Here is a 115,343-nt window from a genome sequence, read left to right as displayed (position 1 = left end):
CGGTGAAGTAGGTGAACAAGCTGGAAAGCTTGGCGATACAGGGTGATAGCCCCGTAACCGACGCTTCATCGAGCGTGAAATCGAGTAGGGCGGGACACGTGATATCCTGTCTGAATATGGGGGGACCATCCTCCAAGGCTAAATACTCCTGACTGACCGATAGTGAACCAGTACCGTGAGGGAAAGGCGAAAAGAACCCCTGTGAGGGGAGTGAAATAGAACCTGAAACCGTGTACGTACAAGCAGTAGGAGCACCTTCGTGGTGTGACTGCGTACCTTTTGTATAATGGGTCAGCGACTTATATTCAGTGGCAAGGTTAACCGTATAGGGGAGCCGTAGCGAAAGCGAGTCTTAACTGGGCGCTCAGTCTCTGGATATAGACCCGAAACCGGGTGATCTAGCCATGGGCAGGTTGAAGGTTGAGTAACATCAACTGGAGGACCGAACCGACTAATGTTGAAAAATTAGCGGATGACTTGTGGCTAGGGGTGAAAGGCCAATCAAACTCGGAGATAGCTGGTTCTCCCCGAAAGCTATTTAGGTAGCGCCTCGGACGAATACTACTGGGGGTAGAGCACTGTTAAGGCTAGGGGGTCATCCCGACTTACCAACCCTTTGCAAACTCCGAATACCAGTAAGTACTATCCGGGAGACACACGGCGGGTGCTAACGTCCGTCGTGGAGAGGGAAACAACCCAGACCGCCAGCTAAGGTCCCAAAGTATTGCTAAGTGGGAAACGATGTGGGAAGGCTCAGACAGCTAGGATGTTGGCTTAGAAGCAGCCATCATTTAAAGAAAGCGTAATAGCTCACTAGTCGAGTCGGCCTGCGCGGAAGATGTAACGGGGCTAAGCAATACACCGAAGCTGCGGCAATATCTTTTAGATATTGGGTAGGGGAGCGTTCTGTAAGCCGTTGAAGGTGAATCGTAAGGTTTGCTGGAGGTATCAGAAGTGCGAATGCTGACATGAGTAACGACAAGGGGGGTGAAAAACCTCCCCGCCGGAAGACCAAGGGTTCCTGTCCAACGTTAATCGGGGCAGGGTGAGTCGACCCCTAAGGTGAGGCCGAAAGGCGTAATCGATGGGAAACGGGTTAATATTCCCGTACTTCTGACTATTGCGATGGGGGGACGGAGAAGGCTAGGTGGGCCAGGCGACGGTTGTCCTGGTTCAAGTGCGTAGGCTTGAGAGTTAGGTAAATCCGGCTCTCTTTAAGGCTGAGACACGACGTCGAGCTGCTACGGCAGTGAAGTCATTGATGCCATGCTTCCAGGAAAAGCCTCTAAGCTTCAGATAGTCAGGAATCGTACCCCAAACCGACACAGGTGGTCGGGTAGAGAATACCAAGGCGCTTGAGAGAACTCGGGTGAAGGAACTAGGCAAAATGGTACCGTAACTTCGGGAGAAGGTACGCTCTTGATGGTGAAGTCCCTCGCGGATGGAGCTGACGAGAGTCGCAGATACCAGGTGGCTGCAACTGTTTATTAAAAACACAGCACTGTGCAAAATCGCAAGATGACGTATACGGTGTGACGCCTGCCCGGTGCCGGAAGGTTAATTGATGGGGTTAGCGCAAGCGAAGCTCTTGATCGAAGCCCCGGTAAACGGCGGCCGTAACTATAACGGTCCTAAGGTAGCGAAATTCCTTGTCGGGTAAGTTCCGACCTGCACGAATGGCGTAATGATGGCCACGCTGTCTCCACCCGAGACTCAGTGAAATTGAAATCGCTGTGAAGATGCAGTGTACCCGCGGCTAGACGGAAAGACCCCGTGAACCTTTACTACAGCTTGGCACTGAACATTGAACCTACATGTGTAGGATAGGTGGGAGGCTATGAAGACGTGACGCCAGTTGCGTTGGAGCCGTCCTTGAAATACCACCCTTGTATGTTTGATGTTCTAACTTAGACCCATTATCTGGGTTGAGGACAGTGCCTGGTGGGTAGTTTGACTGGGGCGGTCTCCTCCCAAAGAGTAACGGAGGAGCACGAAGGTGGGCTAATCACGGTTGGACATCGTGAGGTTAGTGCAATGGCATAAGCCCGCTTAACTGCGAGAATGACGGTTCGAGCAGGTGCGAAAGCAGGTCATAGTGATCCGGTGGTTCTGTATGGAAGGGCCATCGCTCAACGGATAAAAGGTACTCCGGGGATAACAGGCTGATACCGCCCAAGAGTTCATATCGACGGCGGTGTTTGGCACCTCGATGTCGGCTCATCACATCCTGGGGCTGAAGTCGGTCCCAAGGGTATGGCTGTTCGCCATTTAAAGTGGTACGCGAGCTGGGTTTAGAACGTCGTGAGACAGTTCGGTCCCTATCTGCCGTGGGCGTTGGAAGATTGAAGGGGGCTGCTCCTAGTACGAGAGGACCGGAGTGGACGAACCTCTGGTGTTCGGGTTGTGTCGCCAGACGCATTGCCCGGTAGCTAAGTTCGGAATTGATAAGCGCTGAAAGCATCTAAGCGCGAAGCGAGCCCTGAGATGAGTCTTCCCTGACGGTTTAACCGTCCTAAAGGGTTGTTCGAGACTAGAACGTTGATAGGCAGGGTGTGTAAGCGTTGTGAGGCGTTGAGCTAACCTGTACTAATTGCCCGTGAGGCTTAACCATACAACACCCAAGGGGTTTTGTAGTGGACTCAAAGTTAAGCGCATAAGAATGTGTTGAGAACGAAGACAGCTTTCCAGAATTGTTGGTTATCACTTTTTAAGAAAAAGTGAAATCAAAAACAGAATTTTGCTTGGCGGCCATAGCGTTTTGGACCCACCTGATCCCATCCCGAACTCAGAAGTGAAACGAAACAGCGTCGATGGTAGTGTGGGGTCTCCCCATGTGAGAGTAGAACATCGCCAGGCTCCTATTTATTTTCACTTTTAAAAAGTGAAGACAAAAGGTCCGACTGGTCTAGCAATAGACGAGTCACCATAAAGTTCTAAAAATTTTAGAGTTTTATGTTGACTTTCAAAGTGGGAAGCGTATTATACGCACCTCGCTGACGTGCTAAGGTACTGAAAGCCAAGCTCTTTAACAATATAAACCAATCAATCTGTGTGGGCACTCGTTGATGATAATCAAAAAAGATTTATCAATGAACTGAGTGACCATTTGAATGAGCAATCATTCAGCACAGTCAATTCAACATTACTTCGCTTTTTATTAAGCAAAGAATGTAATCAGTATTCATTGAGCCGAAGCGAAAGCTTCAAAAAAACTTTTAATTGAAGAGTTTGATCATGGCTCAGATTGAACGCTGGCGGCAGGCCTAACACATGCAAGTCGAGCGGCAGCACAGAGGAACTTGTTCCTTGGGTGGCGAGCGGCGGACGGGTGAGTAATGCCTGGGAAATTGCCCGGTAGAGGGGGATAACCATTGGAAACGATGGCTAATACCGCATAACCTCGCAAGAGCAAAGCAGGGGACCTTCGGGCCTTGCGCTACCGGATATGCCCAGGTGGGATTAGCTAGTTGGTGAGGTAAGGGCTCACCAAGGCGACGATCCCTAGCTGGTCTGAGAGGATGATCAGCCACACTGGAACTGAGACACGGTCCAGACTCCTACGGGAGGCAGCAGTGGGGAATATTGCACAATGGGCGCAAGCCTGATGCAGCCATGCCGCGTGTATGAAGAAGGCCTTCGGGTTGTAAAGTACTTTCAGTAGGGAGGAAGGTGGTTAAGTTAATACCTTAATCATTTGACGTTACCTACAGAAGAAGCACCGGCTAACTCCGTGCCAGCAGCCGCGGTAATACGGAGGGTGCAAGCGTTAATCGGAATTACTGGGCGTAAAGCGCATGCAGGTGGTTTGTTAAGTCAGATGTGAAAGCCCTGGGCTCAACCTAGGAATCGCATTTGAAACTGACAAGCTAGAGTACTGTAGAGGGGGGTAGAATTTCAGGTGTAGCGGTGAAATGCGTAGAGATCTGAAGGAATACCGGTGGCGAAGGCGGCCCCCTGGACAGATACTGACACTCAGATGCGAAAGCGTGGGGAGCAAACAGGATTAGATACCCTGGTAGTCCACGCCGTAAACGATGTCTACTTGGAGGTTGTGACCTAGAGTCGTGGCTTTCGGAGCTAACGCGTTAAGTAGACCGCCTGGGGAGTACGGTCGCAAGATTAAAACTCAAATGAATTGACGGGGGCCCGCACAAGCGGTGGAGCATGTGGTTTAATTCGATGCAACGCGAAGAACCTTACCTACTCTTGACATCCTCAGAAGAGACTGGAGACAGTCTTGTGCCTTCGGGAACTGAGAGACAGGTGCTGCATGGCTGTCGTCAGCTCGTGTTGTGAAATGTTGGGTTAAGTCCCGCAACGAGCGCAACCCTTATCCTTGTTTGCCAGCACGTAATGGTGGGAACTCCAGGGAGACTGCCGGTGATAAACCGGAGGAAGGTGGGGACGACGTCAAGTCATCATGGCCCTTACGAGTAGGGCTACACACGTGCTACAATGGCGTATACAGAGGGCAGCGATACCGCGAGGTGGAGCGAATCTCACAAAGTACGTCGTAGTCCGGATTGGAGTCTGCAACTCGACTCCATGAAGTCGGAATCGCTAGTAATCGCAAATCAGAATGTTGCGGTGAATACGTTCCCGGGCCTTGTACACACCGCCCGTCACACCATGGGAGTGGGCTGCAAAAGAAGCAGGTAGTTTAACCTTCGGGAGGACGCTTGCCACTTTGTGGTTCATGACTGGGGTGAAGTCGTAACAAGGTAGCGCTAGGGGAACCTGGCGCTGGATCACCTCCTTACACGATGGTTATCGTGATGAGTGTCCACACAGATTGATTCGGTTTAGATTAGAGAAGAGTATCTTAGTGTCCCGTTCGTCTAGAGGCCTAGGACACCGCCCTTTCACGGCGGTAACAGGGGTTCGACTCCCCTACGGGATACCACTTCCCTTGAGAAGTTAATGGGTCGTTAGCTCAGTGGTAGAGCAGTTGGCTTTTAACCAATTGGTCATAGGTTCAAATCCTATACGACCCACCATTTCCTTCCTCCACAGGAAGTAAAACATGTGGGCGATTAGCTCAGTTGGGAGAGCACCTGCCTTACAAGCAGGGGGTCACTGGTTCGAACCCGGTATCGCCCACCACTCTTTAAGCATTTTTGGAATAAATTTCCAAACCACCCAACACTGCGTGGTTCGGATTTTTGCCGCCGAAAGTCCTTAAAAAGTGGCTCTTAGTGATAAGAAGTACTTTGCTCTTTAACAATTTGGAAAGCTGACAAAACAACAAATTATTGTTGTTTGTAAAGTTCTCAATGTTTATCGAAAGATAAACACCAACAACACATTCAAGTGTGCTTGGTATCGAATAAGACTTCGGTCTTGTTCAAAATTTGAGTCCGGCAAAATCTGTTTCGCACTCATGTAAATTAAACGCGAGACAACTTAGGTTGTTTAAACAACAACCCGAAACTCCTTCGGGTTGTATGGTTAAGTGACTAAGCGTACACGGTGGATGCCTGGGCAGTCAGAGGCGATGAAGGACGTACTAACTTGCGATAAGCGCAGATAAGGCAGTAAGAGCCGTTTGAGTCTGCGATTTCCGAATGGGGAAACCCAACTGCATAAGCAGTTACTGTTAACTGAATCCATAGGTTAACAGAGCAAACCGGGGGAACTGAAACATCTAAGTACCCCGAGGAGAAGAAATCAACCGAGATTCCGGTAGTAGCGGCGAGCGAACCTGGATTAGCCCTTAAGCGCTCGGTGAAGTAGGTGAACAAGCTGGAAAGCTTGGCGATACAGGGTGATAGCCCCGTAACCGACGCTTCATCGAGCGTGAAATCGAGTAGGGCGGGACACGTGATATCCTGTCTGAATATGGGGGGACCATCCTCCAAGGCTAAATACTCCTGACTGACCGATAGTGAACCAGTACCGTGAGGGAAAGGCGAAAAGAACCCCTGTGAGGGGAGTGAAATAGAACCTGAAACCGTGTACGTACAAGCAGTAGGAGCACCTTCGTGGTGTGACTGCGTACCTTTTGTATAATGGGTCAGCGACTTATATTCAGTGGCAAGGTTAACCGTATAGGGGAGCCGTAGCGAAAGCGAGTCTTAACTGGGCGCTCAGTCTCTGGATATAGACCCGAAACCGGGTGATCTAGCCATGGGCAGGTTGAAGGTTGAGTAACATCAACTGGAGGACCGAACCGACTAATGTTGAAAAATTAGCGGATGACTTGTGGCTAGGGGTGAAAGGCCAATCAAACTCGGAGATAGCTGGTTCTCCCCGAAAGCTATTTAGGTAGCGCCTCGGACGAATACTACTGGGGGTAGAGCACTGTTAAGGCTAGGGGGTCATCCCGACTTACCAACCCTTTGCAAACTCCGAATACCAGTAAGTACTATCCGGGAGACACACGGCGGGTGCTAACGTCCGTCGTGGAGAGGGAAACAACCCAGACCGCCAGCTAAGGTCCCAAAGTATTGCTAAGTGGGAAACGATGTGGGAAGGCTCAGACAGCTAGGATGTTGGCTTAGAAGCAGCCATCATTTAAAGAAAGCGTAATAGCTCACTAGTCGAGTCGGCCTGCGCGGAAGATGTAACGGGGCTAAGCAATACACCGAAGCTGCGGCAATATCTTTTAGATATTGGGTAGGGGAGCGTTCTGTAAGCCGTTGAAGGTGAATCGTAAGGTTTGCTGGAGGTATCAGAAGTGCGAATGCTGACATGAGTAACGACAAGGGGGGTGAAAAACCTCCCCGCCGGAAGACCAAGGGTTCCTGTCCAACGTTAATCGGGGCAGGGTGAGTCGACCCCTAAGGTGAGGCCGAAAGGCGTAATCGATGGGAAACGGGTTAATATTCCCGTACTTCTGACTATTGCGATGGGGGGACGGAGAAGGCTAGGTGGGCCAGGCGACGGTTGTCCTGGTTCAAGTGCGTAGGCTTGAGAGTTAGGTAAATCCGGCTCTCTCTAAGGCTGAGACACGACGTCGAGCTGCTACGGCAGTGAAGTCATTGATGCCATGCTTCCAGGAAAAGCCTCTAAGCTTCAGATAGTCAGGAATCGTACCCCAAACCGACACAGGTGGTCGGGTAGAGAATACCAAGGCGCTTGAGAGAACTCGGGTGAAGGAACTAGGCAAAATGGTACCGTAACTTCGGGAGAAGGTACGCTCTTGATGGTGAAGTCCCTCGCGGATGGAGCTGACGAGAGTCGCAGATACCAGGTGGCTGCAACTGTTTATTAAAAACACAGCACTGTGCAAAATCGCAAGATGACGTATACGGTGTGACGCCTGCCCGGTGCCGGAAGGTTAATTGATGGGGTTAGCGTAAGCGAAGCTCTTGATCGAAGCCCCGGTAAACGGCGGCCGTAACTATAACGGTCCTAAGGTAGCGAAATTCCTTGTCGGGTAAGTTCCGACCTGCACGAATGGCGTAATGATGGCCACGCTGTCTCCACCCGAGACTCAGTGAAATTGAAATCGCTGTGAAGATGCAGTGTACCCGCGGCTAGACGGAAAGACCCCGTGAACCTTTACTACAGCTTGGCACTGAACATTGAACCTACATGTGTAGGATAGGTGGGAGGCTATGAAGACGTGACGCCAGTTGCGTTGGAGCCGTCCTTGAAATACCACCCTTGTATGTTTGATGTTCTAACTTAGACCCATTATCTGGGTTGAGGACAGTGCCTGGTGGGTAGTTTGACTGGGGCGGTCTCCTCCCAAAGAGTAACGGAGGAGCACGAAGGTGGGCTAATCACGGTTGGACATCGTGAGGTTAGTGCAATGGCATAAGCCCGCTTAACTGCGAGAATGACGGTTCGAGCAGGTGCGAAAGCAGGTCATAGTGATCCGGTGGTTCTGTATGGAAGGGCCATCGCTCAACGGATAAAAGGTACTCCGGGGATAACAGGCTGATACCGCCCAAGAGTTCATATCGACGGCGGTGTTTGGCACCTCGATGTCGGCTCATCACATCCTGGGGCTGAAGTCGGTCCCAAGGGTATGGCTGTTCGCCATTTAAAGTGGTACGCGAGCTGGGTTTAGAACGTCGTGAGACAGTTCGGTCCCTATCTGCCGTGGGCGTTGGAAGATTGAAGGGGGCTGCTCCTAGTACGAGAGGACCGGAGTGGACGAACCTCTGGTGTTCGGGTTGTGTCGCCAGACGCATTGCCCGGTAGCTAAGTTCGGAATTGATAAGCGCTGAAAGCATCTAAGCGCGAAGCGAGCCCTGAGATGAGTCTTCCCTGACGGTTTAACCGTCCTAAAGGGTTGTTCGAGACTAGAACGTTGATAGGCAGGGTGTGTAAGCGTTGTGAGGCGTTGAGCTAACCTGTACTAATTGCCCGTGAGGCTTAACCATACAACACCCAAGGGGTTTTGTAGTGGACTCAAAGTTAAGCGCATAAGAATGTGTTGAGAACGAAGACAGCTTTCCAGAATTGTTGGTTATCACTTTTTAAGAAAAAGTGAAATCAAAAACAGAATTTTGCTTGGCGGCCATAGCGTTTTGGACCCACCTGATCCCATCCCGAACTCAGAAGTGAAACGAAACAGCGTCGATGGTAGTGTGGGGTCTCCCCATGTGAGAGTAGAACATCGCCAGGCTTTAACTTGTTGTTTTTAGATTTTAAGAAAAATCTAAAGGCAAAAAAAAGTAGACGAAACGTCTAACCAGACAGCGGAGCGGTAGTTCAGTCGGTTAGAATACCGGCCTGTCACGCCGGGGGTCGCGGGTTCGAGTCCCGTCCGCTCCGCCACTTATTTGAGAAACCCAGTCTTAGGACTGGGTTTTTTGCTTTCTGGAAATCATTGAAAGCCATAGGTAATTACCGCTTATCGCCTATCCCAGTATTCATCTTCTAGGATGTTCAATCATCCCAAACTGTTCAACTCTTCTTACTGCTCTTTTTGTCTTTGCGTCTTTTGCGTTTATCCTACGAGTGTACTTTATCAACGTTATCCTTAAGCTTATCCATCAGAGTCTATATGCACTATGTGTTTGGAGAAAACTCGGTAAACAAATGCAGCAGAAACCGCTGTAGCTTCAAGCCCATAAACCAAGGCTTAGGTAATTTATGCGCATATGTATTTGCTCATTTATCGCCTACCTGCAGGCCCAAGTCATTTAAGTCGTCTAGTCATCAGAGAGAGGATTTTAAGGGTAATAAAAAACCGCAGTGTTTAACTGCGGTTTGTCGATTAAACAACGGAGATTAGTGTTGTTGTTCTTGCTGAGGCATAGGGGATTGATTGCCTGTATTTCTTTCAGCTTGGAGGGTTTTTTCAGCCTTTTTAGCTTTCTCAATCATAGGAGTAATGGTTGAGCCTTGAACTAGGATAGAAAAGACTACCACGGCGTAAGTCATCACCAGAATCAGCTCTTTTACATCAATCAATTTCTCAGGAATTACCATGATTCCAGAAGGTATTGAGAGCGCCATCGCTAACGCGAGTCCTCCACGTAAGCCACCCCAAGTCAGAATACGAATCGACCAAGGGTTGTAACTACGGTAGCGTTTAAATCCGATGTAGGAGACAAATACGCTGAGGTAGCGGCCACATAACACCAGTGGAACTGCAAAAGCCATCAAGATCCAGTCTTCTTGGTGGAACTCAAACAGTAGCATTGACATACCAATCAGCAGGAATAGGACGCCGTTGAGAAATTCGTCTACGAGTTCCCAGAAGTGATCGAGATGTTCTTCACTCTCTTTTGAGAAGCCAATAAATCGAGTCCAGTTACCAATCATGATGCCAGAGACCACCATCGCGAGTGGGCCTGAAACGTGAATTACATCAGCAAAGGCATAACCTGCCGTTGGAATACCTATGGTTAACAACAGCTCCATAGAGTGGTCATCGGTTGCTGAAATCAGGTAGTGGAACAGGAGACCTAATAAGAAACCGTAAACAATGCCACCGATCGCTTCTTGGATGAAGAGGAGGGTAACGCTGCCAACCGTTGGTGTTTCATGCCCGAAAGCGATGGTAAAGATGGTCACGAAGATAACCAAGCCAAAACCATCGTTAAACAGCGATTCGCCTTCAATTTGGGTAGAAATACGTTTCGGTGCTTTGAGCTTTTTGACAATCGCGAGGACAGCAATTGGGTCGGTGGGGGAAATGAGTGCGCCAAATAACAAGCAGTAAACCAAATCAAACTGGATACCGATTAATTGGCAGAAACCATAGAGAGTAAATCCAATAAAGAAAGTCGAAAACAGCGTTGCGCCAAGAGCCAATACCGTAATTTCCCATTTCTGATCTTTTAGATTTGGCAGCTTAATGCCAAGACCTCCAGCGAAAAGAAGAAACCCTAAAATCCCTTTGAGCAGAAAATTTTCAAAGTTAATACTGGTGACGGTTTCGGTGGCGATTTGATTGAGATGAAACCAGTCGTTTTGACCCGCGATCAAGATCAGTAACGATAACATCATCGAACCTGCGGTGATTGCGATGGTAGTCTGCATTCGGCTGATCTTGCTATTAATAAATGCAATCAACATGGCTGCCGCAGAGAGGAAGCACAAAGTGTAGTAGACGGACATTCTCTTCTCAGTGTGTGTAACAATTTGTGAACGAAATTGTCTTTCTCTGTTGAGTAAATAGCAAATACTTTTTCATCACATAGGGTTCAGCTCACATCGTCAAGGTGAGTAACGAAAGAATGGTTGTTTTAGACGTCTAGATTTCTGAATTTTGTGTGATAGGATGTGGCAAACGCATAAGGAATGAGGCGGTATTGTGGGAAAAGAAGTAAGACAACAACTCGAACAGCAATTGAAACAACGTATCCTACTGATTGATGGTGGTATGGGTACCATGATTCAGAGTTATAAGTTACAAGAGGAAGACTATCGCGGTGCACGATTTGTCGATTGGCACTGTGATCTGAAAGGAAATAACGACCTCTTAGTGCTTACTCAGCCGCAAATAATTAAAGAGATTCACTCCGCTTACCTTGAAGCGGGGGCGGATATTCTTGAGACCAACACCTTTAACTCGACCACGATTGCCATGGCTGACTATGACATGCAATCGCTCAGCGCCGAAATTAACTTTGCCGCGGCTAAGCTTGCACGTGAAGTCGCGGATGAGTGGACGGCTAAAGATCCAAGCCGACCACGCTATGTGGCTGGTGTGCTTGGTCCAACCAACCGTACTTGTTCTATTTCACCTGATGTGAACGATCCAGGGTTTCGTAATGTCACTTTTGATGGGCTTGTTGAAGCCTATTCTGAATCGACACGTGCGTTGATCGAGGGCGGCAGCGATCTAATTCTTATTGAAACCATTTTCGATACGCTTAACGCCAAAGCCTGTGCGTTTGCGGTCGATAGCGTATTTGAAGAGCTCGGCATCAGTTTACCTGTGATGATTTCCGGCACGATTACCGATGCTTCGGGGCGTACGTTGTCTGGACAGACGACAGAAGCTTTCTATAACGCCTTGCGTCATGTACGACCGATTTCGTTTGGCTTGAACTGTGCGTTAGGCCCTGATGAGCTGCGCCAGTACGTGGAAGAGCTTTCCCGCATTTCGGAATGCTATGTTTCCGCGCACCCTAATGCGGGGTTACCGAATGCGTTTGGTGAATACGATCTCTCTGCCGAAGAGATGGCAGAACATATTGCCGAATGGGCGCAAGCGGGCTTTTTGAACTTGGTCGGAGGCTGCTGTGGTACGACACCTGAGCATATCGCGGCGATTGCCAAGGCCGTCGATGGTGTGAAACCAAGGGCTTTACCCGAGCTGAAAGTGGAATGTCGCCTCTCAGGGTTAGAGCCGCTGAATATTGGCCCTGAAACACTGTTTGTTAACGTGGGCGAACGGACTAACGTCACCGGTTCAGCGCGTTTTAAGCGTTTAATTAAAGAAGAGCAATACGATGAGGCGTTGGATGTCGCGCGCGAGCAGGTAGAAAATGGCGCGCAGATCATCGACATCAACATGGATGAAGGCATGTTGGACGCGGAGGCGTGTATGGTGCGCTTTTTGAATCTATGCGCCTCTGAACCAGAAATCTCCAAAGTTCCGGTGATGGTGGACTCCTCAAAATGGGAGGTGATTGAAGCGGGGCTGAAATGTATTCAGGGTAAAGGTATCGTCAACTCGATTTCTCTTAAAGAAGGCAAAGAGAAGTTTATTGCTCAAGCCAAATTGGTGCGCCGTTATGGTGCCGCCGTGATTGTGATGGCGTTTGATGAGGTGGGCCAAGCGGATACTCGCGAGCGCAAATTGGAGATCTGTCGTCGGGCTTACCATATTTTGGTCGATGAAGTGGGCTTCCCACCAGAAGATATTATTTTCGACCCGAACATCTTTGCCGTTGCGACCGGAATTGATGAGCACAATAACTACGCTCTGGACTTCATTAATGCGGTGGCTGACATTAAGCGTGAGCTGCCGCATGCGATGATTTCCGGCGGTGTGTCGAACGTTTCTTTCTCTTTCCGCGGCAACAACTATGTGCGTGAAGCGATCCATGCTGTATTCCTTTATCACTGCTTTAAACATGGTATGGACATGGGGATTGTCAACGCAGGGCAGCTTGAAATCTACGATAACGTTCCGCTGAAACTGCGTGAGGCAGTGGAAGATGTGATCCTCAATCGACGTAACGATGGCACGGAAAGACTGCTTGAAATTGCGGAAGCGTATCGCGAAAACAGTGTCGGTAAAGAAGAGGATGCCTCTGCATTAGAGTGGCGCACATGGCCTGTTGCTAAACGTCTGGAGCACGCTTTAGTCAAAGGTATCACCGAATTTATCGTCCAAGATACTGAAGAGGCGCGTCAGCAAGCCAGTAAGCCGTTGGATGTGATTGAAGGGCCGTTGATGGATGGCATGAACGTGGTCGGTGACTTGTTTGGTGAAGGAAAAATGTTCTTACCGCAAGTGGTGAAATCGGCACGTGTGATGAAACAAGCGGTGGCGTACCTTGAGCCTTTCATTAACGCGCTAAAAAGCGGTAGTACTTCAAACGGTAAGATTTTGCTGGCGACCGTAAAAGGCGATGTGCACGACATCGGCAAGAACATCGTTGGTGTGGTACTGCAGTGCAATAATTATGAAATTATTGATCTTGGCGTGATGGTGCCTTGTGAGCAGATCCTCAAAGTCGCACGCGAGCAAAATGTCGATATCATCGGTCTCTCTGGTCTTATCACGCCGTCTTTGGATGAGATGGTACACGTGGCGAAAGAGATGGAGCGACAAGGCTTTGAGCTGCCACTCTTGATTGGTGGAGCAACGACCTCAAAAGCGCATACTGCGGTGAAGATCGAACAGAATTATCATGCGCCTGTGGTGTACGTGAATAACGCGTCGCGCGCGGTAGGGGTGTGCACATCATTATTGTCTGATGAACTGCGCCCCGGATTTATCGAACGTTTGGATCTCGATTATGAGCGCACGCGTGATCAGCATGCTCGTAAAACGCCCAAATCGCGCCCAGTCACGTTAGAGCAGGCACGTGCTAATAAAGCGGCGCTGGATTGGGCAAATTACACGCCGCCCGCTCCTGCGAAACCGGGTGTGCATGTGTTTGAAAACATTGCGTTAGCCACACTACGTCCTTACATCGACTGGACGCCTTTCTTTATGACTTGGTCGTTGATGGGCAAATACCCAGCGATATTCGAGCATGAAGAAGTCGGTGAAGAAGCTCAACGTCTGTTCCATGATGCCAATGCTTTGCTTGATAAAGTAGAACGAGAGGGGCTACTGAAAGCCAGTGGTATGTGTGCGCTGTTCCCTGCTGCGAGCGTGGGCGATGACATTGAGGTTTACCGTGATGAGTCACGTACGCAAGTAGCGCATGTGCTGTACAACTTGCGTCAGCAGACTGAGAAACCGAAAGGGGCCAACTACTGTTTGTCGGATTACGTCGCCCCGAAAGAGAGCGGTAAGCGCGATTGGATTGGCGCGTTTGCAGTAACTGGTGGCATTGGTGAGCGAGCGTTGGCCGATGCTTTTAAAGCTCAGGGTGATGATTACAATGCGATCATGATCCAAGCGGTAGCCGATCGTTTGGCGGAAGCCTTTGCGGAATATCTGCATGAAAAAGTGCGTAAAGAGATTTGGGGTTATGCGAGCGATGAAAATCTCTCCAATGATGAACTGATCCGTGAGCGTTATCAGGGCATTCGACCAGCGCCGGGGTATCCCGCGTGCCCTGAGCATACCGAGAAAGCGACTTTGTGGCAGATGCTGAATGTCGAAGAGACTATCGGTATGTCACTGACCACTAGCTATGCGATGTGGCCGGGCGCTTCGGTATCCGGTTGGTATTTCTCGCATCCAGATTCTCGCTATTTTGCGGTTGCGCAGATCCAACAAGATCAACTGCACAGCTACGCTGAGCGTAAAGGTTGGAGTTTGGAAGAAGCTGAAAAGTGGCTAGCGCCTAACCTTGATGCTTAATCAGTAAGACCACCAGCCACAATAAAAGAGGCCACATCATGTGGCCTCTGGTTTTTATCTCGCGAGTTTGATTTTACTCTTGCTCAAACAGCTCTTTATGCAGCTTCTGCACCGCTTGCTTAGAGACAGATTCATGCAGCAAGAAACAGAGGTTATGCGCGCTGGCGCCATAGCAAATCATGCGGAGGTTGTAATCTTCCAATACGCTGAATACTTGTTTGGCATAGCCGCGGCTCTCTTTCATCTTGTTGCCGATCAGAGCAATCAAACACAGGTTGTATTCAACTTCGACCGTGCACAGCTCTTCTAACTCCGCGCGCACCGCTTCAGGCAATTCTGGTGCACCGCCTGAAGTATCGGTTTTATCCAGTGTCAGTGACACGCTGATTTCTGATGTGGTGATGAGATCGACCGAAATTTTATGCTTGGCGAGAATTTCAAACACTTTGGCGAGGAAACCGTAAGCATGGAACATCTGCGCGCTACGCAGTGTCACCATGGTTTGATTACAGCGTAGTGCAAGTGCGCGATACAGTGGCGCGCTTTCGACTTGTTTACGGATCCAAGTGCCGCCTTTTTCCGGTTCTTTTGATGAGCCAACAAACACGGGAATGCCATGGCGTACCGCTGGAAGCAAGGTGGATGGATGCAAAATCTTGGCACCAAAATTGGCCATTTCTGAGGCTTCGCTAAAGCTTATCTCAGGAATCGGCGCTGCTTTTGGCGCGATACGTGGATCGGTACTGTAGATCCCCGGTACGTCAGTCCAAATTTCCAAGCCACAAGCTTGCACGGCTTCGGCAATCAAAGCGGCTGAATAATCACTGCCGCCGCGGCCTAAAGTGGTGGTATTACCTTGCGCATCAGAGCCGATGAAGCCTTGAGTCACAACGACATATTGCTCACACAGTGGTACCAGTTTCTCTTTGGCTAATTGAGCGATTTCTTTCAATTGAGGTTCGGCGCGACCGTAATGATCGTCAGTGCGTAGCACTTCGCGGATATCAAAACGTACCGCGTCGACACCACGCTCACGCATTAGTTGAGCCAGGATGTAGGTGGAGATGAGCTCACCACAGGCGACGAGATGGTCGGTCAGTTTTTTACTGGATTGAAATGACGCCGCTTCTGCAGCACTGGCCACAGAATCTAGCACGGCTTTGACTTCTTTTTCGACGCGTGTCGGATCGGCGAGCTGGTCGATAATCACATAATGGATATCGGCCAACTGTTGCAAAATGGCTTGGCGGCGTTCAGCTGAGGCCACGCCATTGGCGAGTTCGACCAATAAATTGGTCACCCCAGAGCAGGCGCTGCTGACCACTAAGCGTGTTTGTGGATTGTTTTCGATAATGGCCGAACAACGGCTCATGGCTTCAAAGTTGGCGACACTAGTACCACCAAATTTGGCGACGTTAAATGTGCTCACGGCAATTCTCCCAGACTTCCTGAAAAACGAGTTGTTGGTAACCCAACGTCCAATGTTGTGAAGAGAGTGTTTTTTATAGAGCAAAATAGAGGAGTGACTATAGAAAGATTTCCCTCAGAAGCTCTTCATCAGATTCGAGCTGATGACAGTTGAAGGGATTCAGCCCGTTCAACCGATAAACCAAAGCCACAACTTTGATTCACCTCGGCACTACTCCCCCTGAATGTTCTGTATTGGAGTTGAGGCTCCACAAAACATCTGCCTGGGCAGTGCTCCTCTTCTGCTAGATAGCTCACACATTGAACGGTGTTGGCGAAATCTTGTCAACGACAAAATGTTCTAAAAGTGCAAATAAAAATGACATTAGTGTGACAAGGATTAACACTCTGGACATAGGTCGAATTGTTGCTGCTACTGAATTGCATTAGGCTAGTGGTTCTGGTCGCCACAACAAGGAGTCGTTATGACAATTCGCAGTTTTATTCCCCCTCATCGGATCTTGATGGGCCCTGGGCCTTCGGCTATTTCCCCTCAAGTTCTGCAAGCGCTGAGCCGCCCAACGCTTGGTCATCTTGATCCACTGTTTATCGGTATGATGGATGAGCTGAAACAGCTCTTGAAATATGCCTTCCAAACTGAAAACGAATTCACGATTGCCGTTTCTGCGCCGGGTAGTGCGGGTATGGAAGCTTGTTTTGTTAACCTCGTCGAGCCGGGCGATAAAGTGATTGTTTGCCGCAATGGGGTGTTTGGTGAGCGGATGCGCGATAACGCTGTGCGTTGTGGGGCCGAAGTTGTGGTGGTTGATGATGAATGGGGTTGCCCAGTCAGCGTTGAAAAAGTGCAAGCCGCGATAGATGAGCATCCGGATGCGAAAATACTGGCTTTTGTACAAGCAGAAACATCAACCGGAGCCTTAAGTGACGCGCAAGCGTTAGGTGCTCTAGCGAAGCAGCATGGTTTGTTGACGATTGTCGATGCGGTGACGTCGCTTGGCGGCGTTCCCCTGCTGGTGGATGAGTGGCACCTGGATGCGGTGTATTCTGGCAGCCAAAAATGCCTCTCTTGTGTGCCGGGATTGGCTCCGTTGACGTTTTCACCTCGTGCAATTGAGAAGATTCAATCACGAAAAACACCGATTCAAAGCTGGTTCTTGGATCAAAGCTTGGTATTAGGTTATTGGAGTGGCGCAGGTAAGCGTAGTTATCACCATACCGCTCCGGTTAATAGTTTGTACGCGCTGCACGAAGCGTTACTGCTTTTGCAACAAGAAGGTTTAGAGCACGCGTGGCAGCGCCATCGTGTGATGCATGAGAAGCTCAAACAAGGGTTAGAGCAACTCGGCTTTCAATTTGTGGTGGCAGAGCCCTATCGGTTACCGCAGTTGAATGCGATTTATGTACCAGAAGGCATTGATGAAGCCAAAGTGCGCAGCCATTTACTCAATGAATACAATTTGGAAATTGGCGCGGGGCTTGGGGCATTAGCCGGCAAAGCGTGGCGCATTGGGGTTATGGGCTATGGCGCGCGTTCAGAAAATATCGCGCTGTGTTTGCGAGCGCTCGAAGAGTCGCTGCGTTAATGCAAAGCGGAGTGAAGTAGAAATCAGGGTGGCTTAGGCCACCCTGATTCGATCTGAGATTAAGGTGTTGCCGCTGAGGGGGCTTGTTCTGCGCCGGATGTGGTGCTTGTTGCCTTTGCGGGCGCTTGGTATTGGACGGTACTGAAATCCTGATTGGGGAACAGAAATTCCGCTTCAGTACGAATTTGCTGGGCGCGACTCGTATCTCCCAAGCCTTGGTAGGCCAAAATCAGGTTGGTATAGAAGGCTGGGCGTGGCTTGTGTTGAATCACCTGTAATGACCAATCCACATACGGTTGGATCAGTTCTGCTTTTTGTTCATACAGTCCGAGTTCTAGGTAGGTGCTGTAGATGTCCCAATCGAATCGATCTTGCCACACTAAGGGATTGGTGACTTGTTTAAGTAATTCGGGATCTCTCGGCTTCGATTTTTCAAATTGAGTGAGTACATAATTGGTGTGTAAAGCTGTGCCCATATACAAAATGGTGACAATCGGTAATACCAAGCTATTAATACGTAGTAGGGATTTACTCAGCCCACTGAAACGGACGATACGATAACGTGCAACCCGCTGATCGACCCAGTAGATCAAAATAATAAACGTGATCCAGTGAATGGCGGAGTGGTAAAACGGATACTCCAATTGAGCATGCAACGTGATAGGAACGAACAGCGCCAGCATGGCTAAACGGGTGCCTCGTTTGGCGGCATAAATGCGCAAAGTGCAGAAGCAAGCGGCAAGTAATATTCCCAACACGGGCAGCAAACCGCCCTCAACCCCCCAGTACAAGATCTCATTATGCGGATGATCCATCGCCGCAAGCCCTGCGGGATAGGTGTTGTTCAACTGATGTTGACGAGCGGTATAAAGTAAATATTGCGCTTCAAATTTACCGTATCCATAACCGGTAAAGGGTTTTTCGATGATCATGTCAACTGCTTGTGGAAAGGTGTAGCGGCGTGGGCTTTCGAGATCTGCTTTATTCGCCACAAACCCAGAGGTTTCTTGACTATACATCGCTGCAACTCCGGCGCAGACACCAACCACAATGGCTAACACCCAGAGGCTAAAACGTTGGCGTGATGCAAATCGACGAAGATATGGCGCAACGAGAATAATGCTAAGTAAGCTGGCTATCCATCCTGTGCGTGAGGCAAGCACCACCAAAAGAGGGGAGGTAAGTAGTGGCGTGAGATAAAGAATGCCAATTTTACTTAAGGGCGAATCATATTTTTCTGGTTGTCTTGCCAGTAAATAACCAGAAAGCACTAATCCGGTTGCAAGAAAACTTGCCATGACATTCGGTTGTTGAAAAATACCATAAGGACGGTTGGCGAGGGTGTCATACCCAAACGGGTTTCCCAGATCTAACCAAAAATATTGGATAAGACCCATGATGGCTTCGATTACTGTAGCCAGCAGAATAAACCACAGTAAACGTTGTTTATGTTTATTGCTAAACCGAAATTGTTGCAACATCACAAACAAGCAGAATCCTGCCCATAAGCCAATCAGTCGACTTGTGGCATTGAGCCAATCTGCATTCGCATACACCAGTGGCAGAGTTAGCAAAGTACAACTGATCCAAAGGCCAATGGTGAGCTTTGAGTAACGTAGGGCTTGATTGTTGGCAAGCTGATACAGACCCACTGCGAGTGTGATGCTTAGAGCTATCCAAGTGGTGTTATTAAAGGAGAGTGCTAACCCCGCCCCACCGGGATTGGGCATGAAGAAATGCATGGCCAGCAGATACAACACTGCCAATGAAAAAAGAAAGGGTTTATTGAGAGGAATGCTCGGCGCGTGAGGCTCTAACCGGGTTCCACTTAATAGCAACGTTGCCATGCAGCTCACCTTAAAAAAACGAAACCAGCGCAGAGTTCGCTGGTTTCGATACTTTAGCCTTTTTTTCTAATTCAACAAAGGCTTGAGGAAGCGTGCGGTGTGTGAAGCTTCGATCTGCGCCACATCTTCCGGTGTCCCTTCTGCAATAATAAGGCCACCACCTTGGCCACCTTCTGGGCCTAGGTCGACAATCCAGTCGGCTGTTTTGATCACATCTAAGTTATGTTCGATCACTACGACCGTGTTGCCGTGATCGCGTAGGCGATGCAACACGGTAAGCAGTTGTTGAATATCGTGGAAGTGTAGCCCTGTGGTAGGCTCGTCCAGAATATACAAGGTTTTTCCAGTATCACGTTTGGAAAGCTCGCGTGCTAGCTTCACCCGCTGTGCTTCTCCGCCAGAGAGGGTAGTTGCCGATTGACCGAGGCGAACATAAGAAAGCCCAACATCCATCAAGGTTTGTAGCTTACGCGCTATCACCGGCACTGGGTCAAAAAATTCGCGTGCGTCTTCAACGGTCATTGCCAAAACTTCATCAATGGTCTTGCCTTTGTAGCGCACTTCCAAGGTTTCTCGGTTATAGCGTTTGCCTTTACACACATCACAAGGCACATACACATCCGGTAAAAAGTGCATTTCAACTTTGATCACACCATCACCTTGGCATGCTTCACAACGACCGCCACGCACGTTGAAACTAAAGCGCCCCGGTTGATAACCACGCGAGCGAGACTCTTGTGTTCCAGCAAACAATTCACGGATTGGAGTGAAGATTCCGGTGTAAGTGGCAGGGTTGGAGCGAGGAGTGCGACCAATTGGGCTCTGATCGATATCGATCACTTTATCAAAGTGTTCTAGACCTTGAATGGAGCGATAAGGCGCAGGTGTCGCCGTCGTCGCGCCATTGAGTGCGGTATGGGCAATCTTAAAGAAGGTATCGTTGATCAGGGTGGATTTTCCCGAGCCTGAAACGCCCGTCACACAAGTAAACAGGCCAACAGGGATAGACAGGTCAACATTTTTTAAGTTATTACCGACTGCACCTTTGAGCTCCACGGTTTTCTTCACATCTCTCGGTGTACGCTGTTCTGGTACCGCAATTTTTTTCACGCCACTGAGATATTGACCGGTGAGTGAATTTGGATTAGCGATGATTTCCTCTACATTACCTTCGGCAACCACCATGCCGCCGTGTACGCCAGCACCTGGGCCAATATCAATCACATGATCTGCCATGCGAATCGCATCTTCATCATGCTCAACCACTAAAACGGTATTACCGAGATTGCGTAAGTGGGTGAGGGTTTGCAGCAAGCGTTCGTTGTCGCGTTGGTGGAGGCCAATCGAGGGTTCATCGAGGACATACATCACACCGACTAAACCGGCACCAATCTGACTGGCTAGGCGAATCCGCTGAGCTTCACCACCGGAAAGCGTCTCGGCGCTGCGCGAGAGATTTAAGTAATTGAGCCCGACATTGACCAAAAATTGCAGTCGGTCATTAATCTCTTTCATCACTTTTTCAGCGATTTGTGCACGTTGGCCTTCCAGTTTGAGCTCTTGGAAGAACGTTAGCGCATCAGCAATGCTCAGTTCTACAATCGTTGGCAGTGCAGTATCATTAATAAACACATTGCGTGCCTCGATTTTTAAGCGCGTACCATCACAACTGCTGCAAGGCTTGTTGGAGATGTATTTTGCCAGCTCCTCACGCACCGAGTTAGATTCGGTATCGCGATAGCGGCGCTCCAAATTATGCAAAATCCCTTCAAAAGGATGTTTTTTAAGGCGAATATCACCCCGATCATTGATGTACTTAAATTCAATTTCGGTGCGACCAGAGCCGTGCAGAATGATTTCCTGAATCTTTTTGCTCAGCTTATTGAAGGGCGTGTGTATATCAAAATCGTAGTGCTCGGCCAGTGCAGTCAGCATCTGGAAATAATAAAAGTTCTTTTGATCCCAACCACGGATCGCCCCTTGGGCCAAACTTAAATTGACATCTTGAATCACTCGATCTGGATCGAAATACTGCTGTACTCCTAAACCATCACAGGTTGGGCAGGCACCGGCTGGGTTGTTGAAGGAGAACAGGCGTGGTTCAAGCTCGCGCATGCTGTAACCGCAATGTGGACAAGCAAAGTTAGCCGAGAAAATCTGCTCTTCGCCATCACCTTCCATCGGTGCGACAACGACGATACCGCCGGAAAGTTCCAAGGCGGTTTCAAAGGATTCGGCTAAGCGTTGCTGCAGATCACTACGCACTTTGAAACGGTCGACAATTACTTCAATGGTGTGCTTTTTGTGCAGTTCGAGTTTCGGTGGATCGGTCAGATCGCAGGTTTCACCATCGATACGCGCACGAATAAAGCCCTGCGCAGCAAGGTTTTCCAATGTTTTAACGTGTTCGCCTTTGCGCTCTTTGACTATGGTTGCCAGCAGCATCATTTTGCTGCCTTCTGGCAATTCCAGTACTTTGTCTACCATTTGACTGATGGTTTGCGCTTTTAGTGGCACTTGGTGTTCTGGGCAGCGTGGCTCACCAACCCGAGCGTAGAGTAGACGTAAATAGTCATACACTTCCGTAATTGTACCCACAGTAGAGCGTGGGTTATGGGAAGTGGACTTCTGCTCAATCGAAATCGCGGGTGAAAGCCCCTCAATGTGGTCTACATCCGGCTTTTCCATCAGAGAAAGGAATTGGCGCGCATAAGCCGAGAGTGATTCGACATAACGCCGTTGACCTTCTGCGTACAGCGTATCAAAAGCCAGTGAGGATTTACCTGAACCAGAGAGGCCGGTGATGACAATCAATTTGTCACGAGGAATGGTCAGATTGATATTTTTGAGGTTATGGGTACGAGCGCCGCGTACTTCGATTTTGTCCATCTGGGTTGCTCTTTGCTAAACGAAGTGCAGCAAGTATTACATAGCGTGAACAAAGTGCAAGCAATTACTGGATAAAAAAACAGTTGTATCAAAAGCAAAAAAGCCAACCTGAGAGGTTGCAGGTTGGCTTTTAAATGAATTATTTAGATAACGAATTACTGACCTTTGTGCGTCGACTTTTTAGCCAACTCCACTTTTTGGTCGTTTTTCTTGTACATGTTCTCGTAGCAGAAGTTGGTGGCTTCGATATAGCCTTCAACGCTACCACAGTCGAAGCGCTTACCTTTAAATTTGTAAGCCAGTACACAACCCGCTTTGGCTTGTTTGAGCAGTGCGTCGGTGATTTGAATTTCCCCACCTTTGCCCGGTTCGGTCTGTTCAATCAGGTCAAAAATATCTGGCGTTAGGATATAACGACCAATGATGGCGAGATTGCTTGGTGCGGTGCCCTGTTCTGGCTTCTCGACCATGTTATCAACGCGGAACAGATCATCTTTGATCATCTCACCCGCGATCACACCGTATTTGTGAGTTTCGTTTTCTGGAACCTCTTGCACGGCTACGATAGAGCAGCGGAACTGTTTATACAGTGCAACCATCTGCGCCAGTACGCCTTGCTCTTCATTCACACACAGGTCGTCCGCTAGTACAACGGCAAACGGCTCATCACCGACCAGCTCTTTACCGGTTAAAATCGCATGACCCAAGCCTTTCATTTCACGTTGGCGAATGAAGGTAAAGTTAGCGCTTTCGATGATTTTACGGATATCACCTAATAGCTCTTCTTTATTCGTACCGCGGATCTGGTGCTCTAACTCGTAGTTCATGTCAAAGTGATCCATGATCGAATGCTTACCACGACCTGTCACAATACACATGCCTGTGATACCCGCTTGAATCGCTTCATCAACCCCGTACTCAATCAGCGGTTTGTTAACAACGGGCATCATCTCTTTGGGCATCGACTTAGTCGCTGGTAGGAATCGTGTACCGTAGCCAGCTGCCGGAAATAGACACTTCTTAATCATAATTTTGCTCTATGGTGTGCTAGGGAGAAATTTTTTGCCGACTCTACCACTTCTTATTCGCGACTGCATTACGTTGACGCTCTTGGCCGAAAAAATGTGTGTGAAGTCGCATTGTTACTACATTTTTTATGCTCCGTTATGGTCAGCTAACCCTGCTCAGTTGAGCGTTTTCACAGTAAATTTTGATTGACCCAAGCTATCGCTTTGACCCGATTTTTAACGTTCAATTTTTTAAATATCTGATAAAGGTGCGATTTCACCGTGAACTCACTAATAAATAAATTTTCAGCGATTTGCATATTCGATGCACCGGTTTGTAAACAACGTAGGATCTGGATTTCACGCGCAGTAAGATCGATCGTCGATTGAGCTTGATGGCTTTGGAAAGCGTAACGATAGTAATGTAATAATTGGCTACTGACATGCCGGGGAAGCCAATTCTGGCCATTTATGATTTCCCCAAGACCATGGGCAATAAAGCCTGTGTCTTCATTGGCGTAAAATAGACCTTTGAGGTTGCCAAAAGTGAGCAGATCTTCCGTTCTTAACCGTTTCTCGACATTAAACAAAATGGTTTCAAAATAGGGGCTGGTCAGCTTGAGGGGACCCAATTGCTGGCGAATTTGGGTATTTTCCGCGTGATCGAGCAACAATATTTTGTGTTTATCGGATTGATACTCTCGCAATAAGCGTTCTGGCTCAATCACAGGAACAGGGAGGTTCAACAGTTCAATCGCGGCCTGAATACCGGTATGTAAAGCTTCCGGCTGTGTCGTTAATAAGTAAATAGTGCGTGCATAGTTGGCTCGTTGCATGATGAATCGCAGACCTAGTTTATATGAAATGACGCACTTAATATGGCCAAAAATAGATTTTTACGCTATGCGATAAAAGCAGTTTGCGGAGCACCTCAATAGGCCAAGTAACAGATAAGTTTATCAGCGGCTTATTTCGGTGAAGCGGACTTGAAAATAAGCAAACCAGGTCAGTGAAATGACTTGACCTACGATCAGAATTAGGGAATTCGGTTGGTTCAGGCGGCAAAACGGTGTTATCCTTTCCGACTACTTGAAATTGATAGACATGACTTGATTACGGAGCAAAACATGGCAAGCCGTGGCGTGAACAAAGTAATTTTGATTGGTAATTTAGGCCAAGATCCTGAAGTGCGTTATATGCCAAGTGGCGATGCGATGGTGAATTTAACTGTTGCAACCTCCGAAACTTGGCGTGATAAAGCCACAGGTGAGCAAAAGGAAAAAACCGAATGGCATCGAGTGTCTGTTTTCGGTAAAACGGCTGAATTCATTGGTGAATATGCACGCAAGGGAACCCAAGTTTATGTTGATGGGCAATTGCAAACGCGTAAGTGGCAAGATCAGCAAGGACAAGAGCGTTATACGACGGAAGTGGTTGTGCGTTGGCCAGCTGGTGAGGTGCAAATTATGGGTAGCCGCCCTCAACAGCAAGGTGGAATGCCAGCTCAAGGCGGCATGAATGCTCCTGCGCAGCAAGGAAGTTGGGGGCAACCACAACAACCAGCGAAGCAGCACCAACCGATGCAACAATCTGCGCCTCAACAGTACTCGCAACCGCAGTACAACGAGCCACCGATGGATTTTGATGACGACATCCCATTCTGAATGACATAAAGTAATTATTGTTAACTAATTCTTAAATTTTTCTAGTTAACTAATTGGTTTTAAAAAATATAAATGAAAATTTAAGCCCTTTAAGTGTGTAAGCATTTGAAGGGCTTTTTCGTTTTATGTGACTTTGTGTTTTTATAAAATCGTATAACTTTAAAAGTTGTGAAGATAAAAGTTTGTAGCTACTCTTATTTTGTCAATAAGGGTGGTGCAATGAAAATAGAGCTAGTCACACACGAAACGGGCGAACAGATACCAATGATGCTGGATGATTCTGGTATGCCAGTTGTCTTACCTAATGAGTTTATTCTTGCCAGACGCTCCCTCAGTACAAATACATTGGTTCGGAATTTGAGAGAGCTTTCAGTGCTCTATCGCTGGCTGGATAAATCGAATTGTGACCTATCTACGAAATTGATGGCTCAGAACTCATTCAACGAAGCAGAATTAAGAGGTGGATTGGTCGAAGCGTTAAGAATTGATCAAGCCAATGGGCGTATAAATGTTGTAGCACCTAATACCTTCAATCAACGGTTAACGACTATCAGACAATTTATTAGTTGGTGCATGGATGTATTGATAAGTCAGTTGCCGTTGTCTTCCCTAGACTATGAACGTTTGAGAGAGCGAAAGTCATTTTTTCTAAAAATGCTGGATGGTAGCTTTATGTCTGCCACACCAATGAAAAAAAGTCTTCGTAAGGGGTTAAATGAGTTAGAGGTTGACTTCCTGCTTGCCGTGTTGCATCCCGATGCTGAGCAGGGATTTGGACGAGATCCTGCTGTAAAGTTTAGAAATTATGTATCTGTAGGGTTAATGTTATTTTGTGGTCTAAGGCCAGGTGAGTTGCTTAGCCTCAGGGTAGAAGATGTTCAAGTTGGTGCGATTTCGGCGATACAGGTTGAACGTAGGCCATCGGACCCCCTAGATGTAAGACGACCCAGGCCTCAAATAAAGCGTAATGGTAGACTTATTCCGATTGAGAGTCGGCAGTTTGCTTTTGCATTAAATGAGTACATTGTTACCTGGCGTGAAGTGCTTGAAAGCAAAAATAACTACGAATCAGACTATTTAATATTGAGTGATGAGGGAGCGCCCTTGTCACAATCCTCAATTACACAGTTTTTCCAGTTATTGCGAACGCAATATGTTGACCGTCTTCCCGAAAACTTAACGGCCAAGTCTCTTCGACATACATTCTCATCCCGGCTTGAGAGGGTTCTTAGAGCTTCAGGAGTGGATGAGCAGCGTAGACGAGAAGCGCTGGCCTTTCTGCGTGGCGATAGTAGTTTAGATTCACAAGACATTTATATTGCCCAAGAAGTGGAGGAGCAAGCGGTTAAGTCATTGAGGCGGTATCAGGCAGATATGATGTCCGAGAGGTAGCCAAAGTGAACACGAAATTATCGAAAACACAAGCTGTAGAGCAGTCTTGGTCTGAGAAGCAGGTCCTAGTTACTCGAGAGGGGAAAACAATTGATATATCAGGCGATAAATGGTTGCTCCCCATAGTGATTCGTGCCCACTCAACTCTCGATTTTGGCAAAATCTCAAATTTACAGCTGAGAAATGCGTTGAAGCACTATGTATCTGACCAGGTTAGGCGTATTTCAACATCCGCTGGATACAGCGTTTTTCAAGTTGTATGGAGGCTAGTTCTTAGGGATTGGGGAAAAGATAATCAACCGGAAAGTGCTAAAGAACATCTTATTGGTTTATTTGAGAAATCTATCAACATTCAGCGCTCTCGGCACAAACTTTGGACGATATATGAGCCAATTAGGTGGTATATCTGGTGTTCTGACAACATTTCAGATAGTACATTTTCAGATGCGTATGCGGCTGAACTTGAGGCAATGGTTATACCCGGAGGTCCAAAGGGCGAGGCAGTTAGGATGTCCGATCCCGATATGGGGCCATTACATAAATCATTAGAGCTCTCTCTTTTGATTGCTGCGCTAAAAGAAGACAAGAGCCTAGAGTTTGAGCATCTCCAGCAAAAGGTTGTTATGGCTTTGTCACTAGCTTTCGGCCGAAACCCTGCAAACCTGACATATCTGAGGGAGAGCGATCTCGTTAAGCTTGATCCATCGAACGAAGACCCCTGTTATATCATTCGGATGCCGCGTATTAAGAAGAGATTTCTTAATCCCCGCGATGACCTGATGGATGAATATTTAGATCCCTATTTCGGAAGAATTCTAGAAAATCTTGTCGAGCAAAATAACTTATTGCCTCTTAGCTTTAATGGTACAGACTTCTCTACCCCAGATAATCGACCTCTTCTAATAAAAATAAGTGGTAACCGCGTTGCCATGTGTTCTCTAGATTCAGAGAATATTTTCAATATGACGAGCGGTGATATATCTCGTTTAATTACAGCCTTTATAAAACGTCATAATATCATTTCCCCTCTTACTGGTGAATTAATGCATGTCACACCAAGGAGGTTACGATATACCTTGGCAACAGGCCTGGCGACAGAGGGAATCAGCAGGCGTGAGCTAGCCAGGATATTAGATCATACGGATACTCAGTATGTAGGGGTCTATTTTGATGTTGCGGGAACTGTTGTTGAGCATCTCGACAAGTCGATGGCAAAAGGATTCTCGAAGTACCTCAATTTCTTCAAAGGTAAGCTTATTGATAGTGATGAAGACGCTATCAATGGTGAGCGAGATGACAAGCACCTGACGTTTGTCGATGAGCAAAATCCAGATGATCAGTCTGATATTGGTGTGTGTGGGGAGTCCAGTGTCTGCCACCTTGATCCTCCTTATTCATGTTATTTGTGCCCAAAATTTCAGCCTTATCGTCATGCTGCTCATGAGCATGTCTTGGAATGTTTGCTGGCAGGCCGTGAAGAACGTTTAAAAAAATACGAGAATGCGCGATTGGGTATACAGCTTGATGAGGTAATCGCTGCGGTCGCACAGGTAACTCAGCTTTGTGAAGAAGGGGGCCTGAATGTCTGATGGTCGCTCCAATCGGAAGGCCAAGGTTATCCCCTTCATTGATCGCCTTGAGCGCGATAGAAAGGCAAATACCCAAGCTTTGATCGATAAAGCTAAGCTAATGAAGCTAGAAGGGTTTGAGTCGGTTTTTTGGGGTAATCCTGTGTGGCAAGTGAATGCTGGCCGCCTAGTCAAGCTTACGGGTAAAAACGCCAAAACTGCGTCGTTTGCTTTTACGCTTCCCCCTAAACTTGGCTCAGAACCTCTACGTCATGAATGGGAGGAGGTTGCCAAGGCATTACTGATTCTTCGATTCCACAGAAAACATCAATCAACACCCAATCAGCGTAACTTCATTACCGCTGTTGGGTATATCTCATTTGCAGCTAACCAACTGGGGCAGGAACTGACCAAACTCACGCCAGAAGCGCTAGACGATGCGTGTGGATTAATTTCAAAACACTACAGTGACACCACTGCCTACAACCTTCACAAGCATGTTGCAGAGTTCGCTGCACACTGTGATGCTAATGGTTTGTGCAGGGTGATGTTGCAATACAAATATTCGAAGATGGTGCGCCCAGTTAATACTGGAGGTCTGAATCATAAAAGGCTGGATGATCCTGACGTTCTGGAGACCAAATCCGAGAAACTTGTTGATCCTACCGTGTTTCGGGTTATCGGTGAGCTCTATTTGACGGTTCCAAAAGAACATAAATACAGATTCTATGTCCTGATATTGACTCTGCTTGCTTGTACTGGCCGCCGCTTTAGTGAGATTTCATTACTTCCGCTTCAAGAAGTTACGTTAGACGAAGACCAAAAAGCCTTCATAGAATATTTCCCTCGAAAGGTTAGTCTCGGTGATCTATTTACACCTAAAAGAAAACTCTACTTGCCGTCAGAGGTCGTAACAATAGTTAAAGATGTACTTGATGAGGTACGCGCGGCAACAGATTCGGTGAGAATTACCGCAGAGGAAATGCATCGTTCTCGCGGCCCCGACATTCGTTTTTTGAATAAAATTCCAGAGAAAAGAAAGTTATACATTGATGACCTGTTAAAAATGGGGATAAGCAGCAATACGATTTGTTCTACTGGATGGATTCGAAAGATTGGTCTTGTTTGGCAGGACCATGAGCGAGTGACCAAGCAAGGGAAAAAGCCAAATAACCCTATTTGCTACACAAATAAGGACGCTGTCAAAGCGTATTGTTTTAGAGACTTTTCTGAAAAACTACTACGAGCATTCCATATTGATCAATTTGGTAAAGAATACTATCTGAAAGATCTTTTATTTATTCGCTCATTGGGACTTTCTACTGGAAGCTACGCTCACTGGTTGGCTACAAGCTGTAGCCAGTCTATGTTCACGACCTTCCTTCGCTATTTCCCTGCGCTTGCCGCCGAATACGCTTCCAGTAGTATCGAGGTAGATTTTACCAGTCACCACTTCCGCCACACGCTCAATACTTTACTTGATGAAGGTGGGTTAAGTGATCTTCTGCAAACCGAATGGTTTGGGCGAACCAATCCCAGGGACACCAAAGCCTATCAGCATACATCCCGCGAAAAACGTGCACTGATGCTCCGCGAAGATATCAAAAAAGGCTTGGTCGGTGGTCTATTGGCTGAGCAACTCAAAGTAGTTCCGGTAGAAGTACAGGATGCCATTCTTAAAGCACGCATTCAGGCTGTGCATGATGTCGGTACAGGTATCTGCGTCCACAACTTTTCTCAAACACCCTGCGAGCGCCATTTACAATGTTCGGCAGATTGTAAAGACTACGTATGGGTCAAGGATGATAAGAGTAGACTGGACGAGCAGAAGCGCCAATATGCCCTTACCGCATTGGCCCGAAAAAATGCTGAGAAACAGTTAAGTAGTAACAAGCCCAAAAAGAGCGCTGATTGGATAGCTCATAACGATAAAAAACTCAAAACGCTAGCTGTGCAACTGGCTGATAACGGGGTAGAACACTTTGATGCCGAACAATATTTGAACGAGGTAGAGCATGGTTAAGCGCTTTAGGCGCATGTCCGATAGTGACATCAATACAATCGTAGCTGATTTGGATCGCTGGGCACTCGGCGAGCTTGGAGCAAAACTCACCTGGGCTGTTCTCGAAGAACGTTTTGGCTTTAGTCGTCAGTCACTCCAAGCCAAATCTGAAATTAAAGCCGCTTATGACAATGCCAAACAAGCATTATCGGGTGGCCTCGTGAAAACCAAAGCGCAGGCAACGAAAGAGGCGGAAGAGCTTCAGGTAGAGGTAGATCGCCTCAAAGCGGAGCTAGATGCCTACAAGCGAAAGGAAGAGCTGTGGTTGCGTCGCTGGCAGCAAATCGCCTTTCATGTGCGGCAGAAAGGCATACAGATGGCCAGTGTTGATAGGGCCCCGCCAGAAGGGGCTGCTCTACCCTCTAACACTGAAACCGCGCAGATTCTCCGGCCGTTTGACAAAGAAATTCCGCCTTCAGGGAGGGTTTAGATTGTTATGAATATTGATTGGGATGTTGTGCGGAAAAACATAAAATTTTTGGTTGCGCTGTTTAGACCTTCATTATCGAAGGCACTAAGTGTGCCGCTGTTGTTGGCAGGAATAGCTATCCTAAGTCCTCCTTGGTGGCTGGATATTCTAAATTGGTTTTTGAGTAATCAGAAAGTCCTTCCAGAATATAGCGAGCCAATATCAACTCCAATGTATATAACTGGCTGGGTGCTAATCGGTTTAAGCATTTTGATTTATTTGATTGATGTATGGCTTCAAATTAAATCAATGCGTCAGGATAGCGAAAGAAAGCTACTGGATGTTGTCAAGGATCATCCAAAACAAACAGCAGATTTGATAGTTGATAAAATTCGGAGCGTAGGATTTACAGCTCAACACCTTCAAGACGAAAAAATAGAAGAACTAGCTCGCGAAATTACCTTACTGCGTTTTTTCGGTTCTTTTCCTAAGGAAGAAAAAGCGACTACTTTAGCAGAAAGCATTATTGATGGAGAGCTTTCCGGTGGCACACCTCAAGCAAAAGCTAGAGCATTAGCGCTACTTGCACGATATTTGTGCATAGGGGAAAGAGCCGAGTTAGCTGAAAAATGGTTGTCAAGCTCGAAAAAACTGTGTCAAACGGAGGAGGCGGTAATAGCGCAGGCCTTTATTGACGCGATTGGGTCAAAAAATGCAGATGCGGCGTCTGGTTTGCTTAAGGCAAGTAGCCCATCTAATTATGCCGCCTTCTTCATTATTAAAAAAACAGTAGAGGGAAACGAAGCTGCATTTGACTGGCTTGACGGTGCAGGTTTAAGTGTTCAGGACTTAGATAACGATGGAAAAGTTGTTTTAGTGTCTGCGTTACTGTCAGAGCATCAATGGGAAAAGGCTTTAAATATTGTAAAGTCTGTAGTCGATGAATCCTTGTCTTTGTCTCCAGCGCTGGCTCAGCTTGCTGCATTCACATTTCTGGTAAATTCAATTAAGGCCGTTGAACTCCGTGATAGCGTATTGACTTATATTCCGTTTGCAGCAGATAGGTTTCCACTGGCAGATGATTCTGAATCTGTAGTGCTTAGAAATCGCGCTGTCGAGCTATTTAAAATTTGCTCGGATCTTGCAAGGCATCTCGATGCTGAAGATGTTGCGAATATGGCGGATAACTATGTGTTGTGGTTGGAGCTTAGAAACAGCGTAACGCATGAACAAGCAAAGGCACAGCTTCAAAGTTACTTCATTAGTTACAATCAAAAAACGCTTGAGTATTTGCCATTAGCATTTGCATTTGGAATTGATATTGATTCTGAGTCTATTGAAAATGAGGTTAATAGACAGACAGCGCTAAGCCATAATAATGATCCGATTCTTGGTTTAGCCAGATTTGTATTGGCACATACGAAAAAGTCATTCCCGGCAATGGTGGAATATATTGCCAGCCACAGACATCAAATGGAAAAAGCTGTTAATCCCGCTGCTGTTGTCATGCTAGAAATAGAGGCATTAGCGAAGTCAGGGTTGGTTGATGATGCACAACAACTTTTAGATAAGGCTGGGGATTTGGGGGCGTCTAATGCCGAAGTCAGGAATTTGCAAAATATTATCGATTCAATCAAGGGCGCAGACCCTGTTGCATTAGCAATAAGCCAATATCAACAAAGTGAAGCTACAAGTGATCTTGCTTATTTGGTTAATTTGTTAGAAAGGAAAAATCGAGGGGACCGATACTACTTATATTGCCGGGAGCTTTTTGATCGCACTGGCCAGGAATCTGATGCTATCAGAGTCTGTAATGCCGCCTCTTCGCTTGGGAAATTTTCTGAGCTTCATCAATTTCTGTCAGATACGATGGATCTCGTTAAGATAAGCGAGAGGTTGCAGGCTCACTGGGCTTGGTCTCTATTTAGAAAGGGGGACTTAAGTGGTGCTCATGAACAGATTGCTCTATTAAAGCAGTCAAAATCACAACTACCTGATCTTAAATCGCTAGAAATTAACTTGTCTATATTCAGCGGTGATTGGGAATCGCTCAGCATTTTTGTGGAGGATAGTTGGAATAGCCGGGAGGAGCTAAACGCGAATGACCTCTTACAGGCTGCCCATTTAGCAAAAGCAATTTCTCCACGGCGAGCAAAGCAAATACTTGAGTTCTGTACAGGAAAATATCGGGATGATCCTCAAGTGTTTGCATCATCATATTTCATTGCTACGACAATGGGCTCAGAGGACAATCAAGAAACATCGGCATGGCTTAATAAGGCAATAGTTCTCTCTAATGAAAATGGCCCATTACGCAAGGCCTCTTTCGAAGACCTAAAAGATATGATATCCGAGTCTAGGGAGAAAAATGAAAGGGTCTATAAAGCCTATTTTGATGGTGATGCCCCCATTTTTACAGTAGCGGAACTATTGAACAGAACTATGTCTGATTTTTATCTTCTCCAGCCCTTAGAGAATAAAAATACGAAAGATATAAGGCGGAAAAGTGTAGTCCCGGTATTTCATGGTGCGAGGTCGGTTCAGGTTATTGTTGGTGAGACAGTTGCTGTCGATGCTTCCAGTGCTTTGGTGATGGAGAATTCTGGGATACTAAACCAGCTGTTTGATTGTTTTAATAAAATCATTATCCCGCATTCTTTTATGCGATGGCTTTTTGAAGAGAAGCAGAAAGTTGCTTTTCATCAGCCTAGCCAAATTGAAAAAGCAAAGTATTTTGAACGGCTGGTTTCTGATGGCAAAATTTCTGTTTTTCACCCGAAGAAAATTAATAATCCTGAGATGGCACTAGATGTAGGAGAAGAGCTTGCGTTTATGCTTGAAGAGGTGCGTGAGAATCCTGCGAATGACTTGCAATCAGTAGTAGTGTGTTCCTATCCCGTATATAAGGTCGGAGGCACCTTTAGGGAGGTAGAAGCTGACCTTTCTTCATTTCATCACTGTCTGACTTCATGTTCTCAATTAGTCAAAAAACTCAAAGATCTAGCCGTAATCACTGAATCTCAGTGTGTTAAAGCCTTAAATTATCTTAACCAACATGAGAAAGAGTGGCCTGTCGAACTTGACGTGGCCAATGGAGCACGTTTATTTCTAGATTCACTGTCAATTACCTATCTGATTACTGTTGATATGCTTGATAGACTTAGCGATGCTGGGTTTGAAGTGTATGTATTTAAGGGTGAGCGTGATAGGTATAGATCGTTGATAAGCTACAGTTCAATTATCGAGCTGGAAGATTCGAAAATAGAAAATATAAGGAAATTATTTTTGAATGGGCTTACATCTGGGAAAGTCATGCTTGCGGAAATGCCTTTAAATAAAGACCAAGTAGCAGCTTCTAATAACAATTATGCTAAGCCAACCGACGAGCTCTTTGAGGCCCTTAAAATATGCGACTCAGCTTTGATAGATGACCGGTTTATGAATAAGCATCGAGATATAGCATTTGATGGAAGAACCGCACCTATTTATACATCGTTAGATTTTATTGAGACACTACACTATAAGGGACTTATATCTCAAGAACAGAAGCTTGAAGCAAGGACATTACTCCGGGAGTTTGGATTAGCGTTTGTTGGCATTTCAGACGAAGAGCTTGAATATCACCTAAATCATTCAGTAATGTCAGATGGTGAGTTTAAGCCAACTAAACAGCTAAGAATGATAAGAGAAAATCTGTTTTTGATCCGGATTAGTGGTTTGGTCCAACTCCCAAGAGATGCCCAGTGGCTCCATGAAACAATGAAGACAATTGCAAAAGCAATAAGAACTCAGTGGTCCGACGATATTTCTCCCGAAGTAAGTCGAGCTAGGTCCTGCTGGTTGTATGACCTTATGGGGTATAGGGAATGGGCCCAATCTCATAAAATAAGGGGAAATGAAGGGATGGCCTATTTAGGCGAGGCTTTGGGGGCTCATGCTGTACTGATGCCGCCGGAGCATTTGTCAGAAAAGCAAAAGAATAACTATAAATCATGGTTGGATGAGTTTGTTTTGGAGCCGTTGAAGGACAATGATCCGTGGAGTTTTAAGTATGTAATTGATTCGATGAAGCAGCAAATTAAAAGTATCGCTCATAGTTCACTGGAGATAGATCAGGATGAGTAACTCGGACTCTATGCGAGATTTTATTGTTTCTCACACTCTCAATTTATTCCCAAGTTCGGTGAGGTTGGAGCTACTATCGGATACTAAATTGTGCGAAGAGCTGGGGTTACAAACAGATGCGACTGTTAGTTTTGGTGATAAAGAGTATGCCTTTACTAGAAGCGCTCTATTTAAAGCTATTCGCAGTGTTTTTGATAATATCGAGGAGGAATTTTTATTAGAAGATACTAATCATAATATTTGGTCGTTACGTAATCTTCCCGGTGAACGTTCAGCATTTTCTCTAACCAAGGGGGATGTACAGATTGTTAATGATAGTTTTTGGCCCCTTTTGGGAGATATCAACAGACGGTTAAGCATATTTGAAACAGTTGCGAAAAATCGTTGGTTCTCGAAAGAGGACATTGAATACTGGAGAGCTAAGCTTTCGGTGGAGGCTGTCAGTAATGATGATGTATCGGACTTGTTACTTGATTTGGATTTATCTCCAATCCGTATTAAGAAGTTACTAAAGAGTGAGTTTCAAAGACCGTCAAATAACGCATCGACACTGGTTCCGAATGATATTCGTTATTATGAACGACTTGTCGGCATGTATCGTGGCAGTAAAAATATTGAGGATTTTTGTAATAATGAGTTTAAGCAATATTTCGACGGTAGAATAGAAAATGAACTGACTTATAATAATTTATTGATTTGTATGCATAAATCAATATCAAGAGTTATTTCAACAGGGATCGTGGACGAAACTTTGTATCAATCTCTCGCAAAGAGGGCAATTGAAACCTGTCATCCAATACTTTTGGTTTCTTGTCTTGAAATCGGTGCTTTGAAATTTGCCAATTCATTAGATACTACTCTTAAGGCTCTTTTCGAGTGTATTTCATCTGTAAAAACACTGGAAAATCTGCGCCTTCTTTGCTCTATGACAGTTTTTGTCGATGGAGAACTGGCGCGACTACAGATATTCAGAGATAAGCCACCATTCTACAGGCGCCTTGCATCTCTTACCCAGTCAGCCTTAATTGTTGAAGCTGCAATGGAACAAAGTGTTGCCTTTGACAAAGTAGAACAATGGGCGAATCAACAGAGAGGGCTTTATTTTTATTGTCAAAGTTTTATTGATCTAATAGAAGAGCCAAGATGGTTACCAACATACTTAACAGCAGAACAATTCATTAATGAGCTATATGGGCGGACAAATATTGTATGTCAAGAAGCTGCTAAAACTGAAGCGATTAAATTTTTACAAGAGGAGCTTATGAGTGGTTCAAAGCTCAATATGAATTGGTTTTTACCAGGGCCATTGGAAGGTAACTCTATTCCAGGTGAAGTTCCTGATGAAATATCGAATTTGCTTACTGAGCAAGTTAGTTGTGAGGTTTCATTAACATCGTTCAGAGTTTTGATGAATTCTGCACTTTTCTGGAAAATTGATGAAAAACATTTAGAGCGTACAGTTTCACTATTAGAAAGTGCGCAGCACAAATTAGCCGAAGCAAACAACAAGGACTCAGTCTATCAGGTACTCAATGGCTTGGCACAAGTTGCTTGCATGACTCGAAGTGAAAAGATTGCTTCATCAGTTATGATCTTAAGCCGACTGTATCGTGATTATATCGATGTAGATTCTGAGCCAGAAAACTATCTTTCATTAGGTTTAGTGGCAGGGGCTGCCTTTAAAGATAAAAATGACTGGGCTGAATTTATAGGGCAATGGTGTACAGAATTGGCATATCTACCAATTAGCGAAGACGCTATATTTAGATTAGAAGTAATGCTCGAAAGGCTTTGTATCCTAGAGCCTTATTTGTATCACACTTGTTCAAAAGCCCTAGACATATTTAAGATGCTGAGTAGAAAGTAATTATAATTGCTAGCAGAAATCCTGAGGTCAAGCTGTTTTTCGCCTGATAAAATGGACACGCAGTTGTTATATGAAGACCATCAATGCAGTGAAGGCGATAGCCTGAGTTTCCCCCTATTTTCTTATACTAAGTGCTTGTAAACCGTGGATGATATTCCACTTGAATGGCGTTGTTTCATAAATTTAGTGAACCAGTTGGCTATAGACGCAAACTGCACCCCAACATTGAACGGGGTACAGTTGATGGGCTAGACCAAGCGCGACATTGGCAGTGGTAAAAAGAGAAATCAGCGATGTCGCGAGGATACAAATCTGAGCGAGTATAAGTATAGAGTTCACTTCATACTGAATCCTGTGCCACGCTATCCGTCTCCTTGTGCGCAAGGTAAAATTTATCAGACAAAACCAAGATTGTTTTACTTCGTTCTTCCTCTGTATCTGGCAATGTCGTGACCCGTGTTTTCAGGTTCTCAATGCTTTCCAGTATATTAAGAATTTCTGTTATCGCACTATGAAGATGCTCATCCTGATATACGCTAGAATTGTGTTCCACACGTTCCCTTACTGCTAGGGCATCTGATGAGAACTCATTGAAAAAGACAGATAAGCGCCCTGCCTCAGGGTTACCTCGATATTTGAAATATCTATTATCCTGATAATTGGGATAGAGCTGATAGCACATATCCCGGAAACCTGGATGTTCTTGCCCGAAATGTTTTTGCAGATCGTCCACGGCAAGTTTTTTCAGTAACCCAACTAGCTTGTCTTTTACTCCTTCTAGATTAACCAAATAATCAGGCATATTACGATTCCGATGGATCAAACTCAGGATGTTTAGACTATTGAGCATCTCCAGGAATGCTAGGGTATAAACCTCTGTGGTTGAACATTTAAAACGTATCCGCCCCATGCTCCCACAGTGTGATACTACTAATGTTTGAAGTTCCAAGGCAGGAGTGCATCGATATCAGGTTCAGCTTTCGCTAACTCCTGCATGCACTTGACCATGTAGTTGTAAAGGATAAGGCCGTTGGCTTTCGCGGTCTCGACGATACTGTAAAGCATCGCACTCGCTTCAGCTCCATTGGGATTGGTCGAGAAGAGCCAGTTTTTTCTCCCAATAACCAGCGGTTTTATTGCGCGTTCAGCACGGTTATTGTCTATCGATAAGTGACCGTCATCGATATAACGAATGAGCTTTGGCCATTGACCAAGCGTGTATTTTATCGCTTTACCCAGCGGGCTAGACTCAAGCACTTTCTGAGTGGTCATCCATTCGTAAAGCTCATCCAGTATCGGTTTGGCGTCTGTTTGACGCTCTGCTCTTCGTTTTTCAGCAGACTCACCTTTTAAACGTGATTCTATCCCATAAAGCTTCTGGATTTTGGCTAGCGCTTTATCCGCTTTGCCTGACTTGCCTTTGCCTTGAAGCTTTTTCGCGTCCATGAACTTGCGCCGAGCATGCGCGAAGCAACCGACATTGGTGACTCGATGAAGCCCATCATAAGCACCATAGCCATCGGTTTGCAGATAACTATCATAGTTGCCCAAGAAGGCAACAGGACACGACCTCGCGCGACTGTTTTGGTAGTCATACAAGACGATGTTTTTCACATTAGGGAGTGCGGCATCTGGCGAGTCCGCGCCAGAGCAGTAGAGCCACATGTAGCATTGCTTGTCTTCCTTGAGCACATTGAGCGGCGTTTCATCCGCCTGAACCACCACTTGTTCAAGCAGGTGTTCTTTCAGCGCGCCGTAAAGTGGAGCGAACTTCTCACTGACTTGGATAATCCACCTTGCCATGGTGGTGCGTGATAGTTCGATACCCGACTGGGTAAACAGCGATTCTTGGCGATACAGTGGCATTGCGTATTGATATTTGCCGAGGATGATATTGGCCAGCAAGCTTTCTGTCGCGAAGCTCTTTGGGATAATGCCTTGTGGCGCTGGCTTTTGAACGATGCGGCTTTTGTCTTCTGTTTGCTCGCACTGACGACAAGCATATTTAGGACGAACATATTCCAGCACTTTGAGCACCGCTGGCGTGAACTCAAGTTTTTCACTGCGGTCTTCACCAATTTTATGCAGACTATGTTGGCAGCAAGCGCACTGCTTTTCATGGTCGTCTAAATCAAGTTCGATAACCTCACGAGGCAAGGTCTTTGGCAGTGGCTTACGTTTACTACGTTTCTTCGTTGTGGTGGTGGTCGTGACCTCAACCTCTTCTTCTTTAGCAGCTTCACATTCCGCTTCGTTGAAGAGGTCACCTTGCGCGTCATCGTAAGGCTTTAACGCCTCCGAGCGTTTAGCGAACTGGCGGTCGAAGGCCAGTTTGAGCTGTTCAAGTAGCGACTGGCGCTCTTGTTTCAATTGGATTTCTGACGCCAACAGTGCTTTCACCATCGCTTGTAGCTCGGCAACATCTTGGCTTTCTGGGTTGATATTTAGCGTCTTTTTCATGGCATTGATTATACTAAAATCATGCCGTTAACGCTTGGTGGATAAGACTTTATTATCGCTTAAGTCATTGTAAAATCGTTTATCTCAATGGGTTTGTGGCCGATAATCGTGAAGCCAGAAAGCAGTCTATCAAGCTCGAATTGAGTTAGGGTAAACACGTCGTTTTGCTCTTTTGAAGGCCACTTGTACTTGGCTTTTTCGAGGCGTTTATACCAGAGAGCGAAGCCTGTTTTATCCCAGTACAACACTTTAATTTTGTCGTGCTGTTTGTTGGTGAACAGGAACAGTGCGCCACTTCCTAACGGTAAGTCGGTGTCACTTTCAATCATGGCAGCGAGACCGTTGATGGACTTTCTGAAATCGACGCTTTCACGATAGAGATAGATTTCGGGAGCACTGAGCATGCGTTTCATGACAGCGCACCGATAAGTTCTGCAAGATAGGTCGCTGGCGTGCCTTGTGGGATGCTCAGTTCCACATCGTTGACAAGCAGTGTCATGTTGTCCACTGCAATCTGAGTGGCTTGATACCTCGTGGTTTTTTCAACGACTTCTGCTTTAATGAAGTCAACCGTGTTCGGTTTTTCGATGTGCTTTAACTGTTGTCGCTTAGCGTAAAAAGTGGAGAGGCTCAGTCCGTTACGTTCACAGAATAATCGTTGTGATAACTGGCTGGATTCATAGTGTTCGAACAGGGTGCGCCATTCTTGGTGAGTGCGTCGTTTGGCCATTTCAAATCTCCTTTGGGTTGGAGGTTGATCTTATTACTCGGGCTGGACGATTAGAATGCGGGTTTTATGACGCGCTTACTTTAAAACAAGGGTATACAACAATATCATTGGAGTATCGGTAGCGTTTATCCGTAGTCTCCCGTTTAGATTCACCATAGGTTAAGTGCTGGCTGCTATTGTGCGTGTTCTGGAGCTGCATGCTATCAACATATTCATCCATAAACTGGTCCAATTTTTGAGCAAGCAAAGCTACTGTTTTACTGCCATCGAATAACAGTCGCTCTGCGCGCGCATGATCATGCTGCTCAAGATCAGCGACCTCGGAGAAAAAAAAGTTAACTTCTGCATTGAGTCTGTCCATCTCATTTTTTATCAATTGCTCCAGTTTGCGCTCAATGCGAGATAATTTCTCACTTTGCTCACGAAAACCTGCACGTATATCTCGATTGATGACCGACAAGGTCACCAAGAACTCATTCTGGAATTGCAGTATCAGCGCTGATGAATACTTGAGCTCATCTTTCACCATTAGTATGTTTAGTGGCGTGGTAAATTTCCCTCGCGAATCACGTAATTGCACTCCATCAATTTTCAGTGAACCATTCTCAATTTGCTTTTTTATTGTATCGGTCAGTATTGCCCTGATACTCACTTCCTCAAAATTGGCCATGCGTAAGCTCCTCATCTTCGGTATGACTGCTTAGTTAATAAAATAGGTCCTTTTACCTGGCAGATAACCAAGCTGGTGCATAAACTTGTCGGCGATTTCCGGTAACGCTTGGTAGGTCTTCATGCCACCGAACTGCAGGTATTCAATAAGTCTGGTATCGACCTGCAGTTCCCACTCCGCTATGGACAACATTTTCTGGAAACCATAATCGACCTGTTTTGATAACAAAGCTTCTACCGCCATGTGATAACGCATGTCCCAGTAAAGCAATAATGCTTCAGGATAACGCCGCAGTTTAGGGTAGCTGCCTTCTGGATGAGTTCTAGAAAATCGCTCTGCGTCTTTCAAAACAGAAGTTACAGATTGCTGAACATTTCCCGTTCCAGTGACTGACGAGGGAATATGCACACCTAACTTTTCGTCATGCAGGATCAGTGCTTTGATTATCTGCTTGTTTATCGCTGGCAAAGGTTCTGTTATGTCGAGGGCATACTGGCGAACTATTAATTCAACAAACTCAGCCTGTTTTTCCAGTGACGGTTTAATACGGCACACCTCTTTACCTGTTAGGAAAGAGAGGACATCCTTATCTGAGAATGAAGGCAGTACAGCACCACGCAGGGTTCTCAATCGCAGAGGGTTTTTATAAACAGCTTGCATCACCAGATGATTTGATTTCTTGCGTTCTGAATATTCCTTCATTGCTATTGATGCGTACAACAGGAAATCTAGGCGATCGGGGTCGACAACAGAATCTACTGTAGATTTTTTCAGAACCTCATTCAGAGCTGCATCGATATTATGGCGGGAGTATCTGCAGGGCTGATATTGTTCACCCTCAATTTCACTTTTGACATAGACTGCCATCTCTTCACCTGTGAGTGCTAGATCGGTCAAAATACGCCAAGCTTGTTCCTTATACATTTTCGGCATTGAAAAGGTTAAATGGCTCAGGATTTCCGCCAGTACCGCAGAGTTTTCCTCACTTTGCTCATTCTGCTGAGGGAATGCTGATCTGAATTCAAAATTGGCTTTGTCTGTGTTTTTTACTTTAAGTAGACGAAAGAGCTGCGGGCGGTAAATTCGGCAAATACGATAGAAAAGCGTCACCACCTTAAACGCTAGATTACGGTCTTTACGAAGGAAAACCTTAAATGGAATACCTGTCAGTATAGAGATGTTCTTTTTTATCTGTTTCACTAGATCGGCGGTATCTGCGCCACCATAAGTTTGTTCAAGGTAGAAGTGAAACGCGTTCTCGCCGGTATTAGGAATGGGGTGCGGGCTACCGATCTCATATCCGCAGCCGTATATCGATAATTTTTGTTCATCGGATAGATAACAATGGTAGATGTATTCCTGCGGTTGCAATGTGACGCCGCCGCCTATGATGCGCCCCCCCAGAACGCTGCGCTGCAAAAGAGAGTCTTTATCTAGCAATAGGGATTTCAAACCATCTTCATCAAAAGGGAGTCCTTGTTGTTCAAGGATGTATTTAGTTTGTAGTTCCGTGAAAACCGGCGAAGCCATAAGTCATTCCTTATTGATTTTTTGTTTTGGATAGTGACCAGCTTAGCCTGATTAGTTTAAGCAAATAAGGGGAGATTTTTATAAAATTTTCGCACAGTGTGCCTGTAACTATTCTGGAGAGCATATTTCAGACTAACTTGCAATGGACACACGGCTAAGTGAGCAAATTCTTAACTCGCGCTTGAGGTGATTTTAACTCATGGCAATAACCAGCACCCCATTGTTTAATATACAGAGGTATTAATAATATCTGCTCTTAGCACAACAGCTTTTAGGTTAATGGTAAGTTCAGGAACATTACAACGTATGGTAAGAAGCCATTGCAGTTGGGGTGTAAATTAAATACCATTGTTGAAGTGATAAGCTAATGTTGCCCCTCGGAATGCCGGTGCGCTTACTTGTTAATAACCCTTCAGTGGACTAGATATCCTTGTTTAGGGTTGGAAGCCAAGCCAGCTTATTTTTGTGACATCATTCAAGTATTAACTTTCACATGTGAAAGTTCGAGGGTCACAGCTTAAAACCTTGATGAGAGCCGTCCGGCAAGTCAACATGAAGGCGAAGTCTTCCTCCCGCTGATACAACAAGCTGCTTCAGTCTCTGCAAGCTATCGAGTGTGCAGTTATCAATGTGGCAGCCTGCATCAGCCCCGATACGTTCTAGTAACTCGATTAAATGGATATGGATTAGCTGTTTTGAAGCTGTTTCCTGAGCAGAATCAACGAGATTTTGAGGTTGCTCTGCAATAATATCTTCCAGTGTTCTGCCCATCTTTTGCTCCTTTGGGGTTGAGCCGCAAAACTTTCACATGTGAAAGTTTTTCTTAGAACCTTATGTTTGGATAGTTTAACCCACTCACAAGTGAATCATCATACTTCTCATCCTATCCTTTGCTTAGGAAAACTTGTCTTTTGCACCTTAAAAGGGCAGTTACAGAGTTTTATCCTTTTGGGGCCCTGTCATACTCTTTGCTCACTGTCAGCGCTCGCTGGCTATAGCGGTAGCTGGCCCTAAACAGCAATACCTTACCCTCGGGAGGTTATCTCCCAAGGTACTCCTCCATAATCACAGGAGATAAGCATGGCCAACTGGGTATTCTAAGACCCAGTTGGCGTTTTGTTGATTAGGTGCTGTCGCCGAAAGTGTCAAGATGCTATCTTTACGCTCAGCGGCGAACACTCCATAGTTCTTGCTCAAATCGTTGACAATATTTGAGTTTAACTTAACAAAATTGGCTTTTTTTACAATAAAAGGCAATACTTTTAATAGCTTGAATGGTTTTTGGCATAACTTTATGTGAACTGCCATTTTAGTACTGTTATTGACGAAAAATGCCGCGGATTCCGCGGCTTTTTTATATAGTTATCTCAATTGTTTAATGTAAACTTCTCGCCTCTGAATGATAGGTAGCGGCGCACATAAGGAACGTGGCACAAATGAGGTATACACCGACATTAAAACTGAGCACTCGGTTAGTGGCGTTCGTCACTATGACGGTGATCAGTGCCATGTTTATCCTGTTCCTCGGTGGCACCTTATCTTTTCAGCGTTTGGGGCAGGAATATCTCAACCACTATCTACAAGGGATAGTTGAAGTTGTCGATAAGGAGATGGAAGATCCAGACGCCGCTTACTCTATGCAGCGTTGGATGCCCAAAATGCTCCAAGCGAGTGGCATCATTGAAATGCAGCTTACTTCCGAAGCGGGTCCCGTCTACCGTTTTAAAGACACCACCAACACTATTGAAGCTTCACGTTTGCATCAAGTCGCTTTACCGCTCAAGCGTAACCCCGGTTATGTGATGCATTTTAAAGCGGTGCCTCCCTACCTCAATTACAACTATTCACTGCAAGCCATGTGGTCAACCACCTTAGCGGTGCTATTGATCGTATTTTTCTTGATCCGTGGTCTGAAATGGTTGAAAGAGCAACTACTAGGATCGGAGTTATTGGAAGAGCGAGGACGGATGATTCTTGCTGGACGAGTGGAGCAACATGCCAAGGGGGATCCGCGAGAGTGGCCTTTCACTGCAAGTGAAGCCTTAGATCGCTTGATTGAAGAGTTGCAAGATGCACGTCAAGAACGTAGCCGTTTTGATACCTTTATTCGTAGCCAAACCTTCCTTGATCAACTGACCGGGACGGCGAATCGGGTGTTGTATGACAGTAAGTTGGAATCGGCGTTACTGGAGAGTGGCGCTCACGGCGGCGTCATGATGCTACGTGTTGATGACTTAGAATCGGCGCGAGAAGATAGCCCTAAACGCGCGGTCGATGAGTTTATCATTGAGGTGGGTGAGTGTTTATCCAACATAGTACAGCGTTATCCGGATGCCATACTTTCTCGCTACTATGAGGATGTGTTTGCGCTGTTTATTCCTCATCAAGGTAGTAAAGATATTGCTCAAGTGGCGACACAGGCGATCAAGTTGATTGAGCGAATCAATCCCCCCGAGCCCCTGCTAGAAGACAATTGGTTCCACATTGGTGTCACCATGTATCAAGAAGGAGAGCGGCGTGGACGGATTATTGATGAGATGGAAACCGCGCTCAAAAGTGCTCAACTGCAAGGGGTGAATGCGTGGAGCCGTTTTCAAAAACCTAAACAGTTACAAGAGGATCGCGGTAGCGTTCGGTGGCGTACATTGTTTGAACAGGTTCTTTGCCCTGAAGAGATCTTGCTCTATCGCCAAGCCTGTTATCGTATTTCTACCAATGGAGAGCGGGAGTTCCTACATTATGAGTTATTTGCGCGTATTCAGGATCCGCAACAAGGCATTCTCAAGGCGTCGCGTTTTAGCTCAGCTTTAGAAACGGTCGGCTATGAAGCCATGTTGGATCGTGCCGTATTCAGCTCTGTCGTGAGTTTTTTGAAGCGCTCTGAACTGGTTGAACCACTCTCGGTAAACTTGCACGTTGTTCCATTTAACGATAAACGGTATGCTCGCTGGATTCGCAACGAATTGATGCAGATGCCTTTTTCTCTTAGAACGGCGCTCTCTTTTGAGTTTTCAGAAGCGCATTTGGTCAACCATTTAGACTATATGCGCCCCATCATTCGCATGTTGGCGGGGCTGGGTTGCAAGATAGTGGTGGGACAAGCGGGACGAACAATTGTCAGCACGCACTATATCAAAGACTTAAAAGTCAACTATCTTAAACTTCATCGGAGTTTGATAAAGAAAATTGACCAACGCCATGAAAATCAGCTGTTCGTTCGCAGTTTGGTAGGTGTATGTGGCGGTACCCAAGCAGAAGTGGTTGCGGTTGGGGTTGAAACTACTCAAGAGTGGCAAACCTTACAGATGCTAGGTGTCCGTGGTGTGCAAGGGCGCTTGTTTGATGAGGAGCAGCAGATGTTGCCTCCTTTGCCACCAGAGCCATTGAAACGACCTCAGCGCCTCTCTGTAAAGCCCATTGGCAAGCGTAATCGATGGCGAACCAAATAGCAGTGGTAGAGAATGAAGAAACCGAGTTGGATAGAAAAACTGATTGCCCCTAAGGTTGCCTCGCAACAGTTGTATGTTGTTGTGCAGCCAGAGAATTTGTACTTCACATCCGATGATTTGCCGCCAATTCATCCACAGCCGCTACAGCAACAAAGTTGGCAAGCTGTATTGGTGCAAACACTGCAAAAGCACGCCATCCATGATGTACAAATCCACCTTGTACTGCATTCACAGCTTTATCAAACCTATCAAATTGAACAGCCAAGCATTCCGCGTGAAGAGTGGTCTGCGGCGTTACCTTACCTACTCAAAGACATGTTGAGTGAGAAAGTGACGGATGTGGTGGCGGATGCTCACCCTCTTCCCGGCAGTGGTAAAGTACAAGCCTATGTGATCAGCAAGCGTACTATTCTTGAGTTGCAAAGCATGGCGGTGTCGGCGGGATTAACGCTAGGACGAGTGATCCCCGAGCAAGCGATTTGGGGACTGGTGGGCGGAGAATTGAGCCACTTCCTGTTGCTGCATCGCAGCATGGGGGGCAGTTTTAAGCTGGATGCTTTCGTTGATCGTCAGTGCAGTTTTCAACGCACCTTACGTGGGATCACCGCACCTGTCACCGATAACGCAGCCAGTGCCCTTCAGTTAGATAGCTTGGCGTTAGAGCTACAGCGCTCGATTGATTACTTATCCGCCCAGTTAAAGGGCGGCTCTTTGCAGCAGCTAAAAGTGTGTTGTGATGGTGAAGATCAACAGGCTTTGATCACCGGACTCAATGAGCGCTTAAGTGTGCGAGCCTCAGGGCTTGATGGTGAAGCGACCCTCTGTGGTGAACAACTGGCACGTTATGCGCGCAATATCCCGCAAGAAACCATCAATTTCTATCAAGATCACCTCAAGCCGAAGCGCGAAAAGTTTACCTTAACCAATCTCTTGTTAGCGTGGTTGGCCTTGAGCGTTGTGCTATTGCTCGGGTACGCAGGGGTTGGGTACCAAAACTGGGTTATCCAACAGCAGTGGCAAGAGCAGCAGCAACATAATCAATCGTTAACAGAACAAGCGGCTAACTTACGTCAGCAGGTGGCGGTTCATCTTCCTTCGCCAGCTAAACAGGTAGCGATTGGGCGCATAAAGCAAGAGATCTCTAGCAAACAGCAAGCATTAGACGCGATTGGGCAGTTTGATGTAGCTCAGCAAACGGGCTATTCCGGCGTATTGAACTCTTTAGCTCAACTGGCTCGTAGTGATATCTCTTTAAGCAGTATTACCTTGGATTCCTCACAATTAAATGTGCAGGGACTCGCTCGTGATCCTGCCGCGATTCCGAACTGGATCAGTCAATTTAAACAAGAACTGCATCTGATGGGCAGAAGCTTTGAGCAACTGAAAATTGGCCGTAATGATCAAGATATGATCACCTTTGAACTCAATACTCAGCGAGGAGAGCCAAAATGAAATCCGCTTGGCAAAACTTCGAAAGTCGCTTCTCCGCACTGTCGCAACGAGAGAAGGTGTTAATTACGCTGTGCGGTAGCGTGCTTATTGTGATGGTGCTGTTGATTGGGCTGATTGAGCCAGCCTTAAAACAGGGCCAAGCACGTCAATTGCAAATGCAAACCCTGACGTCAAGTAACTTGCAACTTCAAGGCGAAATCATGGCTCTCCAAGCGCAGTTGGCGAAAAATCCAGACCAAGAGTTGGATGTGGAGCTGAGCCAACTGACGTTGCAAAGTCAGGAGATTTCCGAGCTGCTGGCGACCAAAATGACCTCGATGGTTGCTCCGTCAGAGATGCCGAATTTGCTTGAAAGCGTATTAAAACAAGGGCAACAGCTGAAGTTGGTCTCCTTGGAGTCCTTACCCGCAGAGCCGATTGTGCGCGCAACGGAATCGAGAGCGGAGTCTGAATACTACATTCACCCTGTGCGTATGGAGTTAACGGGCTCCTATTTTGCTATCCGAGATTATCTGCAAGCCTTGGAAGCTTTGCCTGTGAAATATTATTGGCGTCACTTTCATTATCGAGTGGAAAGCTACCCACAGGCTCGGGTGATCCTAGAAGTCTATACTTTAGGCAGTCGAGAGGAGTTTATCGGTGGTTAGATATGGTGTGCTCTTGGCGTTAATTGCCGTCACCTACAGTTATGCAGGTGAAGATCCGACAGCGCCTTTAGGTTGGGTAAGCCCCGCTAAACCCGAATTGCAAAAGCCGAGTTATCCGGTGCCGACTCTGCAAAGCATTGTTTGTGCAGAAGGTCGAAGCTGCTATGCGATCATTGAACAAAGAGTCGTAGCACAAGGGGATGTGGTGAATGGGTATCGTGTGGCAACGATCCATCCCGATCAGGTGACACTCACCCGAGCAGGTAAAGAGTGGCGATTGGCACTGTTTACGCTCGATATAAAACAATAAGGTAACAGAGTCTTATGCGTAAAATCGTACTCGCTTCAGTGGTGACTTCTTTGGTGGGATGTTCAATGGGACACCGTGATCCTGTTGAAGCTAAACAAGCCCTGAACCAAGCTATTAACGAGACGAACAGTCGTCAGATTGACCAATTACCGCCTTCGGTAGAGGCTGATTTGATGCCTGATATGGATACTCTTACTACCACTGAGCCGAAAACTTTGCAGCGTTTTCGAATCCAAGCTGAGGATGTCGAAGCGAAGGCCTTTTTTACCAGTTTAGTACAGGGAACCGAGTACAGTGCGGCGATCCACCCAGCCGTTACTGGGCGAATTACTCTCAACTTGACTGACGTTACCCTAGATGAAGCCTTGGGCGTGGTGCGTGATATGTACGGTTTTGAGGTGGTAAAAGAAGGTAAAGTGATCCAAGTCTATCCGGCAGGATTGCGTACGGTCACGATTCCGGTTGATTATCTGCAATTTAAACGCACAGGTCGCTCGTTAACGTCGATTACGACGGGCACCATCACCAATACGGATACCAATAACTCAAATTCCAGTAGTAGCTCCTCGTTCAGCAATAGCAGTAATAGCTCTTCTGATGGTTCTTCGAGCAATTCTAATTCCAAAAGAAGCGATGCTCGTGGTGGAACGGAAATTGAAACCACGAACGAGAGTGATTTTTGGCCTTTGTTAGAAAAAGCGGTGGCTCAGTTGCTTGGCAGCAGTGGTGGTCAAACGGTGATAGTCAACCCGCAGGCGGGGGTGTTAACTCTACGCGCTTATCCCGATGAGATTCGTCAGGTGAACGAGTTCTTGGGGATCTCGCAACAACGTATGCATCGACAAGTGATCCTCGAAGCTAAGATCCTTGAAGTGACCCTCAGTGATGGTTACCAACAGGGGATTAATTGGAGCAAAGCCTTCTCCTCCAATGGTGCCAATTACAAACTGGGTACTGGAACCATGACTCAAGACAGTAATGGTAACCCAATCACTTCAGTGTTACCTGGTTTGGATGTGATAGGCAGCCTATTGGGCGGTCAATCCAATGTGGTGATTTCCAGTGGCAGCTTTGATGCGGTGATAAGTTTTATGGCGACACAAGGTGATTTAAATGTTCTGTCGAGCCCACGAGTAACGGCCTCCAACAACCAGAAAGCGGTGATCAAAGTCGGGACGGACGAATACTATGTGACTGATTTATCCAGCGTTGTTGGAACCGGAGATAACGCACAAGCGTCACCAGATATTACACTTACGCCTTTCTTCTCAGGGATTTCGTTGGATGTCACGCCGCAAATTGACGATCAAGGCAACGTGTTGTTGCATGTGCATCCTGCGGTGATTGAAGTCGAGCAGCAAACCAAGAAAATTTTATACCGAAGTGAAGAGATTGAGTTGCCATTGGCGAAAAGTTCAATTCGAGAGTCGGATTCGGTTATTCGGGCGAAAGACGGCGACGTAGTCGTGATCGGTGGCTTGATGAAGTCCAACACCGTTGATCAGGTGTCAAAAGTACCATTTTTAGGCGATGTTCCCGCTTTAGGGCATTTGTTCCGTAACACCAGTAAGCTGACACGGAAAACCGAACTGGTTATCTTGCTCAAGCCGACGGTCGTTGGTGTGAACACTTGGCAAAAAGAACTGGAGCGATCGCGCAGCTTGCTACAGGAATGGTTCCCGGACAGTCAGTAAGCGTATGTATTTATCGCACTTTGGCCTTGAACAGTTACCTTTTCATTTGACTCCGGATACCGAATTGTTTCTGGGGCTCGCTCCGCATTTTGAGGCCATTCAAACCTTAAGTGCGGCGATTGAGATGGGGGAAGGTGTCAGCAAGCTCACCGGGGAGGTCGGTACTGGGAAAACCATGGTATGTCGCATGTTGTTGACGCACTTAGGCGATGATGTGGCACTGGTTTATCTGCCCAACCCTATGCTGAGCGGCGAAGAATTAAGGCAGGCGGTCGCAGCAGAATTACAGTTGGATGTAGCATCGCCCGTGCGAGTGGTCGAGCAGATCCAAACACGACTGATTGAGCTTCACCAACAAGGTAAACGCGTGGTTGCTTTGGTCGATGAAGCGCAGGCGTTGTCTGATGAAGCGCTAGAAACTTTGCGCTTATTTGGCAACTTAGAAACGGAACAAACCAAGCTGCTGCAGATTGTTTTAATTGGGCAACCTGAACTCGATGTTCGACTCGCGCAGCATCATTTGCGTCAGTTTCGGCAGCGGATCACCTTTAATGCCACTTTGCGCCCGTTAACTCAAGCTGAAACCGAGGTGTACATTGAGAGCCGTTTACAGAAAGCCCAAGCGCCGTATCCGCTGTTCAATGCGACCCTGAAAAAAGCCGTCTGGCGTGCATCACAAGGGATCCCGCGTTTGATCAATCAAATTTGTCATAAGGCGCTGTTACTCGCTTGGCATGAGCAGAGCCCGTTGGTCAATCAACATCATCTTTTTGCAGCGATTTATGACACCTATGACAGCTGCAAACCAAGATTTAAAACCCCAATTTTGTGGGGATGGAGCAAACCATGAGTGTGGTGAATGAAGCATTAGCAAAGAGTGCGCAGCGAAGTCACTCACGCCTTTCGAATATTGAGCGGATTGATGTTGCAAAGCCGAAAGCTCGTCCAGCGTGGTTATGGGTGATGCTAGGCTTTGGCGTGAGTCTTGCCGTTGGTGGTTGGTCTATCTCATTGCAATCGGTGGATGCTATTCCGTCGTCAGCGGAGATTGTGCAGCCAGCAGTGCCGTCACCGACCCAAAAGACCACGCAGCAAAACATCGCCTTATATCAAGCACCGGTTAACAGCGAAGCTTTGGCTAAAAATGAAACTTTGGTCCAAAAAGAAGGGTTGCCCAAGAACGAAACTGCTGTCAAAAACGCAGTATTCGCTAAGGTAGAAAGCTCACCCACCTCACTCAAGCAAACGGCGACTCGTCAGCGAGAGCAAACCGCGCTAGGGTCTGAGCAAAACGCAGAGCCGGTTCTGAATCTTGCCGATAATTCAGAGCCGAGCTTTTTCGAAGAAGAGGTCTCAAGTTTACCGAGCTCATCGCCGGTGATGATCGTAGAGCAAGTCTCATTAACACCGGAACAGTTAGCGCAAAAAGCCTTACAGCGTGCGCAAAAAGCGATGGAAAGTAACGAGTTACAGACGGCAGTCTCCGCCTACACGGAAGCGCTGCGTTATACCCCGCATGATGAAATGGCCAGGCAAAAACTGGCGGCACTCTATTATGGCAAAGGCGATGGGCGCAAAGCGTTTGATCTGATGCAAGCCGGGATTGAGCGTAATCCGGACGGTGAAGTACTGCGTTTGGCTCTGGCTAAGTTACTGGTCAAAGAAAAGCAAGACGCTGCGGCTTTGGTACCTTTGGCTTATCTTCCTTCGCAGCCCTCGATCGAGTATCTGTCACTGCGCGCTGCTCTCGCGCAGAAAACCAAACAAGATGAGATCGCGCGAGAAAGTTATCAACAACTGACGGAAAAAGATCCCAATAATGGGCGTTGGTGGCTGGGGTTGGCGATTCAACAAGAACGCGCTCTGCAATGGCCGGCGGCGCAGCACGCCTATCAACAGGCTCTCAATAAAGTCGGATTATCCAGCCAATCACAAGCTTTTATTCATCAGCGCTTGCAATTACTGGCCAGTTTAGAGGAGACACAAGGTGCCAATTAATAAACTGCGTAAACGGCTTGGTGACTTGCTGGTTGAAGAGGGGATTGTGAGTGAAGCGCAGCTTGAACAAGCGCTGAATACCCAGAAAAAGACCGGACGTCGCTTAGGGGATACCTTAATTTCGCTTGGTTTTTTAAGCGAAACCCAGTTGCTGAACTTTTTGGCGCAACAACTCAGTTTGCCAGTGATCGATCTGAGTCGAGCCCATGTCGATATTGATGCGGTTCCTTTGCTGCCCGAAGTCCATGCTCGCCGTTTGCGTGCGCTAGTGATAGGCCGCAGTGGTGATACGCTGCGTATTGCCATGAGTGATCCAGCTGATCTGTTTGCTCAAGAAGCCTTGCTGAACCAGTTGCCTGAATACGTCTTTGAGTTTGTCATCGCCCCTGAAAAGCAGTTGGTGGATGGCTTTGATCGTTACTATCGCCGCACCAAAGAGATTGTCTCGTTTGCCGAGCAATTGCATGCTGAACACAAAACCAATGATAGTTTTGATTTTGAGATCACTGATTCAGATAGCGAAGAAGTCACGGTTGTTAAGCTTATCAACTCGTTGTTTGAAGATGCGATTCAAGTGGGAGCCTCGGATATTCATATCGAGCCGGATGCCAACGTACTGCGTTTGCGGCAACGGATCGATGGGGTATTGCATGAAACCTTGCTCCATGAAGTGAATATCGCCTCTGCCTTGGTACTGCGCTTAAAATTGATGGCGAATCTGGACATTTCCGAGAAACGCCTTCCGCAAGATGGCCGCTTTAACATCCGTGTAAAAGGACAATCCGTCGATATCCGGATGTCAACCATGCCTATCCAGCATGGTGAATCAGTGGTGATGCGTCTGCTTAACCAATCTGCTGGAATTCGAAAGCTCGAAGAGTCCGGTATTCCGCCTCATTTATTGCTGCGTTTGCGCCATCAGTTGAAACGCCCCCATGGCATGATTCTGGTGACTGGACCTACCGGCTCAGGGAAAACCACCACCTTGTATGGCGCACTCAACGAGCTCAATACGTCAGGTAAAAAAATCATTACTGCGGAAGATCCGGTGGAATATCGAATTTCCAGGGTTAATCAGGTGCAAGTGAACCCGAAAATCAATCTCGATTTCTCGACGTTACTGCGCACCTTCTTGCGCCAAGACCCAGATATTATTCTGGTCGGTGAGATGCGGGACCAAGAGACAGTCGAAATTGGGCTGCGCGCAGCTTTAACCGGCCACTTAGTGTTAAGTACTCTGCACACCAATGATGCCGTCGATAGTGCGCTGCGTTTGATTGATATGGGCGCGCCCGGTTATCTGGTCGCAAGTGCGGTACGAGCGGTGGTTGCGCAGCGTCTGGTACGCAAAGTCTGTCCGGATTGTAGTGGGCATGATGAGGTGGATGAGGCACGTCGCCAATGGCTTGCAACTCGTTTTCCTAATCAAATTGCCGCCAAATTCTCCCGCGGACGCGGTTGCCAAAACTGTAACTTAACCGGTTATCGCGGCCGGATTGGTGTGTTTGAAATGCTTGAACTGGATCAGCCGATGATGGACTGCTTGCGGGCCAATGATGCCGTGGCCTTCTCTAAAGCCGCACGCAGTAATGCAGAGTACAAACCGCTACTGGCTTCGGCGATGGAGTTGGCGCTGCAAGGTATCGTCAGTCTTGATGAAGTGATGTCGCTGGGTGAAGGTGATTCCTCTGGTTTGGCTGACCCCATTTATCTGTAGGAGTAGGCATGGCGACGTTTTATTATCAGGGGCGTAATGCCGATGGCAGCAAAGCCTCTGGGTTAGTCGAGGCAGCCTCGGAAGAATTAGCCGCAGAAATGCTGCTCAACAAAGGTATTGTGCCCACATCGATTGCACAAGGTGCTGCGGAAAAAAGTGCATTTGATCTTAACTGGAAAGCGTTGCTTACTCCTTCGGTACCGCTGGAAGTGCTGGTGATTTTTTGTCGGCAAATGTATAGCCTAACCAAAGCAGGGGTACCTTTGCTGCGCTCTATGCGCGGCTTAGCCCAGAATTGCCATAATAAGCAGCTTAAAGCGGCGCTTGATTCGGTCTGTAATGAGTTAACCAATGGTCGTAACTTGTCGGCTTCCATGCAGTTACATCCCGCGATTTTTAGCCCTTTGTTTGTTTCCATGATTCAAGTGGGAGAAAACACAGGGCGATTAGATCAGGCTTTGTTGCAATTGGCTGGCTATTACGAACAAGAAGTGGAAACGCGCAAAAGAATCAAAACGGCGATGCGCTATCCGACCTTCGTGATTACGTTTGTTTTGCTGGCGATGTTTATTTTGAACGTCAAAGTGATCCCACAATTTACCAGCATGTTTAGCCGCTTTGGGGTCGATTTACCCTTGCCAACGCGCATTTTGATTACCACATCCGATTTTTTTGTGAACTACTGGGGCTTACTGCTTGGCATCATAGCCGGGTTATTGTTTGCATTTCGAGCTTGGGTCAATACCACGAATGGCCGCATCAAGTGGGATCACTTGCGGCTGCGCATGCCGATTGTGGGGGATATTGTTAATCGCGCGCAGCTCTCACGTTTTGCGCGTACTTTTTCCTTGATGCTTTCGGCCGGTGTGCCGCTCAACCAATCGCTAGCGCTGTCGGCAGAAGCGATAGATAACAAGTTTCTAGAGCAACGTATTTTAGAGATGAAAAGCCAGATTGAATCTGGGGTTGCGATTTCTGCCACGGCGATCAATGCCAACATTTTTACCCCTTTAGTGATTCAGATGATGTCGGTGGGAGAAGAAACTGGGCGTATAGATGAACTTCTGTTAGAAGTGTCCGATTTTTATGATCGTGAAGTCGATTACGATTTAAAAACACTCACAGCACGAATTGAACCTGTTTTATTGGTGTTTGTTGCAGCTATGGTGTTGGTGTTGGCGCTGGGTATCTTCCTACCTATGTGGGGCATGATGGATGCGCTCAAGGGCCGATAATGAAAAAAGGATTTGAGCGCGCGAGATTTGTCCTCTGGTTAGTCTTGGTTGTGGTTTTATTTATGGCGATGTTTTCGGTTTGGCGGTCGATGTTCAGTGATACGCTACAAACCGCCTTAGACATGGCTAGATTGCAAATGACTGATCGAGCGAATACTTATAAGCAAGAGTGGGTATTGCAAGGGCGTCCTGCACACTTACAGATAGAACAAGCCGAGATTCCAATGCAACATGGATGGATTTTTCCCAAGATCGATCAAGGAGTTGATTGTGAAAAAGTGCTATTTTTGCTCTATCCTGATCGTAAGGTACTGGACTGGTTACCAAAGGTAACGGCAACCCATCGGGTGAATGGTTACTTGTGCCATTACCAATACGGTGATGTGGTTCAAATCGACGTGGAATTGAAGGATCGCTATTTTGCGATAGATGCCAGTTTTTTGGTGCGCTGATTTTTTGACACTTTAACCACACCAAAGCTAAAAAAGGGCGTATAATGCACGCCGTACGTTACGTAAGTTAGTTGAAAAATATGAAGAAAATGCAGCAAGGCTTTTCATTGGTTGAGCTAGTGATCGTGATTGTGGTGGTTGGGTTACTGGCTGTCGCAGCTTTGCCCCGTTTTCTTGATGTGACTGATGAAGCGAAAAAAGCCAGTATTGAAGGAGTAGCTGGGGGTTTTGCCACCGGCGTCCTCTCTGCTCGGGCGCAATGGGAAGCGCAAGCTCGCCCCACCTTGACCGGCAATAAGTATCCCTCCATTAATTATGATGGAGTCAATTTTTGGTTAACCACCTCCGCAACCAGCGGCTATCGTGATGGTTATCCTTTGGGCTTGAATACCGATGATACGACTTATCCTTCAGGTATCTCAGATCAGGCTTGCATTGATTTAATGAATAATCTGCTGCAAAACCCGCCACAAGTGGGGACGGAAACTGAAGCGGCGAGTAATTCCAATTATAAATATTCGGCTAAAGCGGATACTGGTGCTGCTACATGCACCTATACGCAAAATGAAAAAGGTAGCCAACACGAATTTGTTTATGAAGTTAAAACTGGTCGCGTGACCGTAACCTTGCAGTAATACTGCGTATTCACATGAAAGAGAGATGGTAATAATGAAAAGACAAGGTGGTTTCACCCTAATCGAACTGGTCGTGGTGATTGTAATTCTCGGCATCTTGGCCGTCACAGCCGCGCCACGTTTCTTGAATTTGCAAAATGATGCGCGTCAAGCTTCTTTGCAAGGTCTTAAAGGCGCAATTGATGGTGCGGCGGGGATTGTTTACGGAAAATCTGCAGTTAGTGGAAAAGACACTAAACCTACAGAAAGCGTTGATGGCATATCTATCGTATATGGTTACCCAGCTGCTACATCTGCAGGCATTGGTGCGGCAGTAACTGGTCTATCTAATGATTGGACTGGATTATCTGATGCCGCAACTACACCACCATCATTTGTTATTACATTTAAAGATACGACTTTGGATACTGCGGCTAAAATTATTGCTACTAACTGCTATGTTAAGTATGAGCAAGCAACTAGCTCTGCGGCTGGTAGTGAGTCAAAAACTAGCACTGAGTCTTCAGGTTGTTAATAAAAAAGGCCAGCTTGTCTGGCCTTTGTTCTCTAGGGCTTGAGCTAGATTTATTCGCCATGCGGCAAAGCAGGATGGAATTCCCTCAGGGTAAGACACAAGGTTTTACCCTTATTGAACTGGTAGTGGTGATTATCCTACTAGGGATACTCTCTGCTTATGCGGCAAGCCGATTTCTGGGGCCTTCTTCTTTTGCAGTGGTGACCACGCAGAGTGAAATATTAGCCTCACTGCGTTTAACCCAAAGCCGCGCGATGCAGCGTACGGGGTATTGTAATCGTTGGTTGCTCACCAGCGCTGCGGCAGTGCAAGTCTCCCCGCAAGCCATGCAAGGCAGTTGTCTTAGCGTTTTTCCCAGTAACCCTAGCGACCCTTCGCTGGTGGATGCGGTCGCCAATGATGTGGCGCTTTCTTTGGCGGGTTCGGGGGGCGTCTCCTTTCTTGATTTCGATAGTTTAGGCCGCGCCACGCAATGTATCAGTGCCGGGTGCACAGTAAGCATCAGCAGTTCCACGCACAATGAGATTCGCCAAGTCTGCATCAATAGCGAAGGGTATATCTATGCCTGCTAAGCCTGTGATTGCTGCACGTGGTTTTACTTTGATTGAAATGATCATCGTGATTGTGGTGTTGGGCGTGGCCTTGGTTGGCGTAACAACTTCCTTATACCCGCGCTCTCAACAGAGTGCAGAGCAAGTGTTATCGGTGAAAGCTGCAGAATTGGGGAGGGCAGTACTGGATGAAGTTTTGGGGCGTGCTTTTGATCAGCACTCTGGCCCCAATGGTGGCTTACCTGAGTGTGTGCTTATTGTTACCACGGGACGTACGCTTTGCACTGAACCTTCGTTACTGGGGAAAGAGAGCGAGGCCAGTAACACCGAGTTCAACGATGTGGATGACTACATCACATCAAGCCCAATCCCCATCACCGATGTGCTGGGTACGGATATTTCCAGTGAATACCAACGCTTTACCGTATCGATACAAGTGTTTTATGTATCAGATAGTAGCGGTCAATTTTCGGCAATGCCTGCCACAGAGCGAACCCACTACAAACGTGTTGCATTAGTGCTTTACGATCCGCAAGGCAATGCGTATCCGTTTGCTGCGATTAAGGGGAACTACTGATGAGCCGTGGCTTCACCCTAATCGAAATGGTGATCACTATTATCTTGCTTGGCATTGTTGGCTTATTTCTGGGCAATATTGCTGGGCAAGCGATGGGGATTTATGTCGATACCACAGCGCGTGAAGCCTTAATCCAGCAAGGACGTTTTTTAACGGAACGTATGAGCCGTGAACTGCGTGAAGCTGTACCCAATAGCGTAATGGTGGCCAATGGTTGTATTGAGTTTCTGCCGATTGTAAACAGCGCGATTTATCAGTCATTACCGACGAATACCGTGAACACTCTGCGCCTCTTGCCCATCACTAAGTCGATCCAAGCGGGAGAGCGCTTAGTGATTTCTCCCAATGATCCTGTGGCATTACGCGCCGCTCTCTTGCCTGCAGCAGGGCAAATTGCCGAAGTCGCCAGTACCGTTGATTTTACCCCACCACAAGATCGCACTATGGTGAATGTCCCCTTAGTGCAGGGCACTTTGTTTACCCTACAGTCGCCCGCGAATCGCGCCTATTTTTATACTACCCCCGTGGCATATTGTTACCAAGGTAACAGCATCTACCGCTATGCAGGCTATAGTTTGAATAGAACGGCCTTGTCGCCTACCTATTTAGGGAATGGGGTATTAATGGCGCAGAACCTGAGTGGCGTCAATTTCAGTGTGTTAGCCCCACAGTTGCAGCGCAATGGATTAGTCAAAATTGAGCTGACTTTTGCTGATAAAGGTGAGCAAGTAAGGTTTGATCATGATGCTCTGGTCTACAACACGCCGTAAGCAGCAGGGCAATGCCTTGATTCTAGTGGTTTTTATTATCGTGGCGGTTGGGTTTGTCGCGCTGGTGGCCAATCGTAATCAAGCGCGTAGTAGCCAACAACTGGTGTCTATGGTGCTCGGTACTCGTGCGGAAATGGCCGCCCGTTCAGCGCTTAATATTGAACTGAGCCGTTTTTATCAAACCACCACAGAGGGAAGTTGCCATACGAGTTCCTCACAGAATATCGATTTTATGGGGGAAGGATTGGGGCAGTGTGAGGCTTTGGTAACCTGTCAATCTCTGGGGGCGTTAGATAATGGGCAAGAAGTATATCAACTCAGCGCGATAGGGCGTTGTCAGATTGGAGATTGGTCGTTACAGAGAATCATAGAAGTAGGAGTAAGAAGTGAGAACTAAATTATATGCATTGTTATTGCTATTTTTCGCTTACTCAATGCCTGTATTTGCTGTGCCTCTGTGTTCCAATATTTTTACCAATCCGCCGAGCGCAAATCATTCCCCTAATGGGTTAGTTCCACCCTCTAATTTACCTAATTTGGGGAATTTGAACTGTAATGGTAGTAATTGTGGAGTATGGGCTCCTGGGGATTATAAATATAACTTGGGCAGTATTTCAGGTAATGCCGTTTCGGTGACTTCTGGAAAAACTGTTCGCTTATATTTCAACTCACTCACGATTAGCGATAACACTTATTTTAATACCTCTGGTGACGCAGAAAACCTAATTATTTATGTTTCTGGTTCATTAGTACTCAATGGCAATTTGCACATAAACGGAATTTTGTATGTAGCAGGTTCGGTTACGATATCGAGCAATTCCACGATCACTGGCTCTATTGCAACGGGGGGGGCATTGGCTAATTATGGAACTACTGTCGTTGATCTGGAAGCGGTCGAGGCTGCTGATTTTAATGGGATGTGTGAAAGCGATAAATTAGTAGCTCGTTATCATTTGGATGAAACCACATGGCAAGGCAATTCTGGTGAAGTCAAAAATACTGTTGGGGATTATTTGCATGGACGAGCAGTCAATGGTGCTAATACAGCAAGCCAAACCCCTGCGCTACCTATTGATTCTTATTCCAATGGTACATGTGGTTATGGGGTATTCACTAAATCTCAAAGGCAATATGTCGATATCGCTCATAACGCTAAGCTGAATTTTACGGAGGCATTCACTATCTCAGCTTGGGTATATCCGAAAAGCTATCCCAATTCCGAATTGATGACGATTGTTTCTAAAGATGGGAATTATGAGTTTCATATAGATAGTCAAGGTAAGGTCTATTGGTATTGGGAAAAAGCCAATGGTGAAGCTGTAACATTGGCCTCTACAATGCCAATTCCTCGTAATCAGTGGTCACATATTACAATTCGGTATGACCGAAAGCGCGATAATCAACGACAAGCTATTTTTATTAATGGTCAATTAAACAGCACCTCAAATAATGGTTCTCGTTTGTTATCTAATGCATTTCCGTTGCAAATAGGCACTGACCGATCTTCTTCCTCTCGATCTTTTGATGGATATATTGATGAAGTTTCGTTATATGCTTCAGGTCTTTCCAATCAAAGAATCGAACAGTTAGCCCAAATGCGACATTTTTGTCAGCAATCGGGTTTACAGTGCTTTTCAGATGATTTTTCTGCTCCTAGTCTTAGTCAGCAATGGAAGGTTTTCAAAAGCAGCGGAGATTTCACTCCTTCAGTCGTCGGTCAACGTTTGCGATTAACAGAAGCTAAGGTCAACCAGGCTACAGCTTCAACTTTTCAGCGCATATTTCCTGCAGCAGGTAACCGAGTTGAACTGGAGTTTGACTATTTTGCTCATGGTGGAAATGGAGCTGATGGAATCGCTATTGTGTTCTCTGATGCCCAAGTTACCCCGCAAGTGGGTGCTTTTGGTGGGCCGCTAGGTTATGGGTATAAGACCAATGAGCAGAAACCAGGCTTTGCTGGTGGCTGGTTAGGAATCGGTTTAGATGAGTACGGCAACTACTCGATTGAGGGTGGAGGAAATGGTCCTGGGCGTAAGCGGCAGTCTGTTGTTCTTAGAGGCTCAGGCTCTCAATATTCGGGATATAACTACCTAGCAGGGACTTGTTCTAATGGAACATCGATGATGTCTGATGGTACTTGTTTGAGTCCGACAGTCGACGGAACAAATGGTAATCCATTACATAAATATCAAATTATTATTGATTCGACTCAAGCATCAACGTCGATTGTCACTGTGAGACGTAAAGTGGGTAGTGGAGCTTGGGTTAATCTGATTGGGCCTCTGAATGTGATGAGTTTTCGGGGGCAAGAATCAGTACCTGATGAATTGATCATGTCGATTACTGGTTCAACGGGTTCGTACACTAACTTCCATGAAATAGATAACTTTCAAGTCTGTGCACTGAATTCAAGACCCGTTGGAAAACAAATAAATCATTTCCGGCTAATTTTACCGAGTTCTGGGCTAACGTGTGCGCCGAGTGAAGTAACCCTTCAAGCTTGTGCAGATGCGAACTGTACTTCTTTATTTACTGATCCTGTAAGTGCTAACTTAGTTCCGGCTTCTACACCTAATGCAACCGGTGGATGGATTGGGGGGTATAACGCCTCTTTGATAAATGGTATGGCGATTAAGCAATTGCGCCGTAATACAGCGGGGCGAGTGACTGTCGATATTTCTGGCTCTAGCCCTACGGCTGAAGCTTATAACGAGAATTTGTGCAGCCGCACTGGAGCTGCGGGTTCATTTTCAAAAAATAACTGTTATATCGATTTCTCCGACAGTGGCTTTATTGTCGATGTGCCCAATGCTTATGCTAACCAGACGGTGACGGGCACCATTAAAGCGGTGCGCAAAGATAATGCCTCACAACAGTGTTTGCCGAGTTTTCAGAATGTCCAAAAGTCGGTCTCCTTTTGGAGTGGATATTTAACGCCAACCCCAAGTGACACGGGTTTTGCGGCTTATAGTGTATCTTTGAATGGAACGGTTATTGGCCAAACTGCTAACAGTGCAACAGCACTCAATTTAAGCTTTAACCAAAGTGGTGAGGCGAATTTCAGTGTGGCGTATCGTGAGGCAGGGAGTCTTGCTCTCAATGCACGCTTTACTGGTAGTGGTGATGAGCAAGATCTGCTTCTCGAAGGGCAAGCTAGTTTTATTCGTGTCCCTAAGGCATTGGTTTTGAGTGCAAAAAGTTTTTATAACAGTGATGGCAAATGCGCTGCAGCGGATATGAGTTGTAATGTTTTTGCGAGAGCCGATGAAAACTTTGATCTGAATATTCGAGCCGTTGTTGCTGCGCCCATTGAAGATAATGATTTCACAAACAATTTAACGGCTTATAACTACCAGCAACAAAATATCGCGCTACAACATACTTTGGTGCAGCCATCGGCAGGGCAGGCAGGTGTGTTAGGCGTAAATGAATACACTCATCTACTTGGGGGTACAACGCCCGTTGAACAAAAAGTAAGTGAAGTCGGGGTGTTTGATTTCTCTTTGATCGCTCCCACCCATTATCTTGGCCTTGACTTAGCGAGCGCGAATCTACCGATTGCTGTTGTATCAACAGGCCCCATCGGGCGTTTTATTCCCGCTTACTTCGAGGTGTCTCCGATGAGTAATGTCACCTTAGATGCGGCATGTAAAACGGGCAATGCCTTTAGTTATCTTGGTCAGCCATTCGGCTATACCAATAGTCCAGGGCTATATTTACAGCCGAAATCCGCCAATAATGCGGATACGCAAAACTATCTCATCGATCCTTGGTGGCGTTATAACAATCAATGGGATGGTCGCACTTACAGTGATAGCGCAAACGGTGTGAATCTTGGTTTCGATAATCTGCAGACTTCGCCCATCAGCAGACAGGCATCCAACAACAGTGGCATTGTCTTAAATGGTGAAAGGGTGTGGTATCAAAAACCGTTACAACCTAAATCGGTGTTTAATGCAGCGTTTAACTTAACCTTAAGTGCCTCTGATTTAACGGATCAGGATGGGGTTTGTTATCAACCCAATGCCTCACCTCTTTGTTCGGGATATACGTTTTCACACATTGATGGAGCCATGCCACTATATTGGGGCAAATTGGTTATTCAAGATGTGTATGGACCAGAAACTCAAGCCTTAGAGCAACCCATGTACGTCGAGCATTTCACCAACAATGGTTTTGTTCGTACGATTGAGGACAGTTGTACCGCACTGCCTGCGATCACTGGTTTTACCTTGCAATCTGATCCTAATAACAATGGTTATACAGTGTTGACCACTGGCGTTGCTGTTCCTCCCCAAGTCTTGGCTGAGCATTCAGCCGCTAATCTAGGCTCAGGTAAGCGCGCTATCCGCTTTAGCGCGCCGGGAGCGGGCGCTCGTGGTGTGATTGATTCAGTGTTGGATCTCAATGCGCACAATTTGATGTGGCTCGCCGAAGACAAAGATGACGACAATAATTTTGATCAAACTACCCAAGGTCGAGCGCAATTTGGCTTGTATCGCGGTAGTGATCGGGTGATCTGGTGGCGTGAATCGAATTAGGTGCTGAAGCTGCAATCGATCCAGATTTCTCTCATTCCGTTAGAGAACTGTTAGAAATTGCGTGTTTCAGTCCATGTTTATGGATCAACGCCTTGCTGTGATGGCAAGGCATTGGTACATTTAGTGCAATTTTCCTTTTCTCATTTCTTGCAGGACGAACGAAGAATATGTTCAAAAAACTTCGTGGCATGTTTTCTAACGACCTATCGATCGATTTAGGTACCGCCAACACACTTATTTATGTCAAAGGACAGGGCATTGTTCTTGATGAACCTTCTGTTGTTGCGATTCGTCAGGACAAAGGTCGTGGCGGTAAAACCGTTGCAGCGGTTGGCCATGCCGCAAAACAGATGCTCGGTAGAACCCCAGGTAATATTTCAGCCATTCGCCCAATGAAAGACGGCGTAATTGCAGATTTCTACGTCACTGAAAAAATGCTGCAGCATTTTATTCGCCAAGTGCACGACAACAGCGTGTTAAAACCAAGTCCACGCGTACTGGTGTGTGTGCCTTGTGGTTCAACCCAAGTTGAGCGTCGTGCGATCCGTGAATCGGCACTGGGTGCGGGCGCTCGTGAGGTTTACTTGATTGATGAGCCAATGGCGGCTGCCATCGGTGCAGGTCTGCGCGTTTCTGAGCCAACCGGTTCAATGGTGATTGATATCGGTGGTGGTACAACGGAAGTGGCGGTGATCTCACTCAATGGCGTGGTTTACTCTTCTTCTGTACGTATCGGTGGTGACCGTTTTGATGAAGCGATCATTAATTATGTGCGCCGTAACTACGGCAGCTTGATTGGTGAAGCAACGGCAGAAAAGATCAAACACGAAATCGGCTCTGCTTATCCGGGTGATGACGTGCAAGAGATCGAAGTGCGCGGTCGTAACCTAGCAGAAGGTGTACCACGCAGTTTTACCCTGAACTCGAACGAGATCCTTGAAGCGCTGCAAGAGCCGCTGACGGGGATTGTGTCTGCGGTGATGGTTGCACTCGAGCAGTGTCCACCAGAGCTGGCTTCTGACATCTCTGAAAATGGTATGGTGCTCACCGGCGGTGGTGCACTGCTGAAAGATCTCGATCGTCTGCTGATGGAAGAGACCGGTATTCCTGTGGTGATCGCCGATGACCCGCTGACCTGTGTGGCGCGTGGTGGTGGTAAGGCCTTAGAAATGATCGACATGCACGGCGGCGATCTGTTTAGCGAAGAATAAACCGTAGTGTTGTGCCTTATGCATGGCACTTTGCTCAGAGTTAGGATGGTTATTGGATGAAACCTATCTTTGGTCGAGGACCTTCTCTGCAGCTACGGCTATTTCTTGCGGTTATGTTATCAGCCAGCCTTATGCTGGCTGATAGTCGTTTAGGTGCATTCTCACATGTACGCTTTCTGCTCAATAGTCTGGTTGCGCCTATTCAGTACGCAGCGGATCTACCGCGCGTACTGTTTGACGATTTTTATGACAGCATCAGCTCTCATCAGCAGTTACGGGAAAATAACCAACTGCTAAAACGTGAAGTCCTGACCCTGAAAAGTAATCTGTTACTGCTTGAGCAGTACAAAGAAGAAAACCAACGGCTGCGTAAGTTGCTCGGTTCCTCCTTTTTGCGTGATGAGAAAAAGGTGGTGACCGAAGTGATGGCGGTCGATACGTCGCCCTATCGTCACCAAGTTGTGATCGATAAAGGCCGCGTAGATGGAGTGTACGAAGGTCAGCCGATCATCAATGAAAAAGGCATTGTTGGACAAGTCACCTTTGTGGCAGCACACAATAGCCGAGTCTTGCTCCTGATTGACCCTAATACCGCGATTCCGGTACAGAACATTCGCAATGATATTCGAGTGATCGCCTCAGGCAATGGACAAACCGATCAAATCCAACTGGAACATATACCGACCAGTACCGATATTGAAGTCGGCGATATGCTAGTCACCTCTGGCTTGGGTGGGGTTTACCCTGAAGGCTACCCAGTGGCGATTGTGTCACAAGTCGATAAAGATACCCGTCGTGAGTTTGCCTCGATCAAGGCGGATCCTGTGGTGGAATTTGATCGCTTGCGTTATTTGCTACTGATCTGGCCAAACGAAGATCGCTTACAAAAAGTGATGCAGGCCGATCCGCAGGCGCTATTAGAGGAAGAAGCCAATGCTCAGCAGTGATATTAAAGGCCGCATGGTCATTCTTGCCTCATTTTTTCTAGCGCTGATTTTGCAAACCATCCCATGGCCGGGAACCTTAGATCTGCTCCGGCCACCTTGGCTGCTGCTGGTCTGTTGTTACTGGGTGTTAGCCCTGCCGCACCGAGTGAATGTCGGCAGCGCGTTAGTGATGGGTTTATTGTGGGATCTGCTACTCGGTTCCACCTTGGGTATTCGCGGCATGATGATGTCGATCATCATCTATCTGGTGGCGATGAATTTCTTGGTACTGCGCAACATGGCCCTATGGCAGCAAGCGATTGTGATTGGTTTGCTGTCGATGGGATTGGAAGTGCTGATTTTCTGTGGTGAGTACCTGATCCAGAATGTGACATTCAATCCGTTGTCACTCTGGAGTGGAGTGATTGCCTGTATACTTTGGCCGTGGTTGTTTTTATTACTGCGCCGAGTTCGACGCCATTGGCATGTGAAATGACAATATCGAAATTAGTGTTGGCTTCGGGGTCCCCCAGACGTCGTGAACTGCTCGCTCAAATGGGCTACCAGTTTGAAGTCGTGATTCCGAATGTCGAAGAAAGGCGCGCAGCGGCTGAGTCGCCTGCGCAATATGTTGAACGGCTTTCTCGCGATAAAGCGTTAGCAGGGGCGGCGTTGGTGGCGGCCGATGCGGTCGTGATTGGTTCAGATACGATAGTTGTGAAAGATCAACAGGTGTTGGAAAAGCCGCGTGATTTTGCTGATGCAAAACGCATGTTACTCAAGCTTTCCGGTAGCCAACATCAAGTGATGACTGCGGTGAGCGTGACTTGCCGCGGCATCACTCACTCCGTGGTGGTAACCACGGAGGTGTGGTTTAAAACTTTGTCAGAACAAGAAATAGAAGCCTATTGGCAAAGTGGTGAGCCCTGCGATAAAGCTGGCAGTTACGGCATTCAGGGATTGGGTGGACGATTTGTTACGAGGATTGAAGGCAGCTACCACGCGGTAGTCGGATTGCCACTCTACGAGACTGACCAGCTTCTGCACAAATTCTAATCATTTTAATCATTGAGGTGCGCTCATGAGTGCAGAGTTGCTGTTAAACGTCACCCCGAGTGAAACTCGAGTGGCGATGATTGAAGGGGGAATCCTTCAGGAAATCCATATTGAACGTGAAGCCAAACGCGGCATTGTTGGCAATATTTACAAAGGCAAAGTGAGCCGGGTATTACCGGGGATGCAAGCGGCGTTTGTGGATATTGGGCTCGACAAAGCCGCCTTCTTACATGCCTCAGATATTGTGCCGCACACAGAATGTGTTGCGGAAAGTGAGAAGCAGCAATTCCAAGTTCGTGATATCTCCGAGCTGGTGCGCCAAGGACAAGATATTGTGGTGCAAGTGGTGAAAGATCCACTGGGTACCAAAGGTGCGCGCCTAACCACGGATATCACGCTGCCCTCTCGCTATCTGGTGTTTATGCCGGGAGCGAGCCATGTCGGTGTATCACAACGCATTGAAAGTGAAGCCGAACGTGAGCGACTAAAAAAAGTGGTGGCTCACTACTGTGATGAGCATGGCGGGTTCATTATCCGTACGGCGGCAGAAGGGGCAAACGAAAAAGAGCTGACCCAAGATGCGGCGTTCCTTAAGCGTTTGTGGTCAAAAGTGATTGAGCGGCGCAGCAAATACAAAAACCGCTCTATGCTGTATGGCGAGCTTGGTCTGGCGCAGCGCATTTTGCGTGACTTTGTCGGCACCGAATTGACTAAGATTCTCATCGATTCACGGCAAGAGTTCGAAAACCTCAAAGAGTTTACCTCCGAATATGTCCCAGAGCTGACGGCTAAGTTAGAGCTGTATCACGGCGATAAGCCCATTTTTGACATGTACGATACGGAAAACGAGATTCAGCGCTCTCTCGAACGCAAAGTTGAGCTCAAATCTGGCGGCTATCTGATCATCGATCAAACCGAAGCCATGACCACGATTGACATCAATACCGGTGCCTTTGTGGGGCGACGTAATCTCGAAGAGACCATTTTCAACACCAATATTGAAGCGACTCAGGCGATTGCGCGTCAGCTGCGTCTGCGCAATCTGGGTGGCATCATTATCATCGACTTTATCGATATGGTGTCGGATGAACACCGTAAGCGAGTGCTCACCTCTTTAGAAGCGGCTTTGGTGAAAGATCGAGTCAAAACCAACATCAATGGCTTTACTCAGCTTGGGTTGGTGGAGATGACACGCAAAAGAACTCGAGAAAGCATTGAACACGTGCTTTGTTCGACTTGTCCAACGTGTGAAGGGCGAGGCAGCGTGAAAACGGTGGAAACGGTTTGCTTTGAGATTTTGCGCGAAATTACACGCGTTAATCGTGCCTACGATGCGGATAAATTTGTGGTTTATGCCTCTCCAGCAGTGGCAGATACTTTGCAAGGCGAAGAGTCACATGCCTTGGCGGAGTTGGAAGTGTTCATTGGTAAAGAAGTGCGAATTCAAGCAGAACCACTCTACAACCAAGAGCAGTTTGATGTTGTGATGATGTAAATAGGGCATCGGGTGATTTCGACAGTAACCCGCCTCGGGCGGATCCTTATGTGGCTGCTGGTCAGCCTGCTGCTTGTGCTGGCTTTAGCCGTCACAGCCCTGCGCATTTTGTTGCCACAGATGAACCGTTTTCAGGCGGAGATTCAGCATTGGCTGAACCAAAATTCTTCGGTGCAAGTGGCGATTGCCAATGTGCAAGGTTACTGGCGCAATACCCATCCCTCTCTCTCACTGCAAACCTTGCAAGCCCATTGGCCGGACAGTAACGATATTCAGCTCAATGCCGCTAGCATCGAGATTGAATTTGATTTATTGCAGTCGCTTTGGCAGCGACAACCTGTCATCGCAGACTTAACGGTAAATGGCATGGTACTGGATCTCAGGGCGATAGATTGGTTGGCTCTGGAGCAAAACCCTAACCCTCGGCAATCTCGTCAAGGGCGCGTGGTAAAGCAGCTCGATGATTTGCTACTGCGTCAACTGGATGATTTCACCCTCAAAAACTCAGCAATACTGTACCGCACTTTTGCCGGAGATCTGCGTCAGCTCGACATTGAAAAACTGCGTTGGCAAAACCAAGGTCTACGCCATTTTGCTGAAGGGGTGGTCAGCATTGCGGGGACTAACATCAACTCTTTGTTGGTAAGCGCTAACTTTATTGATCATGGTTCACTGCGCGATGTATCGGGCGATTTCTATGTCAGCGCGGATAAAGTGCGAGTATTGCCTTGGCTAACAAGTTATTTAAAAGATCAAACAGGCATTCAAAAAGGCCAATTAAGTTTTAATGCGTGGGCGACACTTGATCACAATCAGCCGAAAGATGGCTATGTCGAATTTAAGCCTTCGGAGTTGGTGTGGCAAAACGGTGAGCAGCCTCATGAACTGCTGCTCGAGTCAGGGATTGTCGAACTGAAACCAACCGAGAAAGGTTGGCAAGTAAATGCCCACTCACTGCGTTTACGAAGTGATGATGAGCTATGGCCGCTTTTGGATGTCGCGATGGATTGGCAGCCCGGTGAGTGGCGGCTCAATCTCTCTCAGCTCAATATTGAAAACTTGTTACCTCTGGCTAAGTTGATCCCCGAATCACAAACGCTCAATCACTGGCTGACAACCTTAAAGCCGAAAGGGGTTTTGGAAGATGTGCGCATTGCCAAAGGCGCAACGTTGGAATCGTTACGTTATTCGGCATCATTAATTGATGGCGGAATAGCGCAATGGGAATTGCTGCCACAAGTCAATGCCCTGCAAGCGCAAATTCAAGGCTCACCGAGTAAAGCACTCATTAAAGCCAGCATGGTGGATGACGTGTTGCCCTATGGTGAAGTGTTCCAAGCCCCACTCCATATCCGCCAAGGCGCAGTGAATATGGTCTGGCAGCAAGATGAATATGGATGGTCGCTCTGGTCCGATAAAGTCACGGTTGCGACGCCTGATCTGCAAGCGCTCGGGGCCTTTCGCCTCGATTTTCCGGATCATGCCAGCCCATTCCTCTCATTTTATGCCGAAGCCGATCTCTTTAATGCTGGGGAAACGTGGCGCTACTTGCCGACGTTGGCGTTAGGCCGTGAGCTGACCGATTATCTCTCGACCGCGATTCAAGCGGGACAAGTCAATACCGCGAAACTGATCTGGTATGGCGCGTTAGATCAGTTTCCTTATCGTATGCACAATGGCGTGTTCCAAGCTTGGGTTGGTTTAAAAGAGGCCAAATTTGCCTTTGATACGGCTTGGCCACCGATCACCGATTTGCAGCTCGATCTGCTGTTTGAAAATGATGCCATGTATCTCGACTCGCGCTCCGCGACCTTGATGGAGGTAACTGCGGAGCGGATCACCGGTCGCATTCCAGAATTGGCCGAACTTGGCCATATCGAAATTGAAGCGGTAGCCAGTGCCCAGCAAGGTAACGCGATTCGCAATTACATGATGGCGACTCCGTTAGTCGATTCCGTAGGCGCGGCGCTGACCACGATTCAAGTCAAAGGCCCAGTGCGCTCAGAGTTTCAACTCAATATTCCTTTCCACAGTGGCGCGGAGCCGCGGGCTTGGGGCTTTGCCGAGCTGAGCAATAACGCAGTGGATATTGATACGCCACCTATGAGCCTTAATTCGGTGTCTGGAAAAATCGAGTTCGATAATGACCGAGTGAGTGCGGCGGGGCTGGATGCCCGTTTGCTCAAGCAACCTGTCTCGATCGATTTTAAAGGCGAAGATGCCAAACGGGGTTATGTGGTTGGCATTGATATGGTTGGGGATTGGGAAGTCAAACCGCTGATCCCGTTTGTTGGCGAGCGCTGGTTAAGCCGAGTAAAAGGCCATGCGCCTTGGCAGGCGAGTGTCGATATTCAGCTCAATGATGTGGGCTTTACTTACCAACTGGATGGTAAAGCTGATTTGCGCGCGCTAGAGAGTCGTTACCCCTTCCCACTCAAAAAAGCGCTCAAAGTGAAAGGGCAGGCTCTGTTGCAAGCCTCAGGCAACCAAGAGATGGTCTCCGCTCGCTTGCAACTGCCGCAAGCAAAATATCAGGCCGAGATTGACTTGACTCCTAAGGTGCCGGTTTTGAAAGCGACGAATCTGGTGCTTGGAGAGGGTAGCTTTAAAATCAGCCCAGTGGTGGGGCATCATGTCCAGCTGCGTAGCCAAGCCTTCAACTTGGATGATTGGCTCTCGATTGTGAATGAAAAGCCTGCACCTAAAGCGCGAAAATCTAAGCTTGCCAGTTTAAATACGCCTGCATTCCCAATCCCAGAACGGGTTGATGCGGTAGTCAACGAGCTAACCTTTGCGGGGTTGGATTGGCATGATGTCGATCTGAATCTGCGGCGCAAAGATCTTGGTTGGCTTGCCAATTTGGATAGCCAAGAGATCAAAGGCCAAGCCAACTATATTGAGCCTTATGATTTGAGTATTGCGCTTGAGCGCCTGCATCTGTTTTTGCCTCAGCTCGAGGTGGGGGAAGAGGCGTTACTGGTCGATCTTGAGCGCCAGAAATTACCGCTTATCACCGATTTTGATCGTAAATTCCATCAATGGATGCCTAACCTCACGTTGACCATTAAAGACTTCTGGTTACAAGGCTACAAAATCGGCCAAGCGAATGTCGATTTTCAGCGCCAAGGGGATACGCTGCTGTGGAAGAGCATTGATTTCACCAGTGGTACCAACCAACTGCATGTTAATGGCACTTGGACGTTGACCGATACTCAGAGTCGAACCCAAATGAATTTGGATATGAAGGGTGATAACAACAGTGACTTGATGGCGCGCTTTGGGATCAACTCAGGTATCCAGCGTGCACCGTTTGAGATTAACGCGAGCACCCAGTGGGATGGCGCTCCGTGGTCAATGCAAGTCAACACCTTGCAAGGCAAAGTGGATACTAAACTCGGTAAAGGAGTGATTTCCGATGTGAGTGGTGCGGCAAGGCTGCTTGGTCTATTTAGCCTTGATTCGATCATTCGCAAAATGCAGCTCGACTTTAGCGATGTGTTTGATAAAGGGATGGCGTTTGATTCGATCTCCGGTAGTGGTGAATTCTCGCAAGGGGTCTTTGTCACCAATAACATCAAAATGGATGCGGTGGCGGGAGAGATGACGATTAAAGGCCTCGCCGATCTCAATACGCGCACGGTCGATGCGGAAGTTCATTTCGTCCCAGACATCACATCAGGCATTCCGGTATTGACGGCGTTTGCGGTGACACCGCAAACCGCCTTGTATGTGTTGGCGATCACTACGGTGATCTCTCCGGTGGTGGAAGTGTTTACCCAAGTAAACTATGAAGTAAAAGGACCGCTCGATTCACCGACAGTGAAAGAGCTTTCGCGCAGCAAAGGCGAATTTAAGTTGCCGGAAAAGCTGCGTAAACTGGCCAAATAGGGAATAAAATGCAACGAGTTGGACTGGTGCAAATGACCTCAGGATCCGAGGTGAATCGCAATCTGGCTTATCTCAAACAAGAGGTGGCCAAGCTTGCTCAGCAAGGAGCGCAATGGATTGTGACACCAGAAAATGCCCTGCTGCTGGGGAATCGTGAACAATACCATCAGCAAGCCGAATCACTGGATCACGGCACCGTTCAACATACCTTAGCGAGCCTCGCCAAAGAATATGGTGTATGGTTATTAATAGGCAGTATGCCGATCCGCCGCTCTGACGGGGTCACCACCAGTAGCTTATTGTGGAATGCACAAGGCGAGCGAGTGGCGGTTTACGATAAACTGCATATGTTCGATGTCGATGTCGCTGATGGTCATCAGCGCTATCGCGAATCGGAAACCTTCACGCCAGGGCAACAGGTGGTGGTTAGCTCAACGCCGTTTGGAGCGTTGGGCCTATCGATTTGCTACGATGTGCGCTTTCCGCACTTATACGCAGAATTACGTCGTCAAGGTGCACAGATTTTGCTGGTTCCTGCGGCCTTTACTGCGGTGACGGGCCAAGCCCACTGGGAAGTCTTGTTACGCGCCCGAGCCATTGAAACGCAATGCTGGGTGATAGCCGTGGGTCAAACCGGACGTCACCCTTGCGGACGAGAGACGTGGGGACATTCGATGGTGATTAGCCCGTGGGGTGAAGTGATCGCCAATTTAGGCGCAGAAGTACAAAGTAAAGTGGTCGAGTTCGATCTTGCAACGCTCGATTCTGTGAGACGCGCAATGCCCATCACACAGCACACGCGTTTTACCCATCAATTAATAGAGAACACACACTGATGACGATGAACCAAATTGAAACGGCACTGCTGGCACCCGCTGGGCTGACTGAACAGGATATTGCCGATACGCTGTCCAGTATTGCGACTCGCCAGATTGATTATGCCGATATTTATTTCCAATCCAGCTGGCATGAATCTCTGGTGCTGGAAGACAGCATCATTAAAGACGGCTCATTCAATATTGATTGCGGGGTCGGTGTGCGCGCCGTCAGTGGTGAAAAAACCGGTTTTGCTTACTCAGACCAAATTCAGTTAGAGGGTTTAAGGCAGAGTGCCATCGCGGCGCGTGGTATTGCTCAACAAGGCCAAAATCTCACCGTGCAAGCGTTTAAGCGCGCGCAACATCCTGTGTTTTATGGCGCGCACAACCCACTGGAAAGTTGGGAAAAACAGCAAAAAACCGAGCTGCTGAAACAGCTGGATGCGTACATTCGTACTAAAGAGCCACTCATCACCGAAGTGTCAGTCAGTTTAAGCGGTGTGCATGAGCAGATCCTCGTGGCGGCTACCGATGGCACTTACACAGGGGATATTCGTCCTCTGGTTCGTCTTTCGATCAGTGTGCTAGCGCAAAAAGGCGATCGCCGTGAGCGCGGTAGCGCGGGTGGTGGTGGCCGTTTTGGTTACGACTATTTCTTACAAGAAGAAGCGGGACAAAAAATCGCGTTTTCTTTCGCTGATGAAGCGATTCGCCAAGCGCTCGTTAACCTTGAAGCGGTAGCCGCTCCTGCCGGAACCATGCCTGTGGTACTCGGATCCGGTTGGCCGGGTGTGCTGCTGCATGAAGCGGTGGGTCATGGCCTTGAAGGCGATTTTAACCGTAAAGGCTCGTCGGTATTTGCAGGCAAAGTGGGCAAAAAAGTCACTTCCGATCTGTGTACGATTGTCGATGACGGTACACTCAAAGATCTGCGTGGCTCACTCAACGTCGATGATGAAGGGGTGAGTGGTCAGTACAACGTGCTGATTGAAAAAGGTATTTTGAAAGGCTACATCCAAGATAAACTCAATGCGCGTTTAATGGGTGTGGCACCAACGGGTAACGGTCGTCGTGAATCTTACGCTCATCTGCCGATGCCGCGTATGACCAATACTTACATGCTACCGGGCGAGCACACACCAGAAGAGATCATCGCTTCGGTGAAAAAAGGCATTTACGCCCCGAACTTTGGTGGCGGTCAGGTGGATATCACCTCCGGTAAGTTTGTGTTCTCGGCTTCAGAAGCTTACTTGATTGAAAATGGCAAAATCACCCGTCCAATCAAAGGCGCAACTCTGATTGGTTCTGGTATTGAAGCCATGCAGCAGGTCTCTATGGTCGGTAACGATCTGGCGTTGGATCGTGGTGTTGGCGTGTGTGGTAAAGCGGGACAAAGCGTGCCTGTGGGCGTGGGGCAGCCAACTCTGAAGTTGGATGCCCTGACTGTGGGTGGCACTGAGTAATTCACCTTCAATAAATAGCACTGAAAAAGTATGCCGTAGCCAACATCGCTGCGGCATTTTTTTATCTCGCCTTTAATTCGTCTCGTTTTTATCTCGATAAAAACGTTTTTCAACGTGAATAATTGAAAGTGTCAATATGACTCTATCGAGTGATATTGTTTTTATTGCTTGGTCTAATTGACACAAAAAAGTTGTGTTTATTGTGTTAAATGCATTGAAAAACAAATAAATAGAATTTGGCACGTAATATGCGATGTCTTCAGTAAATCTAAGCTATCACAGCTTATCAATGAAACTGGAGAAGCATAATGTTCTGTATTCAATGTGAGCAAACCATTCAAACCCCAATCGCAAAAGGGTGTGCCTATGCCCAAGGGATGTGCGGTAAAACCGCAGAGGTGTCGGACTTACAAGATGTATTGGTTTACGCGCTGCAAGGTGTCTCTTTTTGGGCCAATCTAGGCCGTGCTTGTGGTGTCGCCATTCCTGAAATTGACCAATGGGCACCGAAAGCCTTTTTTGCCACGCTCACCAACGTTAACTTTGATCCAGAACGGATTGTTGAACTGGCGCAGCAAGCGGAAAGCTATAAACAGCAGCTAGAACAACAAGTCCGTGCGGCTGCGGTATTAACCGGTTTTGAGCTTCCTGCGTTGTCACCGGCGGCACAATTTTCTCTCCCGACGGATAAAGCCGCTATCTTGGCATTTGCTCCTGCGGCTGCGGTAAACCGTGGCAAAGAGAGTTTGCATGAAGATGTGATTGGTTTGCGCCTGCTCTGTTTGTATGGCTTGAAAGGAGCGGCGGCCTATCTGGAACATGCGCGTGTGTTAGGACAAACGGATGCTGAGCTGTATGCGCAGTACCATCAAATCATGGCATGGTTGGGTACCGATCCTGTGGAGTTGAGTGCGCTATTGGATACGGCGATGCAAATTGGTCTGATGAACTACCGCATCATGGAAATCTTAGATAAAGGCGAAACCGAAACCTTTGGTCATCCAGAGCCGACTACGGTGAACGTCAAACCCGTCAAAGGCAAATGTATTCTGGTGTCTGGCCATGATCTGCATGATTTAGAGAAAATCTTGCAACAGACCCAAGGTATGGGAATCAACGTCTACACCAATGGCGAAATGCTGCCTGCGCATGCTTACCCAGAACTGAAAAAATACCCGCACTTGGTAGGTAACTACGGCAGTGCTTGGCAAAACCAGCAGAAAGAATTTGCGAACTTCCCCGGCGCGATCGTGATGACCTCGAACTGCCTGCTTAACCCTAATGTTGGGCAATATGCAGATCGCCTGTTTACTCGTAGCATTGTCGGCTGGCCGGGTGTGGCGCATATCGAAGGTGACGATTTCTCAACCGTGATTGAATGTGCACTGGCACAAGAAGGTTTTAAGCACGATGAGATTGAGCATCTGATCACCGTGGGTTTTGGACGCAATGCCTTAATGGCAGCAGCGCCTGCGGTGGTTGAGCAAGTCAAATTAGGCAACATCAAGCACTTCTTCTTGGTCGGTGGCTGTGATGGTGATAAAGCGGAGCGCAACTACTATCAAGATTTTACTGCGCAAGCGCCGGAAGACAGCGTGATTCTGACCTTGGCTTGCGGTAAGTTTCGCTTCAACAAAAATGAGTTTGGCGCTATCAACGGTATTCCACGTTTGCTCGATGTGGGTCAGTGCAATGATGCGTATTCAGCGATTCAACTGGCGCTTGCGCTTGCGGAAACCTTCGAGTGTGGAGTGAACGATCTGCCGCTGACTCTGGTGCTCTCGTGGTTCGAGCAAAAAGCGATCGTGATCCTGCTGACCTTGCTTGCGCTGGGTGTAAAAGGCATCTACACCGGTCCTACCGCGCCCGCTTTCCTCACGCCAAATCTGATGGCGATCCTGCAACAGCAGTTTGATCTACGCAGTATTACCACGGCGGAAGACGATCTGCGCACCATTCTGGCGGCATAAGTGGCCACTCAGCCCCACAATGTGGGGCTGATGCCGATGAGGAGAAGTAACATGTCTGCATGGGCAGAACAAGACAATGAAACCTTGGTTTGTGTGCGTAAATGGCAAGAAACCCCAGATTGTGTGAGCTTTGAGTTGGCGGATCCGCATCGTGAGCGCCACTTCAACTTTAAGCCAGGGCAGTTCGCGAACTTAGGTTTTTCCATTAATGGGCAGACGGTGTATCGCTCTTACTCGATCAGCTCGCAGGCTCAGCAGCCGTATTTACGTTTTACGGTAAAGCGAGTCGCGCAGGGGTTGGTGTCGCAACATGTGGTGGATGAGTTGCAGTTGGGGGATAGCGTGACGGCCATGAAACCCCAAGGCCGCTTCAATAGCACCGATTGTGCGCCCAAATCCCGTGTATTACTGATCAGCGCAGGGTGTGGCATCACGCCAGTCATGGCGATGGCCAAAGCTTGGTTAGCCGAACAGAGCGATAAACAGAACGATGCAAGAGAGATCGATTTTCTGCACATTGCTCGCAATCCAGAACAAACCATCTATTGGCAAGAGTTGCAGCAGCTGGCGGCGCAGCATTCGAATTTTCACTTGAAGCTGTTACTCAAAGACGCGGGTGAGAGTGGCTTTGCACAAGGTCGTTTAACTCAGGAAACTTTGATTGAACAGGTTCCGGATGTGTTGGAAAGAAGCGTGTATCTGTGTGGGCCAGCAGGGTTTATGCAAGATGTGAGCGGTTATTTACAAGCGCTTGGCTTTGATATGGCGCATTTTCATCAAGAGAGCTTTTCTCCTGCAATGACGTCATTCAACGAGGGATATTCCGATCCCGCTATTCGCCAGCAGGTGAAAATTCGCGTGCCTGCTTTTGGGGTAGAGGTGGATGCGCCGAGTGAAAAAGTACTGTTAGAAGCGTTAGAAACCGGAAAACTGCCGATCATTGCGGCTTGTCGCAGCGGTATTTGTGGTTCGTGTAAATGCCGCGTGTTGGATGGTCGTTTCCGCCGTTTAAGCCAAGAAACGCTGAGTGAAGAGGAGATTGAGCAAGGCTATGTATTGGCTTGCTCGACCTTGGCGGAATCGGATGTGGAACTGGCACTCAATTGAAGTGTTTAGGCGTGCTTGGCACGCCTAACAGACTTTTAAATTCCGTCACGCTCAATTGGGCAACTCATACAACGCGCGCCACCACGGCCACGCCCCAACTCATTACCGGGGATGGTCAGTACCTTAATGCCTGCTTTATCGTACTTCTCATTGGTATAGACGTTACGTTCGTAGCCAATCACCACGCCCGGTTTGACGGTCAGGACATTGTTGGCATCATTCCATTGTTCGCGTTCCGCTTCATAGCTGTTGCCGCCCGTGGTAATGATTTTGAGATAATCCAGCCCTAGCGCCGATTCAATCGCGTGGATATAGCTGGGTACTTGCTCCACGCGCATTTCACTGCCATCGCCTTTGGGCGTCAGTCGCCAAGTCGCGAGATCTTTGCGCATCACTTCGGGATAGACGGAGAAGGTATCGACATCCATATGGGTCATCACCGTATCCAGATGCATGCAGGATCGATGTTTTGGCAGGCTGACCGCAATCACTTCACGAGCTTCACCATGTTTGAACAAGGCGGCCGCTAAATTTTCTACGCCTTGGGGAGAGGTGCGTTCAGACATTCCAATCAATACCGCGCCTTTCCCAATCACCAGCACATCGCCACCTTCAATATTGGCATTGTCGTAGTGCAGATCATCCAGACCAAAATAGTGAATAAAGGGCTGCTGAGCAAACGTCGGGTGCCAGCGATAAATCGCGCGCAAATGGTTGGTTTCACGCTGGCGAGCCGGTTTCATCATTGGATTGAGTGACACCCCTCCATACACCCAGCATGAGGTATCACGAGTAAACAGGTGATTGGGCAGCGGCTCAATCACGAAATCGAGCGGCTGGCGCATTTTCGGTAGCATGGAATCCGATTCGAGGTGCAATTCAGAAAAAGCGAGCCCGCCCAGTAAAAGCGTGGTGAGATGATGATCATCAAGATGGTTAAGAGAGTGGCGCAGCTCGCGAGCAAAGGTTGGGCCAAAGCGAAAATCGCTGATCTGAGTGTTCAGTAGCCACTGTCTGGCTTCAGGAATGGCGAGTGTCTCTTCGAGTAAATCGTGAAGCAGTAACACTTCCACATCTTGCGTGCGCAACGTATTGGCAAAGGCATCGTGCTCAACGCCCGCCGTTTCAACGGCCAGTACATCATCAAACAAGAGTTCATGGCAGTTAGAGGGGGTTAAATGGGTGAGTGCCCGCTCCGGACGATTTAACAATACACGGCGCAGTTGCCCCACTTCAGAGCCCACATACAAACGATTCATCGGGTTTCCTTCCTCTCTTTTGTGCCACCCGCAGCGATGTGTAGGTAGCGATGGCTTATCCCTTTCCTATTTGCAGTGGTGTTGGCTACGTTCGTTCACCCCAGTCTCAGTGTTTATCTATGCTCATGGGGATGTACTCTCTTGCCGCCTACCTGCCACTCCAAGTAGTTTGGGTATAACAAGCATCCTGCTTGCCAATTCTTCGGTTCGATATAGTTATGAAGAGATTTTTATGAAGTTGCAAGTCTGCTTTTTGTTATTAAATTTTGATTTGTTTTCATTTTTTAGCTTATTTATCTTAGTTGGCTGTGATTTTTAGCGCTGTATTCTTTTTGCACCTAAGAAGTGTGTTGTTGCTCAATTTGCTTAGCTATGCGCAGCATAAGCTGATGTGTTTATGCATTTTTGGTTTTTTAATTAACTATTTATTCGCAATGGGTGGGTGCTTGAAGGAAAGGGGGGCATTTTCCCCTTTTTTAGTCGGTTTTTAGCTATGCATTATCTCTCCATAAACAGGCAATCAGCCGTTCGATTTCAACGGATAGAGAGAGCACAGATTATGCTGAATTTGGCATTTGATAAAAAAATGTTAAAAACCTTATAAAGAAAGGATCGTGAGTTCAGTGAAAGATCTTCCCAGATCGTTTTGTGGCTAGAAATTCCCTTCAATCCATGCGATAGTGCGCCGCACAAATTTCCGATCCCATTGACTATCTGGAGCACATCATGTCTCACCAAGATGATTATCTATCTGTAGAAGAATTAATCGAGATCCAAAAGGAAGAGACTCGCGACATTATTCAGGCCCTGCTCGAAGATGGCAGTGATCCAGATGCCTTGTATGAGATTGAGCACCATCTGTTTGCAGAAGATTTCGATAAGCTGGAAAAAGCGGCCGTTGAAGCGTTCAAAATGGGTTTTGAAGTGCTGGAAGCGGAAGAAACGGAAGATGAAGATGGTAATAAGCTGCTCTGCTTTGATGCCACCATGCAGTCTGCATTAGATGCCAAACTGATTGATGAACAAGTGGAAAAACTGGTCAATCTGGCTGAAAAATTTGACATTATTTATGACGGTTGGGGTACGTATTACGAAGGCGAAGACGCTTTGTACTCTGACGAAGATGAGGATGAAGACGACGAGCATTAATCCTCGAGTCTAAGATACCAGCCACAGGGCTGGTATTTTTTTGCCTGTACCAATCGATTGTAAGCCGCAATCACTGTGTTACATGGACGCTGCAATAGATTTCACTTCGGGTATAATGCGCGCAAACCAACAGGAATTGGAACCTTATGCAGCTCTCACTCGCCGGCCTTTGGCAACTCTCTCCACTGACGGATCTCTCTATCCCTCAAGATGACATCACCTTTCCAGCGCCATTAAGTGCCGTTTTGCCCAAAACATTGAGCGAAGACGATATTGCGCAGCAAGAGTGGCATTTAATGCACGATATAGAGGTGGATGACGATTTGTTGAGCTTTGCCGCTATTGATTTGGTTATTGAAGGCATTGATTACCACGCTGAAGTGCGCCTTAACGGTGTGGCGCTGTTTGACTGTGATGGCTCACAAGCGATTTACCGCAAAGAGATTCGTCCATTATTGAAGCCGGGTCGCAACCGATTTGAAATTCTATTTTTAGAAGTGGATGAGGATGGGTTGCTGGATGAAGAGGAGAGCGAGTTGTGTTTCTTGGGCGAGCAGGATGTGCCCAGTTATGATCAGCGAATGGGGATCTGGAAAGCGCCTTATCTACAATGCATCCGTCATTTGCGTCTGACCCATGTTTCAACTGAGCAAATCTGGCATCACAGCGGTTGCGAGTTGCTGGTAAACCTGTTTTTCACTACCTATTCGCCGGGCTTGGTTTCCGCTGCGGTAAAATTTGATGGGCGAACCTATCAAGTGCCGATTGATGTGCGTAGCGATCATGCGAGCGTACTCTTTCAGGTTGATGCCCCTAAGATCTACGATGTGCGCCACCCGCGAGCAGAAGATCTGTATCTGATCACCGTGCAGTTGGATGGGCAAGTTAAGCGTTTCCGACTGGGCTTGAGTGAAGCGCATTGTGTTAGCCATTTCCCGCTGTAACGTTTTTTGCATCAACAATACAAAACGCCTTCATCAAGAAGGCGTTTGAAGATGCTTTGGCATCACTTAGTGAGCGCAGCCAAGATGGCCTGCGTGTTTGCTTTGCCAAACTTTCTCATGGAAGTAGTAAGCACAGGTATTGATGCTCGGCTCGATCATCGCCATCACCCCACCGACTAACCAACTGCCCGTCAACAGGTAGACTACGCTAAACGCTACGGTAAAGTGAATCGTCGCAAAGCTGGCGGTTTTGATTCTTGGGTCGCCCGCAAAGCGTTGTAAAGCGGCGGATTTCACCCATGCTTTTTCATGGAAGTAAAACGCAACGGTGTTCACCATAGGTTCGAGCATCGCAATCAGGCTGCCGATGATGACATCGCCTGTCAGAACATACGCTACCGTAAACGCGATGGTAAAGTGTATTGCTGCAAAACTTAATGTCTTTTTCATGATTCAGTCCACCTGATCTTGTTCGATGAGTTGATTATCGATAATCGTTCTCAGTTATTCAAACAGGCAAAACCAATTAGTGTGATAGGAATCGGTGAACAAAAAAGGCGCAATATGCGCCTTGAGTAAACGATTGAAGATGAGTGCCGATTAACCTTGTGGTTTGACGACCATGACATTAATGGGCGAATTTTCTACCACTTTACTGGCCACGGAGCCGAGCATCACTTTATCGATGCGTGAGCGTTTGTGGCTTGGCATAACAATTAAGTCAGCGCCTAAGCGCTCGGCATAATCAAGGATGGTGGCGTAAGTTTTGCCTTCCGCAATATGCAGCTTGTACACAATTTCTTCATCAATGTGTTTATCGGCAAACGCTTTGAGCTGTGCACGCACATCATTCTTCATCTGCGCGGCGGCATCTTTGGGAAAATAAGTTGCCACCATGGACATGTGAATACCAGGCAACACGTTCAGCAAGTGAATTTCGGCATTAGAATGCTTAGCATGCCAGACAGCAAGTTGCACCGCTTTGTCGGCAAAGCCTTGTTCATTCAAATCAACCGGAACAAGAATATGTTTATACATGACGCTCTCTATGGTTTATTCGTTATCCCGCAACATGAGTATTAGGGATGCTTTGGCAATGATTGATTGACGGGATAAGTATATGCCTGATTTGACTCAGGCATATTGACGTAGCACCTTGTTACGCCTTTTTTATCCGTCTTTTTTGGTTCCAAGCCAGTAGTAAGGTCAGCAAAATCGCAGGCAAGAATACCCACTCTTTCATTGGTCGATCGCTATCGACCACCACCGAGCGAATTTCCCAATCGAAATCGATGCCCGCTGCTTCGGCTGGGCTGCCAAACTCAACCATTTCTACCAGCATGCGGTTTTTATCATTGAGCAGAGTTAAGCCCATCGAGGCGATCCGCTCTTGAGCGCTGACGGCGCGATCTTCAAATGGCAGTTGCACGGTTTTAGAGGTGTATTCGCCTTTAAGATTCTCTCCCGCGACGATCATCTGGATCGGTTGTCCAACCGGAGCTTGCTCGACAATCTGCTCTAACTTAGTGCCGGCATACATCACTTGCGCGGGATAAACCATGTCCCACCAAAAACCGGGGCGGAAGAAAGTAAAGGTCAGCACCAGTAGTGCGATGACTTCCCACCATTTGGTTTTGGTTAACCACCACCCTTGGGTTGCCGCTGAGAACAGCAACATGGCGGTAATGGAAGAGAGTATGGTCAGCATTAAGTGCCACCAGCTATCAATACCCATCAGCAGCAACTGGGTATTAAACACAAACATGAAAGGCAAAATCGCGGTGCGGATATCGTAGGCAAAGCCTTGGATACCGGTGCGGATCGGGTCGGATTTGGCGATCGCCGCCGCGGCAAATGCGGCAAGTCCGACCGGAGGCGTATCATCGGCCAAAATACCGAAATAGAACACGAACAGATGCACCGCAATCAGTGGGATGATTAAGCCATGCTCAGCGCCTAGAGTGACGATGACTGGAGCCATCAAGGTGGAAACCACGATGTAGTTGGCGGTAGTCGGTAAGCCCATACCCAGAATTAAGCTGATCACGGCAGTGAAAATCAGCATCAGCATCAAGTTACCGCCAGAGATAAACTCGACAAAGTCGGTCATCACTAAACCAATGCCAGTGAGGGTAACTACCCCCACGACTGTGCCAGCGGCAGCGGTCGCGACCCCAATTCCGATCATATTACGGGCACCTGAGACTAAGCTTTCAAAAAGATCAGTCACTCCTTGTTTCGACGCATCACCCAGTGAACCCGTGCGATTAAAGAGAGCCATCAGTGGACGTTGCGTGAGTAGGATGAAAATCATAAACACGCTGGCCCAGAAGGCCGATAAGCCGGGCGAGAAGCGCTCAACCGTCAAACACCACACCAATACCACAATCGGCAGCAAGTAGTGCAGGCCGGATTTTAGCGTGGGTGCGACATCGGGGACGTATTGCAAATTCTCATCAATCCCTAAACCCTCTTTGGCGTAGGGGGCGGAGATTTTCACTAAGCCAACATAAGCGGCCAATAACACCACAGTGAGGATGGGCGTTGCTGCGTCGCCAAAGGCTTCTTTAGTCCAGCCGATACCGTAATAAACCACGGCACTTATCACGCATAAGCCAAGAATCGTGGCGGTAAATGAGAGCAGTTTTTGGGCCACCGTCGATTGATGACGACGAGGCAAACCAGTCATGCCCGCCTTACACGCTTCAAGGTGAACGATATAAATCAGCGCGATATAAGAAATTAGTGCGGGTAGGATCGCCGCTTTGATCACTTCAACATAGGAAATCCCGACATATTCCACCATTAAGAAAGCCGCTGCGCCCATAATCGGTGGCGTCAGCTGGCCGTTGGTGGAGGCGGCCACTTCCACTGCACCCGCTTTGGTGCCGGGAAAACCCACACGCTTCATTAAAGGAATGGTGAAAGTTCCCGTTGTGACCACGTTGGCGATTGAAGAGCCAGAAACCAATCCGGAAAGGCCTGACGCTACCACGGCCGCTTTGGCTGGGCCACCACGCATGTGCCCGAGCATCGAGAAAGCCACTTTGATGAAGTAAGCGCCCGCACCGGCACGCTCCAACATGGCACCAAAAAGCACAAACAGGAACACGAATGAGGTAGATACCCCAAGCGCGACACCAAATACCCCTTCAGTGGTGAGCCACAAGTGTGACATCGCCTTATTTAGGCTAGCCCCTTTGTGGGCAATCACATCGGGCATGTAAGGGCCAGCGAAGGTGTAAAGTAAAAAGAGTGCGGCCACCATCATCAGTGGTGGACCTAATGCCCGGCGTGTCGCTTCGAGAAGCAATACCATGCCGACCACAGAGGCGATCACATCAAACTGAGTGGGTGCGCCTGAGCGTCCTGCGAGCTCGGCGTAAAACAGATAGATATAAGCAGCGGAAAAGCTGCCCGCGAGTGCCAAAAGCCAGTCGGTTAAAGGAATGCGATCGCGCGGCGAACCTTTCATTGCCGGATAGGCCGTGAAGGCGAGAAAAACGGCAAACGTTAAGTGAATGGAGCGAGCTTGCGTATCATTGAGTACGCCAAAGTCGAAGATAAAGGGGAGTGGTGAAGCGTACCAAAGTTGGAAAAGTGACCAACAGAGCGGAACAAACCAAAGCACACGCCCCGGAAGCCCTTTGGGGGCTCGAGCGCCAGTGTCTGCTTGCGCCACCATCTCTTGCACATCTTGCGACGGTGTTGTTGTCTGCGTCATGTACCTTATCCTTATTATTGATGTTCCATAGACTTGTCATCGGTACTGAGAGTGTTGTACCTGAAAGTAGTATCACCAAACGTGAACGTGATACTAATGAGGAGGCATTTGCCTCCTCTTTTTTTATTTTTACGGGAGAGGATTTCCTCTCCCTTCTCAGTTGAAACGCGTTACTTAATCAAACCCGCTTCTTTGTAGTATTTCACTGCACCTGGGTGGAGTGGGATAGAGTTCCCTGCGGTTACCATGTCTTCTTTTTTCAAGTTAGCAAATGCTGGGTGGAGGCGAGTAAAGGTATCGAAGTTTTCAAATACCGCTTTGGTCAGGTTGTAGACGACCGCTTCAGACACATCTTCCGTGGTGACTAACGTTGCTGCCACACCAAAGCTTTTCACTTCTTGATCTGTGCCGCTGTACATGCCAGCCGGTACAACGCTGTAAGCATAGTAAGGGTTGTTGGCGACGATCTTTTCGATCTCAGGGCCCGTAGCGGGAACCAGTTTGGCAGCACAAGAGGTGGTCGCTTCTTTGATGGCACCATTTGGATGGCCAACCATGTAGATGAAGGCATCAATCTTGTTGTCACACAGCGCTTGTGAGCGCTCTGAACCTTTGAGCTCCGCCGCCAGTTTAAAGCTGTCGTTATTCCAACCGAAGGCATCCATCACCACTTGCATAGTGGCGCGATCGCCTGAGCCTGGGTTACCAATGTTCACGCGCTTGCCCGCGAGGTCTTTCACGTTTTCAATGCCTGAATCAGCACGCGCGATGATATTGAAAGGCTCGGTGTGCATTGAGAATACGGCGCGCAGTTTCTTGTATGGGCCTTGTTCTGCAAATTCGCTCGTGCCGTTGTAACCATGGTACTGCCAATCTGATTGCACAATACCGAAATCCAATTCGCCAGAACGGATAGTGTTGACGTTGTAAATAGAGCCGCCAGTCGATTCAACGGAACAACGAATGTTGTGTTCTTTACGATCCTTGTTCACTAATTTACAGATAGCGCCGCCCGTAGGGTAATAAACACCAGTAACCGAACCGGTACCGATAGTAATGAAATCCTGTGCGCTGGCGACACCAGAGCCGATAACTGCGGCTGCGATAGCACCCATTTTGATTATTTTAGGTAATGACATGAATTTCCCTTCCTTCATTGGTAATGTAACCCAAAGCGTCAGCGCGGCTTCGAGCTTTCCTGCCTGAGAAACGTTGCTTATTCGCGGCAAAGAACGATAAAGCAGCGGAATCATACCAAAAAAACAACAGATAATTACACAACTGTTAAAATTTATAGTGTGATTGACTCATTTATTAAACAGCAAAGCGTTGAGTATCCTGTAAGTATACTCTTTTAATTTCAAATGCTTAGTCTGTTTAAGTGGTGGGTAATGATGTTTCTAAGATGTGAGTTTAGTCACGCACTATGGCGTGACTAAACATCATTAAATGAGAAAGTGGTTAACCGGCGTATTCAAACAATTCGCACACAGAGTGGAACAGCTCTTTCACTGGAACATCCAAGGTCGGGGTGATAAAAATCGTGTCATCGCCAGCGACTACCCCTAGAATGCCTTCGGATTTACCGAGAGAGTCGAGCAAGCGAGCGATCAATTGTGCCGCTCCCGGACCTGTGCGGATCACCACCAACGCGTTGTTGTAATCGACATCCAGCACTAATTCACGCAGTGAGCTACTCGCTGTCGGTACGCCTAATTCTGCAGGCAAGCAGTAAACCATCTCCATCTTAGCGTTACGGGTACGCACCGCGCCAAACTTGGTCAGCATGCGCGATACTTTGGATTGGTTGATGTTGTCAAAGCCTTCATTTTTTAGCGCTTCAACAATATCGCCTTGTGAGCCAAAGCGTTCTTCTTTTAGTAAGGCTTTGAAGGCTCGGACTAGGTTGTCTTGTTTATCTACGTTACGCATGGTTCTTCTTACTTTGGTTAAATGATCGATTTGTGCATATTCTCGCATACCTATGCATGACACACCAAACGACTCGCTAAAATTGTCTTCACTGTCACTGTAAATGTTTTTGTTATCAGGTTAGATCGCTGTATAACTCTTTGTCTCAATTGAACATTAACCGATAATCGTCTTTGATGCTGTAACGCCTTCTCAGCAGTATTGCGCAAAGTCGCAAAGCTGACGTTAATTGATTGTAATCAGATTGTGATTACTATAGCGTTTGACGGTCGGATACACCTAATCACCCTACAAACATATAAGAGATTACTCTCAAGGAGATTTACGATGAAAGTCGCTGTTATTGGTGCCGCTGGCGGCATTGGTCAAGCCCTTGCTCTGTTACTCAAAAACCGTCTTCCTGCTGGTTCTGATCTCGCGCTGTATGATATCGCGCCTGTCACACCGGGTGTCGCTGCGGATCTGAGTCATATCCCCACACCAGTTACCATCAAAGGCTATGCGGGTGAAGACCCAACGCCTGCGCTGGAAGGTGCGGATGTGGTGCTGGTTTCTGCGGGTGTTGCACGTAAGCCGGGTATGGATCGTGCGGATCTGTTCAATGTTAACGCTGGCATTGTCAAAGCATTGGCAGAAAAAATTGCTGTGGTGTGTCCGAAAGCCTGTGTTGGCATTATTACTAACCCAGTGAACACAACGGTCCCTATCGCAGCCGAAGTGCTGAAAAAAGCCGGTGTGTATGACAAGCGTAAGCTATTTGGTGTCACCACACTGGATGTGATCCGCTCTGAAACCTTCGTTGCCGCGCTGAAAGATAAAGATCCAGGCCAAGTTCGTGTGCCTGTGATTGGTGGTCACTCAGGGGTTACCATTCTGCCTCTGTTGTCGCAAGTAGAAGGCGTAAGCTTTACCGATGAAGAAGTCGCCGCTTTGACTAAACGTATCCAAAACGCGGGTACCGAGGTGGTTGAAGCTAAGGCGGGTGGCGGTTCAGCGACTCTTTCTATGGGCCAAGCGGCATGTCGTTTTGGTCTTGCACTGGTTAAAGCATTGCAAGGCGAATCTGATGTCGTTGAGTACGCGTATGTAGAAGGTGAGGGTGAGTACGCTCCATTCTTTGCTCAACCTATCAAGCTAGGTAAAAATGGCGTTGAAGAGTTGCTGGATATCGGCAAACTGAGTGCTTATGAGCAAGCCGCGCTGGATGGCATGCTAGATACGCTCAAAGGCGACATTCAAATCGGTGTTGAGTTTGTAAAATAATCGAAAATCGATTTAAGTATTGGAAAATACCGCTCTTGAAGAGCGGTATTTTTTATCTCAATGATATCCCCTTCCTACTTGAAGCTGCAGCGGTGTTGGCTACGTTCGTTCACCCCAATCACATAGTTTGCCTATGCTCATGGGGATTCACTTACTTGCCGCCTACCTGCAACTTCAAGTAGTTTGAGATATGGGAGGTCTAAAATTAATTATTTGATTTTTCAGTTTTAAATTCCAGCTATTGGTTTTCCACTAGTGAATTCTTATGTTACTTATCTAATTATCATTTCATCCCACTGCTTTTCGTGTAATATGCGCTGTTTTTTGTATGCTTCGACTCATGTCTTATGAGTGGAATGGTTGCCCTTCGGCTGTTGCAGGCGGATTTTCTCTTGTTTGTGACCGATGTTTGGAAGGGGAAGATGGCTTTTTACCTCTGTTATTGGTGATTAAAAAATAATGGATAAAAAACTGGGTCTAGGCTCTCTCACTGCGTTAGTGATTGGTTCCATGATTGGCGCGGGCGTGTTTAGCTTGCCACAAAATATGGCGGCAGTCGCCAGTCCACTGGCAGTGATGATCGGTTGGTCGATCACTGGGATCGGTATGATCTTTCTTGCGCTCTCTTTTCAATATTTAGCCGTCAATAAACCTCATGTGAACAGTGGTGTGTTTGGTTTTGCTCGTGAAGGTTTTGGTGATTTTGCTGGATTTTGCTCGGCGTGGGGCTACTGGTTTAGTGCCATGGTCGCGAACGTCTCTTATCTGGTGATTGTGTTCAGTACTTTAGGACTGCTGTTTGATTCTCCTGATCAGATTATCTTTGGCTCTGGTAATACTTGGTGGTCAATTGGTGGCGCTTCTCTACTATTGTGGGGTGTTCACAGCTTAGTATTAAGAGGGGTGCAAACCGCCGCGCTGATCAATCTCATCACCACTATGACTAAAATGGTGCCTTTGCTACTTTTCATTGTGTGTGCGATTGCGGCGTTCAACTGGTCTACATTTAGCTTGGATTTCGCAGGGCTCCATCACATTTCAGGCGCTGATCTGCTCGGTCAGGTCAAAGCGACTATGTTGATCACGGTTTGGGTCTTTGTGGGGATTGAAGGTGCGGTGGTGGTATCAAGCCGAGCTCGTCAGCGTAAAGACATTGGTCGCGCGACCATTCTTGGGTTACTCACGGCTCTGTCGATTTATGTCTTAGTCACGCTGTTGTCGATGGGCGTGATTCAAGTCAATCAGTTGGCGCAATACCCGAGTCCTTCTATGGCGCAAGTGTTGACTGCGATTATTGGTCCTTGGGGTAAGTACATTATTGCGGTTGGGCTTTTGATCTCGGTTTGCGGTGCGTTTTTGAGTTGGACGGTACTGGCTTCCGAAGCGCCTTTCCTTGCCGCTAAAGATAAGATGTTTCCCCGCCATTTTGCCAAGCAGAATCAAGCGGGAAGTCCAGTTAATGCCTTGTTCTTAACCACACTCTGTATCCAAGTCTCCTTGATCTTGGTGCGCTATACTGCCAGCACTTACGATAGCTTATTGATCTTTGCCTCAGAGATGATTTTAGTGCCGTATTTTCTGGTGGGCGCTTTTACCCTTAAGCTTGCTCTGGAGCAAGGAGATCGAGGGAAATTGCTATTGATTGGCTTTGGCGCAACGGCTTATGGTTTATGGTTGCTGTATGCGTCAGGTTTGCACTATTTGATGCTCTCAACCCTGTTGTATGTACCGGGCTTCGCTTTCTATCTCAAAGCAAAGCGTGAGCAAGGTGTAAAAGCATTCTGCGGTCGAGAAATGGTCGGAGCCAGCACCCTACTGCTGTTTGCCGTTGGGGCGGCAGGCATGCTTTGGCAAGGCGCTTGGTAAAATAGCGTTGATGCCATTGTCGACATTGTCTAAAGCACGGGACGGATAAAAGAAACCCCTCAAGCTCGTAGAGCTGAGGGGTTTTTTAGTAAGAAAACGTAATCCATTCTCGAGTGAGTTGCTGTGGTCATCTCACCGAATTTGCAGACTATTTACTGCGATTGACCGCCATATGGGCGAGCGTGATCAAGGCTTGTTTGTATTCGCTTTCTGGCAAAACCGCTAGTTCAGCGATGGCTTTATCCGCTTCATGCAGCGCCTTTTCAATGGTGTATTGTAAAGAACCGGTTTGCTCCATCGCTGCGAGAATCTCATTAAGACGCGACATGCCATTGGCTTTCTCGATGGCTTCACGGATCATCGCGGCTTGCTCAGGATTCCCGTGCTGCATCGCATAAAGCAGTGGTAGGGTAGGTTTGCCTTCTGCCAGATCGTCACCGACGTTTTTACCCATCTCATCACCATCTGAAGTGTAATCCATCACATCATCAATCAGTTGGAAAGCGGTGCCTAAGTATTTACCGTAGTTTTGCATCGCCAGTTCGACTTCAGGAGAAGCATCACACAGGATAGCGCCAATCTGGGTTGCCGCTTCAAACAGACGTGCAGTTTTGGAGTAAATAACCTGCATGTAGCTGGCTTCGGTGGTATCAGGATCGTTACAGTTCATTAATTGCTGTACTTCACCTTCAGCGATCACGTTTACCGCATCACTCATCAGTTTCAGGATCTTCATTGATCCTAATTCTGTCATCATCTGAAACGAGCGAGTGTAGATAAAATCTCCGACTAATACGCTGGCGGCATTACCAAAAGCGGCATTAGCGGTCGCTTTACCGCGGCGCAAGTCTGATTCATCGACCACATCATCGTGCAACAGGGTTGCCGTATGAATGAATTCAATAAACGCAGCAGCAGTCGTGTGATGTGACCCTTGATAACCGAGCGCTTTGGCGGATAAAACTGCCAGCAATGGGCGTAAACGCTTCCCACCACCACTGATGATATAGAAACCCAGTTGGTTGATTAGGGAAACGTCAGAATTGAGTTGAGCGTGAATCGTTTCGTTCACTTTTGCCATGTCATTGGCAGTAAGCGCTTGGATAGCTTTAAAATCCATCGTAAATCCGGCTGAAATAAGAGCGTGTAAGGCATTTAGTCTTCTGGAATCGCTGCATAATACACTAAAAATCATTGATTAATACATGGCTTAAAGGCATGATTGCGGCACTTTTGTTTGGCGATTAGCTTTTCGCCATTTTTTTCAAAATATGGCTTGTCATAGGCACATCATTCACGTAGAATCTGCGCCCTATTGATGATTAGTTTAGCGCACACCCTTATCGCGTAAAATATAAGCATAGGCTGTGCGGAAAGAGCGGAGTAAAATATGTACGCTGTTTTCCAATCTGGTGGTAAACAACACCGTGTAAGCGAAGGTCAAACTCTTCGTTTAGAGAAATTAGACGTTGAAACTGGTGCAACTGTAGAATTTGATAAAGTTCTGCTGGTTGCTAACGGTGAAGACATTAAAGTAGGTGCTCCTCTTGTTGAGGGCGGTAAAGTAGTTGCTGAAGTGGTACAACACGGTCGTGGCGATAAAGTAAAAATCGTTAAGTTCCGTCGTCGTAAGCACTCTCGTAAGCAACAAGGTCACCGTCAGTGGTTCACAGAAGTGAAAATCACTGGTATCAACGCTTAAGTTATTAGGAGAGTTCAACAATGGCACACAAAAAAGCTGGTGGTTCTACTCGTAACGGCCGCGATTCAGAAAGCAAACGTCTAGGTGTTAAGCGTTTTGGTGGTGAATCTGTACTTGCAGGTAACATCATTGTTCGTCAACGTGGTACTAAGTTCCATGCTGGCACTAACGTAGGTATCGGTAAAGACCACACTCTATTCGCTCTATCTGATGGTAAAGTGAAGTTCGAGGTTAAAGGTCCTAAGAACCGTAAATTCGTTAGCATCGAAACTGCTGAATAAGCTCGGTTTCTTGATGAATTTAAAAGCCCTGCCGTTTGGTGGGGTTTTTTATTTATCGAAAGTGTAGTCGCGACCCTAGACCCTAGACCCTAGACCCTAGACCCTAGACCCTAGACCCTAGACCTGAATGTAGCCTGATCCAAGCAGGCGATTGTTTTCTGGGATCTACGTTCTCAGGTTTACTAAACTGATTAAGATTTCCCACGAAATTGAGTGGAGGAAAAATGAAATTCGTAGATGAAGCGGTAATTAAAGTTCAAGCTGGTGATGGCGGCAACGGTGTTGTGAGCTTCTGGCGTGAAAAATTCATTACCAATGGCGGCCCTGATGGCGGCGATGGTGGTGATGGCGGCGATGTGTATATGGTCGCCGATGAAAACCTTAATACCTTGATTGACTATCGTTTCCAGCGTTTTTATGAAGCGGAGCGTGGTAAAAACGGTGGTGGTGGTAACTGTACGGGTAAAAGCGGTAAAGACAAAGAGTTGCGCGTACCGGTAGGCACTCGTGCCGTCGATATTCACACCAATGAAATCATTGGTGAAGTGGCCGAACATGGCAAAAAAGTCATGATCGCCAAAGGTGGCTGGCACGGTTTGGGTAACGCCCGTTTTAAATCCTCGGTTAACCGCTCTCCACGCCAAAAAACCATGGGTACCAAGGGTGAGCTGCGTGATATTCGTTTAGAGCTGTTGTTGCTGGCTGATGTCGGTATGCTGGGCATGCCAAATGCAGGCAAATCGACCTTCATTCGCGCCGTTTCTGCGGCTAAGCCAAAAGTTGCTGACTATCCGTTTACTACGCTAGTTCCAAGTCTTGGTGTCGTGAGCGTATTGCCAGAAAAAAGCTTTGTGGTGGCTGACATCCCAGGTTTGATTGAAGGTGCAGCTGAAGGCGCGGGTTTAGGGATTCGTTTCTTAAAACACCTTGAACGTTGTCGTGTTTTGCTACACATGATTGATATTCTACCCGCTGATCAAAGCGATCCTGCGCACAACGCTTTGACCATTATTGATGAGCTTGAGCAGTACAGTGAAAAGCTGGCGAAAAAAACCACGTTGGTTGGTGTTCAACAAAGTTGATCTGATGTCAGAAGAAGAAGCAGATGAGATCATTCAAGACATCATCGATGCTTTGGCGTGGGAAGGCGATTACTTCAAAATTTCTGCTGCGAATCGTCAAGGTACCAAAGAGCTGTGCATGAAGCTTGCAGAGTTTATGGATACCTTACCAAGAGAAGTTGAAGAGAAGACGGAAGCCGAAAAAGTCGATTTCACATGGGATTATAACCATAAAGATGGCTTGGCTGGTCGTGAAGTGATCACTGAAGATGATGACGATTGGGATGATTGGGACGACGAAGAAGATGACGGTCACGTTATCTATGTTCGTGACTGATTAACTCACTGGTATGCCGCAACTTAGTTGCGGCTTTTTTGTGTCTAAATCAACTTTCCTAAAGTTTGTTTCGGGCACACTTACTCTCTCTTCTGCATATTTAGGTTTTAGGAAAGGAATCATGGAATCCAAACAGAGAGCCGTTTCTCGTTTGATTGCTCAGGCAGGGCAGATGTTATTAGCGCATGGCGCAGAAAGTACTTTAGTCGGTGATATAATGCGCCGCATGGGTTTAGCGAGTGGGATGAGTGAAGTCGAAGTCTCTCTCTCGGCGAGCTCACTCGTGGTGACTACCGTCTATAAAGAGCACTGCATTACGACTGCGCGACGCAGCCCAGATCGCGGCATCAATATGCGGGTGGTGACGCAGATCCAAAGGATCTGCATCATGATGGAAAAAGGCATTCTCGATCACAGCTTAGCGCAGCGAAAACTCAATCACATCAGTCCAGAGCGTTACAATCGTTGGCTAGTTGTGGTCATGATTGGCCTCTCTTGCGCGGCATTTAGCCGTTTGGCTGGGGGCGATTGGATGGTGTTCTTGATCACCTTGATCGCCTCGTCAGTTGGGATGATCGTTCGCCAAGAAATCGGCCATCGTCAGTTCAATCCACTCATCAATTTCGCGGCAACCGCTTTTGTTACTTCGGTGATTTCAGCCCAAGCCGTGATTTATCAACTCGGCAATAAACCAACGATCGTGATGGCTTCTTCTGTGTTGATGCTGGTGCCTGGCTTTCCATTAATTAATGCGGTCGCAGATATGCTCAAAGGTTACATCAATATGGGCATCGCACGCTTTGTGATGGCGAGTTTGCTGACTCTAGCCACGGCGCTCGGTATTGTCGCGGCAATGAGCATCACCGGAATTTGGGGGTGGTAATGTTAAGCTGGGATTTGTTTTTCGGACTACTCAACGACATGTTTTTTGCCGCGATTCCGGCAGTTGGGTTTGCTTTAGTCTTCAATGTGCCTGTGCCCGCATTGAAATATTGTGCGTTAGGCGGTGCGCTTGGACATGGCTCGCGTTATTTGATGATGCACTTTGGCGTACCGATTGAATGGGCGACTTTTTTCGCCGCCACTTTAGTGGGTATGGTTGGTGTTTATTGGTCTCGTCGTTTTCTGGCTCATCCTAAAGTGTTTACGGTTGCAGCGCTTATCCCCATGGTTCCTGGTGTTTTTGCATTTAAAGCCATGATCGCATTAGTCGAAATTAACCATGTGGGTTTTTCGCCTGAGCTGATGGAAGCTTTATTAGAAAACTTCCTTAAAGCCATGTTTATCATTGCGGGTTTGGCGGTTGGCCTTGCTGTGCCTGGACTGTTATTCTACCGCCGAAAACCGATTATTTAAGGTATGAGAAAGATGATGGTCAGTATGATTGCCGCGATGGCAGACCAGCGCATTATTGGTAAAGATAATCAGATGCCTTGGCATCTACCGGCTGATTTCGCGTGGTTCAAACGCTGCACATTAGGTAAGCCTGTGGTGATGGGACGTAAAACCTACCAATCGATCGGGCGTCCTTTACCGGGGCGGCACAATATTGTGATCTCCCGTGATGCGAGTTTGCAGATTGAGGGGGTTGATGTGGTGACTTCCATTGAGGCGGCGCTGGCGAAAGCGGGTGAGGTCGACGAGGTGATGATCATCGGTGGTGGTAGCTTGTATGCGGCCTGTTTGCCGATGGCCCATAAACTGTATATTACCGAGATCCATGCAGAACTGGATGGCGATACTCAGTTTCCCGAATGGGGGAGTGATTGGTTAGAGCGCTCTCGTGAGCATTATCCTGCCGATGAAAAAAATGCCTACGGGATGGATTTTGTGATTTTTGAACGCCAATATCCGCTTCCTACTTGATGTTGCAGCAGTGTTGGCTGTGCAAATTGGTTCCAGACAAATTTGTCACTTATTTTGCTGCCTACCTGCAACTCCAAGTCGTTTGGGTATCGTCATAGCAGGTATAGTCAGAGCAGACACAGTCAACACCCGTATTAACGGGTGTTGTTTTATGTTGGCAGCGCTGCTTGGCTAAAGTAGTGTTTATCTTCCCAACGCAGCATAGTCAGGGTTCCGCCCCACACACAACCCGTATCTAGGCCGATCACCGTTTCACTCACATACCCTTCTAATGCCGCCCAATGGCCAAAAATCACCGTCTTTTCAAGAGCAATGCGCTGCGGTAATTGGAACCAAGGTAGTAAGCTACCGTCAGTCACTTCTTGTGGTGGTAGTTTGCATTGCATATCTAAACGACCATCTGGGAAACAAAAGCGCATACGAGTAAATGCGTTAACGATATAACGCAAGCGATCTATCCCTTGTAGCGTTGGATGCCATGCGTCGGGTTGGTCACTGTACATCTGCTCAATCAGGGTGCTCCACTCGGGGCTGCGAAGTACAGACTCGACCTCTTGCGCGGCTTGACGCGCAGTGGCGAGATCCCATTGTGGTGAGATGCCAGCATGGCACAGTACAAACTCTTTATGTTCAGCGAGCAAAGGCTGCTGACGTAGCCAATCGAGTAATGGCGCGGCGTCGGGCGCATCTAAAATCGCTTGGGTTTGATCGCGCCGTTTAGCGGGGTGGTGACCGAGTGCTACTGAGAGCAAATGCAAATCATGATTGCCGAGCACGACTCGCGCTGCATCCCCTAACTGATAGGCAAAACGCAAGGTTTCCAGTGATTTTGGACCACGAGCGACCAAATCCCCCGCAAACCACAGCGTATCAAGCTGAGAATTAAATTCGGCCTGTTTGAGCAGTTGCTGTAGCTCGTCAAAGCAGCCTTGAATATCTCCCACGATATAATTCGCCACACAAACTCCCTTAATTCAATACATGCGGAACGGCTAAACGAAATGGCTCAATCTCAACCGTGAAAGACTCACCTTGTTCATCGATCATCAAATATTGCCCTTGCATCACACCGACTGGAGTATCTAAGGCCGTGCCACTGCTGTAGGTATATTCATCATTAGCTTTGATGCGAGGTTGCTCTCCCACAACGCCATCGCCTTCAACCACGGTCTGTTTGCCATCGGCATCCGTTATCAACCAGCGCCGGCTCATCAGTTGGACGGTCTGGGTGCTGAGGTTTTTGATGGTGATGAGATAGGCGAACACAAAGCGCTGATACTCAGGATTTGATTGTTCCTCAATGTAGCGAGTTTGAACCTGAATTTTGATACAGGGCAGCGAAACATCCATGAGCGACTCCTCAGCTTAGTAGTCAGGTATTGGCAGATAAACAAAGGACGACTGAATGTCGTCCTTGTCGATTATGCGTGAGTTTTGTGTGTGGCATCAAGCCAGTTCGCTAATGCCACAAACTGAGCTAAGGTCAGATTTTCTGGGCGCATACCTGGGTTGATACCCAGAGTTTCCAGAGTTTCTGGTTCAGCCAAACCTTTATAACAGTTACGCACCGTTTTACGGCGTTGGTTAAAGCCTTCACGTACCACACGATCTAGCCACTCTAAGCTGGTTGCTGGATGAGGGAGATCTTCATAAGGCATCAAACGTACCACGGCCGAATCCACTTTTGGTGGTGGCACAAATGCGGTAGGTGGCACTTCTAGTACCGGAACCACTTTACAGTAGTATTGCGCCATCACGGTTAGGCGACCGTAAGCTTTGGTGCCCGGGCCAGCGGCCAATCGGTTCACTACCTCTTTTTGCAGCATGAAGTGCATGTCTTGAATATCACGATGGAATTCAAACAAGTGGAACATCAGCGGCGTTGAGATGTTGTAAGGTAAGTTACCAAACACGCGAAGTTTGTTATTGGGTTTCACCAACTGCTTGAAGTCGAAACGCATCGCATCGCCTTCATGAATGGTCAGCTTGCTGGCTAATTCTGGATGATTACGCAGACGTTCGGCCAGATCGCGGTCAAGCTCAATGACAGTGAACTTATCCACTTCACGTCCTACCGGCTCTGTGATGGCGCCTAACCCTGGGCCGATTTCAACCAAGTTTTGCCCCGGTTTGGGATTAATTGCCGACACAATACCATCAATGATGTAAGGATCATTGAGGAAGTTCTGACCAAAGCGTTTACGCGCTTTGTGCCCTAAGTGGACATCATTTCTCATAGTGTTCTCGAAGTTATTTCGCTTTTTTATCAACTAATTCAATTGCGTAAGCTAATGCAGTCCAAAAGCTTCCCGCATCGGCTTGACCCGTTCCAGCCAGATCGAGTGCCGTACCGTGATCGACCGAAGTGCGAATAAAAGGCAGCCCGAGTGTAATATTGACTGAGCGACCAAAGCCTTTGTATTTCAGCACTGGAAGCACTTGATCATGGTACATGCCGAGAACGGCATCCGCTTGTTGCAAGTATTTTTCACTAAAAATAGTATCGGCTGGTAAAGGGCCAACCAATTGCATGCCATATTGCTCACGCAAACGCTGTAGGGTAGGAGTGATGGTTTCGATCTCCTCCATGCCCAATACACCGTCTTCACCTGCGTGTGGATTTAACCCACATACGTAGATTTTAGGCTCTGCAATGGCAAATTTCTCGACTAAATCCTTGTGGAGAATATGAACAATCTGCTCTAGACGTTCACAAGTTATCGCTTGCGGCACTTCTGCTAGTGGCAGATGTGTAGTGACTAACGCAGTACGTAAGCCTTCGGTGGCCAGCATCATGACGACGAGGGGAGTCTTTGACTGTTCAGCAAAAAATTCGGTATGACCGCTGAAAGCAACCCCCGCACGGTTGATCACCCCCTTGTGCACAGGGCCGGTGACAATAGCATCAAATTCGCCATTCATACAGCCTTTTGCCGCTCTTTCCAGCGTTTTTAACACATAGTGTCCATTCGCTGGATTGAGTTGACCGGCGACGACGGGTTCGGCGAGAGAAATATGCTCAACCAACAAGGTACCCGCTTGTTGAGCTTGCACTGGATTATCGCGTTGATAATCCAGTAGCTTAACCTGTATGCCAAGTTGCGCGGCCCGCTGCGCCAATAACGCTTTATCAGCACACACCACCAGTTGATGTGGCCAATCTTGCGCGGAGAGGGCAAGCACCAGATCGGGACCGATCCCCGCGGGCTCACCAGCGGTGACAATGATGCGTTTACTGCTCATCCTGCTCGTCCTTCAATACTTCAACAAAGGCGCTGGCACGCAGCTCTTGCAGCCAAGCACCCGCTTCTTCATTGAATTTACGATTGAACAAGATACGGTAGGCCTTATTTTTCAGTGCGGAATCGGTTCTGTCCACCTCGCGACGATCGAGTACTTCTACGATGTGCCAACCGTGTACGGTTTTAAACGGTTCACTGATTTGGCCTACGGGTAAGATTTCAATCTGATGTTTAAACTCAGGGACATACAGATCGGGAGTCTGATAGCCCAATTCACCTTTTTGCGCGGCAGAGCCGGGGTCTTGGCTATATTGCTGCGCTAATTCAGCAAAGGTCACTTCGCCCTTTTTGATGCGTTGTACAAACTCATTGAGCTGTTTTTGTGCGCCTTCATCGCTGAGGATGATGGTCGGTTTGATCAAAATGTGACGAGCATTAACTTCTGTTACCGCGACCGTTTCTAATCCTTTGACATCATCAATTTTCAGGATGTGAAAACCGACACCACTACGAAACGGGCCAATAATGCTGCCTTTGTTCTGCATTTTGATCTGATCAGCAAAGATGGTTGGCATCTCTTCTTTGCGCATCCATCCCCAATCTCCCCCTTGCAGTGCTTTGGGTCCTTTGGAGTAGGCGTACGCCATTTGCGCAAAGTCTGCCCCACTTTTTAGGTCGTTGACCAGCTTGTTGGCCAAGGTTTCCGCAGCACTTTTATCTTGTCCGTCATCGACTCGCAGTTGAATATGACTGATTTTGTATTGCACAGTGGCATCGGTTTCATGCGCAAGCAGCTCAGCTAACGTATCAACTTCGGCGGGCAGAATGTTGATACGACGACGAACTAAGGCATTGCGTGCATCACTCGCCGCCATCTCTTTACGGACTTGTTCACGAAACTCAGGGTAAGTTAAGCCTTCTTGCGCTACCGAAGCAATCAACTGCTCCTGAGTTTGTTGGTTGTTTTTCGCGATCTCTTTAATCGCTTCGTTGAGGCGGTTGTCATCAATTTTTACCCCAATCCGATCCGCTTCTTGTTGCTGCAAAGTATCGATGATCAGTTTTTCCAATACTTGCTCGCGCAGCAAGGTCTCTTGTGGCAAAGGCTGCTGGTTTTGCTTGGCGTTGGCCTTGATGGTTTTTAGGGCACTGTCCACATCACTTTGTAGTATGACGCCGCTATTGACAATCACTGCCACGCTATCGAGTTGTTTGGGCTCTGCGTGAGCGTTAAAGAGAGTCAGCGCACTGATAACGCTAATTAGTGTGGGTTTCCACAATTTCATGTGCAGTCCTATCTAAAATGTTTTAAGCCTGAGTTTCCTCAGGCTAGGTGAATTAGTTATTCAGGAAGAATGGGCGACCATAACCGAGTGAGTTACCTGCGCTATCGACACCTGTCATGCTTGATCCTGCGCCAATGCTGGTGCCAAAACCAATAATCCCGACGTTAAAGCTGAAGTTATTCTCATAAATTGGAGTCGCGTAAGGATCCGTAACAAAGTTGCCATTCCAGCTTTTTAGTTGGTTACTGTAAGTGAAGCCCACGTACCAACAATCAGAAGTGTAAGTAAGATTAGCCAGCCACTCTAACGCCTCATCTGTGGTCAGATCATAGTAATATTGGCCGCTAGCCGACCATTTACGACTCAGCTGGTAACCCGCCAAAATTCCCGCTTGTGAAATACCGTCTCGGGTAATGTCATCAATATTGGTAATGCTGTCACCGACAGTATTGCGAATGTAATCCTTAGCAACATAGCGGTAGTTTCCTTGGATATAACCGCTGGCGACTCGATATTCTAATGAGCTGTTGCCAAGTTGAATGGCTTGGCTATCGATGTCGTATTGAATGCCGCCGTGATAGAACAGATAGTCAGCAAAGTTAAAGTCCATCTCTACGGCCCAAGCGGAATAGCTGGTTTTCTCTGATGTGCTGTCTGGATTTTTATTGGACGGATTGAATTTACTATCCAGATAGAAAATTTGACCAAACGCGATATTGAGGCGCTCTTTATAACTGCTATCAAAGAAACGAGTCGATGCACCATAACTGACTTGGTTGGCGGACTCAATTCGGTCTACGCCGCTGTATTTGCGACTACGGAATAGGCCGTAGTAATCGGTTTGCAGCAAAGTGGAATCATACAGACCAATGTTGTCCTGATATTTTTCTGGTACGTAGAGATACTGAATTTTGGGCTCTAGGGTTTGTGTGTAGCTATCCAGCAAAACGGTATCTCGTTCAAGTACAATCCCTGCCACACTGCGAAGCTCAGGGATGACGCGTGTCACACTCTCTTCCAGTTTGGCATCTGTGGTCTTATCAAGATCTTGTTGATAGTAGGTGCCCAAGACACGTGCTTCGGTTGTCCAGTTGCCCCAAGTGTTGCTGAACGGAATTTTTAGCCCAGGTTCAATATGTACTCGAGTTGCAGAGGGTTTGCCTCTTGCATCGGTTTCAAAGCGCGAGACATGGCTGACAAGGTCAAGATCCAGATACTTCATCGTCTCTGGAGCATAGTAGTTGTAGCTGAGCTGCGGCATTAACCGATAAGGCAAGTTCGTACTAGTGGTATCCTTGGTCAGCAGTTGGAAATCCCGCACCAACAGCGCAGAATCCCAGTTGTCGCTACGGTAAGTGGCGCGGCCTTCTTGGATGAGCTGTCCATCTTCACGATTACCGACTCCCGAATCTAAGTCAGAGAAATAGTTGATATCACTGACTTTAGAGTAGTCGATTTCAAACTTCCACGCTTGTTGGAAAATGCCGTTATGTTCATATTGGAATGCCCAGCGATCGCCTTGCTCTGCATGCAGTTGATCGTCGGGTAAAAATTCAGATTTGATTTGACCCGCACCAAAATCAGTCAGATAACGGAACACACTATTGAGTTGCGTGCCACGCTTTTGCATATAGTTGAAGGTAGTTTCTAAATCATAGTTGGGTGCCAAGTTCCAATAAATCGGTACTTCAAACTCATAGCCATCTCGCGAACCATAAGAGGCCGTTGGGTATAAGAAACCAGTTTTACGAGTATCCCCAATCGGCACGGTTAAATAGGGGAGATAGAATACAGGTACGTTTTGCACTTCAAGACGCGGATTGTAGAAGGTCGCAATCTCTTCATTCTGGTCTACATCAATGCTGGAAGCACGCATCCGCCATGCGTTATCGCCATCAGGGCATGACGTTATGGAGCCATCTTCAATTTCATACACCGCTTTACCCGTTTTTGAAACATACACCGCTTCGCCACGCCCCGGTTCACACAAAAACTGGTAACGGGTATTTTCCAGCGTCATTTCATCTGTATTAAGATGGTTGGTGGCTTTGGTGGAGTGCGTTTTGATCTCACCATCACTGAACTGAACATTACCCTCAGCGACAACCACATTCTCTTGTTGATGCAAAGTCACGTTATCCGCAGCGATGCGTTTCTTACCTTGCACGACAACGACATTCCCCGAATAGGTCGCCTTCTGCCCATTGATTGCCTCTAGCTTATCCGCTTCGACATTGATAGGCTGTTGACCGGGATTAGCAGGCTCAGGCTGGTTGACTAAACACTGCTCGCCATTAGGTAATTGAGCGCGATTGTCATCCACACTCGCTTCTGCTTGTATCTGAGGTGCAAAGAGTGCAGCGCTAATCGAAGCGGCTAAAAACGTGCGGGAAAAGCATGACATTGGGTTGTACATCCTGTTGAACTTGTGGCCTGTTGAACTTGATGGATTCCGAACTTAGGAGCCTGAAATATAAACGGTCCTTATCATAAAGGAAATTGACGCTTGCGCCACTATCAGACCGCTTCACTCCAGAAAAATTCATAGATTGAGAGCACATAATGCATATTTTTGGCAAAATTCTTGGCGCTTTTTTTGGCTTCCTGTTTGGTGGTCCTTTTGGCGCAATCTTTGGGATCTTCCTTGGCCATCAGTTTGATAAGGCGCGCCGTTTAAATCAGGCTGGCTTTCAAAGTGGAAAATTTGGTGCAGGGCCTAGCCAAGCTGAGCGCCAAGAAGAATTTTTTAAAGCCGCATTTTCGGTGATGGGGCATGTGGCAAAAGCCAAAGGGCAAGTCACCAAAGAAGAGATCCAACTCGCGACCATTATGATGGATCGCATGAACCTGACCCTAGAGCAAAAACGTGCCGCACAAGATGCGTTTCGTGACGGGAAAGAAAGCGATTTTCCTCTAGAGCAAGTGTTAGAGCGCGTGAAAATCGCCACGGGCGGGCGTTTTGACCTGCTACAGTTTTTCCTTGAGCTGCAAGTCTCTTCCGCGTTTGCTGATGGGGATGTGCACCCGAGTGAGCGTCAAGTACTGCATCGTATTGCGCGTGGGCTTGGTTTTTCTTCCGAGCAGTTAGAGCGACGTTTACGGATGCAGGAAGCAGCGTTTCGATTTCAACAAGGTGGTGGCTTTGGTGGTTCGCAGCAGCAATCCCATAGTGGGCAGCAATGGCAGCAGCCTTCATCACGCCATCAATTGGCCGATGCCTACGAAGTGCTTGGAGTGAGCGAAAGTGCGAGTGCACAAGAGGTGAAGCGAGCTTATCGTAAGCTGATGAATGAGCACCACCCAGATAAGCTAATGGCGAAAGGTTTACCGCCAGAGATGATGAACGTAGCGAAAGAGAAATCTCAGCAAATCCAACACGCTTATGAGCTGATCCGAAAGGAGAAAGGCATTAAGTAAGCTCATCGTCATTATGCGCTTACCTTTTCTAAGGCAAACTTAACCGTTTGCCTTTCTTTTGCAGTCAAAAGAGCAATTGGAGTGGGGCGGTTTTCGACAGATAAAATAAAACCCAGTCAAAGACTGGGTTTCTAAAAGTGGCTCCTCCTGCTGGACTTGAACCAGCGACCTGCGGATTAACAGTCCGTCGCTCTACCGACTGAGCTAAGGAGGAATTATTCTTTTTAATGGTGCCGACTACCGGAATCGAACTGGTGACCTACTGATTACAAGTCAGTTGCTCTACCTACTGAGCTAAGTCGGCAAATCTACTTGCAAGGCAAGTGAGAAATTGGCTCCTCCTGCTGGACTTGAACCAGCGACCTGCGGATTAACAGTCCGTCGCTCTACCGACTGAGCTAAGGAGGAATTATTCTTTTTTAATGGTGCCGACTACCGGAATCGAACTGGTGACCTACTGATTACAAGTCAGTTGCTCTACCTACTGAGCTAAGTCGGCACATTTGTTATTGTTCGTGCAAGCACCAACAACCAAAATTGTGGTGCCCGGAGGCGGAATCGAACCACCGACACGAGGATTTTCAATCCTCTGCTCTACCGACTGAGCTATCCGGGCGACGGGGTGTATTAAAAGGTTTTTCGTGGTGGTCGTCAACATGAAAATCTAAAAAAAATATCGTTTGTTGTTTTTCTATACTTAATGGCCTGTTTTTGTCCATTTCGTTTGCCAAAATATCGCTAAATGAACCACAAGACCGACTCGCTCAGTGAAATAGAGAGTTTTAAGCGTAGCCAGAAAATCACAAAGTACGTAAAAATACCTGCTTGATAAATATTTTCAGTTATCCCCTTCCTACTTGAAGCTGCAGCCGTGTTGGTTAGGTTCCTTCATCCCAATCATGGAGTAGGTAGGCTCGTGGGGATGAATGCACTGGCTGACTACAGGCAACGTCAAGGAGTTTGGTTATCATAACGACGGGTAACCCATCAGTTCAGTGAAACGTTTTGTGATCACTGAACTGAAAGTATGCTTAACGAGTCACCTCAAAATGCGCAGCCCACTGTTCTAACTCGCGGGCGAGTTTGGTGAGAGTTTGCGTACTATTGTGGCTCTCCATCACCACACGGCTCAGTTTTGAGCCACTTTCTTCAATCATATTGATTCGGCGCGCAATATCATCGCTGACTTGGGTTTGCTCGGCGGCTGCCGTTGCAATTTGATGGCTCATCGAAGAGACGCTTTCGAGTGCGCTGACAATCAATGCTAGCGCTGAAGCGGCATTTTCTGACTCTTGCACACTGCTTTGACTTGTTTGCCCACAAATCTGGATGGTTTGAATCGCATTACGCGACCCTTCCTGCAAATTGTGGATCATCTGCTGGATCTCTTTGGTACTGGTTTGCGTGCGGCCCGCTAAGTTACGCACTTCATCAGCCACGACGGCGAAGCCTCGCCCTTGCTCACCAGCGCGTGCCGCTTCAATTGCGGCATTCAGCGCCAGTAAATTGGTTTGCTCTGCAATATCACCAATTACGTCTAGCACTTTAGCGATGTTTTTGACATCCAGATCCAGATCGGCAACCGCGGTGCTCGCGGTTTGTAATTGGGTCGCCAAGCCTTGAATATTGCTCACCGTGTTGTGGATGAGCTTTTGCGTATGCTGACTTTGCTGATCCGCCTGATCGGTGTTGAATGCGGTATCACGCGCAGAATCGGCGACTTGGTTCGCGGAAGAGGCCATTTCGGTCATTGCAGTGGCAATCATGGCGGTAGATTGCTGCTGATTATCCGTTAATTCGGCAATGCTTTTGGCGCGAGTACCTGCGCCGGCTAATTCAGAACGTAAAGCAACCATGGATTGCTCAAGCTTAGCCACTAAGTCTGCAAGTGAGCTGCTCATCTGCTGCACTGCACCATAAATACTCTCTTTAGGGGCTTTTACCGTAAATTCACGACGAATGCGGCCTTGTGCCACGGATTGTACTGCGCTGCGCACCTCATTCGGTTCACCGCCAATAATCAGCAGTATTTTACGAATCGCGATCAGGAGCAAAGATAAAATCGCAACGGCGATCACCACACATAAGCTTAATTGCCATTGCGCGGTAGACCAAAAACGCGCATTCACTTCGTTAAAACCAATACCCGTGCCTACAACCCATCCCCAGTGTGGCGTTTTACGCGCGATCGAGAGCTTTTCTTCAATCGAACCATCGGCCTGTGTTTGTGTCCATGTATATTCCACTAGCTTGCCGGATTGATTATGCAGTACATCTTGAATTAAGCGGCCAACACTATTGCCTTTACCATCTTTAAAATCGTGAAAACTGGTGTCGTGCAGTTGTGGGTCGAGCGGCGTCGCCACGAAAGTCATATTTTCATCTGCCACATACACATATTCATTATCTTTGTAGAGATTGTTGCGCATTAATCGAGTCGCGAGCGCTTTGGCTTCTGGCTCCGACATCTTGCCTTCTTTAGCGAGCTTCTCTACTTCAGTCAAAATACTGTAGGCACTACTAAACAGCTCAGTTACACGCGCTTTGTTATCGAAATTGCTGGCCACGCGTAGAGTCCACAGCCCAGTTGCGGTTAGCGCGAGAAGAGCGGCGAGAATGATGGCAGACAATAAATAAGCTTGGGTTTTTAATTTCATAGTTTGACCCTATGGGAAGGTGTAAACAGATTAAAATTTTGTGACATTTTGATGTCGGCGAGATAGTAATGAGCTTGCTTATTTATTGATACGAACTAAGTTTGAAAGTATGAGATGGATTAAATTTTTGCCTCGAAATAAAAAAAGAATAGTGATGTTAAGGCAACAATTGAGGTGGGATGGTTTGGGAAGTGAGAAGAGAAATAATAAACGCAGATAAAGAAAAACCCAGTCTTTGACTGGGTTTTTAAAAGTGGCTCCTCCTGCTGGACTTGAACCAGCGACCTGCGGATTAACAGTCCGTCGCTCTACCGACTGAGCTAAGGAGGAACAATTTTTATTGTGTCTTTGGCACAACTTTTAATAGTGGTGCCTCGAGGCGGAATCGAACCACCGACACGAGGATTTTCAATCCTCTGCTCTACCGACTGAGCTATCGAGGCAAATTTTAAGTGGTGCCGGCTGCCGGAATCGAACTGGCGACCTACTGATTACAAGTCAGTTGCTCTACCTACTGAGCTAAGCCGGCACACGTAACCTTTGCTGTTTGTGTCTTACACCAACAATCTAAAATTCGTGGTGCCCGGAGGCGGAATCGAACCACCGACACGAGGATTTTCAATCCTCTGCTCTACCGACTGAGCTATCCGGGCAACGGAGCGCTATTAAACGGATTTTCCCTTTCCCCGTCAACCTGTTTTTTGAAATATTTCGAAAAATCAGTTTGATTGCCGTTATTTTCAGCAAACTGCGGGCTTTTTGTTATCCCGCATTAAATTCCTTCTTAAATTTGGTCACTTTTTCCAGATAACGGCGCGCTTCCGCATTCGGATGTTTCTTGGTTAATGCCCAATAGACTTGGTTAGGTTGCAGGGCATTGAGGTCACGCATGGCGCGCTGGCGATCATTGCTAAAGGTATTTAATACACCGCCTGTTCCGCCGTTGTAAGCAGAAATCATGCTGTATTCGAGAGATGTGGGGTGACGTACCTCTTTCAAATAGCGATTTTTCAGGATGTAAAAATAGGCGGTACCCGTATCAATGTTGTTTTCTGGGTTAAACAGATACTCGGGGCTGGGTTCGCCAGAGCGGTTTTTGACCAGCTTGAACACATCCCGTCCTGCGGTTTTAGGCACCACTTGCATTAAGCCATAAGCGTTGGCCCAACTCACCGCATAGGGGTTGAAACTGCTTTCGGTTTTGATGATCGCGTAGATCAGATCTTCCGGGATATCGTATTTGCGAGAGGCCTTACGCACGATATTGGCGTATTTGTAGCCGCGGATGTCGATTTGATCCTTGACCATCGGGATTTCGACATAATAGGCTTTCTTGAAGTCGACCTGCTTAACTTTCAAATGGTTAGCGATGAGGTAGTCAGCGTAGCGGTTAGCGCGCCATGACCATTGGATTGGTTGTCCATCCTGATCAAGTACCTGTTGATACAAAAAGGGTTGGCCTTTGAGTTCAATGTCTTTTGAGGAGAAAAGATCGACGTGCGCGGGATCATCGGGAGTCAGTAAGGTGGTGATGATCGCATTGCGTAAATGAGCTTTAGGATCGATGGGCGAAACGGTTTCTACTATGATTCGACCTTCGGTGAAGTTGACTTCAGAGCGGCTAAGGTAGTTGTCTATGTATTTGACGTAGTTGTTTTTGCCAGCGATTTTTAGCTCGCGGCGTCCCCAACGTTTTTCGATATTGCCGGAGAAGCTGTTGATTAATGCATCCAGTGCGGCGGTGTCTTTCTGAAACTGTCCGGGTAATTCGGCTAAGTTCTTGGCGAAACGGTTAGTGGGTTCGTAATCAACATCGTAAATTTTCTCGATAAATTCACGACTACAGCCACTCAATAATAGAGCGGTGATACATAACACTAACTTTCTCATGCGCCTCCTAAAGCGAGCTTTCGCTACTCCTGATACGAAAATGACATCATAACCCAGCGGCATGATGTCATTTTTTGCAAGCAGATGAAATCCGAAATTTCCTACTTTGCAGGCGGTGTATAACCTTCGATATGGACTTCTTTACCTTCAAACAGGAAGTTCACCATCTCTTGCTCAAGCAATTTGCGGTGTTCAGGATCCATCATGTTGAGTTTTTTCTCATTGATCAGCATGGTCTGTTTGGTCTGCCATTGTGCCCAAGCTTCTTTGCAGATGTTGTCGAAAATGCGTTTGCCCAGTTCGCCGGGATAGAGTTGGAAATCCAAGCCATCGGCTTCTTTCTGCAATCGGGTACAAAATACGGTGCGAGCCATTCACTCTTCCTCTTTAAATGTGGCTATCAATGTCGAAAGGTAAGCTGTGCAACAGTTGTTTCACTGGTGCCGCGAGACCAATCTCATCGGGTTGGCTTAAGTTATACCAAAGACCTTTGCTCCCTTCCATGACGATGTCCGGTTTGCGGCTTAATTGCAGCAAAATCGGCGTGATATCGAGATGATAGTGGCTAAAGGTATGGCGAAATGCGATCAGGGTTTTCTGCGATGTTATGGTGCTATCGCCGATGGCGCGCTGATCTATGGTGGTTTGAATATTGGCGATCTCTGATTGCGGGAAGCAGTACAAACCGCCCCAAATTCCACTTTGCGGGCGCTGCTCAAGCCAGACGGCATTGTCGTGATAGAGCATGACAAACCAAGTGGCTTTGACGGGTTTATCGGTTTTCGGTTTCTTGCCCGGATACTCTTGGGGATTGCCTTGCTGTTTGGCAAGGCAGAAAGATTCCACCGGGCATAGGCTGCATTTTGGCTTGCTGCGAGTGCAGATCATTGCGCCCATATCCATCATGGCTTGGTTGTATTTATCAACATCCACTTTGGGCGTGTGCATTTCTGCATAATGCCAAAGCTGGTTCTCGACACTTTTTTGCCCCGGCCAGCCTTCAACGGCAAAGCAGCGCGCTAACGTGCGCTTCACGTTGCCATCCAAAATGGCGTGTGGTTTTTTATACACAGAAGAGAGCACGGCTGCCGCAGTGGAACGGCCAACACCGGGTAGCGCATTCATCTGCTCTAAATCGGTGGGAAATTCACCGCCATATTCACTCACCACCATTTTCGCTGCTTTATGCAGATTGCGCGCTCTGGCGTAGTAGCCAAGCCCCGTCCAGAAATGCAGTACTTCATCTTGCGGCGCTGCCGCGAGGGCGTGTACGGTCGGAAAGCGCTCTAAAAAGCGTGCAAAGTAGGGGATCACGGTCGCGACTTGGGTCTGCTGTAACATGATTTCCGATAACCAAACGCGATACGCATTTTTATTTTGTTGCCACGGCAGGTTTTTGCGGCCGTAGGCGTCATACCAAGTAAGGATGGCCTGTGCAAAAGGAGTCACGACTTGCTCATTATTATTGTCTAAACTAGTGGAGCAAAATTGCACCACAGATTGGTGGTGAAGTAAAACCGACAAACATTGGGGATATCCTCCCTCCTTGTAAATTGAAGCTGTAGTTGTGTTAGCGGCAACGGCAAAGAGTTTGAGGGTTGGATGGTAAGCGGTCAGTAATAACACTTGCACCGTTGACGATTCTTTGGATAATTCCCGCTCTGATTTAGTAATGTGCAGGCAATAGAAATGAGCGAAGTCATCACCCAGGAATATACCGAAGATGGCAAAGTGCTGCGTCGTATTCGTAGCTTTGTTCGTCGTGAAGGTCGTTTGACCAAAGGCCAGGAAGCCGCAATGAAAGAGTGCTGGCCAACCATGGGGATTGATTACCAGCCAGAGCTGTTGGATTGGCAACAGGTGTTTGGTAACGACAATCCGGTTGTGTTGGAGATTGGTTTTGGCATGGGCGCGTCCTTGGTCGAAATGGCGAAAAACGCACCTGAGAAAAACTTCCTCGGCATTGAAGTACATAGCCCAGGTGTCGGTGCTTGTTTGGCTTCGGCGCGTGAAGCGGGTGTGACTAACTTGCGTGTGATGTGCCATGACGCGGTGGAAGTGTTTGCACACATGATCCCAGATAACAGCCTGCACACTTTGCAATTATTCTTCCCAGATCCTTGGCACAAGAAGCGTCACCACAAGCGCCGTATCGTGCAGCTTGAATTTGCTGAAATGGTACGCCAAAAGCTCATTATCGGCAGCGGTGTATTCCACATGGCAACCGACTGGGAAAACTACGCAGAACACATGATTGAAGTGATGAATCAAGCGCCCGGTTTTGCTAACTTGGCAACCGATGGCGATTACATTCCGCGTCCTGATGAGCGCCCGCTGACTAAGTTTGAGCAGCGTGGTCACCGTTTAGGTCACGGAGTGTGGGACATCAAGTACCAGCGCACTGCGTAAAGAGAGAATTTTGCTTAAGCCAACATTTGATGTTGGCTTTTTTGACCCTAATCCTCGAGCTATTGAACAGCTGAAGTAGCTTGAGACAAACTAATAATAAAGAGTCAACCATGAAGCCAACAGCAGAGATTTTAGCCAGCATTATTGAAGAAGTTCGCCCGCTCACTGGGCAGGGTAAAGTCGCCGATTACATTCCCGCACTCGCCAAAGTACCAAGTGAAAAACTGGGCATTGCCGTGTTCACCAATCAAGGGGAAGTCATCACGGCCGGTGATGCGCAGGAAGGGTTTTCGATTCAGTCGATCTCCAAAGTGTTGAGCTTGACGCTCGCGATGGGCTTGTATCAGCCAGATGAGCTGTGGAGCCGTGTGGGTAAAGAGCCTTCAGGACAAGCATTTAACTCATTGATTCAGCTTGAAATGGAGCAGGGAATCCCACGTAATCCATTTATCAATGCCGGCGCGATTGTGGTGTGCGATATGCTGCAAAGTCGCCTTTCTGCACCTCGCCAGCGTCTGTTGGAGTTTGTACGCCAACTTAGCGGTGAGCCGCTCATTGCTTATGACAAAGTCGTGGCAGCATCGGAGATGATGCACAGTGATCGCAACGCCGCGATTGCCTATTTGATGCGCTCGTTTGGCAATTTCCACAATGAGGTTATTCCTGTACTACACAATTATTTTCACGCCTGCGCATTGAAAATGAGCTGTGTTGAGCTGGCGAAAACCTTCAGCTATCTGGCCAATAAAGGTGTTTCTGTGGTGACGGGTGAAACGGTGATAACCCCAACCCAAAGCAAACAAACCAATGCCTTGCTGGCCACTTGTGGCTTGTATGATGGGGCAGGAGAGTTTGCCTATCGAGTCGGTATGCCCGGAAAATCAGGTGTTGGCGGTGGGATTATTGCTGTGGTGCCGGGAGAGATGACGATTGCAGTGTGGTCCCCTGCGTTGGATCAATCGGGTAACTCGCTCGCGGGGACTCGCGCGTTAGAGTTACTCGCGCAGCGGATTGGTCGCTCAATTTTCTAAGCTATCCCTTTCCAAGTCGTGTGGCTATAAAAGATAAAAATAAAGAGGCGCACGCGCCTCTTGGTTATTCTTCGTCATCAGCCATAAAGGCTTCGAGCAGATCATTGAGGAACAGTTTGCCCTTTTCCGTGATTTGCCAGTGCTGATCATCTTCACTGAGATAACCTTCATTCAGCGCCCAATCTAAGGTTGGGCGGATCACGTCAATCGGAAGTCCCGTGGTGGCGGTAAAATCGGCTTTCGGGCAGGGTTCAATCAAGCGAAAGCGGTTCATAAAAAACTCAAACGGCTTGTCTTGATCGGCAACCAACTGCTCGCTATCCAAATAAGCTTTGGCGAGATTGTTCAACGCTGCCAAGTAGCCGCGCGGGTGCTTGGTTTTGGTGGTACGGACAATGCGTCCGTCAGTAAAACTCAGTTTGCCGTGCGCGCCGCAGCCAATCCCGAGGTAATCCCCAAAGCGCCAATAGTTGAGGTTGTGCTGACACTGATAACCCGGCTTGCTATAGCCTGAAATCTCATACTGTACATACCCTGCATCACTGAGCTTTTGATGGCCGAGCTCGAAAATATCCCATAGCGCATCTTCATCCGGCAGCTTAGGCGGTTTCGAGTAAAACAGTGTGTTGGGTTCAATAGTCAGTTGATACCAAGAGAGATGCGGCGGATTGAGTGTGATCGCCTGATCCAAATCGGCCAGTGCTTGCTCGGGAGTTTGATCGGGTAAGCCGTGCATCAAATCTAAATTAAAGCTGTTGAGGCCAATTTGATGCGCCAACTGTGCAGCACGAACCGCTTCTTGTTGGCCGTGAATGCGCCCTAAACGCGCTAATTTTTCTGGATCAAAACTCTGCACACCAATCGAAATACGTGTAACTCCCGCGGTGCGATAGCCTGCAAAACGCTGCGCTTCAATCGTGCCGGGGTTAGCTTCCATGGTGATTTCAATCTCTGGCTTAAACGCAATACGCTTAGCAACGCCTTGCAGCAAGCGCGCGATCCCTTCCGCAGAGATAAGGCTTGGTGTGCCGCCGCCAATAAAGATCGAGTGCAGCAGGCGCGGATCTCCCTTGAGCTGGTAACGTTCGATGTCGCGATCCAGATCTTCCAGCAGAGCATCCAAATACTCTTGCTCAGGAATCTCGCCTTTCTGCGCGTGCGAGTTGAAATCGCAATACGGGCATTTCTGCACGCACCACGGAATATGAATGTATAGGCTAAGCGGTGGAGGCGTTAGCATGTACGCTGCTCTTCAATCGCTTTGAACAGTTTTTGCAGGGCTTTACCGCGATGGGATAGCTGCTTTTTGCGCACCGGTTCTAGCTCAGCAGAAGCGCAGTTTTCTTCCGGAACCCAGAAAATCGGATCGTAACCAAAGCCATTACTGCCGTGTGGTGAGGTGAGGATTTTGCCTTCCCATTTGCCGTGGCAAACGATAGGCGTTGGATCATCGGCGTGGCGCATCAACACCAGTACACAATGAAAACGCGCGCTGCGCTGGTCGTCTGGCACATCTTGCATCGCCGCTAGCAGCTTATTGAGATTGTCGCCGTCGCTGGCATGCTCGCCCGCGTAGCGCGCAGAATAGATGCCCGGCGCGCCGTTTAGGTAATCCACTTCCAAACCGGAATCATCGGCAATCGCGGGTAAACCGGTAATTTGCGCGGCATGACGTGCCTTGATGATCGCATTTTCAATAAAAGTGGTGCCTGTTTCTGCCACTTCAGGGACGTTGAATTCGCTTTGTGCGACGACATCAAACCCAAAATCGGACAATAGGTCCGCCATTTCACGCACTTTGCCTTGATTGCCCGTGGCTAAAACGATCTTTTTCATGCTGTTCTCTGTGGTTTGTATGGGGAAAACCGACGGCTGCACCGTCGATTCCCCATGTCTTCTATAAAATTACTGTTCGGTATAGAACTTCTGGCTGAAGGTCAGTTTTCCCGCCCCTTTCAGACCTGCATCGACATTGATATCAAACGTCAGCATCTCTTCATTGCTGATCGGCACTTCCGCCAAATAGTAGATCGCGTTGCCTTCATTGACTTGCTTAAAGCTCAGTTCACGCAAGTTACCAATCAGGTTTTTGGCATGGCCGGTCAGTTTGACTTCGGTCGCCGGTTTGCCGAGTGACGCGCGATCTAACACGCTGATATTGAGAATTGCGGTATAGCCGTTGCGCGTCAGCTGATAACTGCTCGCCACCTTAGGGGTTAAAAAGGTTGAGTTGAATGCCGAATAGTGCACTTCAATATCTTTAATGGTTTTTTGCTGCTCAGCGCTCGCCGGCAAAGCCAATAGGGTGAGCAGTAGTGACATCATCCATTTACGCATAATCGATTCTCCTTGTGAAAAAACTCCCTCAAAGAGGGAGTGTGATTATTCAATCAGTGCTGCAATGTCAGCTGGGATCTGGCTCGGCTGTAGGATACGCACTTGTTTGTGGCGTCCTAGCTCGCCTTTTTCGATCACCACCGAACCTTTCGCCACTTTGCACAGCTTGGCGAGATACTTGCTCAAGTGTGCGTTGGCTTTACCATCAATCGGCGGCGCGGTGATGGCGACTTTGAGTTCTTCACCATGTAGGCCGACAATGCTGTCGCGGCTTGCTTTCGGTTGAATATAGAGCCGCAGCAGTAAGTCATCTCCTTCGCGCCATACGGCAGCCATTACAACTGATACCAGATAGGACCAATCACATCGCCCATCAGGAAGTTGGCAAATTGCAGCACAATGAACAGCACCAGAATGCTGAGATCAAAGCCGCCCATTACCGGAATAATGCGACGGATCGGCGCGAGCATAGGTTCAGTGAGTTGATTGAACACGTACTCAATTGGGCTGCGGCCTTGGCTGACCCAGCTTAGGATAGCGCGGACCAAGAGCACCCAGAACAACAAGCCGCCTGCAGCTTTAATCAAAGAGAGTAAGCCGAGGAAGAGGAAATCAGCGCTGAACGACACGGAGCCGCTGGAGGCAAGCAAGACTAAGGCCATGAATTTCAGTACGCACAGGACGTACGCAAAAACGATGGTGGCCAAATCAATGCTGCCAATCGATGGGATCACACGGCGCAGCGGGCCGACCACAGGTTGGGTCACTTTTACGATAAATTGCGAAAACGGATTGTAGAAATCAGCGCGCGCGGCTTGCAGCCAAATGCGCAAAATGACCACCATGATGTAGAGGTCAAATAGGGTGTTGATGAGAAAGCTCAGTGAATTCATAAGTTGCCCTTATTGATTTGGCGACCGCTCAGTTTGAGTGGACGCCTTAAACATTAAAACAGTTGTTCCATCTCTTGCGCGCGTGTCACCGCCGCTTGCATCGCTTTGGCAACGATGTCGCTGAGTTGGTGAGCGTTAAACGTCAGGATCGCTTGCGCCGTGGTGCCGCCTTTTGATGTCACTTGTTCACGCAAAGTGGCCAGTGAGAGTTCTGGGTTGGCTTTGACCATGGCGGCTGCGCCGAGTGCCGATTGCTGCACTAACAAACGGGCGGTAGCTTCATCAAAGCCTTGCGCCATCGCCTCTTGCTGCATGGCTTGCATAAACAAGAAGAAATAAGCGGGAGCGCTACCTGCGGCAGCAATCACGCTGTTGATGCCGGATTCTTCAGTCACCCAGCACACCTCACCGACGCTTTGCATCAGTTGTGTGGTAAAGGCTTTATCCGCTTCGCTCACCGAATCAGGTGCGTACAAACCGCTCATACCAAGGTTTACCAGTGATGGCGTATTGGGCATCACACGCACTAAATTGAGCTGGGTGGCCAGCATCTCATTGAGTCTTTTGACTGACACACCCGCCGCAATCGAGATAACTAATTTTGCAGATAAATCGACGGCTTGTAGTGGCTTACACACCTCCGCCATCAACTGCGGTTTGACCGCTAACACCACCACATCCGCTTGTTGCGCCGCTGCAAGGTTATCGCTGGTGGTACGAATACCGTATTGCGCTTCAAGAGGCTCGCGGCGTGTGAGCGAAGGGGCGGTTGCGATGATCTTATCGGCGGCGTAACCACTGGCAATCAATCCCGCAATGATGGCGCGTGCCATGTTACCTGCGCCAATAAAGGCGATGCTTCTCTGTTCCATTCGATACTCTCAAATCTAAAAGGGGCGCTCGTTGCAACGAGCATCCCAAACGTTAAGCGTTGCGGCTGTAATCGCGCTCGCCGAAAATCGCGGTACCAATACGCACTATGGTGCTGCCTGCTTCAATCGCCGCTTGCATATCGCCACTCATACCCATGGATAAGGTATCAACCTGCGGGTATTTCTGAGCCAGTTGTTGCTGCAATTCGGCTAATTGGGTAAATGCTGCCAGTTGCGCCGGGTAATCCGGCACGTTCTCAGGAATTGACATCAGCCCTCTTAAGGTGAGGTTTGGCAGACGAGAAATCAATTCAGCTAATGTAAATAATTGCTGCGGTTCGATGCCAGATTTTGAGGCTTCACCGCTGGTGTTGACCTGAATCAGCACTTGCAGCGGTGGCATATCCACAGGGCGTTGTTCACTGAGGCGCAAGGCAATTTTCTCGCGATCAATGGTGTGAACCCAGTCAAAATGCTCTGCCACTAAGCGCGTTTTATTCGACTGTAGTGGGCCAATAAAGTGCCACTCCAGTGCTAACTGCGGGTGATGTTCGGCAAAATAGCGGATTTTATCCACGCCTTCTTGCACATAATTCTCACCAAAACAGCATTGCCCTGCTTGAGTCGCTTCAAGAATTGCCTCGACAGGTTTGGTTTTGCTTACCGCGAGAAGTTGCACAGAGCTTCGAGCGCGTCCACACTTTTGTTGTGCGCTTTCGATCTGTGCAGTGATATGTTCAATGTTTTGTTGAATACTACGCATAGCCAGACTTTATTAAGGAATTTAAATGGATATCGCTGAGTTACTGGAATTTAGTGTAAAGCATAACGCGTCAGATCTACATCTTTCCGCAGGTGTTCCGCCTATGGTACGGATTGATGGCGAAGTTAGGAAGCTTGGCGTGCCTGCTTTTACCCATTCTGATGTGCATCGCTTGATTTTTGAGATCATGAACGATGCCCAGCGCAGTGAATATGAAGAGAAATTAGAAGTCGATTTTTCTTTTGAACTGCCCAACGTTGGCCGATTCCGGGTTAACGCGTTTCATCAATCTCGTGGTTGTTCAGCCGTGTTTCGTACTATTCCTACCGTGATCCCAACTTTAGAACAGCTTGAAGCCCCCGATATTTTTACCAAGATCGCCAATTACGAAAAAGGTTTAGTGCTGGTTACTGGGCCTACTGGTTCGGGTAAGTCGACCACGCTCGCGGCGATGGTCGACTACGTGAATGCTCATCACAACAAGCATATCCTGACCATTGAAGATCCGATTGAATTTGTGCACAGCAATAATAAATGTTTGATCAACCAACGCGAAGTGCACCGTGATACCCACAGTTTTAAAAATGCCCTGCGTTCGGCTCTGCGTGAAGACCCTGATGTGATCTTAGTCGGTGAGTTGCGTGACCAAGAAACGATTAGCTTGGCGCTTACCGCGGCAGAAACCGGTCACTTAGTGTTTGGCACTCTGCACACCAGTTCGGCAGCAAAAACCATCGACCGGATTATCGATGTGTTTCCCGGTAGCGATAAAGACATGGTGCGTTCAATGCTGTCCGAATCGCTGCGTGCCGTTATCGCGCAAAAGCTCTTAAAACGCGTGGGTGGCGGTCGTGTCGCGTGCCATGAAATCATGCTGGCGACTCCGGCAATTCGGAACTTGATCCGTGAAGATAAAGTGGCGCAGATGTATTCGATCATCCAAACCGGTGCCGCTCATGGCATGCAAACTATGGAGCAAAACGCCAAACAGCTGATGGCGCGTGGTGTGGTGGATGCGCAAGAAGTGCAGAGCAAAATTGAGTTGGATTTAAAAGCA

At 47.6% G+C, this 115,343-nt stretch carries 86 protein-coding genes, 13 tRNA genes, 5 rRNA genes, 1 pseudogene and 1 riboswitch (2 of these 106 cut by a window edge); of the genes and pseudogenes, 59 read left to right on the top strand and 46 right to left on the bottom strand.

Annotated elements, in window-relative coordinates; translation table 11 throughout:
- The 9 genes from CEQ48_RS17055 to CEQ48_RS17010 all read left to right on the top strand — a co-directional run.
- Positions 1-2,611 (top strand): 23S ribosomal RNA (locus tag CEQ48_RS17055) (it extends 276 nt beyond the left edge of the window).
- A 129-nt stretch (positions 2,612-2,740) separates the two neighbouring features.
- Positions 2,741-2,856 (top strand): 5S ribosomal RNA (rrf, locus tag CEQ48_RS17050).
- A 360-nt stretch (positions 2,857-3,216) separates the two neighbouring features.
- Positions 3,217-4,759 (top strand): 16S ribosomal RNA (locus CEQ48_RS17040).
- A 68-nt stretch (positions 4,760-4,827) separates the two neighbouring features.
- A tRNA-Glu gene (locus CEQ48_RS17035) sits at positions 4,828-4,903 on the top strand.
- Positions 4,904-4,922: 19 nt separating this feature from the next.
- Positions 4,923-4,997 (top strand) — tRNA-Lys (locus CEQ48_RS17030).
- A 30-nt stretch (positions 4,998-5,027) separates the two neighbouring features.
- Positions 5,028-5,103: transfer RNA gene (locus CEQ48_RS17025), tRNA-Val, on the top strand.
- A 343-nt stretch (positions 5,104-5,446) separates the two neighbouring features.
- Positions 5,447-8,333: ribosomal RNA gene (locus tag CEQ48_RS17020) — 23S ribosomal RNA — on the top strand.
- Positions 8,334-8,462: 129 nt separating this feature from the next.
- Positions 8,463-8,578: ribosomal RNA gene (gene rrf, locus CEQ48_RS17015) — 5S ribosomal RNA — on the top strand.
- The 16S, 23S and 5S rRNA genes sit together here with 4 tRNA genes alongside, the layout of an rRNA operon.
- Before the next feature lie 75 nt (positions 8,579-8,653).
- Positions 8,654-8,730: transfer RNA gene (locus CEQ48_RS17010), tRNA-Asp, on the top strand.
- Between the two features lie 456 nt (positions 8,731-9,186).
- Here the strand turns inward: CEQ48_RS17010 and CEQ48_RS17005 are convergent.
- Positions 9,187-10,521, bottom strand: a complete 1,335-nt coding sequence (locus CEQ48_RS17005) for a cation:proton antiporter (RefSeq protein ID WP_089072051.1) — start codon at positions 10,519-10,521, stop codon at positions 9,187-9,189.
- 196 nt (positions 10,522-10,717) lie between these two features.
- Here CEQ48_RS17005 and metH point away from each other — a divergent pair, with 196 nt between their 5' ends.
- On the top strand, positions 10,718-14,398 hold the full coding sequence (gene metH / locus CEQ48_RS17000; RefSeq protein WP_089072050.1) for a methionine synthase: 3,681 nt from the start codon (positions 10,718-10,720) through the stop codon (positions 14,396-14,398).
- A 73-nt stretch (positions 14,399-14,471) separates the two neighbouring features.
- Here the strand turns inward: metH and lysC are convergent, their stop codons facing one another.
- The gene (lysC, locus tag CEQ48_RS16995; RefSeq protein ID WP_089072049.1) at positions 14,472-15,827 is read right to left on the bottom strand and encodes a lysine-sensitive aspartokinase 3; all 1,356 of its coding nucleotides are present in this window, start codon (positions 15,825-15,827) and stop codon (positions 14,472-14,474) included.
- A 110-nt stretch (positions 15,828-15,937) separates the two neighbouring features.
- Positions 15,938-16,115, bottom strand: a riboswitch (Lysine riboswitch).
- 175 nt (positions 16,116-16,290) lie between these two features.
- On the opposite strand from lysC, the gene CEQ48_RS16990 reads away from it, so the two are divergent.
- On the top strand, positions 16,291-17,409 hold the full coding sequence (locus CEQ48_RS16990) for a pyridoxal-phosphate-dependent aminotransferase family protein (protein ID WP_089072048.1): 1,119 nt from the start codon (positions 16,291-16,293) through the stop codon (positions 17,407-17,409).
- A gap of 59 nt (positions 17,410-17,468) precedes the next feature.
- On the opposite strand, the gene CEQ48_RS16985 is transcribed toward CEQ48_RS16990, so the two are convergent.
- The 4 genes from CEQ48_RS16985 to CEQ48_RS16970 form a co-directional block, all read right to left on the bottom strand.
- Positions 17,469-19,256: a PglL family O-oligosaccharyltransferase gene (locus tag CEQ48_RS16985; protein WP_198301187.1), complete on the bottom strand. Its 1,788-nt coding sequence runs from the start codon at positions 19,254-19,256 to the stop codon at positions 17,469-17,471.
- A gap of 66 nt (positions 19,257-19,322) precedes the next feature.
- Positions 19,323-22,145 (bottom strand): excinuclease ABC subunit UvrA, encoded by a 2,823-nt coding sequence (gene uvrA / locus CEQ48_RS16980; RefSeq protein WP_089072046.1) that lies wholly within the window; start codon positions 22,143-22,145, stop codon positions 19,323-19,325.
- 155 nt (positions 22,146-22,300) lie between these two features.
- On the bottom strand, positions 22,301-23,173 hold the full coding sequence (gene galU, locus CEQ48_RS16975; protein ID WP_181710841.1) for a UTP--glucose-1-phosphate uridylyltransferase GalU: 873 nt from the start codon (positions 23,171-23,173) through the stop codon (positions 22,301-22,303).
- Between the two features lie 170 nt (positions 23,174-23,343).
- A complete protein-coding gene (locus CEQ48_RS16970) occupies positions 23,344-23,988 on the bottom strand; it encodes a LuxR C-terminal-related transcriptional regulator (protein ID WP_089072044.1) in 645 nt (214 codons plus the stop codon).
- A gap of 291 nt (positions 23,989-24,279) precedes the next feature.
- On the opposite strand from CEQ48_RS16970, the gene CEQ48_RS16965 reads away from it, so the two are divergent.
- The 7 genes from CEQ48_RS16965 (at position 24,280) to CEQ48_RS16935 (ending at position 36,239) form a co-directional block, all read left to right on the top strand.
- Positions 24,280-24,816 carry a single-stranded DNA-binding protein gene (locus CEQ48_RS16965; RefSeq protein WP_001887866.1) on the top strand — a complete coding sequence of 179 codons (537 nt, stop codon included), beginning with the start codon at positions 24,280-24,282 and terminating at the stop codon, positions 24,814-24,816.
- 219 nt (positions 24,817-25,035) lie between these two features.
- The gene (locus tag CEQ48_RS16960) at positions 25,036-26,208 is read left to right on the top strand and encodes a tyrosine-type recombinase/integrase (RefSeq protein ID WP_089072043.1); all 1,173 of its coding nucleotides are present in this window, start codon (positions 25,036-25,038) and stop codon (positions 26,206-26,208) included.
- Positions 26,209-26,213: 5 nt separating this feature from the next.
- Complete coding sequence (locus CEQ48_RS16955) at positions 26,214-27,797, top strand: site-specific integrase (RefSeq protein WP_008486773.1); 1,584 nt, start codon at positions 26,214-26,216, stop codon at positions 27,795-27,797.
- Entirely contained in the window at positions 27,790-29,799 is a 2,010-nt protein-coding gene (locus CEQ48_RS16950) for an integrase (RefSeq protein WP_089072042.1), read from the top strand. The genes CEQ48_RS16955 and CEQ48_RS16950 overlap by 8 nt, the downstream gene beginning before the upstream one ends.
- A complete protein-coding gene (locus CEQ48_RS16945; RefSeq protein ID WP_089072041.1) occupies positions 29,792-30,268 on the top strand; it encodes a protein kinase in 477 nt (158 codons plus the stop codon). Before CEQ48_RS16950 ends, CEQ48_RS16945 begins: the two co-directional genes overlap by 8 nt.
- Before the next feature lie 6 nt (positions 30,269-30,274).
- On the top strand, positions 30,275-34,372 hold the full coding sequence (locus tag CEQ48_RS16940; RefSeq protein ID WP_089072040.1) for an HTH domain-containing protein: 4,098 nt from the start codon (positions 30,275-30,277) through the stop codon (positions 34,370-34,372).
- Positions 34,373-34,382: 10 nt separating this feature from the next.
- Positions 34,383-36,239, top strand: a complete 1,857-nt coding sequence (locus CEQ48_RS16935) for a hypothetical protein (protein ID WP_198301186.1) — start codon at positions 34,383-34,385, stop codon at positions 36,237-36,239.
- Positions 36,240-36,579: 340 nt separating this feature from the next.
- On the opposite strand, the gene CEQ48_RS16930 is transcribed toward CEQ48_RS16935, so the two are convergent.
- The 7 genes from CEQ48_RS16930 to CEQ48_RS16900 all read right to left on the bottom strand — a co-directional run bounded on the left by CEQ48_RS16930 (position 36,580) and on the right by CEQ48_RS16900 (position 42,400).
- Complete coding sequence (locus CEQ48_RS16930; protein ID WP_089072038.1) at positions 36,580-37,041, bottom strand: hypothetical protein; 462 nt, start codon at positions 37,039-37,041, stop codon at positions 36,580-36,582.
- 128 nt (positions 37,042-37,169) lie between these two features.
- Entirely contained in the window at positions 37,170-38,699 is a 1,530-nt protein-coding gene (tnpC, locus tag CEQ48_RS16925; protein WP_089072037.1) for an IS66 family transposase, read from the bottom strand.
- Between the two features lie 59 nt (positions 38,700-38,758).
- Positions 38,759-39,112: an IS66 family insertion sequence element accessory protein TnpB gene (tnpB, locus tag CEQ48_RS16920; protein ID WP_089072036.1), complete on the bottom strand. Its 354-nt coding sequence runs from the start codon at positions 39,110-39,112 to the stop codon at positions 38,759-38,761.
- The gene (gene tnpA, locus CEQ48_RS16915) at positions 39,109-39,429 is read right to left on the bottom strand and encodes an IS66 family insertion sequence element accessory protein TnpA (protein ID WP_089072035.1); all 321 of its coding nucleotides are present in this window, start codon (positions 39,427-39,429) and stop codon (positions 39,109-39,111) included. Before tnpA ends, tnpB begins: the two co-directional genes overlap by 4 nt.
- A gap of 64 nt (positions 39,430-39,493) precedes the next feature.
- Positions 39,494-40,099, bottom strand: a complete 606-nt coding sequence (locus CEQ48_RS16910) for a hypothetical protein (RefSeq protein ID WP_089072034.1) — start codon at positions 40,097-40,099, stop codon at positions 39,494-39,496.
- A gap of 30 nt (positions 40,100-40,129) precedes the next feature.
- Positions 40,130-41,629, bottom strand: coding sequence for a hypothetical protein (locus CEQ48_RS16905; protein WP_089072033.1), 1,500 nt, complete (start codon positions 41,627-41,629; stop codon positions 40,130-40,132).
- A gap of 510 nt (positions 41,630-42,139) precedes the next feature.
- On the bottom strand, positions 42,140-42,400 hold the full coding sequence (locus CEQ48_RS16900; protein WP_089072032.1) for a hypothetical protein: 261 nt from the start codon (positions 42,398-42,400) through the stop codon (positions 42,140-42,142).
- A 719-nt stretch (positions 42,401-43,119) separates the two neighbouring features.
- On the opposite strand from CEQ48_RS16900, the gene csrD reads away from it, so the two are divergent.
- The 27 genes from csrD to CEQ48_RS16760 all read left to right on the top strand — a co-directional run bounded on the left by csrD (position 43,120) and on the right by CEQ48_RS16760 (position 76,105).
- Positions 43,120-45,078, top strand: coding sequence for an RNase E specificity factor CsrD (csrD, locus tag CEQ48_RS16890; protein ID WP_232477904.1), 1,959 nt, complete (start codon positions 43,120-43,122; stop codon positions 45,076-45,078).
- 12 nt (positions 45,079-45,090) lie between these two features.
- Entirely contained in the window at positions 45,091-46,530 is a 1,440-nt protein-coding gene (locus tag CEQ48_RS16885) for a PilN domain-containing protein (RefSeq protein ID WP_089072029.1), read from the top strand.
- Positions 46,527-47,177, top strand: a complete 651-nt coding sequence (locus CEQ48_RS16880) for a type IV pilus inner membrane component PilO (RefSeq protein WP_089072028.1) — start codon at positions 46,527-46,529, stop codon at positions 47,175-47,177. Before CEQ48_RS16885 ends, CEQ48_RS16880 begins: the two co-directional genes overlap by 4 nt.
- Entirely contained in the window at positions 47,170-47,487 is a 318-nt protein-coding gene (locus tag CEQ48_RS16875) for an MSHA biogenesis protein MshK (protein WP_089072027.1), read from the top strand. The genes CEQ48_RS16880 and CEQ48_RS16875 overlap by 8 nt, the downstream gene beginning before the upstream one ends.
- A 14-nt stretch (positions 47,488-47,501) precedes the next feature.
- On the top strand, positions 47,502-49,181 hold the full coding sequence (gene mshL, locus CEQ48_RS16870; protein WP_089072026.1) for a pilus (MSHA type) biogenesis protein MshL: 1,680 nt from the start codon (positions 47,502-47,504) through the stop codon (positions 49,179-49,181).
- Positions 49,182-49,185: 4 nt separating this feature from the next.
- Complete coding sequence (locus CEQ48_RS16865) at positions 49,186-50,031, top strand: ExeA family protein (protein ID WP_089072025.1); 846 nt, start codon at positions 49,186-49,188, stop codon at positions 50,029-50,031.
- Positions 50,028-51,179, top strand: coding sequence for a tetratricopeptide repeat protein (locus CEQ48_RS16860; RefSeq protein WP_198301185.1), 1,152 nt, complete (start codon positions 50,028-50,030; stop codon positions 51,177-51,179). Before CEQ48_RS16865 ends, CEQ48_RS16860 begins: the two co-directional genes overlap by 4 nt.
- Complete coding sequence (mshE, locus tag CEQ48_RS16855) at positions 51,169-52,896, top strand: MSHA fimbrial ATPase MshE (protein WP_089072023.1); 1,728 nt, start codon at positions 51,169-51,171, stop codon at positions 52,894-52,896. The genes CEQ48_RS16860 and mshE overlap by 11 nt, the downstream gene beginning before the upstream one ends.
- Positions 52,897-52,904: 8 nt before the next feature.
- On the top strand, positions 52,905-54,131 hold the full coding sequence (locus tag CEQ48_RS16850) for a type II secretion system F family protein (protein ID WP_089072022.1): 1,227 nt from the start codon (positions 52,905-52,907) through the stop codon (positions 54,129-54,131).
- Positions 54,131-54,583: an MSHA biogenesis protein MshF gene (locus tag CEQ48_RS16845; RefSeq protein ID WP_089072021.1), complete on the top strand. Its 453-nt coding sequence runs from the start codon at positions 54,131-54,133 to the stop codon at positions 54,581-54,583. The genes CEQ48_RS16850 and CEQ48_RS16845 overlap by 1 nt, the downstream gene beginning before the upstream one ends.
- A gap of 80 nt (positions 54,584-54,663) precedes the next feature.
- A complete protein-coding gene (locus CEQ48_RS16840) occupies positions 54,664-55,218 on the top strand; it encodes a prepilin-type N-terminal cleavage/methylation domain-containing protein (protein WP_089072020.1) in 555 nt (184 codons plus the stop codon).
- Between the two features lie 34 nt (positions 55,219-55,252).
- Positions 55,253-55,732: a prepilin-type N-terminal cleavage/methylation domain-containing protein gene (locus CEQ48_RS16835; protein WP_089072019.1), complete on the top strand. Its 480-nt coding sequence runs from the start codon at positions 55,253-55,255 to the stop codon at positions 55,730-55,732.
- Between the two features lie 59 nt (positions 55,733-55,791).
- Complete coding sequence (locus CEQ48_RS16830; protein ID WP_089072390.1) at positions 55,792-56,304, top strand: type II secretion system protein; 513 nt, start codon at positions 55,792-55,794, stop codon at positions 56,302-56,304.
- Entirely contained in the window at positions 56,294-56,860 is a 567-nt protein-coding gene (locus CEQ48_RS16825; protein WP_198301184.1) for a prepilin-type N-terminal cleavage/methylation domain-containing protein, read from the top strand. Before CEQ48_RS16830 ends, CEQ48_RS16825 begins: the two co-directional genes overlap by 11 nt.
- Positions 56,860-57,630, top strand: coding sequence for a PilW family protein (locus CEQ48_RS16820; protein ID WP_089072017.1), 771 nt, complete (start codon positions 56,860-56,862; stop codon positions 57,628-57,630). Before CEQ48_RS16825 ends, CEQ48_RS16820 begins: the two co-directional genes overlap by 1 nt.
- Complete coding sequence (locus CEQ48_RS16815; protein ID WP_181714750.1) at positions 57,605-58,027, top strand: MSHA biogenesis protein MshP; 423 nt, start codon at positions 57,605-57,607, stop codon at positions 58,025-58,027. The genes CEQ48_RS16820 and CEQ48_RS16815 overlap by 26 nt, the downstream gene beginning before the upstream one ends.
- Positions 58,017-62,171, top strand: coding sequence for a DUF6701 domain-containing protein (locus tag CEQ48_RS16810; protein WP_089072015.1), 4,155 nt, complete (start codon positions 58,017-58,019; stop codon positions 62,169-62,171). Before CEQ48_RS16815 ends, CEQ48_RS16810 begins: the two co-directional genes overlap by 11 nt.
- A 167-nt stretch (positions 62,172-62,338) precedes the next feature.
- A complete protein-coding gene (locus tag CEQ48_RS16805; protein ID WP_000473772.1) occupies positions 62,339-63,382 on the top strand; it encodes a rod shape-determining protein in 1,044 nt (347 codons plus the stop codon).
- A 56-nt stretch (positions 63,383-63,438) separates the two neighbouring features.
- Positions 63,439-64,329: a rod shape-determining protein MreC gene (gene mreC, locus CEQ48_RS16800; RefSeq protein ID WP_089072014.1), complete on the top strand. Its 891-nt coding sequence runs from the start codon at positions 63,439-63,441 to the stop codon at positions 64,327-64,329.
- Positions 64,316-64,804, top strand: a complete 489-nt coding sequence (gene mreD / locus CEQ48_RS16795; protein ID WP_089072013.1) for a rod shape-determining protein MreD — start codon at positions 64,316-64,318, stop codon at positions 64,802-64,804. Before mreC ends, mreD begins: the two co-directional genes overlap by 14 nt.
- 59 nt (positions 64,805-64,863) lie before the next feature.
- Positions 64,864-65,364, top strand: coding sequence for a Maf family protein (locus CEQ48_RS16790; protein ID WP_232477902.1), 501 nt, complete (start codon positions 64,864-64,866; stop codon positions 65,362-65,364).
- A 25-nt stretch (positions 65,365-65,389) separates the two neighbouring features.
- Positions 65,390-66,859 (top strand): ribonuclease G, encoded by a 1,470-nt coding sequence (gene rng / locus CEQ48_RS16785; RefSeq protein ID WP_089072011.1) that lies wholly within the window; start codon positions 65,390-65,392, stop codon positions 66,857-66,859.
- Between the two features lie 12 nt (positions 66,860-66,871).
- Positions 66,872-70,747: a YhdP family protein gene (locus CEQ48_RS16780; protein WP_089072010.1), complete on the top strand. Its 3,876-nt coding sequence runs from the start codon at positions 66,872-66,874 to the stop codon at positions 70,745-70,747.
- 8 nt (positions 70,748-70,755) lie between these two features.
- Complete coding sequence (locus tag CEQ48_RS16775) at positions 70,756-71,583, top strand: carbon-nitrogen hydrolase family protein (protein ID WP_089072009.1); 828 nt, start codon at positions 70,756-70,758, stop codon at positions 71,581-71,583.
- Positions 71,583-73,028 carry a metalloprotease TldD gene (gene tldD / locus CEQ48_RS16770; RefSeq protein WP_089072008.1) on the top strand — a complete coding sequence of 482 codons (1,446 nt, stop codon included), beginning with the start codon at positions 71,583-71,585 and terminating at the stop codon, positions 73,026-73,028. Before CEQ48_RS16775 ends, tldD begins: the two co-directional genes overlap by 1 nt.
- 308 nt (positions 73,029-73,336) lie before the next feature.
- Positions 73,337-74,998: a hydroxylamine reductase gene (gene hcp / locus CEQ48_RS16765; RefSeq protein WP_089072007.1), complete on the top strand. Its 1,662-nt coding sequence runs from the start codon at positions 73,337-73,339 to the stop codon at positions 74,996-74,998.
- Between the two features lie 51 nt (positions 74,999-75,049).
- Positions 75,050-76,105: an FAD-binding oxidoreductase gene (locus CEQ48_RS16760; RefSeq protein WP_089072006.1), complete on the top strand. Its 1,056-nt coding sequence runs from the start codon at positions 75,050-75,052 to the stop codon at positions 76,103-76,105.
- 35 nt (positions 76,106-76,140) lie between these two features.
- Here the strand turns inward: CEQ48_RS16760 and arcA are convergent, their stop codons facing one another.
- Positions 76,141-77,364: an arginine deiminase gene (gene arcA / locus CEQ48_RS16755; RefSeq protein WP_089072005.1), complete on the bottom strand. Its 1,224-nt coding sequence runs from the start codon at positions 77,362-77,364 to the stop codon at positions 76,141-76,143.
- Positions 77,365-78,090: 726 nt separating this feature from the next.
- On the opposite strand from arcA, the gene rraB reads away from it, so the two are divergent.
- Complete coding sequence (rraB, locus tag CEQ48_RS16745) at positions 78,091-78,513, top strand: ribonuclease E inhibitor RraB (protein WP_000019331.1); 423 nt, start codon at positions 78,091-78,093, stop codon at positions 78,511-78,513.
- Between the two features lie 146 nt (positions 78,514-78,659).
- Entirely contained in the window at positions 78,660-79,457 is a 798-nt protein-coding gene (locus CEQ48_RS16740; protein ID WP_001177219.1) for a glycosyl hydrolase 2 galactose-binding domain-containing protein, read from the top strand.
- A 66-nt stretch (positions 79,458-79,523) separates the two neighbouring features.
- Here the strand turns inward: CEQ48_RS16740 and CEQ48_RS16735 are convergent, their stop codons facing one another.
- The 5 genes from CEQ48_RS16735 to argR all read right to left on the bottom strand — a co-directional run bounded on the left by CEQ48_RS16735 (position 79,524) and on the right by argR (position 85,113).
- A complete protein-coding gene (locus tag CEQ48_RS16735; protein WP_000753232.1) occupies positions 79,524-79,907 on the bottom strand; it encodes a DUF2061 domain-containing protein in 384 nt (127 codons plus the stop codon).
- A 150-nt stretch (positions 79,908-80,057) separates the two neighbouring features.
- A complete protein-coding gene (locus tag CEQ48_RS16730; RefSeq protein ID WP_089072003.1) occupies positions 80,058-80,495 on the bottom strand; it encodes a universal stress protein in 438 nt (145 codons plus the stop codon).
- 121 nt (positions 80,496-80,616) lie between these two features.
- Positions 80,617-83,181 carry a TRAP transporter permease gene (locus CEQ48_RS16725; RefSeq protein ID WP_089072002.1) on the bottom strand — a complete coding sequence of 855 codons (2,565 nt, stop codon included), beginning with the start codon at positions 83,179-83,181 and terminating at the stop codon, positions 80,617-80,619.
- Positions 83,182-83,351: 170 nt separating this feature from the next.
- Entirely contained in the window at positions 83,352-84,320 is a 969-nt protein-coding gene (locus CEQ48_RS16720) for a TAXI family TRAP transporter solute-binding subunit (protein ID WP_043992639.1), read from the bottom strand.
- A gap of 322 nt (positions 84,321-84,642) precedes the next feature.
- Complete coding sequence (argR, locus tag CEQ48_RS16710; RefSeq protein WP_001246635.1) at positions 84,643-85,113, bottom strand: transcriptional regulator ArgR; 471 nt, start codon at positions 85,111-85,113, stop codon at positions 84,643-84,645.
- 327 nt (positions 85,114-85,440) lie between these two features.
- Here argR and mdh point away from each other — a divergent pair, with 327 nt between their 5' ends.
- Complete coding sequence (gene mdh / locus CEQ48_RS16705) at positions 85,441-86,376, top strand: malate dehydrogenase (protein ID WP_000861564.1); 936 nt, start codon at positions 85,441-85,443, stop codon at positions 86,374-86,376.
- A 459-nt stretch (positions 86,377-86,835) separates the two neighbouring features.
- Positions 86,836-88,242, top strand: a complete 1,407-nt coding sequence (locus tag CEQ48_RS16700) for a basic amino acid/polyamine antiporter (protein ID WP_089072000.1) — start codon at positions 86,836-86,838, stop codon at positions 88,240-88,242.
- Between the two features lie 148 nt (positions 88,243-88,390).
- Here CEQ48_RS16700 and ispB read toward each other — a convergent pair whose 3' ends face one another.
- On the bottom strand, positions 88,391-89,362 hold the full coding sequence (ispB, locus tag CEQ48_RS16695) for an octaprenyl diphosphate synthase (RefSeq protein WP_000345930.1): 972 nt from the start codon (positions 89,360-89,362) through the stop codon (positions 88,391-88,393).
- Positions 89,363-89,632: 270 nt separating this feature from the next.
- On the opposite strand from ispB, the gene rplU reads away from it, so the two are divergent.
- From rplU to folA, 6 genes and pseudogenes are all read left to right on the top strand, one after another.
- Entirely contained in the window at positions 89,633-89,944 is a 312-nt protein-coding gene (rplU, locus tag CEQ48_RS16690; RefSeq protein ID WP_000271393.1) for a 50S ribosomal protein L21, read from the top strand.
- A 20-nt stretch (positions 89,945-89,964) separates the two neighbouring features.
- Positions 89,965-90,225 carry a 50S ribosomal protein L27 gene (gene rpmA / locus CEQ48_RS16685; RefSeq protein ID WP_055028210.1) on the top strand — a complete coding sequence of 87 codons (261 nt, stop codon included), beginning with the start codon at positions 89,965-89,967 and terminating at the stop codon, positions 90,223-90,225.
- Positions 90,226-90,449: 224 nt separating this feature from the next.
- Positions 90,450-91,623: pseudogene (gene cgtA, locus CEQ48_RS16680) on the top strand (Obg family GTPase CgtA).
- Between the two features lie 121 nt (positions 91,624-91,744).
- Positions 91,745-92,506 carry a threonine/serine exporter family protein gene (locus CEQ48_RS16675; protein ID WP_000444259.1) on the top strand — a complete coding sequence of 254 codons (762 nt, stop codon included), beginning with the start codon at positions 91,745-91,747 and terminating at the stop codon, positions 92,504-92,506.
- Positions 92,506-92,979 (top strand): threonine/serine exporter family protein, encoded by a 474-nt coding sequence (locus CEQ48_RS16670; RefSeq protein WP_181710845.1) that lies wholly within the window; start codon positions 92,506-92,508, stop codon positions 92,977-92,979. The genes CEQ48_RS16675 and CEQ48_RS16670 overlap by 1 nt, the downstream gene beginning before the upstream one ends.
- A 12-nt stretch (positions 92,980-92,991) precedes the next feature.
- Positions 92,992-93,489: a type 3 dihydrofolate reductase gene (gene folA, locus CEQ48_RS16665; protein WP_089071998.1), complete on the top strand. Its 498-nt coding sequence runs from the start codon at positions 92,992-92,994 to the stop codon at positions 93,487-93,489.
- Positions 93,490-93,638: 149 nt separating this feature from the next.
- On the opposite strand, the gene CEQ48_RS16655 is transcribed toward folA, so the two are convergent.
- The 6 genes from CEQ48_RS16655 to lptD form a co-directional block, all read right to left on the bottom strand.
- Entirely contained in the window at positions 93,639-94,448 is an 810-nt protein-coding gene (locus tag CEQ48_RS16655) for a symmetrical bis(5'-nucleosyl)-tetraphosphatase (protein ID WP_089071996.1), read from the bottom strand.
- A 10-nt stretch (positions 94,449-94,458) separates the two neighbouring features.
- The gene (apaG, locus tag CEQ48_RS16650) at positions 94,459-94,839 is read right to left on the bottom strand and encodes a Co2+/Mg2+ efflux facilitator ApaG/CorD (RefSeq protein WP_089071995.1); all 381 of its coding nucleotides are present in this window, start codon (positions 94,837-94,839) and stop codon (positions 94,459-94,461) included.
- A gap of 71 nt (positions 94,840-94,910) precedes the next feature.
- Positions 94,911-95,726 (bottom strand): 16S rRNA (adenine(1518)-N(6)/adenine(1519)-N(6))-dimethyltransferase RsmA, encoded by an 816-nt coding sequence (gene rsmA, locus CEQ48_RS16645; RefSeq protein ID WP_089071994.1) that lies wholly within the window; start codon positions 95,724-95,726, stop codon positions 94,911-94,913.
- Positions 95,727-95,739: 13 nt separating this feature from the next.
- On the bottom strand, positions 95,740-96,732 hold the full coding sequence (gene pdxA / locus CEQ48_RS16640) for a 4-hydroxythreonine-4-phosphate dehydrogenase PdxA (RefSeq protein WP_089071993.1): 993 nt from the start codon (positions 96,730-96,732) through the stop codon (positions 95,740-95,742).
- On the bottom strand, positions 96,722-98,017 hold the full coding sequence (gene surA, locus CEQ48_RS16635; protein WP_089071992.1) for a peptidylprolyl isomerase SurA: 1,296 nt from the start codon (positions 98,015-98,017) through the stop codon (positions 96,722-96,724). The genes pdxA and surA overlap by 11 nt, the downstream gene beginning before the upstream one ends.
- 52 nt (positions 98,018-98,069) lie before the next feature.
- On the bottom strand, positions 98,070-100,421 hold the full coding sequence (gene lptD / locus CEQ48_RS16630; protein ID WP_198301183.1) for an LPS assembly protein LptD: 2,352 nt from the start codon (positions 100,419-100,421) through the stop codon (positions 98,070-98,072).
- A gap of 158 nt (positions 100,422-100,579) precedes the next feature.
- Here lptD and djlA point away from each other — a divergent pair, with 158 nt between their 5' ends.
- On the top strand, positions 100,580-101,434 hold the full coding sequence (gene djlA, locus CEQ48_RS16625) for a co-chaperone DjlA (RefSeq protein WP_089071990.1): 855 nt from the start codon (positions 100,580-100,582) through the stop codon (positions 101,432-101,434).
- A gap of 138 nt (positions 101,435-101,572) precedes the next feature.
- On the opposite strand, the gene CEQ48_RS16620 is transcribed toward djlA, so the two are convergent.
- From CEQ48_RS16620 to mutY, 13 genes are all read right to left on the bottom strand, one after another.
- A tRNA-Asn gene (locus tag CEQ48_RS16620) sits at positions 101,573-101,648 on the bottom strand.
- 14 nt (positions 101,649-101,662) lie between these two features.
- Positions 101,663-101,738: transfer RNA gene (locus CEQ48_RS16615), tRNA-Thr, on the bottom strand.
- Positions 101,739-101,766: 28 nt separating this feature from the next.
- Positions 101,767-101,842, bottom strand: a tRNA-Asn gene (locus tag CEQ48_RS16610).
- A 15-nt stretch (positions 101,843-101,857) separates the two neighbouring features.
- Positions 101,858-101,933: transfer RNA gene (locus tag CEQ48_RS16605), tRNA-Thr, on the bottom strand.
- 41 nt (positions 101,934-101,974) lie between these two features.
- Positions 101,975-102,050: transfer RNA gene (locus CEQ48_RS16600), tRNA-Phe, on the bottom strand.
- Between the two features lie 415 nt (positions 102,051-102,465).
- A complete protein-coding gene (locus tag CEQ48_RS16590) occupies positions 102,466-104,091 on the bottom strand; it encodes a methyl-accepting chemotaxis protein (RefSeq protein ID WP_089071988.1) in 1,626 nt (541 codons plus the stop codon).
- 254 nt (positions 104,092-104,345) lie between these two features.
- A tRNA-Asn gene (locus CEQ48_RS16585) sits at positions 104,346-104,421 on the bottom strand.
- A gap of 37 nt (positions 104,422-104,458) precedes the next feature.
- Positions 104,459-104,534 (bottom strand) — tRNA-Phe (locus CEQ48_RS16580).
- Positions 104,535-104,544: 10 nt separating this feature from the next.
- Positions 104,545-104,620 (bottom strand) — tRNA-Thr (locus tag CEQ48_RS16575).
- A gap of 48 nt (positions 104,621-104,668) precedes the next feature.
- Positions 104,669-104,744 (bottom strand) — tRNA-Phe (locus tag CEQ48_RS16570).
- 109 nt (positions 104,745-104,853) lie between these two features.
- Positions 104,854-105,981, bottom strand: a complete 1,128-nt coding sequence (mltC, locus tag CEQ48_RS16565; protein WP_089071987.1) for a membrane-bound lytic murein transglycosylase MltC — start codon at positions 105,979-105,981, stop codon at positions 104,854-104,856.
- Positions 105,982-106,082: 101 nt separating this feature from the next.
- On the bottom strand, positions 106,083-106,355 hold the full coding sequence (locus CEQ48_RS16560; protein ID WP_000124738.1) for an oxidative damage protection protein: 273 nt from the start codon (positions 106,353-106,355) through the stop codon (positions 106,083-106,085).
- Between the two features lie 13 nt (positions 106,356-106,368).
- Complete coding sequence (gene mutY / locus CEQ48_RS16555) at positions 106,369-107,430, bottom strand: A/G-specific adenine glycosylase (RefSeq protein ID WP_089071986.1); 1,062 nt, start codon at positions 107,428-107,430, stop codon at positions 106,369-106,371.
- Positions 107,431-107,670: 240 nt separating this feature from the next.
- Here mutY and trmB point away from each other — a divergent pair, with 240 nt between their 5' ends.
- Together trmB and glsB are read left to right on the top strand one after the other, a co-directional pair.
- Entirely contained in the window at positions 107,671-108,390 is a 720-nt protein-coding gene (gene trmB / locus CEQ48_RS16550) for a tRNA (guanosine(46)-N7)-methyltransferase TrmB (RefSeq protein ID WP_000005581.1), read from the top strand.
- A gap of 110 nt (positions 108,391-108,500) precedes the next feature.
- Positions 108,501-109,421, top strand: a complete 921-nt coding sequence (gene glsB / locus CEQ48_RS16545) for a glutaminase B (RefSeq protein ID WP_000805057.1) — start codon at positions 108,501-108,503, stop codon at positions 109,419-109,421.
- 64 nt (positions 109,422-109,485) lie between these two features.
- Here the strand turns inward: glsB and hemW are convergent, their stop codons facing one another.
- The 7 genes from hemW to CEQ48_RS16510 form a co-directional block, all read right to left on the bottom strand.
- Positions 109,486-110,661: a radical SAM family heme chaperone HemW gene (gene hemW, locus CEQ48_RS16540; RefSeq protein ID WP_089071985.1), complete on the bottom strand. Its 1,176-nt coding sequence runs from the start codon at positions 110,659-110,661 to the stop codon at positions 109,486-109,488.
- Positions 110,655-111,257 (bottom strand): XTP/dITP diphosphatase, encoded by a 603-nt coding sequence (locus tag CEQ48_RS16535; RefSeq protein ID WP_055028323.1) that lies wholly within the window; start codon positions 111,255-111,257, stop codon positions 110,655-110,657. Before CEQ48_RS16535 ends, hemW begins: the two co-directional genes overlap by 7 nt.
- A gap of 69 nt (positions 111,258-111,326) precedes the next feature.
- On the bottom strand, positions 111,327-111,758 hold the full coding sequence (locus tag CEQ48_RS16530) for a DUF4426 domain-containing protein (protein WP_089071984.1): 432 nt from the start codon (positions 111,756-111,758) through the stop codon (positions 111,327-111,329).
- Between the two features lie 45 nt (positions 111,759-111,803).
- Positions 111,804-112,094, bottom strand: a complete 291-nt coding sequence (gene yggU, locus CEQ48_RS16525) for a DUF167 family protein YggU (protein WP_089071983.1) — start codon at positions 112,092-112,094, stop codon at positions 111,804-111,806.
- Complete coding sequence (locus CEQ48_RS16520) at positions 112,094-112,651, bottom strand: YggT family protein (RefSeq protein ID WP_089071982.1); 558 nt, start codon at positions 112,649-112,651, stop codon at positions 112,094-112,096. Before CEQ48_RS16520 ends, yggU begins: the two co-directional genes overlap by 1 nt.
- A gap of 53 nt (positions 112,652-112,704) precedes the next feature.
- A complete protein-coding gene (gene proC, locus CEQ48_RS16515; protein ID WP_089071981.1) occupies positions 112,705-113,523 on the bottom strand; it encodes a pyrroline-5-carboxylate reductase in 819 nt (272 codons plus the stop codon).
- A gap of 52 nt (positions 113,524-113,575) precedes the next feature.
- Positions 113,576-114,286 (bottom strand): YggS family pyridoxal phosphate-dependent enzyme, encoded by a 711-nt coding sequence (locus CEQ48_RS16510; protein ID WP_089071980.1) that lies wholly within the window; start codon positions 114,284-114,286, stop codon positions 113,576-113,578.
- Positions 114,287-114,311: 25 nt separating this feature from the next.
- Between CEQ48_RS16510 and CEQ48_RS16505 the strand changes: the two genes are divergently transcribed.
- Positions 114,312-115,343, top strand: partial view of a type IV pilus twitching motility protein PilT gene (locus CEQ48_RS16505; RefSeq protein ID WP_089071979.1) — the 5' portion only. The gene runs 6 nt beyond the window's last position; 1,032 of the gene's 1,038 nt are visible here — the first part of the coding sequence; the start codon lies at positions 114,312-114,314; its stop codon lies off the right edge, out of view.

Source organism: Vibrio tarriae (genome assembly GCF_002216685.1).
In the GTDB taxonomy this organism is placed as follows: Bacteria; Pseudomonadota; Gammaproteobacteria; order Enterobacterales; family Vibrionaceae; genus Vibrio; species Vibrio tarriae.
The sequence above is the reverse complement of the archived record's forward strand: the minus strand, read 5'-3'. Positions and strand labels throughout refer to the sequence as shown.

Coding starts and splice junctions, on each gene's coding strand:
- CEQ48_RS16510 (WP_089071980.1), bottom strand. CDS start 114,286: ATGCGTAGTATTCAACAAAACATTGAACATATCACTGCACAGATCGAA.
- CEQ48_RS16520 (WP_089071982.1), bottom strand. CDS start 112,651: ATGAATTCACTGAGCTTTCTCATCAACACCCTATTTGACCTCTACATC.
- lptD (WP_198301183.1), bottom strand. CDS start 100,421: ATGTCATGCTTTTCCCGCACGTTTTTAGCCGCTTCGATTAGCGCTGCA.
- glsB (WP_000805057.1), top strand. CDS start 108,501: ATGAAGCCAACAGCAGAGATTTTAGCCAGCATTATTGAAGAAGTTCGC.
- rng (WP_089072011.1), top strand. CDS start 65,390: ATGAGTGCAGAGTTGCTGTTAAACGTCACCCCGAGTGAAACTCGAGTG.
- CEQ48_RS16790 (WP_232477902.1), top strand. CDS start 64,864: ATGGGCTACCAGTTTGAAGTCGTGATTCCGAATGTCGAAGAAAGGCGC.
- proC (WP_089071981.1), bottom strand. CDS start 113,523: ATGGAACAGAGAAGCATCGCCTTTATTGGCGCAGGTAACATGGCACGC.
- pdxA (WP_089071993.1), bottom strand. CDS start 96,732: ATGAGCAGTAAACGCATCATTGTCACCGCTGGTGAGCCCGCGGGGATC.
- mdh (WP_000861564.1), top strand. CDS start 85,441: ATGAAAGTCGCTGTTATTGGTGCCGCTGGCGGCATTGGTCAAGCCCTT.
- CEQ48_RS16930 (WP_089072038.1), bottom strand. CDS start 37,041: ATGCCTGATTATTTGGTTAATCTAGAAGGAGTAAAAGACAAGCTAGTT.
- CEQ48_RS16935 (WP_198301186.1), top strand. CDS start 34,383: ATGCGAGATTTTATTGTTTCTCACACTCTCAATTTATTCCCAAGTTCG.
- rsmA (WP_089071994.1), bottom strand. CDS start 95,726: ATGAGAAATGATGTCCACTTAGGGCACAAAGCGCGTAAACGCTTTGGT.
- mreD (WP_089072013.1), top strand. CDS start 64,316: ATGCTCAGCAGTGATATTAAAGGCCGCATGGTCATTCTTGCCTCATTT.
- CEQ48_RS16530 (WP_089071984.1), bottom strand. CDS start 111,758: ATGCGTAAATGGATGATGTCACTACTGCTCACCCTATTGGCTTTGCCG.
- CEQ48_RS16945 (WP_089072041.1), top strand. CDS start 29,792: ATGGTTAAGCGCTTTAGGCGCATGTCCGATAGTGACATCAATACAATC.
- CEQ48_RS16905 (WP_089072033.1), bottom strand. CDS start 41,629: ATGGCTTCGCCGGTTTTCACGGAACTACAAACTAAATACATCCTTGAA.
- CEQ48_RS16850 (WP_089072022.1), top strand. CDS start 52,905: ATGGCGACGTTTTATTATCAGGGGCGTAATGCCGATGGCAGCAAAGCC.
- CEQ48_RS16835 (WP_089072019.1), top strand. CDS start 55,253: ATGAAAAGACAAGGTGGTTTCACCCTAATCGAACTGGTCGTGGTGATT.
- CEQ48_RS16985 (WP_198301187.1), bottom strand. CDS start 19,256: ATGGCAACGTTGCTATTAAGTGGAACCCGGTTAGAGCCTCACGCGCCG.
- tnpB (WP_089072036.1), bottom strand. CDS start 39,112: ATGAAACGCATGCTCAGTGCTCCCGAAATCTATCTCTATCGTGAAAGC.
- CEQ48_RS16825 (WP_198301184.1), top strand. CDS start 56,294: ATGCCTGCTAAGCCTGTGATTGCTGCACGTGGTTTTACTTTGATTGAA.
- CEQ48_RS16760 (WP_089072006.1), top strand. CDS start 75,050: ATGTCTGCATGGGCAGAACAAGACAATGAAACCTTGGTTTGTGTGCGT.
- rpmA (WP_055028210.1), top strand. CDS start 89,965: ATGGCACACAAAAAAGCTGGTGGTTCTACTCGTAACGGCCGCGATTCA.
- CEQ48_RS16735 (WP_000753232.1), bottom strand. CDS start 79,907: ATGAAAAAGACATTAAGTTTTGCAGCAATACACTTTACCATCGCGTTT.
- CEQ48_RS16865 (WP_089072025.1), top strand. CDS start 49,186: ATGTATTTATCGCACTTTGGCCTTGAACAGTTACCTTTTCATTTGACT.
- tnpC (WP_089072037.1), bottom strand. CDS start 38,699: ATGAAAAAGACGCTAAATATCAACCCAGAAAGCCAAGATGTTGCCGAG.
- CEQ48_RS16820 (WP_089072017.1), top strand. CDS start 56,860: ATGAGCCGTGGCTTCACCCTAATCGAAATGGTGATCACTATTATCTTG.
- CEQ48_RS16805 (WP_000473772.1), top strand. CDS start 62,339: ATGTTCAAAAAACTTCGTGGCATGTTTTCTAACGACCTATCGATCGAT.
- djlA (WP_089071990.1), top strand. CDS start 100,580: ATGCATATTTTTGGCAAAATTCTTGGCGCTTTTTTTGGCTTCCTGTTT.
- galU (WP_181710841.1), bottom strand. CDS start 23,173: ATGATTAAGAAGTGTCTATTTCCGGCAGCTGGCTACGGTACACGATTC.
- CEQ48_RS16670 (WP_181710845.1), top strand. CDS start 92,506: ATGTTAAGCTGGGATTTGTTTTTCGGACTACTCAACGACATGTTTTTT.
- mltC (WP_089071987.1), bottom strand. CDS start 105,981: ATGAGAAAGTTAGTGTTATGTATCACCGCTCTATTATTGAGTGGCTGT.
- CEQ48_RS16830 (WP_089072390.1), top strand. CDS start 55,792: ATGCGGCAAAGCAGGATGGAATTCCCTCAGGGTAAGACACAAGGTTTT.
- tldD (WP_089072008.1), top strand. CDS start 71,583: ATGACGATGAACCAAATTGAAACGGCACTGCTGGCACCCGCTGGGCTG.
- CEQ48_RS16965 (WP_001887866.1), top strand. CDS start 24,280: ATGGCAAGCCGTGGCGTGAACAAAGTAATTTTGATTGGTAATTTAGGC.
- CEQ48_RS16960 (WP_089072043.1), top strand. CDS start 25,036: ATGAAAATAGAGCTAGTCACACACGAAACGGGCGAACAGATACCAATG.
- CEQ48_RS16845 (WP_089072021.1), top strand. CDS start 54,131: ATGAAAAAAGGATTTGAGCGCGCGAGATTTGTCCTCTGGTTAGTCTTG.
- mreC (WP_089072014.1), top strand. CDS start 63,439: ATGAAACCTATCTTTGGTCGAGGACCTTCTCTGCAGCTACGGCTATTT.
- CEQ48_RS16815 (WP_181714750.1), top strand. CDS start 57,605: ATGCTCTGGTCTACAACACGCCGTAAGCAGCAGGGCAATGCCTTGATT.
- CEQ48_RS16730 (WP_089072003.1), bottom strand. CDS start 80,495: ATGTATAAACATATTCTTGTTCCGGTTGATTTGAATGAACAAGGCTTT.
- CEQ48_RS16885 (WP_089072029.1), top strand. CDS start 45,091: ATGAAGAAACCGAGTTGGATAGAAAAACTGATTGCCCCTAAGGTTGCC.
- tnpA (WP_089072035.1), bottom strand. CDS start 39,429: ATGGCCAAACGACGCACTCACCAAGAATGGCGCACCCTGTTCGAACAC.
- uvrA (WP_089072046.1), bottom strand. CDS start 22,145: ATGGACAAAATCGAAGTACGCGGCGCTCGTACCCATAACCTCAAAAAT.
- CEQ48_RS16720 (WP_043992639.1), bottom strand. CDS start 84,320: ATGTCATTACCTAAAATAATCAAAATGGGTGCTATCGCAGCCGCAGTT.
- mshL (WP_089072026.1), top strand. CDS start 47,502: ATGCGTAAAATCGTACTCGCTTCAGTGGTGACTTCTTTGGTGGGATGT.
- trmB (WP_000005581.1), top strand. CDS start 107,671: ATGAGCGAAGTCATCACCCAGGAATATACCGAAGATGGCAAAGTGCTG.
- CEQ48_RS16560 (WP_000124738.1), bottom strand. CDS start 106,355: ATGGCTCGCACCGTATTTTGTACCCGATTGCAGAAAGAAGCCGATGGC.
- CEQ48_RS16725 (WP_089072002.1), bottom strand. CDS start 83,181: ATGACGCAGACAACAACACCGTCGCAAGATGTGCAAGAGATGGTGGCG.
- CEQ48_RS16950 (WP_089072042.1), top strand. CDS start 27,790: ATGTCTGATGGTCGCTCCAATCGGAAGGCCAAGGTTATCCCCTTCATT.
- yggU (WP_089071983.1), bottom strand. CDS start 112,094: ATGGCTGCCGTATGGCGCGAAGGAGATGACTTACTGCTGCGGCTCTAT.
- CEQ48_RS16900 (WP_089072032.1), bottom strand. CDS start 42,400: ATGGGCAGAACACTGGAAGATATTATTGCAGAGCAACCTCAAAATCTC.
- CEQ48_RS16775 (WP_089072009.1), top strand. CDS start 70,756: ATGCAACGAGTTGGACTGGTGCAAATGACCTCAGGATCCGAGGTGAAT.
- CEQ48_RS17005 (WP_089072051.1), bottom strand. CDS start 10,521: ATGTCCGTCTACTACACTTTGTGCTTCCTCTCTGCGGCAGCCATGTTG.
- CEQ48_RS16940 (WP_089072040.1), top strand. CDS start 30,275: ATGAATATTGATTGGGATGTTGTGCGGAAAAACATAAAATTTTTGGTT.
- csrD (WP_232477904.1), top strand. CDS start 43,120: ATGACGGTGATCAGTGCCATGTTTATCCTGTTCCTCGGTGGCACCTTA.
- apaG (WP_089071995.1), bottom strand. CDS start 94,839: ATGGATGTTTCGCTGCCCTGTATCAAAATTCAGGTTCAAACTCGCTAC.
- CEQ48_RS16880 (WP_089072028.1), top strand. CDS start 46,527: ATGAAATCCGCTTGGCAAAACTTCGAAAGTCGCTTCTCCGCACTGTCG.
- CEQ48_RS16860 (WP_198301185.1), top strand. CDS start 50,028: ATGAGTGTGGTGAATGAAGCATTAGCAAAGAGTGCGCAGCGAAGTCAC.
- ispB (WP_000345930.1), bottom strand. CDS start 89,362: ATGGATTTTAAAGCTATCCAAGCGCTTACTGCCAATGACATGGCAAAA.
- CEQ48_RS16590 (WP_089071988.1), bottom strand. CDS start 104,091: ATGAAATTAAAAACCCAAGCTTATTTATTGTCTGCCATCATTCTCGCC.
- rplU (WP_000271393.1), top strand. CDS start 89,633: ATGTACGCTGTTTTCCAATCTGGTGGTAAACAACACCGTGTAAGCGAA.
- CEQ48_RS16740 (WP_001177219.1), top strand. CDS start 78,660: ATGCAGCTCTCACTCGCCGGCCTTTGGCAACTCTCTCCACTGACGGAT.
- hemW (WP_089071985.1), bottom strand. CDS start 110,661: ATGCTAACGCCTCCACCGCTTAGCCTATACATTCATATTCCGTGGTGC.
- folA (WP_089071998.1), top strand. CDS start 92,992: ATGATGGTCAGTATGATTGCCGCGATGGCAGACCAGCGCATTATTGGT.
- arcA (WP_089072005.1), bottom strand. CDS start 77,364: ATGAATCGTTTGTATGTGGGCTCTGAAGTGGGGCAACTGCGCCGTGTA.
- CEQ48_RS16990 (WP_089072048.1), top strand. CDS start 16,291: ATGACAATTCGCAGTTTTATTCCCCCTCATCGGATCTTGATGGGCCCT.
- CEQ48_RS16700 (WP_089072000.1), top strand. CDS start 86,836: ATGGATAAAAAACTGGGTCTAGGCTCTCTCACTGCGTTAGTGATTGGT.
- CEQ48_RS16910 (WP_089072034.1), bottom strand. CDS start 40,099: ATGGCCAATTTTGAGGAAGTGAGTATCAGGGCAATACTGACCGATACA.
- argR (WP_001246635.1), bottom strand. CDS start 85,113: ATGCGTAACGTAGATAAACAAGACAACCTAGTCCGAGCCTTCAAAGCC.
- CEQ48_RS16675 (WP_000444259.1), top strand. CDS start 91,745: ATGGAATCCAAACAGAGAGCCGTTTCTCGTTTGATTGCTCAGGCAGGG.
- CEQ48_RS16535 (WP_055028323.1), bottom strand. CDS start 111,257: ATGAAAAAGATCGTTTTAGCCACGGGCAATCAAGGCAAAGTGCGTGAA.
- hcp (WP_089072007.1), top strand. CDS start 73,337: ATGTTCTGTATTCAATGTGAGCAAACCATTCAAACCCCAATCGCAAAA.
- surA (WP_089071992.1), bottom strand. CDS start 98,017: ATGAAATTGTGGAAACCCACACTAATTAGCGTTATCAGTGCGCTGACT.
- rraB (WP_000019331.1), top strand. CDS start 78,091: ATGTCTCACCAAGATGATTATCTATCTGTAGAAGAATTAATCGAGATC.
- CEQ48_RS16840 (WP_089072020.1), top strand. CDS start 54,664: ATGAAGAAAATGCAGCAAGGCTTTTCATTGGTTGAGCTAGTGATCGTG.
- CEQ48_RS16970 (WP_089072044.1), bottom strand. CDS start 23,988: ATGCAACGAGCCAACTATGCACGCACTATTTACTTATTAACGACACAG.